We start from the raw sequence: 88910 nt of genomic DNA on the forward strand, positions 1-88910 counted from the left end.
TGGCGAAAGGCATCCGAGCCAAACATAAAAGTGTTAGTCTCTTGATAAACGTGACCGCCAAAGTCTCTTTCCAAGAGGCCTGAGCCTCTCGCGAGCTCCGCCGCCCACGTTTCTCTTTCTCTATCTTCAATTGTCAAAAAACCGACGGAGAAAAACCCCGTCAACGTTCCCGCGAAAGCCAAAACCCAATCGTTCCAGCCCCGCTCAATCAGCATCTGCCAATCAGGAAACTCAAGAGCGAGAGACATCGTCGCCAGCAGCGCCGCCGCCCTCGTCAGTGATCGGGCTTATAGACCCGCCTCCCCCGACACGTCAACAGGGTTCTTCAAAAAAAAATGACAGTTTTCTGACAAAGGCCGGAAACNCTCCCCCGACACGTCAACAGGGTTCTTCAAAAAAAAATGACAGTTTTCTGACAAAGGCCGGAAACGCAGGGCTTTGCGGGCCGAAGATTCTTTTCGGAGTGCTTCCGGCCTGTGGAAACACAATTTCGCCTTCACTTCTTCACAATCGACCGATCTAAGCCGGGTCATTGGGCATCGCGGCAAAGATTCCTCCCCGCTGCGGTTTGACTTCGGCGCGGAACATGACATCTTCGCGAAAAGTACGATTATAAGAACACGGCAAAAGCAATCGGGGACCTCCAGTTGGCATGATCAGCAACAGGAAGATGCTGCGGTCGCTCGGCGACCAACCGCCGATCCTTGCGGATGGCCGCCGCGCGCCGGACCGGCGCGAGATTTCCATGCGCTGGCTCTCGGGCACGTTCCTGACAGGCATCACGTCCAGCCTCCTGATGGGCGTCGCCCTCTTCGCCGCACTTGACGGCCGCCAGCAGCTGGCGATCCCGGCGGAGGCCTTCGCTGCACTCGATCCGTCGACCCCGGTCGGCGCCGCCAAGCGGGGGGACCGCATCCTCTCGCCCAATATCGTCGCCAAGCCGGCCGACAAGACGGTCATGGAAGTCTCGACGATGATCCATGATGGCGAGAAGGAGGTGGTCCGCCGCCAACCCTTCGTGCACGTCAAGATGGCGCTCGCGGCCAACCACCAGATCTCCGAGAACTATCCCGACTTCGATCCGCTGGCGATCTTCTCCACGGACGAGGCGGAGGCCGAGGCGCCGGCCGGCAGAACCGGGACGATCTACGGCTCGGACGTCGAGTCCGAAGTTGCGCTGAAGACGGTGGACTTTCCGCCGAACGGCGCGGGCCTGACCTTCGGACCGTCGATGTCGCTCGACGAGGTCGAGGAAAACGTCCGCACCAACGGGTCGGTCCTGACCGAGGGCAACACCCAGGTCGCCTCGCTCTTCTATGTCGACCCGCAGCGCTTCGCCTCCGACGCCGACGGCCTCGATCTGATGCAGGGCCTTGCCGCCCGCATCGTCGAGGAGAACATGAGCGTCTCGACCTATGAGAACATCACCAAGCAGAGCACGGAATACGCCGACGACGTCATCCCGGTGCGCCGCGCGACGCCGATCGCCACGGCGATGATCAATGCCGGCTATGCCAAGGCGGAGGCCGAGGATGCGGCGGGATATCTGGAGGAGGCGCTCGGTGCCAAGGAGCTCGGCCCCGGCGACGTGCTGCGCATCGGCATCATCCAGAAGGGCGAGGAGGCAAAGATCGTCCGCGCCACGATCTACTCCCGCAACCGGCACGTCCTGACCATGGCGGTCGACGACCGCGGCCGGTTCGTCCCCGGCGCCGAACCGCCGAAACTCGATGCGGTCGCGACCGCCTTCGACGATACCGGAACGCCGGTCGTCACCAGCGGCCACGACCTGCCGCGCGTTTATGACGGCATCTACCGTGCCGCCCTCTCCTACGGCATGAATGACGACATGATCGCACTCGTCGTCAAGCTGCTGGCAAGCAATGTCGATTTCCAGGCCCAGCTCAAGCCGACGGACTCGCTCGAGGCGTTTTTCTCCGTCCTCGACGAAAGCGGGCAGGCAACGGAAGAGTCGGAACTTCTCTACGTCAATGCCAAGTTCGGCGACGCCGAAACGCGCTTCTATCGCTTCCAGGACCCGGACGACAACTCGATCGACTATTTCGACAAGGACGGCAAAAGCATCCGCCAGTTCCTGCTGCGCAACCCCCTGCCGAACGGCCATTTCCGCTCCGGCTTCGGTATGCGCCGTCACCCGATCCTCGGTTTCTCGCGCATGCATACGGGCGTCGACTGGTCCGCCCCGCGCGGCACCCCGATCATCGCCGCGGGCAACGGCGTGGTCGAGAAGGCCGGCTGGGACTCCGGCGGCTATGGCAACCAGACGCTGATCCGCCATGCCAACGGCTATGTCTCTTCCTACAACCACCAGAGCGCGATCGCCAAGAATGTGAAGCCCGGCGCCAAGGTCGTGCAGGGCCAGGTGATCGGCTGGGTCGGCACGACCGGCCTTTCGACCGGGCCGCACCTCCATTACGAACTGATCGTCAACGGCAACAAGGTGGATCCGCTGCGCATTCGCCTGCCGGGTGGAAAGTCGCTTTCCGGCGAAGCGCTGGCGCAGTTCGAGAAGGAGCGCCAACGCATCGATGAACTCCTCGGCAAGGATGCGAGCGAGGTCGCCGCGAGCCAGTGATTGATCTGATCAAGCATACCGGAAAGCGAGAAGGCCGCCCGACGGGCGGCCTTCTGCCAAGGTTGAGCGTATGCGCCTTACGCCGCTTCCTGTGCCGCGCCGTTGCCGCGCTTGAAGTTCAAGCGATCTGAGCCGGCGATGGCCTTGATCACCGATCCGTCCGGGAACTCGCCCTGCAGCATCTTTTCGGCCAACGGATCCTGGACGTATTTCTGGATCGCCCGCTTCAACGGCCGTGCTCCGTAAGCGGGATCGTAGCCCTTCTCGGCAAGGAAGGTCCGTGCCTCCTCCTCGAGCTTGAGCGTGATCTTGCGCTCGGCAAGAAGCTTGCGCAGCCGCTCGAGCTGGATGTCGACGATTGCCCCCATCTGCTCGCGGCGCAACCGGTGGAACAGGATGATCTCGTCGACGCGGTTCAGGAATTCCGGGCGGAACGCGGCCCTGACCACCTCCATCACCTGATCGCGCACCTTGTCGCTGTCCTCGTTTTCCCCGAGGCCCGCCAGATATTCCGCACCGAGGTTCGAGGTCATGATGATCATCGTGGTCTTGAAGTCGACGGTGCGGCCCTGGCCATCGGTCAGGCGGCCGTCGTCGAGCACCTGCAGGAGCACGTTGAAGACATCCGGATGCGCCTTCTCGATCTCGTCGAAGAGCACGACCTGGTAGGGCCGGCGGCGGACGGATTCGGTCAGCGCGCCGCCTTCCTCGTAGCCGACATAGCCGGGAGGCGCGCCGATCAGCCGTGCAACCGAGTGCTTCTCCATGTATTCCGACATGTCGATGCGCATCAGCGCGGTCTCGTCGTCGAAGAGGAAGCGGGCAAGCGCCTTGGTAAGCTCGGTCTTGCCGACGCCGGTGGGGCCGAGGAAGATGAACGAGCCGATCGGCCGGTTCGGATCCTGCAGCCCGGCGCGCGCGCGGCGAACGGCTCTCGAGACCGCCTGCACCGCATCGCCCTGGCCGACAACCCATTTCGCCAGCTCGTCTTCCATCCGGAGAAGCTTGTCGCGCTCGCCTTCCAGCATCTTGTCGACCGGAATGCCGGTCCAGCGCGAAACCACATGGGCGATGTTGTCGGGGGTGACGACCTCCTGCACCATCGGGTTCGCACTCGCGCCATCCTGGCTTTCCGCCTCGGCGAGTTCTTTCTCGAGATTCGGGATCACCCCATAGGCAAGCTCCCCTGCCCGCTGGAATTCACCCTTGCGCTGCGCGATCTGGAGCTCGTTGCGCGCTTCGTCCAGCTGTTTCTTGAGGTCGGCGGCGCGGCCGAGCTTCTGCTTTTCCGCCTGCCAGCGGGCCGTCAGGGCTGCCGCCTGCTCCTCGAGCGCGGAGAGATCGAGCTCCAGCTTGGCGAGACGGTCCTTGGAGGAGGCATCCGTCTCCTTCTTCAGCGCCTCGCGCTCGATCTTGAGCTGGATGACGCGCCGGTCGAGCTCGTCGAGTTCCTCGGGCTTCGAGTCGACCTGCATCCTGAGCCGCGACGCCGCCTCGTCCATGAGGTCGATCGCCTTGTCCGGCAGGAAGCGGTCAGTGATGTAGCGATTGGAAAGCGTCGCCGCAGCAACGAGCGCGGAATCGGAGATCCGCACCTTGTGGTGCTGCTCATATTTTTCCTTCAGGCCCCTGAGAATCGAGATCGTGTCCTCGACCGTCGGCTCCTCGACGAACACAGGCTGGAACCGGCGGGCAAGGGCCGCGTCCTTCTCGACATGCTTGCGGTACTCGTCGAGCGTGGTCGCGCCGACGCAATGCAGTTCGCCGCGGGCAAGCGCGGGTTTCAGAAGGTTCGACGCATCCATCGCCCCGTCCGCCTTGCCGGCGCCGACAAGCGTGTGCATCTCGTCGATGAACAGGATGATCTCGCCCTCTTCCGAGCGCACTTCGTTGAGCACGGCTTTCAGCCGCTCCTCGAACTCGCCGCGATACTTCGCGCCCGCTATCAGCGCGCCCATGTCGAGCGCCATCAGCCGCTTGTCCTTGAGGCTCTCCGGCACGTCGCCATTGACGATGCGCAGCGCCAGGCCTTCGGCGATCGCGGTCTTGCCGACACCCGGCTCGCCGATCAGCACCGGATTGTTCTTCGTCCGGCGCGACAGCACCTGGATGGTGCGGCGGATCTCGTCGTCACGGCCGATCACCGGATCGAGCTTGCCTTCCCGCGCCTCGGCCGTCAGGTCGCGCGCGTATTTCTTGAGCGAATCGAAGCCCTGCTCGGCATTGGCGCTGTCGGCGGTGCGCCCCTTGCGGATGTCGTTGATCACCTGGTTGAGCTTGGTTGGCGTGACGCCGGCCTTGGCGAGGATCGATGCCGTGGCGGCGGAGCTTTCGATCGCCAGCGCCAGGAGCAGGCGCTCGACGGTCACGAAGCTGTCGCCGGCCTTCTTGGCCGCTTCTTCCGCGGTCGTGAAAACCTTGGCAAGCGGCTGCGACAGATAGACGGACGTGTTGCCGCCGGTCACCTTCGGAAGCTTCGCCAGCGCTTGGGCCGTGCCGGCCCGCGCCTCGCGCGGATCGCCGCCGGCGCGCTCGATGAGCGAGGCGGCCATTCCCTGGTCGTCGTCGAGCAGCACCTTGAGAACGTGCTCCGGCGTGAACTGCTGGTGCCCCTCGGCCAGCGCGTAGGTCTGAGCCGATTGCAGGAAACCGCGGACGCGCTCGGAATATTTCTCGATATTCATTCTCTACCTCCATAGCCCGGCGAGCCCATCATCGTGGCACTGGCCGGTGTTTCAGGATCAGGCTCCCGCATTCGGCAAGCCCGTCGCTCCAGCGCCGCGCGCCCTGTCGGAAGCGGTCGCTGTCGCACCTTGTGTCTTTGCATGACTTGCCTTGGATCGATTGCGATTTCAGGGATTCATGCAGTGCCCGCCTCGCGCCCGCATTGCGCAGGATCAAGGCCTCGAAGCGAATATGGGACAGCAGTTTCTGGAATTAAAGGCCCACGACAGGCGCGCCGGAGAAATCCCCCGCTGCATTTCGTCAAAGGCGACCTTTGCGCGTCTGATAAGACGTGCGGCGCCGCAGAGCCTGCGTCACGGCACGCAAAAAGCCCAGCCGTAGCGGGCTGGGCTTCTCGAAGACATGGGCGGCCGAAGCCTTATTCGGAGGCGGCGAGCACCGGTGCACCGTCACCAGTTTCAGTCGTCGGCTGCGCGTCGGCGCCTGCCTCCTCCTGCGCGCCGCGGCGCGGCTGGCGGCGAGGACGGTTCGCGCTGCGGCGACGGGTGGTCGACCGGCCGGACGAAACCGCCGGCGTCTCCTCCTCCATCGCGACCTCGGCGGGCACGCCCTCGATCACCGGCTGCGGGCCGGAGCCGTCGATAACCGGCTGGGGCTCGCTTGCAGGCGCCGGGGCGGTTGCCCGCGCAACGGGCGCTTCCTCGGCATAGACCTGATCGAGATCGTCCTGGTCGCGATCGGCAAGATCGCGCTCCTGGTAATCCTGCCGCTCTTCCCGCTGGAAACGATCCTGCATCTGCGCCTGCGCCGCCGCGATGATACGGTTGTAGTGTTCCGCATGCTGCAGGTAGTTCTCGGCCATGACGCGGTCGCCGGAGCTCTGGGCATCGCGCGCAAGCGCTGCATATTTCTCGGCGATGTGCTGGGCCGTACCGCGAATTTTAACGTCCGGGCCGGAGCTGTCGTACGTCCGTGTCAAGGGATTGGATCCCTTGCGGTTGTTGTTGTTGTTTCCGTTGTTGTTATTCCGCCCACGGCCGCGCTTGTTTTGCTGTCCAGGCCTCATAGTCCATTCACCCGAATTCTCTTGATAATGATGATCATGTGATTCCGCTCTCGGCCCCGACTTTCCACGCCCGAGAAAAACACGCGCCACGGCAGACCGCCTGTTCGCGGTCCCGGCGCCGGCTGACGTTAAATTAACAGGTACCCGCACAAGGCACTGTCGAACCCTAGCAACTCTTTTTTGAGAGCAATCCCCGTGGCCAGGTCATACTGGAACGAATCTCTGGTCCATGACCTTCTGCCCAGTGCGCGGGGTGAAACTAGCCCGCTTCCCTTGAGATTCCAAGCCCTTTCTTTGCTCTTCCAGAAAAGAGAAGTCGAGTGCAGCATTTTTTCAACGGTCATTGCTGCGTTCAACGTCCTGCTCGAAAACAAGGACCCGGTCGTTACCGCCGAAATCCTTAATGGCGCTGAGCAAACGAAATCCCTGCGCTTCGAACAGCGCCGTTACCGCCTGCTTTTGGTCGAAACCGATTTCCAAGCCTATTACGCCGTCCGTTTCAAGATGGCGATCAGCGTGAAGAGCGATAGCGCGATAGGCATCAAGCCCGTCGTCCCCGCCGTCAAGGGCGGCGGCCGGATCGTGGTCCTTCACTTCCGGCTCAAGCTCATGAATCACACTGGACCGTATATAAGGCGGATTTGAGACGATGATGTCGAACCGCCCATCCACAGCCTCGAACCACTTGCTCTGCAGGGTTTCGAAGCGCCCGGCCAATCCGTTCCTTCGAGCGTTTTCCGCTGCCGTCGCCAAGGCGTCTCTGGATATATCGGTACCGATCCCACGCGCGTCAAGTACCGAGGCAAGAAGTGCCAGACAAATCGCTCCGGTTCCCGTCCCGAGGTCGATGATCCGGCAGCTGCCCTTGCGGGCAACGATCCGCCGCGCGTGTGGCATCACGGCGTCGACGAGCGCTTCGGTGTCCGGACGCGGCTCCAGCGTCCCTCGTGACAGCTTGAGGCTGAGCCCGAAGAACTCGCGTTCGCCGAGGATGCGATACACGGGTTCGCGCGCCGCACGGCGTTCGACCGCGGCGCGGATGCGCTTCGCGTCCGCCTCGCTGACGGGATCCCCTCCCCGCGTCATGAGCGCCGCGAGCGAAAGGCCGAGCAGGCCGGAAACCAGGTGGCGGGCATCGAGCGCCGCCGCTTCGATGCCGGCTGCCTTCAGCCTGTCGCGGCTCTCGGCAAGGAGGCTGTCGAGCGTTTCGGCCATCGCCGTTCAGTTCTGCGTTTCGCCGAGAAGGGCAAGCTGGCTCGCCTGGTAATCGGCGAGCAGCGCATCGACGACCTCGTCGATCTCGCCCTCCATCATCCGGTCGAGCTTGTAAAGGGTGAGATTGATACGGTGGTCGGTGATGCGGCCCTGCGGGAAATTGTAGGTGCGGATGCGCTCGGAGCGATCGCCGGAACCGACCTGGCTCCTGCGGTCGGCCGAGCGCTCGTTGTCGGCGCGCTGGCGCTCCATGTCGTAGAGCCGCGAGCGCAGCACCTGCATGGCCTTGGCGCGGTTCTGGTGCTGCGACTTTTCCGAGCTCGTGACGACGATGCCGGTCGGGATATGGGTGATGCGCACGGCCGAATCGGTCGTATTGACGTGCTGGCCGCCGGCGCCCGAAGAGCGCATCGTGTCGATGCGGATGTCCTCGGGGCGGATGTCGATGTCGATCTCCTCGGCTTCCGGCAGCACCGCGACGGTCGCCGCCGAGGTGTGGATGCGGCCGCTCGCCTCGGTTTCCGGAACGCGCTGCACCCGGTGGACGCCGGATTCGAACTTCAGCCGCGAGAACACGCCGCGCCCCGATACGGTCGCGATGATTTCCTTGTAGCCGCCGGCTTCGCCCTCGCTCGCCGAAAGCACCTCGACGCGCCAGCCCTTGCCCGCGGCGTAACGCTCGTACATGCGGAAGAGGTCGCCGGCGAAGAGTGCGGCTTCCGAACCGCCCGTGCCGGCGCGAATTTCGAGAATGGCGCTCTTTTCGTCGGCTGCATCCTTCGGCAGGAGCAGGATCTGGATTTCCTGCTCGAGCGCTTCGATCCGCTCCTCGACCTCGGGCCTTTCCATCTCCGCAAGGTCGCGCATCTCCCTGTCCGTCGTGCGGTCGGCCAGCATGGCGTCGATGTCGGCGCGCTCGCGCTCAGCCTGCTGATAGGCGCGGATCTTCGTCACCACCGGCTGCAGCTCGGAATATTCCGAGGCGAGCTTGACATAGACGTCGGCCGAGGGGCCGGCGGACATGCGAGCCTCGATCTCGCCGAACCGCCGCTCCAGTTCGCGCATCTTTTCAACGGGTAGCTTTGCCAACTCTCACCCCAACCAGGTCTCATTCCATATGTGTTCATCCCGTCCGGATCCCATCCGGACGAGGACCATAGCGCTCTTTTTCAGCCTATACCGGTATGCCGTTCGCCGCAGCGAAATCCACCAGGATCTGGCGGATCGCCGTCTCGGACTTGATGTCGTCGAGCGCCGCCTCGAGGACTTCGGCCAGCTTCCCGGCGTCGAGCGCGAGCAGCATGGCCTTGACCGGACCGACCGCCGTCGGCGACATAGACACCGAGCGGAAGCCGAGCCCGAGCAGCGCCATGGCCGAAAGCGGCTTGCTCGCCATCTCGCCGCAGAGCGTCAGCGGCGTGCCGTTGCGTTCGGCCGCACGCACGATCTCGCGCAGCATCCTGAGGAACGGCCGGCCGAGGACGTCGAAGCGATCGGACACGCGGGCATTGCCACGATCGACCGCCATGGCGAACTGGAAGAGGTCGTTCGAGCCGACGGAAACGAAATCCACCTCCTGCATCAGCTCGTCGAGCTGCCACAGCAGCGCCGGCACTTCCAACATTGCCCCGAACTGCAGCTTGCGCGGCAATTGCTCTCCGAGCTTCGACTGGCGCTCGATCTCCTTCTGCAGGAGACCGCGGGCGATCTTGAGCTCCGCGACCTCCGTCACCATCGGCAGCATCAGCTTGAGTTCGGCGCCGGCGGTCGCCCGGAGCATCGCCCTCAGCTGGGTGCGCAGGAGCCCCGGCCGGTCGAGCGACAGCCGGATGGCGCGCCAGCCGAGCGCAGGATTTTCCTCCTCCGCCGCGCGGAAATAGGGAACGACCTTGTCGCCGCCGATGTCGAGGGTGCGGAAGGTCACCGGCTTGCCGCCCGTTTGCTTCATGACGTTGCGGTAGAAGGCTTCCTGCTCTTCCGCCTTCGGCATGGTGGAGGCGATCATGAACTGCAGCTCGGTGCGGAAGAGGCCGATGCCCTCGGCGCCCGCCTCGTTGAGATGCGGCAGATCGACCAGCAGGCCGGCATTCATCAGCAACGTGATGCGCGTTCCGTCCTTCGTCAGCGGCTCGACGTCCTTGAGGGCGCGGAACTGCGCCTGCCGGCGCGCACGGAAACGAACCTTTTCCTCGTAAGCGCGCTGCAGGTCGGACACCGGACGCAGGTGCACCTTGGCGTCGTCGCCGTCGACGATGATCGCGTCGCGGTTTTCGGCAAGCGCCACCGCGCCCGCCGCCTGGCCGACCACCGGAATGCCCATGGCGCGCGCGACGATCACGACATGGCTCGTCACCGCGCCCTCTTCAAGGACGAGGCCGCGGATATTTTCACGCGGATAGTCGAGGAGCTCGGCGGCGCCCATGGCGCGCGCGACGATGATCGCATCGCCCGGGAAATCGGCGGCCGACAGCTTGGCGCCGTAGCCGGAAAGCTGGCGCAGGAGCCGGTTGGCGAGGTCGTCGAAGTCGTGCATCCGCTCGCGCAGATAAGGATCGGTCAGGCGCATCATCCGCGCCTTGGTCTCGCTCTGCACCCGCTCGACCGCCGCTTCAGCCGTCAGGCCGTTGCGGATCGCCTCCTCGAGCTTCCTCACCCAGCCGCGGTCATGGGCGAACATGCGATAGGTCTCGAGCACCGCGCGGTGCTCGCCCTCCATCGACACGTCGCGGCGCGACAGCATGTCGTCGATCGAGATGCGAAGCGATCCGAGCGCCTCCGCGAGGCGCTGCAGCTCCTGCTCGGTATCTTCGTTGAGCAGATTGGTGACGACGATCCTCGGCTCGTGCAGCACCACATAGCCGAGACCGATGCCCTCGCCGTAGCTGTTGCCCTCGATCGTCACCGGCCGTGACAGATCGAGTTCGAGACCGGGCTTGGTGATCTTCTTCAGTTCGCCGGTCGCGACCATCTCGGCGAGCACCATGGCGGTCGTCTCGAGCGCCTCGACCTCGTCCTCGCGATAATTGCGCATCGCCTTGTTCTGCACGACGAGAACGCCGAGCGCGCGGCCGGTGCGCAGAATCGGCACGCCGAGGAAGGAGTGGTAGATCTCTTCGCCCGTTTCCGGCAGGTAGGTGAAGGCCGGGTGCGACTGCGCGTCGGAAAGATTGAGCGGCCGCGCCGAAGCGGCAATGGTGCCGACGAGACCCTGTCCCATCTTCAATTGGGCCAGGTGCACGGCGGTCTTGTTCAGACCCTCGGTGGCGTAGAGTTCGAGCACGCCGTCGGAACGCAGCACATAGACCGAGCACACTTCCGCGACCATGTTCTGCGCGATCTGGCGCACGATCCGGTCAAGGCGCTCCTGCGGCTCGAGCGGTTCCGCCATCAATTCGCGCAACCGCTTGAGGAGAACGCGTGGACCCGCGGAAAGGTCTCTCATCGCGTGGGGTCTCCTGAATAAGAATAACGACGGCGAATGACGGGGACGTCACCACCTTCACTGCATGACTCCTTAAACCGGAATCGATTCAAGGGCAAAAATCATGCAGCAGTTCAAAGCGCTGCGGGCAACCTCTGCGCGCGGGACGCGCGGGCGCCGCAGGGTCGCGAATCCCCGTCGAATGCCTCTGTTCAACTCTTATCCAGACCGTAGGCGGAATGCAAAGTGCGAACCGCCAATTCGGCGTAAGGGCCGTCGATCAGGATGGAAATCTTGATCTCGGAGGTGGTGATCGCCTTGATGTTGATGCCCTTCTCGGCGAGCGCGCGGAAGGCGGAGGCGGCAACGCCGGCGTGGCTGCGCATACCGATGCCGATGACCGATACCTTGACGAGCCCCGATTCCGACTGGGCGACGTCGTAGCCGATCTTCTCCTTGTTTTCGGAGAGCACCTTCAGCGCCTTGCTGACGTCGCCGGAAGGCACGGTGAAGGTCATGTCGGTCTTGGAGCCGTCCTCCGAGATGTTCTGCACGATCATGTCGACGTTGATGTGCGCCTCGGCGAGCGGCCCGAAGATCGCGGCGGAGACGCCCGGCCGGTCGGCCAGGCGGCGCAGCGAGATCTGGGCTTCATCCTTGGCATAGGCGATGCCGGTTACGACTTCCTGTTCCACGATCTCATCCTCATCACAAATCAGCGTTCCGGGCGGGTTCAGAAGGTCACCCATGCCCGGCGCATCGGGATCCTCGAAAGACGAGCGCACGAACGTGCGCACCTTGTGCACCATGGCGAGCTCGACCGAGCGAACCTGCAGCACCTTGGCGCCGAGGGAGGCCATTTCCAGCATTTCCTCGAAGGCGATCTTTTTCAATCGCCGCGCCTTCGGCTCGATGCGCGGGTCGGTCGTGTAGACGCCGTCGACGTCGGTGTAGATATCGCAGCGGTCGGCCTTGACGGCGGCGGCGATGGCGACGGCGGAGGTATCCGAGCCGCCGCGGCCGAGGGTGGCGAGGCGGTTGTCGGGACCGAGGCCCTGGAAGCCGGCGACGACCGCCACCTGCCCCTCGCCCATGCGGCGGATGATGTCGGCGCCATCGATGTCGAGGATGCGGGCCGCGCCATGGGCGTTGTCGGTCTTGATCGGGAGCTGCCAGCCCTGCCAGGAGCGGGCGTTGATGCCCATCGACTGCAGCGCGATCGCCAGCAGGCCGGAGGTGACCTGCTCGCCGGAGGCGACCACGGCGTCATATTCGCGCGCATCGTAGAAGGGCGCGCTCGAACCGGCGACCTTCGGCATGTTCTCGACCCAGCCGACGAGCTCGTTGGTCTTGCCGGACATGGCCGAGACGACGACCGCCACTTCGTGGCCGGCGTCGACTTCGCGTTTCACATGGCGGGCGACATTGTGGATGCGGTTCAAATCTGCGACGGAAGTCCCGCCGAATTTCATCACGATGCGTGCCATTTCGCCTCTACCGTACCAACAAGTTTGCGCCGCCGCGCGGGACAAGATACGCACCGACCGGCGCCTGACGATCAAAAAGCTTTGAGAGACTTCTCGGACATCGGTCGCTTCGGGCGCGGAAAGTCGCGGCGTCTCTTAGCGGATCAGGGGGCGGCGTGCAATGGCCGTCAATCCGGCGGCCGGGCGATCAGGCAGGCGACCTCGCAGCCCTCGACCGCTCCGACCAGCCTCGCCTCCACCCCCCACCCGCTGCTGCCTAAGCCCGATTCGAGCCGCAACAGGATCTCGGCTGCCGAGCGCGACGGCTCGTCGTGAAAGAGAAACAGCCGGCCTGCCGGCGACAGGTGCTGGCGAAGAGTCGCAAGTTCGCTCGCGGGATCGCTGCGCGCAAAGACGCCGACCCGCACGGCGAAAGCCTTGTCGAAGCAGGCGCTGGCGAGTTCGAGCCCTGCAAGCTCCGCGACGCGGAACTCCGCCCGGCCGGACGCGACATGATCGGCGTTTCGCCGCCGCGCCGCCTCGATCATCGCCGCCGAGCGATCGATCGCGATGAGGCGGCCATCGACGAGGCGGTCGCAAACCAACCCGGCGGCGACCCCATGTCCGCAGCCGATCTCGAGAATGTGCTCGGATTGCCTGGGCGAAAGCACCTCCACCGCCCAGCCCAGTCGATCATGTGCCATCGCCATTTCCCCGAGCCTGCCCATCCGCGGCGCGATCGATAGCATGAATCCGCTCGTCCGGCCACATTCAATGATTTCGAATTGAAACCACTTGTAAATCGAAAGCAGATTTGGCATTCTGATCGTCATGGCGGAACTGCAACACCGTCCGAAGGGAGGAGAGCAATGCGCAAAGTCATCATGTGGGACATGGTCAGTGTCGATGGTTTCTTCGAGGCGCCGGGCCATGACATCAGCTGGTTCGTCTTCGAGGAGGAGCTCGCCGCCTATATCGGCGAGACGCAGCGCGATGCCGGCACGCTGCTCTTCGGCCGCGTGACATATGAGATGATGGCGGCCTACTGGCCCTCGGCCGAGGGAGAGATCGCGACTTTCATGAACGGCGTCGAGAAGTTCGTCTTTTCGAGGACGCTCACAGGCGCAGAGTGGAACAACACGACGCTCGTTACCGGCGATGCCGTCGCCGAAGTGGAGCGCCTGAAGCAGCGCGAGGGCGGGACGATCTTCATCTTCGGCAGCGCCGACTTCGCCGCCACGCTGACGGCAAAGGGATTGGTCGACGAATATCGCATCGGCATCAATCCGGTGCTCCTCGGCAAGGGCATGCCGCTTTTCCAGAATATCCCAGAGCGCACCAAGCTCAACCTCACCCATGTCCGGCCGCTTAAATCCGGCGTCGTCATCCTCCATTATCAACCTGCGGACGCCTGAACGGGGGCACAGCAGGTCTTGCAACCCTTGACATCGGCGCCCTATCGTCCGACTTCACGACGGGAACGGTGAAGGTCCCGCATGGGCGCACCTCATCCGCTGGACGAAAGGGCTAAGGAGGCTCCGATGAGCGAGACGGCACGCACGACGATCGACCAGAGCGAGGTTGACCGCTTTTCGGCGATGGCCGCCGAGTGGTGGGATCCGACCGGCAAGTTCCGCCCGCTGCACAAGTTCAATCCGGTGCGCCTCGCCTATATCCGCGACAAGGCTTCGGAGCATTTCGGCCGCGACCCCAGGAGCCCGCAGCCGCTCAAAGGCTTGCGGCTGCTCGATATCGGCTGCGGCGGCGGTCTGCTCTCGGAGCCCATGGCACGCATGGGCGCGGACGTGCTCGGGGCGGACGCTTCCGAAAGGAACATCGGCATCGCCAGGACGCATGCGGCCGGCAGCGGCGTCAGCGTCGACTATCGCGCTGTCACGGCGGAGGCGCTCGCCGAGGCCGGCGAGAGCTTCGACATCGTCCTCAACATGGAAGTCGTCGAACATGTCGCCGATGTCGACTTCTTCATGACGACCTGCGCCCACATGGTGCGACCGGGCGGGCTGATGTTCGTGGCGACGATAAACCGTACGCTCAAAGCCGCGGCGCTGGCGATCTTCGCCGCGGAAAACGTACTGCGCTGGCTGCCGCGCGGCACGCATCAATACGACAAGCTGGTCCGCCCGGAGGAATTGGAGAAGCCGCTTCAGGCGAGCGGCCTGGAAGTGACCGACCGCACCGGCGTCTTCTTCAATCCGCTCGCCAATCAGTGGAACCTGTCGCGGGACATGGACGTCAACTACATGATCGTCGCCAGGCGGCCGCTGTGAGAGAATAGGCCCCCTGGACGGAGGCGGGCGAATGGATATCCGGTCGACACTGAAAGCGCTCTGCGAGGCCTTCAACGCGCACGATCTCGATCGCGTCATGGCGTTCTTTGCCGACGATTGTGTCCTGGAGATGCCCCGGGGAAGCAACCCTTGGGGTTCTCGTTTCGAGGGCAAGCAGGAGGTGCGGGACGCGCTGGCGAAACGCTTTGAAGGCTTGCCGGACGTCCACTACGGTGACGACGAGCATTTCGTGGACCCCGCTGCCGGCACCGGCATCTCGAAATGGACTCTCACGGGCACGACCCGCCAGGGGACGAGAGTGGAGGTCCGCGGTTGCGACTTCTACACGTTCCGCGGCGACAAGGTGATCCGCAAGGACTCCTACTGGAAAATAGTGGAGTAAGGCCCGAGATACGTCCGGCCGGACGCGCTTCTCAATTGGTGTCGTCCGGGAGCACCGGCAGCGGCGCGATCTCGATGCCTTCCTCGAGCAGCGCAACCGCCTCGTCCGCTGTCGCCTTGCCGATCAGGCCGCGCTGCTCGGCCTCGCCGTAATGGATCTTGCGTGCCTCTTCCGGAAAGCGCTCGCCGACATCCTCCGCGTTCTCGCGGATCGATTTCACCAGTTCACGCAGCCTGGCGATCGTTTCCTTCTGCGCCTGGTCCATCACCAGCGCCTGCCGCGCCTCCTTCTTGCGCGCGGTCGCGACGGCCGGCACCATCAATTGCTTGCTGACGGAAGCGGACCCGCAGGTGGGACAGGCGATCAGGCCTCTTTCGACCTGCCCGTCGAAATCATTGCTCGAGGAAAACCAGCCTTCGAAGCCGTGGCCCTTGTCACAGGAGAGATTGTAGCGGATCAAGCTGCAACGCCTCCTTTCCCAGCCGGGACCACTTCATCGAGGACAAAACTGCGGGCGTTCCGGAGATTGGGGATCTTCGCCCGAGCCGCATGCACAGCCGCCACATCGATTTCAGCGATGACGAGCCCTTCGCCGGTCGGACCGGCCGCGGCCAGCACCCTGCCCCAGGGGTCGATGATTATCGAGTGGCCGAAGGTCTCGCGGCCATCCTCGTGCTTGCCGGCCTGCGCGGCGGCAATGACGAAAAGGCCGTTTTCGATGGCCCGGGCGCGCAGCAGGATCTCCCAATGCGCCTCGCCGGTCTGCCGCGTGAACGCCGCCGGCACCGACATGATTTCCGCTCCGGCCACCGCCTGCTGGCGGAAAAGCTCGGGAAACCGGACATCGTAGCAGATGGCAAAGCCGAGCTTGCCGAAGGGAAGGTCGGCTGTCCGGGCCGTGTCGCCCGGGCGATAGGCGGCACTTTCCCGCCAGCTTTCGCCGTTCTCGAGGTCCACATCGAACATATGGATCTTGTCGTAGTCGCAGATCTTGCCGCCATCCGGTCCGAACAGGACGCCGCGGTTGGCGATCTTGCCGTCGGCAAGCGCGATCGGCGTCGAGCCGACATGCAGATAGATGCCGAGTTCGCCGGCAAGTCGCGCGGCCTCCCGGAGGATGAGGTCGCCCGCCTCGTCCTGCAATATCGCGCGCAGCCCTGCCCGGTCGCGCTGGACCGCGCCGGTCATTTCCGGCGTCTGGATGTAGGTCGCGCCCTGCGAGGCCGCCTCGCGCACCAACCGAGCCATCGTCTCCGCGTTCCTCGCCGGATCGACGCCGGAGCACATCTGGACGGCAGCAGCCTTGAACGTCATCGCTCTTTTCTCCCGCACAAAACCTTCGGATCGAACGACCCGGCCCGCATCATGCAACGCTGTCCGATAGGCAGGCCATCGAAGGCCGGCCCCCCGCTTCATCCGGCGTCAGGCAGCAAGCAACTGGTCGAGCTTGCCGGCACGATCGAGCGCATGCAGATCGTCGCAGCCACCGACGGGAACGTCATTGATGATGATTTGCGGGAAGGTCCTGCCGCCCTTGGACCTTTCGACCATCTCCTGGCGAAGCGCCGGATCATAGGTGGCGTCATGCTCGATGAAGTCGACGCCCTTGCTTTCCAGAAGTCTTTTCGCTCTCGTGCAATAGCCGCAGAGCTGACGCGTATAGATGACGACCGAAGCCATGCTCTCCAATTTGCTCCTTCACCGGCCACCTTGCCGGACGTTTTTTGTCATATAGGACCGGACAGGGCTCTTGCAAAGGTCAAAACCGTGACGTCTGCCGCCCCCGCCCGCTTGAGCGCGCGCGTCGCGGCCGCGACCGTTGCACCGGTCGTGTAGACGTCATCGACCAGGACGATGCGTTTCCCGGCGAGGTCTTGCCTGGCACCCGCGGGAACGGCAAAGGCGCCGCGCACGTTCTCCTCGCGTGCCCTGGCGCCGAGGCCGACCTGGCGGCTCGTGCGCTTGACGCGGCGAAGCGCGTCCGGGCGATAGGGCCTTGCCGACAGTTCCGCGATGAAGCGAGCGAGTTCCGCGGCCTGGTTGAACTTTCGCCGCCAGAGGCGGAACGCATGCAGCGGAACGGGCACGATCATGTCTGCGGCCGTCACGGCACCCTCGCTGGCGCGCACCATCCATTCGGCCATCATGGGGGCGAGATCGGTGCGGTCGCGGTATTTCAGGCCATGCACGAGATCGCGGGCGATGCCCTCGTGAACCGCGACGGAGCGCAGCCGGTCGAAGGCCGGCGGATCGGCGATCGCCTCGGGCGAAACGGCACCCGCGCCCGGGTCAAAAGCGAAGGGCGAACCCAGCACCTCGCAATAGGGACGTTCGATCAGCCGCATGCCGGCCCAGCAGGCGGGGCAGACAGCGCGCGCGCCGGCCGTCAGCCGGCCGCAGCCGCAACAGACGGGTGGAAAAACGATGTCGAGCGCTTCGGCCCCAAGCCGGCCGACGAGCGCCGCCCAGCGCCCGATCGACCGGAGCCAGATGCTATTTCTCGGTTCCTCTGGTTCCATAAGGTTGACTTTGCCCGCGTCCGGGTCTCTCTCACATCGACGATTCCGGAGAGAGTATCGTGGAAATCATCTTTGACCAGAGCCTCGTCGAGGCGCATCGCCGCCGCGCGCTTCGCCGTGGAGACAGGAAGGCGACCTTTCTGCTCGACATCGTCGCGCAGGAACTGGCCGATCGCGTCGGCGTCGTCGAACGGCACTTCGACAGCGCAATGGAACTGCACGGCTATACCGGCATCACCGCGCGCTTGCTCGCCGAAACCGGCAAGGTCGGAACCATCGAGCGCGTCGAGACGGACGAAACCTTCGGCTCGGCCGACAGCCCGGTTACGACGGCGCCGCTCGAGAGCATCCCTGCTGAACCGCAGTCTCTCAATCTCATCGTCTCGCCGCTGTCGCTGCACCTCACCAACGACACGCCGGGCATCTTCATCCAGGCGCGCCGGGCCCTGAAGCCCGACGGACTGTTCCTCGCTGCCATTCCCGGCAGCGGCACGCTGCAGGAGCTTCGCGAGGCGCTTCTCGCCGCCGAAGCGGAGCTCACGGGCGGCGCGAGCCCGAGGGTGATCCCCTTTGCCGACGTGCGCGACATCGGCGCGCTCCTGCAGCGGGCGGGCTTTGCCCTGCCGGTGGCGGATGCCGAGACCTATACGGTGCGCTACGATTCGCTCTTCGGCCTGGTCAGGGACCTGCGGGCGATGGGCATGACCAACCCGCTCGCCTCGCGCAATCGCAAGCCGATGCCGAAGCACTTCTTCCTCAGGGCCGCCGAGATCTACGCCGAGCGCTTTTCCGATCCGGACGGCCGCGTCCGCGCCACCTTCTCGGTCATCTATGTTTCGGGATGGGCGCCGCACGAGAGCCAGCAGAAGCCGCTCAAGCCCGGTTCGGCGAAGCAGAGATTGTCGGATGCGCTCGGCGTGAAGGAACACCCCCTGAAGGACCCCGGCAATCGATCGTGACTTGACCCTCGCCTCGGCACCTCCAGCACCGCGCATCTTATCGAACGCAAAGGTCGCTGGCGCACTTTGTATCGCTGCATGCCTTTGTCCTTAGAGCCGGATGCGCTCACATGCGTTCGCACCGCCGCTCTATCTGCTTGTTTTTGCCGCATTTGTGCGACGTCAGGTGTTTTCACCTGACTGCAAGATGCTCAAGATCGAGGTCGATTCAAGGAGACATGTAGTCGTTCAGACCCAGGCGCCCTCGATCGTTTCCGAGATGAAGGTCAGGACGTCGAGCAGGGCATTTGAGGCATTCTGGAAGCCCACGAGCAGCGCAACGGTGATCACTGCCGCGATTAGACCGTATTCCACGGCGGTGGCGCCTTCACGGTTGCAAAGCAGACTTCTCAGCACGTCCATTCGTCCTCCAGCGCCCGCACTGCGGGTGTCCCTGACTTAGGAGCAGAAGACGTCAGTGCCTCAGGGGCGCTTGGTTCCGCTCAGCACCCGCTCTTGCTGCCGTCGGCATCGATGATGCAGACGGCGCCCGGCATCTCCTGCAGCACGCTGCGGCGCACGGTGTAGCGCTTGGCCGTGCCGCCCGAAGGAATCGAGCCGGTCGAAATGTTGTCGTAATCGATCGGCGTGTTCGCCAGCATCCGCTTGTCCTTCTTCGAAGACAGCATCGGCGTCAGGATCAGCGTCAACGCGATCACCGCCGTTCCGAACAGCAGCGACAGATTGAGCACGCCTGTCCGGCGGGACTGGCTCGTCACCAGATCCTTGTCCTGAACCGTCCTCCAGAAATCCTCGTCCACCATCCCAGCCTCATGAAACACGCATAGAGCAGCGAGCGAAAGCACCCTTCCCAAGCTTCGACCGGCCCACCTGCCCGAAACGGCGCCATCGAGATCGAAAGCGCCGAAACTGATAGGCTCCATTCTGTCCGAGGGTGATAAACGTTTGATTAATGAATCTTCGAATTTACAGGGTATTGAAGGCCGGAAGCGGGCGTTCCGCCGGTCCCGGAGAAATCGCCCCCGCGGAATGTCGTCGTCTAGAGCAGATCCATGAGGAACGGGATCAGCGGCTCGTCGGCCGGCGGCATCGGATAGTCGCGCAGCGCCTTCGGGCGCACCCATTTGATCGCCTGGCCCTCGCGTCCCTCGGCGAAGCCTTCGTAACGGCGGCAGACGTAGAGCGGCATCAGCAGGTGGAAACTGTCGTAGCTGTGGCTCGCGAAGGTCAGCGGCGCAAGGCAGGCGGCCTTGGTGCGGATGCCGAGCTCCTCATCGAGTTCACGGATCAGCGTCTCCTCCGGCGTCTCCCCGGCCTCGACCTTGCCGCCGGGGAACTCCCACAATCCCGCGAGCGCCTTTCCTTCCGGGCGCTGCGCCAGAAGGATGCGCCCGTCGGAATCGACGAGGGCGCAGGCGGCGACCAGCACGATCTTCTTTCCCTGCATTGCCATCAAACCTTCGGCATTCGATAGAGATAGCGATAGACCTCGGTGAACCCGGCCTTGCGATAAAGCGCGACCGCCGCCTCGTTTGCGGCTTCCACCTGCAGCCAGGCCTTTTTCGCGCCGCGCAGGCGTGCCCAGCGGAGCGACGCCTCCAGCAGCGCCACGCCGATTCCCTGCCGGCGCACCCGTTCGGCGACGGCGAACTGCATGATGCCGGCGAGATCGTTGTCGTGGACGACGAGCGACACCGCCGTCGGCCCGAGCCGGCGGTCCTCGAACAGGAACAGGCCGCATTCGGGCTTGATAGCGTTGATGATTTCGGTCAGCGCCGGCTTGCTTTCCGGCGCCTCCTTGCCAATCCCGATGCGCGCCTCGACGAAGCGACCGACGTCCTTGATCGGCAGGTGGTCTATGCCGTCGCCGAAATCGCGTTCCGCCAGATCGAGCGTCAGCACCAGGCTCTCCGCGAAGGACGTCCAGCCCTCGGCATCCATATAGGCGATCATCTGCGCGGGCGTCAGCGGCGTCTGCCGGACCGTGAGCGCACGGCCCTGTTCGGCGAAGAGCCTGCCCGCTTTCTCCAGCCGGATGGCGATGTCGCGGTAGTCCGACGGATCGAGCGGATTGACGGAGTTCAGGCGCTTGGACGGGTGCCCGGCGGTGAGCCGGATCAGCCAGCTGCCGTCATAGTGCACCGAAGCCGCCGGCCAGGCGCGAAAGCCCACGGCTTCCAACCGCCGCACGCTCGGAAGGTCGACCACGGGTGCCTGCCCGATCGTCGCGCCGTGCTCCGGAGGCTGTCTGTCGTTCGATGTCATGTCCATTGCCTTCAATCGCCGACCTACAGCGCCGTGCGCCATATCGGGCGCGTAAAGGCGCTGTAGCCCTTTGAAATTGTGCATGTCTTGTCCTTGGATCGAAGTCGATCCAAGGGGGCATGCAATAGTCAGCTTCTGTAGTCGCCGTTGATCTCGACGTATTCCTTTGTCAGATCGCAGGTATAGACCGTGGCGCGGCCCGGGCCGAGGCCGATCTCGACGCGGATCGGAATGGTCTCGCCCCTCATGACCGCCGTCGCGGCCGCTTCCGAATAGGCCGGGTCACGCTCGCCCTCGACGGCAACGCGCACATCGCCGAACCAGATCGCCAGCCGGTCGCGCTCGGCCATCTCGCCGGATTTGCCGACGGCCATCACCACCCGGCCCCAGTTCGCGTCCTCGCCGGCGATCGCCGTCTTGACCAGCGGCGAATTGGCGATCGAAAGCGCGATGCGCTTGGCCGCGCCGTCGTTCTCCGCCCCCTCGACGGTCACCTTCACCATCTTGCGCGCACCCTCGCCGTCGCGCACCACCTGAAGGGCGAGGTCGAGCAGCAGGTCGTCGAGCGCCGCACGGAAGCCGCCGAGGCGCGGATCGGCCGCATCTTCCACCCGTGCCTGGCCGTCCTTTGCCGCAGCCCCCGTCGCAAACAGCATCAGCGTGTCTGAGGTGGAGGTGTCGCTGTCGACCGTCACCGAATTGAAGCTCGGTCCGACGCCCTCCGAAAGCAGCGCCTGGAGCGCCGCCGGCGCGATATCGGCGTCGGTGACGACGAAGGAGAGCATGGTCGCCATGTCGGGAGCGATCATGCCGGCGCCCTTGGCGATGCCGTTGATCGTGACCCTGACGCCGTCGATCTCGGCGCTGCGGGTCGCGACCTTCGGATAGGTGTCCGTGGTCATGATCGCCTTGGCCGCCTCGAACCAGAAGTCTTCGGTCGCCGACGTGGAGAGCCCGTCGAGGACGCCGGCGAACTTCGCCGCATCGAGCGGTTCACCGATCACGCCGGTCGACGCCAGGAAAACTTCGCCTTCGCCGCAACCGACGGCCCTGGCCGCGGCCTCGGCCGTGAGTTCCGTCGCCTCCCTGCCCTTCTTGCCGGTGAAGGCGTTGGCATTGCCGGAATTGACGACGACGGCGCGCGCGACGCCGCCCGGCAGGTTCCTGCGGCAGAAGTCGACGGGCGCGGAGGGGCACTTCGATCGCGTGAACACGCCGGCGACCGCCGCGGGCCGATCGAAAACCATCATCAGCACGTCCGTCCGGTTCTTGTACTTGATCCCTGCGGCCGCGGTCGCCATGCGCACACCGCGAAGGGCCGGCATCTCGGCAAAGGTTTTCGGAGCGAGCGGAGAAATGGAACCGGACATGGGTAGAAACCTGCTGTTGAGAAGGCTGGACTGTTTGCGAGAAATGCCCGAGCGGTTTTCGGCCGCCGGGCATCTGGTCTGTCGAAGGCCCTGGAATGGGCGCAAGCAGCGCGCACCATCCGCGGGCGCCATGCGTCTTTCCGCGGGGAAACCCGCGGCGATTTACTTGGCTTCCTGCGCCTTGCCGGCCTCGTCATAGGCCTTCTTCAGCGCCGGATCGGAGATCTCGACCGGGGTCGCCTTCTTTGCGGAAGCCAGCAGCGCGAGGTACTTGTCGCGCATGACGAGCTGACGGACCTGGGGTTCGACCTGCTCGAGCGCCGGCGGAGCCTGCGGGCGCTTGTCCTCGACGAGGATCACGTGGAAGCCGAACTGCGTCTTGACCGGGGTCTTCGTATAGGCGCCCTTTTCCAGGGCGAAGGCGGCCTCTTCGAACTCCGGCACCATGCGGCCCTTGGTGAAATAGCCGAGGTCGCCGCCGTCATCCTTGTTGGGATCGGTGGACTTGGCCTTGGCAAGCTCGACAAAGCTCTTGCCGGCATCGAGCTCCTTGATGACTGCCTTCGCCTCGTCCTCGGTCTTGACGAGGATGTGGCGCGCCTTCACCTCTTCCTGGGGCGGAATGGCGGCGACTTCCTTGTCGTAGCGCGCCTTCACCTCTTCCTGCGTCACGGCGTCGACGACATGCTTCTTGAAGAAGGCATTGTGGAGTTCGCGCTCGGTGAGGAAGGCAACGCGCTGCTTGAAGGTGGCGTCGTCCTGAAGTCCTTCCTTCTCGGCGTCCTTGACCAGGAGCTTGACGTCGATGACGGCCGACAGGGCCGCGGCGCGCTTCTGCTCATCGGGCATCCGCTGGAGCTGCGGATCGAGGCTCGAGATCGCCAGGTCGAGTTCCGACTGGTGAATTTCCTGATCGCCGACTTTCGCGATCACCGGATCGGTTCCTTCGGCGCGCGCGATGCCGCCTGCCGCAATCGCCGCGACCAGCGCCACGGCCGCCAAAGTCTTGTTTCTGGACATGATACTAACCTTTCACCATCGGCCATCGGCGCGATTGCCCCCGGCCCTTGAGCGAGGTCAACAACACCGGAATGTGGCGGTTCTGTAACCGCCCTACCCAGCAAGTGCGTTGACATAATCCGACCCCCCTCTTATCTGTCACGCAACCTCGCGTCCAGAACAGTTTCCGGGCGTTTCACGGCATGTCGCGGTTTTTTGAACGCGACCCTGGAGCGCCTGGCAATACAATGAAGGAAAGGACCATTCAGATGGTCAGTCTCGGCGGCCTTGCCCGCAAGTTGTTTGGTTCCGCCAATGACCGCCGCGTCCGCGGCTACAAGGCCCGGGTGGACGCCATCAACGCTCTCGAAGCCGAAATGAAAGCGTTGAGCGACGAGGCGCTCGCTGCGAAGACGGCGGAATTCCGCCGCCAGATCGCCGACGGCAAGACACTGGACGACATCCTGGTGCCGGCCTTTGCCGTTGCGCGCGAGGCCGCGCGCCGCGTGCTCGGCCTGCGTCCCTTCGACGTCCAGCTGATCGGCGGCATGATCCTGCACGAGCGTGCCATCGCCGAAATGAAGACCGGCGAAGGCAAGACGCTCGTCGCGACGCTGCCGGTCTATCTCAACGCACTGGCCGGCCGCGGCGTGCATGTCGTCACCGTCAACGATTACCTTGCCCAGCGTGACGCCGGAATGATGGGGCGGATCTACGGCTTCCTCGGCCTGACCACCGGCGTCATCGTCCACGGCCTCACCGACGAGCAGCGCCGCGACGCCTATGCCTGCGACGTCACCTACGCGACCAACAACGAGCTTGGCTTCGACTATCTGCGCGACAATATGAAATACGAGCGCTCGCAGATGGTGCAGCGCGGTCACTTCTTCGCAATCGTCGACGAAGTGGACTCGATCCTGGTCGACGAAGCGCGCACGCCGCTGATCATCTCCGGCCCGCTCGACGACCGCTCCGACCTCTACAACACGATCAACGACTTCATTCCGCTGCTCGCGCCGGAAGACTACGAGATCGACGAAAAGCAGCGCTCGGCCAATTTCTCGGAGGAAGGCACCGAGAAGCTCGAGAACATGCTGCGCCAGGCCGGCCTGCTCAAGGGCGAGTCGCTCTACGACATCGAGAACGTCGCGATCGTCCACCACGTCAACAATGCGCTGAAGGCGCACAAGCTGTTCACGCGCGACAAGGATTATATCGTGCGCAACGGCGAGATCGTCATCATCGACGAGTTCACCGGCCGCATGATGCCCGGCCGCCGTTATTCCGAAGGGCAGCACCAGGCGCTCGAGGCCAAGGAGAAGGTGCAGATCCAGCCCGAGAACCAGACCCTTGCCTCGATCACCTTCCAGAACTACTTCCGCATGTACGAGAAGCTTGCCGGCATGACCGGCACTGCGGCGACGGAGGCCGAGGAATTCGGCAATATTTACGGCCTGGAAGTGGTCGAAGTGCCGACCAACCTGCCGATCCAGCGGCTCGACGAGGATGACGAGGTCTATCGCACCGCCGGCGAGAAGTACAAGGCGATCATCGACGAGATCAAGGCGGCGCACGAGCGCGGCCAGCCGATGCTCGTCGGCACGACGTCGATCGAAAAATCCGAGCTGCTCGCCGACATGCTGAAGAAGAGCGGCTTCTCCAGGTTCCAGGTTCTGAACGCCCGCTACCACGAGCAGGAAGCCTATATCGTCGCCCAGGCCGGCGTGCCCGGTGCCGTCACCATCGCCACCAACATGGCCGGTCGCGGCACCGACATCCAGCTCGGCGGCAACCCGGACATGCGCATCCAGCAGGAACTGGCCGAGGTCGAGCCCGGGCCGGAGCGCGAGGCGCGGGAAAAGGCGATCCGCGAAGAAGTGCAGAAGCTCAAGGAGAAGGCGCTCGCCGCCGGCGGCCTCTATGTTCTGGCCACCGAACGGCACGAGAGCCGCCGCATCGACAATCAGCTGCGCGGCCGCTCCGGCCGCCAGGGGGATCCCGGCCGCTCGAAGTTCTTCCTGTCGCTGCAGGACGACCTGATGCGCATCTTCGGCTCCGACCGCATGGACGGCATGCTGCAGAAGCTGGGGCTGAAGGAGGGCGAGGCGATCGTCCATCCCTGGATCAACAAGGCGCTCGAGCGCGCCCAGAAGAAGGTCGAGGCACGCAACTTCGACATCCGCAAGAATCTCCTGAAATATGACGACGTGCTGAACGATCAGCGCAAGGTCATTTTCGAGCAGCGCATCGAGTTGATGGATGCGGAATCGGTCACCGACACCATCACGGACATGCGCAACGAGGTCATCGAGGACATCGTCTCCAAGCGCATTCCCGAGCGCGCCTACGCCGAACAATGGGACGTCGAGGGCCTGAAGGCCGACGTCCAGCAATACCTCAACCTGGACCTGCCGATCGTCGAATGGGCGGCCGAGGAAGGTATCGCCGAGGATGACATCCGCGAGCGCATCACCGCCGCTGTCGACAAGGCGGCTGCCGAGCGCGCCGAGCGTTTCGGCCCGGAGATCATGCAATATGTCGAACGATCGGTCGTTCTGCAGACGCTCGATCACCTCTGGCGCGAGCACATCGTCAACCTCGACCATCTGCGTTCGGTCATCGGATTCCGCGGCTATGCCCAGCGCGATCCGCTGCAGGAATACAAGTCCGAGGCCTTCGAGCTCTTCCAGGCCCTGCTTTCGAATCTCCGGCAGGCGGTGACGGCGCAAATGATGCGCGTCGAGCTCGTGCGCGAAGCGCCGGAACCGCCGCAGCAGCTCCCCCCGATGCAGGCGCACCACATCGATCCGCTGACGGGCGAAGACGACTTTGCCGAGGCCGGGGCAGCCCTTCTTGCCGCCGCGCCGGCGATCCGCAATCCCGCCGAGCCGTCGAGCTGGGGCAAGGTCGCCCGCAACGAGCCCTGCCCCTGCGGTTCCGGCAAGAAGTACAAGCATTGCCACGGTGCCTACGAGGCGTGAGCCTCGCAACGCATAGGCTTGACCCTACCCGCATTTCGATGCCGCCTCCGGGCGGCATCTTCATATGCGGCGCACCAATGCTCGCAGGCAGCAACGATAGGCGTTCGGCCGCCCGATCGGGGCAACGCCGCTGAACCCTTTGTTAACGCTGGTCTGGCAGAAGTGAAGCCCTGTATTGCGTAATGTCAGGGTGTCTTCGTGTTCATGGCGGTATGTCAAACGGCCGGACGAATGCTGCCGTCGGCGCTGAGGCACCGCCTGTCCCCTTTGGTGCAGCGGCTCGCACCCGCGCTCTCCGGTAACGACGCCCGCAGCCGGGCGCAGCGAATGGCCCTCATCACCTTCGCCATCCGCATCCTCAGCGCGGCCATCGCCTTCGTTTCGCAGATCGTCCTTGCCCGGCTCGTGGGCGAGTTCGAATACGGCGTCTTCATCTTCGTCTGGGTGCTGGCGGTGCTCTTCGGCAATCTGTCGTGCCTCGGCCTGCATGCCGCGATCATCCGCTTCCTGCCGGAATATCACACGGCCGCCGCCCTTCCCGAAATCCGCGGCCTCACCACCACCGCACGGATCTTCGCGATCGTCTCCGCGACCGCGCTCGCGGCCGTCGGCGGAGCCGGCCTCTGGCTCTTCGGATCGGCGATCGAGAGCTACTACCTCGTCCCGCTCTATCTCGGCCTCATCACCCTGCCGATGATCGCGCTCGGCGACGTGATGGAGGGCACCGCGCGCGCCCATAGCTGGGCAATCGCCGCGATGAGCCCGACCTATATCGTGCGCCCGCTGCTCATTCTCGCCTTCATGCTGCTCGCGACGACGAGCGGGCTCCCTCACAATGCCACGACGGCGATGACCGCTGCCCTGGCGGCAACCTACGTGACCACGTTGGCCCAGTTCCTCGCCATGGTCTCGCGCCTCGGCGCCCACTATGTCCGGGGGCCGATGAAGGTCGAACTCGGGCGCTGGCTGCGGGTCTCGGTCCCGATCTTCTTGGTCGACGGTTTCGGCTTCCTGCTGACCAATTCGGACGTCGTGATCGTCGGGCTCTATCTCAAGCCCGCCGATGTGGCGATCTATTTCGCGGCCGCCAAGACCATGGCGCTCGTTCATTTCGTCATGTTCGCGGTGAAGGCGGCGGCGGGCCCGCGCTTTTCCGCGGCCATGGCCGTCAACGACCGCCAGCAACTGGCGCAAATCGCCATCGAGAGCGCGCGCTGGTCGTTCTGGCCGTCGCTCGTGATGGGCGGCGCGGTGCTCGCCGCCGGTCGGCTTCTGCTTTCGCTTTTCGGCCCGGCCTTTACCGCGGGCGCCCCGCTGATGGCGATCCTTCTCGCCGGCATCCTTGCCAAGGCCTTCGTCGGGCCTGCCGAGACGTTGCTCACCATGGCCGGCCGGCAGAAGCTTTGCGTGCTCCTCTATGCGGCCGCCCTCGGCGCCAACATCGCGCTGAACGTCACGCTGATCCCGCTCTTCGGGCTGACGGGCGCGGCCGCCGCAACGGCCGGCGCGATGCTCGCGGAGGCGGCCATCCTCTACCTCGCGGTCAGACGCACATTCGGCTTCAGGCTCCTGGCGCTTGCGGGCGCTGCGAGCTTCAACGACAGGAACGAGGCGATCCAGCCATGATCGGCAATGTTCATCTACCCGGCGACGTCAACGGTAGCGCCGGCCGCCTGCTTGGCGGACTGGCGCAACCCGGCACGAGCCCTTCGCAGGCCGAGCGGACCCTGATGGTGGGGCGCCCCGGACGGCACCTTGCGATCTATCCGGCGCGAGCCGGCTACGAACTGCAGCGCGAACTCGACTTTCTCTCCAACCGCGCGATCGAGCCCAACGTCTTCTTCACCGGGCGCTTCCTCGCCCCGGCCATGCCGCGGCTCGAAGACCGGGTCATCCGCTTCGCCGTCATCCGCGACGACAGCGAATTGCGCAGCCGCGCGCGTTTGCTCATGCCGTTCTCGATCGAGAAGCCCGGCTTCTCGATCGGCGCGTCCATCATTCGCGCCTGGTCGAATCCCTTCGGCCCCCTGGGCACACCCCTTCTCGACGCGGAAGACGCGGCCGAAACGATCAGCAACCTCTATGAGGCGCTTGCCGCCCCCTCCTCCGGCCTGCCTTCCGTGCTCGTGCTTCCGGACGTCAGGCTGAAAGGCAAATTCGCGCAGCTTGCCCGCGCCGTAGCCATCGGTGAGAACCTGCCGCTGACCGTCACCGACACCTTCGAGCGGCCGATGCTCGAAAGCCTGCTCGACGGCCCCGGCTATCTGCGCCAGACGGTCAGCCGCGCCCACCGCAAGGACATGCGGCGGCAATGGAACAACCTCGCCAAAGAGGGGGCGCTCGCCTACGATGTCGCCCGCCGGCCCGACGAAATCCGCCTGCGGATGGAGGAGTTCCTGGCGCTCGAGGCGTCCGGCTGGAAGGGACGCGAACGCACCGCCATGATCATGGACCGCTTCCGGGCCGCCTTCGCAAGGGAGGCGGTGACCAATCTCGCGGAGGCCGACAGCGTGCGCATTCACACGCTCGACCTCAACGGCCGGGCGATTGCCTCCATGATCGTGCTGCTGATGGGCGGCGAAGCCTATACGTGGAAGACGGCCTACGACGAACGCTATGCGAAATATTCGCCGGGCAAGCTGCTGCTCGCGGAATTGACCGAGTGGCACCTCGACGACGCCAACATCGTCCGCTCCGATTCCTGCGCAACGCCAGACCATCCGATGATCGGCCGCCTCTGGCAGGAGCGCGAAGAAATGGGCACGCTCGTCATCGGCCTTGAACAGAACCGCGACCGCGACGTCCGCCAGGTAGCCGCACAGCTCCACCTCTATCGCAACACCCGCAACATGGCGCGGCTCCTGCGCGAAAAGATACGGGCGCTGGCGGGACGGTAGGGGCTAGCGGCCCGATGCCGCCAATCCACCCCCTCTGGCCTACCGGCCCGCAGCGATCTCAGCCGCTGCCTTTTCCCGCAAGAGCCGCCGGATGACCTTGCCCGAGGTGGTGAGCGGCAGGCTCTCGACGAAGTCGATCTCGCGCGGATATTCGTGCATCGACAGTCGGTTTTTCACCCAGTCGCGGATGCCCGCGGCAGTCTCGTCGTTGGCGGCCGCTCCCGGCTTGAGCACCACATAGGCCTTGACGATTTCGGTGCGGATCGGGTCCGGCTTGCCGACAGCCGCCGCGAGCTGGACGTCGGGATGCCCCGCGAGACAATCCTCGATTTCGCCCGGGCCGATGCGGTAGCCGGACGAGGTGATGACATCGTCGTCGCGGCCGAAGAAGGTGAAGTAGCCCTCGGCGTCCATCACGCCCTGGTCGCCGGTGGTCATCCAGTCGCCGATGAACTTCGCCTCGGTCGCTTTGTCGTTGCCCCAGTAGCCGAGAAACATCACCGGATCGGGGCGTCTCACCGCCACCTGCCCGACCGTTCCGGGCGGCAGCACGCGCCCTTCGGCGTCGATGATCGCCACCCGGTGCCCGGGTGCGGCCTTGCCCATCGAGCCCGGCTTCAAGACGCCGAGATCGGCCGCCGAGGAGATGACGATGTTGCACTCGGTCTGGCCGTAGAATTCGCTGACCTCGATGCCGAGCGCCGCTCTCGCCCACTCGAAGGTCTCGCGCCCGAGCGCCTCGCCTGCCGAGCCGATCGTCCTCAGATTGAGCCTGTAGCGCGCCCGCGGCTCGTCGACGGACTTCAAGAGCCTGAGCGCCGTCGGCGGAATGAAGGCGTTGCGCACGTCCATCTCCTCCATGATCCGGAACGCCATGTGCGCGTCGAACTTCTGCGCCGGCGAGGAGACCACCGGAACGCCGAAAAAGAGTGACGGCAGCAGCGCGTTCAGGAGGCCGCCTGCCCAGGCCCAGTCGGCCGGCGTCCACATGCGGTCGCCCGGCTGCGGCAGGAAATGATGGTGAAGCTGGAAGCCGGGCAAATGGCCGAGCAGGACGCGGTGGCCGTGCAGGGCGCCCTTCGGCGGCCCCGTCGTTCCGGAGGTATAGATCATCAGCGCCGGATCATCCGGCGTCGTGTCGGCCGCCTGGAAGCGGACGTCCCCGGCCTCAAGCGCGCGGAAGGGAACGGTACCCGGCGCCTCGCCCTCCTCCGCAAGCACGACCAGCCGGAGGTCCGGCAGATCGCCCCGGATCGCCGCCAGCCGCTCATTGCCGAAGCGATTGGTGACGATCGCCGTGGCGCCCGCGTCGCGCAGCCGATAGGCGAGCGCCTCGACGCCGAAGAGCAGCGCGAGCGGCAGCGCGATGGCGCCGAGCTTGTAGATCGCCGCGTGGGCAATCGCCGCCTCGAAACCCTGGGGCAGGAGGATGGCGACGCGATCGCCCGGCCGCACGCCGTGCGCGACGAGTCCACCGGCAAAGGCGGAGGAGCGGGCCGCGAAGGCTCCGTAACTCAACGCGAGATGCGCGCCGTCGGGGCTGAAATGCTGAAGGCAGATGCGCTGCGGATCACGCGCCGCCCAGGCGTCGCTGACGGCAACGCCGATGTTGAACCTCTCCGGAATCCGCCAGCGGAATTCGCGGTAGAGTTCGTCGTAGGTCTCGAACGTCGGTAGCATGGCTGCGCCGGAGTTTTCGTCGATCGTCGTAAGCCAGCTAGCATCTTCACCCCCTCAAATTCAATGGGTGGGCGCGACGGCGGCCGCGCGCGATGAAGCGACCGCGCTTTGAAGCGCTCGGGCAGCCAAGGTGTTCTTGCAAAATAATCGTTCGCGACAACAACATCGATCGGGCGTTGCAGGTGCCGGAAGAAAAATGGAGGCGGGAGAGCACCTTGCGGCAAATGCGTGCGCTCCGGAACAAAGCTCGAATTGCCCGGTTAGCTTGCCTGGAAGGGACGCATTACTGGGAGAAACTTCTGATGACAGGAATCCTTCTAAAGAGTGCCCTTGCGCTCGGCCTCAGCGTTGCCTTCGCACCGGCGCTCGCACAGACTGAGCAACCCGCTCAGGGACAATCCACCGAATGCCCCGCCGGTCAGGAATGCCCGCAAGGCGGCGCGCAACAGGGTCAGCCCGACGCGCAGGGCCAGGCACCCGACCAGCAAGAGCAAGCTCCAGGCGACCAGCAGCAACAGCAACCTAGCGACCAGCAGCAACAGCAACCCGGCGCCGAAACCGAGCAGCAGCAGCCCGATGCTCAACAACCCGACGCCCAGCAACCGGATGCTCAGCAGCCCGACGCTCAGCAACAGGAGACCGAGCAGCCCGACGCTCAGCAGCAGCAACAGCAGCAAGATCAGCAGCCGGCGCAGGGTGAAACGGAAGAGCAGCAGCCCCAGGGTGAAACCGAACAGCCTAGCGACTCCCAGCAATCGCAGGAGCAATCCTCTGGAGCCTCGACTAATGTCGAAGTGACAACGGAACAGAAGACGGAAATCACGCAGATCATCCGCGAGGAGAAGGTGGAGCCCATCGATGTCGACATCGACGTCTCCGTCGGCGTGGTCGTGCCCGAGACGGTCAAGGTCAAGCTGAGACCTCTGCCGGCGCGCATCGTCAAGATCGTGCCGAGATACGAAGGCTTCCTGTTCTTCGTGCTGGCGGACGGCCGGATCGTGATCGTCGAACCCTCGACGCTGAAGATCGTGGTGATCCTGGCGTAAAGCCAACATCAGCGGGGTCCGCCCGACCGCGGCGGGCCTCTTTGGCGGCGGCGGAAGGAATGCGCGCGTCAGCCCCGAAACGGCTGGCGCCGGCAGCGGCTGCCTGTGTGATGTTGGTGCCCCATGCCGGGGTCGAACCAGCACTCCTTTTGGGAACTCGATTTTGAGTCGAGCGCGTCTACCAATTCCGCCAATGGGGCAAGGCTGGGCGATATCAGCGGTTTGGGATTTACACGATCGTTTTCGCGGCGGTCAACCGCGAAGTTGCGATTTTCCGCGTCCCTCGCCCCGCCAATCACAAAAGCGTGCTGATTGGGCGCAGCCCCGGCGATTTACACCGGGATCGATCCTACCTATTAAGGCGTTCGAACGCGCCGCGGCGGCGCCATTCCGCCGCTATGAGGTATCCATGATCGAGGCTTCCGTCGCGCAACGCCAGCAGCTCGTTTTCGCCCTGCTCGTCACCCTCGGCATGGCGGCGACTGTCGGCGGTGCGCTCGGTTTCGAGCACATCGGCGGCTATATTCCCTGCGCCCTCTGCCTCCTGCAGCGCGACCCCTATTACTACGGCATTCCGCTCGGCCTGCTCGCCGTCGTCGCCGCCTTCCTGAAGCTGCCGGCCTGGATCACGCGCACGCTGCTGGTGCTCGTCGGCCTGCTGATGCTCGTCGGCGCCGGTATCGGCGTCTACCACGCCGGCGCCGAATGGCACTTCTGGGAGGGGCCATCGACCTGCGCCACCACCGCGCAGGGGATTTCGTCCGATGTCGGCGATCTCTTGGGCGACCTCGACGCGAAGCACGCTCCTTCCTGTACGGAAGCAGCGCTGCGCGTGCTCGGCCTGTCCTTCGCAGGCTGGAACGTGATCGCAAGCCTCATCCTCGCGGCGATCGCGCTGCGCGGCGCCGCAAAGGCTTGATCGCCGCAGGCCTCCTCAAGGCTGCAGTTCGACATCCCAGTAGAGATAGTCCATCCAGCTTTCGTGCAGATGGTTCGGCGGGAAGAGCCGGCCATTGTTGTGGAGATCCTGCACCGTCGGCTGGTAGGGCTTCTGGTGCGGGAACATGCCGGCCTGCTTCGGCAGCTTGCTGCCCTTGCGCAGATTGCAGGGCGAACAGGCGGCGACGACGTTTTCCCAGGTGGTCTGGCCGCCATGGGCCCGAGGGACGACGTGGTCGAAGGTGAGGTCGTCCGGCGATCCGCAATACTGGCACTCGAACTTGTCACGCAGGAAGACGTTGAAGCGGGTGAAGGCCGGATGGCGCGAAGGCTGGACATAGCTCTTCAGGCAGACGACGCTCGGCAGCCGCATGGAGAAGCTTGGCGAGGAGACGGAATGTTCGTATTCGGCAAGGATCGTCACACGGTCGAGGAAGACCGCCTTGATCGCGTCCTGCCAGGACCAGAGCGACAAGGGATAATAACTCAGCGGCCGATAGTCGGCGTTCAGCACAAGCGCCGGCAGGGCCTGAGGTGAGACTGCAATCGTCAAGCGTATTCTCCTGAGCGATTCGGCATCTGCACTTCTATATTAGGCGCGTTGCGACAGGATTGTGAAGCCACAAACAAAAACAGAACGAAGGATTCGCTTTTTTCTTCAAGGCGTCACGGGAATAACATCGCGCCGCAACTCCTGTGCGTAATAGGCCCAGAAGAGCCGGGCGGCGACGCTGCGCCAGGGCGACCAGCAGGTCGCGAGCGAATCGATCTCGCTCGCCGTCGGGCGCAGTTCGAGGCCAAGGGCATGGCCGACCGCGTTCTGCAGGGCAACATCGCCGGCCGGAAACACGTCCGGGTGGCCGGCGCAGAACAACAGGTAGACCTCCGCCGTCCAGCGGCCGACGCCCTTGATAGCCGTGAGCTCATGTATGGCCGCCGGCGCCTCGACGTCGCAGATCGCCTCGAGATCGATCTCGCCGGCGACCGTCGCCGCCGCCACTCGCCTCAGCGTCTCCGCCTTGGCGCGCGAAAGACCGAGTTTACGGCAATCATCGTCTCCGAGCGAAAGCACGGCGTCGGCGGTGACCTCGCCGAGCGCCTCCTCCATCCGGTTCCAGATCGCCGCCGCACTCGCCTTCGACACCATCTGCGAGACGATGATGCTGGCGATGCCGCGGTAACCGGGCTCGGTGCGTCTCAGCGGCACCGGCCCCGCCTTGGCGACGACATGCTCCAGACGCGCATCGAGCAACACCAGGCCGGCGAGCCCGGCCTCGATATCCTCGTGTGTCCGGATGATCCGCATGCGTCCTCCCCTCATCCTTCCTCTGATCCTAGCCGATTCAAGGGCAAGCGGTCCTCATGCGCCTGCGAAGACGCACGGCACGGCAGAAAGCGGATGACCTTTACACCGCTTTCATGCAAAGGAAAACGATGCCGATTTCGCGATCAGAACAACCCGTTTTCCGTTTCGCGCCGAGCCCGAACGGCGTCTTGCATCTCGGCCATGCGCTGTCGGCGATCCTCAACCACGACATGGCGGCCAAGGCCGGCGGGCGCTTCCTGTTGCGGATCGAGGACATCGATCGGGCGCGCTGCCGGCCGGAATTCGAGGCAGCCATCTTCGCGGACCTCGCCTGGCTCGGGCTCGACTGGGAAGAGCCGGTGCGACGCCAATCCGAACATCTCGCCCTCTATGCCGCAATGCTGGAGCGCCTGAAGGCGATGGGGCTCGTCTATCCCTCATTCATGACGCGCGGCGAGATCAGGGCGGCGGTGGCCGAGGCGGAGGCGAAAGGCAAGCGCTGGCCGCGCGACCCGGACGGAACGCCGCTCTATCCTGGTCGCGAGCGCGATCTATCGCCGGACGAGCAGGCGGCGCGGATTGCGAGCGGCCGCCCGTACGCCTGGCGCCTCGACATGGAACAGGCGGTGCGCCGCGTCGGCCCGCTCACCTGGCGGGAAACCGGGGCCGGGCCTGCCGGCGAAACAGGGCTGATCGCGGCCGATCCGGCCTCCTGGAGCGATGTCGTCCTCTCGCGTTCCGATGCGCCCTCGAGCTACCATCTTTCCGTTGTGGTCGATGACGCCGTGCAGGGCATCACCCATGTCGTGCGTGGCCGCGACCTCTATCACGCCACATCGGTGCACCGCTTGCTGCAGGAGCTTCTGGACCTGCCGCAGCCGGTCTATCACCACCACCGCCTCATCCTGGGCCCCGACGGTCGAAAGCTGTCGAAGAGCAATGAAGACACGGGAATCGGCGCCTTCCGCGCCGCGGGACACACGCCCGCGGATGTCCGCGCCATGATCCTTTCAGGCGATGAGCCCCCCGCTCGCGGCTAAGCGCCGGCTCATTTCTGCCGCGGCGCCTGGAAGCTGCGGATCACCATGTGCTTCACCTTGTACTTCAGGATCGCCGCGTTGATCTCGGCGCCGATGATGAAGATCGCCCCGACCATGTAGAGGAAGACGAGCACGATGACGATCGAGGCGAGACCGGCATAGGTCGCGGCGTAATTGGAGAAGGCCGCGAGATAGGAGGCGAAGACATAGGCTCCGATCGACCAGAGAAGCAAAGTCAGAAGGATGCCGGGCAACACATCCATGATCTTCCGATGGCCGGCCGGCAGCCAGAGATGCGCGACCAGCAGGCCGCCCGTCAGCATCGCGATCACCAGGGCCAGCCCCCAATTGTCGATGGTTGCGAGAACCGTGTCGAGCCAGGGCAGCCACTGGTCGGCATTGCGGACCGCCAAGGGCACGGCGACGAGCAGGATGCTGAGGGCGGCGAGGATCAGGACGGCGGCGAGCACGAAGCCGAGGCTCGCGAGACGCGTCAGGTACCAGGAGCGACTTTCGGCAACCCTGTAGGCCCGGTTGAGCGCGATGCGGAGCGCCTCGACACCGTTCGAGGCGAAATAGGCGGCCGCGAGCACGGAGATGGTGAGGAGCCCGCCGCGCGGGATCGTCAGCACCCGCACCACCTCGTTGGCGATCGGTTCGGCGATCGATGCGGGCCAAGCGTCGAAAATCAGGTGGACGGCCGTCTCCGCGAACCGGTCTGCGCCGAGAAAACTGCCGAGCGCGGTGCCGAAGATCAGGAACGGAAAGATCGCCATCAGCGTCGAAAGCGCCACATGGCTCGCCATGGCCCAGCCGTCGTCCTCGCTGAAATGCCAGAGCGCATCGAACATGACCTTCCAGATGATGCGAACGAATGCCGGCATTCCGTCTCCGATTGCTCGAACCCGGCCTGCACTTCGCCAAGGCAACCGGCGCGGCGCCTGCAGCGGCCCATCGACAGGCGGCCGCCGCACGCGCAATAGAATTGTATCCCAACGATGAATATGGGAAACGAGGTGTCAATTTCTACAGGAATCGCATGGGATGCCCGACCGCCCCACCATCATCGTCACCGGCTGCTCCTCCGGCATCGGCGCCTTTTGCGCCCGGGCGCTGAAGCGTGACGGCTGGCGCGTGTTCGCGACGGTGCGCCGACCGGAGGACCAGGCGAGCCTGGAAGCCGAAGGCATCGAGACCTTCATCATGGACTATACCAGGCCGGAGACGATCGCCGCCCTGGCCGAGGCGGTCATGGCCCGCTCCGGCGGGCGGATCGACGCGCTTTTCAACAATGGCGCCTATGGCCAGGCGGGCGCGGTCGAGGACCTGCCGACGGAAGCGCTCAGGCTGCAGTTCGAGACCAATGTCATCGGCTGGCACGATCTGACGCGGCGCGTGATCCCGGCCATGCGCGCCCGCGGACAGGGCCGCATCGTTCAATGCTCCTCCATCCTCGGCATCGTCCCCTATCGCTGGCGCGGCGCCTACAATGCCTCGAAATTCGCGCTCGAGGCGCTCTCGCTCACATTGCGGATGGAACTTGCCGGCAGCGGCATCGAGGTGAGCCTGATCGAGCCTGGCCCGATAACGTCGAAATTCACGGTGAATGCCATCGCCTATATCGAGCGCTTCATCGACCTCAAGAACTCCGTTCACCGCAGGGAATACGAGCGTCAGATGCAGCGGCTGCGCGGCGAAAGCAGGCCCGCCCGCGGCAAGCTCGGCCCCGACGCCGTTTACGATGCATTGAAACACGCTTTGACGGCACCCCGCCCGAGGCCGCATTATATAGTGACAAGGCCCGCCAGGCAGGGTGCGCTGCTGAAACGGCTTCTGCCGGCGGCGTTGTTCTATCGCATCATCGGACGGCTCGGCTAAGCGAAATACAAGGATTTACGCCATGCCCAGTTTCTTTACCGGCCTGACCCTGATTGCCATGGGCCTGGTCGCCATCGTGCTTGTCCGCGGCCTCTTGAACATGGCCCGGCGCGGCAGCGGCAATACGTCCAACAAGCTGATGCAGGCGCGCATATTGTTCCAGGCGATCGCCCTGGTGCTGATCATGCTGACGCTGTGGTTCACCGGCGGCGGCCGGCCGACCTGAGGATAGCGACAGCACGATGGTCAGATTGAACAAGATTTATACCCGGACCGGCGACAACGGTACGACCGGCCTCGTCACCGGTCCGCGCCGCTCGAAGAGCGATCCACGTGTCGAAGCCTACGGGGCGATCGACGAAGCGAACGCCTTCGTCGGCCTGGCGCGCCAGCACACCCGCGACATCACCGGCCTCGACGCGGTGCTCGCGGTGATCCAGAACGATCTCTTCGATCTCGGCGCCGACCTTGCCACGCCGGAGACCGGTGAGAAGTCCGAACACGAGCCGCTGAGGATCGTCGCCGCCCAGGTCGCGAGACTCGAAGGGGAGATCGACCGGTTGAATGCCGATCTCGAGCCCCTGCGCTCTTTCGTGCTGCCGGCCGGCAGCGCCGCCTCGGCCGCCCTTCACGTCGCCCGCACCATCGCCCGGCGCGCCGAAAGACAGATGGTGGCGCTCGCCGAAACCGAGGGCGAGGTCGTCAGCCGCGAGGCCATCGCCTATGTCAACCGGCTCTCGGACCTCCTGTTCGTCGCCGCCCGCTGGGCGAACGACAAGGGACGCGCCGACGTCCTCTGGGTTCCCGGCAAGAACAGATAAGGCGCTTCAGGGATCGTATGTTCATACCGTTGCACGACAGAAACGACCTGAAGCACATAGAGATGCAATATGTGACGGTCTCGCTGATCGTCATCAACGTCCTCGTCTGGCTCATCACCGGGCCGGTCGCGACGCAGGCTTTCGCCGATGCCGCCGTGCTCGGGCTCGGCTACATCCCGGCGGTGGTCTTCGACTATGCCGATCTCGACCCGTCGCTCGTGGTCGTCCCCGACGGCTTCACCCTCGTCACCTATTCCTTTCTGCACGGCAACTTCATGCACCTGGGGATGAACATGCTCTTCCTCTGGGTCTTCGGCGACAATGTCGAGGATGCGCTCGGGCACTTCCGCTTCCTCCTCTTCTATCTCCTGTGCGCCGCTGCCGGCGCCATGGCGCACGGTCTCCTCGATCCCGCCTCGGAAGCGCCGCTCATCGGTGCCTCCGGCGCCATCTCGGGCGTGGTCGCCGCCTATTTCCTGCTGCATCCGAAGGTGCGCGTCTGGGTGCTCGTGCTCTTCCGCATCCCCCTGCCGCTGCCCGCAGCCATTCCGCTCGCCTTCTGGATCGGTCAGCAGTTCTTCATGCTGGTTACCGATCCCGGCAGCGCCGTCTCCTGGAGCGCGCATGTCGGCGGCATCGTCGCCGGGCTTCTGCTCGTCATCCTTTTGCGACGTCCCGGCGTGCCGCTTTTCGATCGCACGATCGTCACTCCCCGTGCCGTGGAGCACAAGACGCAAACGCCGGAAGAGGCCGCGCCTCTCCCATCCGGCCCGGCGAAACCGGCGCCCCATTGGGGCCGCCCCAACTGAACCGCTCCGCTTGCGGCCGAATAGGGGTTCGATTTCAACGGATTGCCCAGACGCCGGTGAATGCAAGGGCGGCCGAGGCGCCCCGATGAAAGTCCGACTTGCCAGACCGTTTTATTACTTGTACGTAAACGTAAGTCTCGTTGCGCGCAATCATCTCGTTTTGACCTCAGGTCATGTCGATTTAGCGACAAGAACGGCTTGTGTGTGGAGCAAAAACGCGTATCGATGTCGCCAACCGACAATCAGGCCGCCCTGTTAAGGCGCATTTTCCTGCGAACGCTCTTGGAGGGATTGAATCCATGAAAATACTTGTGACCGTCAAACGCGTGGTCGACTTCAACGTCAAGATCCGGGTGAAGGCGGATGGCACGGGCGTCGAGCTTGCCAATGTCAAAATGTCGATGAACCCGTTTGACGAGATCTCGGTCGAAGAGGCGCTGCGGCTCAAGGAAGCCGGCAAGGCGGAGGAAGTCGTCGTCGTGTCGATCGGTCCCGCCAAGGCCGAGGAGACGCTCCGCACCGCCCTCGCGATGGGCGCCGACCGGGCGATCCTCGTCGAGACCGACGACCAGGTCGAGCCGCTTGCCGTGGCCAAGATCGTCAAGGGTGTGGCCGAGGCCGAACAGCCGGGCCTGATCATCGTCGGCAAGCAGGCGATTGATGATGACAGCAACCAGACCGGCCAGATGCTCTCGGCGCTCCTGGGCTGGCCGCAGGGCACCTTCGCCTCCAAGGTCGAGATCGGCGACGGCAAGGTCAATGTCACCCGTGAGGTCGACGGCGGCCTGCAGACGGTCGAGCTGAAGCTGCCGGCGGTCATCACCACCGACCTCCGCTTGAACGAGCCGCGCTATGCCTCGCTGCCGAACATCATGAAGGCGAAGAAGAAGCCGCTCGACAAGAAGACCCCCGCCGATTTCGGCGTCGACACCGCGCCGCGGCTGAAGGTGCTTAAGACCGAGGAGCCGTCGGGCCGCAAGGCCGGCATCAAGGTCAAGTCGGTCGCCGAGCTGGTCGAAAAGCTCAAGACCGAAGCCGGCGTTCTTTAAGTTTCAGGAAAGGGAGACAATCATCATGGCCATTCTGCTTCTGGCTGACCACGACAACAGCCACCTTTCCGACCAGACGGCGAAGGCGCTGACGGCGGCCCTGAAAATCGGCGGCGACGTCCATGTGCTCGTCGCTGGCTCAGGCATCAAAGGCGCTGCCGATGAGGCGGCAAAGCTTTCGGGCGTCGCCAAGGTGCTCGTCGCCGAGGACGCCTCGCTCGCCAACAACCTCGCCGAACCGCTGGCGGCGACGATCGTTTCGCTCGCCGGTGCCTACGACACCCTGATCGCCGCCGCCACCTCGGTCGGCAAGAACGTCATGCCGCGCGTCGCCGCCCTCCTCGACATCGCCCAGGTCTCGGAGATCATCGAGGTGGTTGCCGCCGACACCTTCAAGCGGCCGATCTATGCCGGCAACGCCATCCAGACGGTGCAGACGAGCGAGGCGAAGAAGGTTGTCACCGTGCGCACCGCCTCGTTTGCCGCCGCCGGCGAAGGCGGCAATGCCGCGATCGAGACCGTCCCGGCAGCCGCCGATCCGGGCCTGTCCGCCCATGTGTCGGACGCGCTGTCGTCGTCCGACCGGCCGGAACTGACCTCGGCGAAGATCATCATCTCCGGCGGCCGCGCGCTCGGCTCGTCGGAGAAGTTCAAGGAAGTCATCCTGCCGGTTGCCGACAAGCTCGGTGCCGCCGTCGGCGCTTCCCGCGCCGCCGTCGATGCCGGCTATGCCCCGAACGACTGGCAGGTCGGCCAGACCGGCAAGGTGGTCGCCCCCGACCTCTACATCGCCTGCGGCATTTCCGGCGCCATCCAGCACCTCGCCGGCATGAAGGATTCCAAGGTGATCGTCGCCATCAACAAGGACGAGGAGGCCCCGATCTTCCAGGTCGCCGACTACGGCCTCGTCGCCGACCTCTTCGACGTCCTGCCGGAGCTCGAGAAGGCGCTCTGAGGGGGACGTGCCCGGCACGAAAAGGGCTGGAAAAAGAGACAGCTTGGCATTAACAATCGTACCGGGCCGACCGATCGGCCCGGTATTTTCGCATTTGTGGCAGCATGGCTGCCTAAGCCTATGATGATGGGTGTTCGCTTCAATGATCAAGACGATCGGAATTATCGGCGCAGGGCAGATGGGCTGCGGCATTGCCCATGTTTCGGCGGCCGCCGGATACAAGGTTCAGCTCTACGATATCGCTGCGGATCGCATCGAGGCAGGGCTCGCCACCATCAACGGCAACCTTGCCCGCCAGGTCTCCTCCGGCAAGATGAGCGACGAGGACCGCAAGCGGGCGCTCGCGCTCATCAAGGGCTCCGTCGACATCAATGACCTCTCGCAGGCCGACCTCGTCATCGAGGCGGTCACGGAAGACGAGACGGTCAAGCGCAAGATCTACGGCCAGGTTTGTCCGGTCATGAAGCCGGATGCGCTTCTCGCCACCAACACCTCGTCGCTGTCGATCACCCGGCTTGCCTCGGCAACCGACCGCCCCGAACGCTTCATGGGCATCCACTTCATGAACCCCGTTCCGGTGATGAAGCTGGTGGAACTGGTGCGCGGCATCGCCACCGACGAGGAGACCTTCCGGGCCGCCAAGGAATTCGTCGCCCATCTGGACAAGACCGTCACCGTGGCCGAAGATTTTCCGGCCTTCATCGTCAACCGCATCCTGCTGCCGATGATCAACGAGGCGATCTACACCCTCTACGAGGGCGTCGGCACGGTCGATGCCATCGACACGGCGATGAAGCTCGGCGCCAACCATCCGATGGGCCCGCTGCAGCTCGCCGACTTCATCGGCCTCGATACCTGCCTGTCGATCATGCAGGTGCTGCATGACGGCCTGGCGGATTCGAAATATCGCCCCTGTCCGCTGCTGGTCAAATATGTCGAGGCCGGCTGGCTCGGCCGCAAATCCGGCCGCGGCTTCTACGACTACCGCGGCGACGTGCCCGTCCCGACGCGCTGATCGCTCTGTCGAAAACCCCCTCTGGCCTGGCGCCACCCGAGGCTCAACTGCCCGCAGGCCGGGCGATCGCCGCCTCGATCAGGCTCTTCGCGTCGTCGCTGTCCCAAGCGGCGGGACCGTTCATCGAACCCAACAGGCAGCCCTTCTCGTCGAGGAGCAGCGTGGCGGGAAGGCCGAAGGCGAGGCCTTCCTTCTTCAGCGTGTTGAAGACCCCCATCGAGGCGTCGCGGTAGTAGCGCAGCTCGTGGACGCCGATCTCGTCGAGGAAGGCCCTGGGCTTCTCGTCGGCGCCGGTGTCGATATTGATCGCCACCACCTCGAAGCGGTCGCCTCCGAGCGCCTTCTGCAAGGCGTTGAGCGCAGGCATCTCCTCGCGACAGGGCACGCACCAGGTCGCCCAGAGATTGACGAGGAGGGTCTTGCCGGCAAAGGCGGCAAGCGTCAGCGGCTTGCCGTCCGGGCCGGCAAAATCGAGGCCGGCGATCGGGCGCGCATCGGCGGCCGGCGTCATCGCCGCGACCTGGCCGCGCATCAGCGGCGTCAAGGAAGCGACCTTCTCCGCGGCAAGCGGGCAGCGCGCGTCGGCGGTCGGCGTGACGCCGCCATTGCCAGACCCCGTCTCCTTCACGTATACCGCAGCCGCACCGGCGATCACCCCCAGAAGGGCGGCGAGCGCGAACAACTTCACGGCCGGAGGACGTTTCTTCTGGTCTGGCATTTCATTCTCCAAGGCGGGCATCCCGATGGCTGACGGCAGTTCCGAGACGAAATCCTCCAACCAGATGTGGGGCGGGCGCTTCGCCTCGGGCCCCGACGCCATCATGGAGGAGATAAATGCCTCGATCGACTTCGACAAGAAGCTCTATGCCCAGGATATCCGCGGCTCAATAGCGCATGCGACCATGCTCGCGCATCAGGGCATCATTTCGGCCGAGGATAAAGACAAGATCGTTCACGGCCTCGGCACGATCCTGTCGGAAATCGAAAGCGGCACGTTCGAATTCTCCCGCCGCCTCGAAGACATTCACATGAATGTCGAGGCGCGGCTGGCAGCGCTGGTCGGCCCCGCCGCCGGCCGCCTGCATACCGCCCGCTCGCGCAACGACCAGGTGGCCCTCGATTTCCGCCTCTGGGTCAAGGAAGAGCTGCAGAAGACCGAGAAGGCGCTGACCGCATTGATCGCCGCCTTCCTCGACCGGGCGGAAGAGCATGCCGACACGGTAATGCCGGGCTTCACGCACCTGCAGACGGCGCAACCGGTGACTTTCGGCCACCATTGCATGGCCTATGTCGAAATGTTCGGCCGCGACCGCTCGCGCGTCCGCCACGCGATCGAGCACATGGATGAAAGCCCGATCGGCGCCGCGGCACTTGCCGGCACCGGCTTCCCGATCGACCGGCACATGACGGCGAAGGCGCTCGGCTTCCGCGAGCCGACCCGCAACTCGATCGACACCGTCTCCGACCGCGACTTCGCGCTCGAGTTCCTGTCGATCGCGGCGATCGCGGCGACCCACCTGTCGCGGCTCGCCGAAGAGATCGTCATCTGGTCGACGCCGCAATTCGGCTTCATCCGTCTGTCGGACGCCTTCTCCACCGGCTCCTCGATCATGCCGCAGAAGAAGAACCCGGACGCCGCCGAGCTGGTGCGCGCCAAGACCGGCCGCATCAACGGCTCGCTGATCGCGCTGCTGACGGTGATGAAGGGCCTGCCGCTCGCCTATTCCAAGGACATGCAGGAAGACAAGGAACAGGTCTTCGATGCGGCCGAAAGCCTGGAACTGGCGATCGCTGCGATGACCGGCATGGTGCGCGACATGACGGTGCGCGCCGACCGGATGAAGGCGGCCGCCGGCTCCGGCTACTCGACCGCCACCGATCTCGCCGACTGGCTGGTGCGCGAGGCGGGGCTCCCCTTCCGCGACGCCCATCACGTGACCGGCCGCGCGGTGGCGCTCGCCGAACAGAGGGGCTGCGACCTCTCCGAGCTCTCGCTCGCCGACCTCCAGGCGATCAACCCGGCGATCACCGACAAGGTCTTCGACGTGCTGACGGTGGAGGCTTCGGTCGCGAGCCGCACCAGCTTCGGCGGCACGGCGCCGGCAGAAGTGCGCAAGCAGATCGCCTGGTGGCGGGCGCGCAATTGATGGTTTCGCTGCCGCCGGCGCGCCCCTCATCCCGCTGCCGCGACCTTCTCGCCGCAGGCGGGGAGAAGGGGGATACCGCGCCGTCTCAAGTCCCCTCTCCCCGCCTGCGGGGAGAGGGCCAGGGTGAGGGGCAGCGATATGCGTGAAAACGTAGAGATCGGCTCGCACAAACAGGGTGCACAAGCTGCTGAAAAATCGATAAGACATCGCTCTATCTAGGAGCGATCGGCTTCAGCATCGGCAAAGGGAAATGACGATGACATTGACGAAGGTGGCACGAGTGGCGCTTCTGCTGGCGATCCCGGGACTGGTTCTCGTCGGTTGCGGCCGCAAGGGCGATCTCGACCGGCCGGGGGCCACCACGTCGATCAATACGAAAACGCCCGCCGGAACAGCCGAGCCGAAGCAGGCGGTCGAGGACCGCCCCTTCCTGCTTGATCCCCTCCTCTGAGCCGAGCAACAGACGTGAACCATTTCCACTACCGCGACGGAATCCTCTACGCCGAAGACGTGCCGGTGACCGACATCGCGCGCGCCGTCGGCACGCCGTTCTATTGCTATTCCACCGCGACGCTGGAGCGCCATTACCGGGTCTTCGCCGAGGCCTTCGCCGACGTGGACGCCATGGTCTGCTACGCGATGAAGGCCAACTCCAACCAGGCGGTGCTGAAGACGCTCGGCCGGCTCGGCGCGGGTGTCGACGTGGTATCCGAAGGTGAACTGCGCCGCGCGCTGGCCGCCGGCATTCCGGCAAGCCGGATCATGTTCTCCGGCGTCGGCAAGACCGCGCGCGAGATGGATTTCGCGATCGAAGCCGGCATCTATTGCTTCAACGTCGAATCCGAGCCGGAACTCGAAATCCTGAACCAGCGGGCCGTTCGCGCCGGCAAGCAGGCGCATGTCTCCTTCCGCATCAATCCGGACGTCGACGCCCGCACGCATGCGAAGATCTCGACCGGCAAGAAGGAAAACAAGTTCGGCATTTCCTGGGAGCGGGCCCGCGCCGTCTACGCCCACGCCGCGACCCTGCCCGGCATCGAGGTGACCGGCATCGACATGCATATCGGCAGCCAGATCACCGAGCTGCAGCCCTTCGACGACGCCTTCAAGCTCCTGCGCGAGCTGGTCGATACGCTGCGCTCCGACGGCCATGTCATCGACCATGTCGATATCGGCGGCGGCCTCGGCATTCCCTATCGCGAGGACAACAATCCCCCGCCGCTGCCCGACGCCTATGCCGACATCGTCAAGAACCAGCTCAAGGGCCTCGACTGCAAGATCGTCACCGAGCCGGGGCGGCTGATCGTCGGCAATGCCGGCATCCTGGTCACCGAGGTGGTCTATGTGAAGGACGGCGGCGACAAGACCTTCGTCATCGTCGACGGGGCGATGAACGACCTGATCCGCCCGACGCTCTACGAAGCCTATCACGAGATCCGGCCAGTGAGGATTTCCGCCGCCAATGCGCCGCGCATCAAGGCCGACGTCGTCGGCCCGGTCTGCGAGACCGGCGACTATCTGGCGCTCGACCGGGAAATGGCGATGCCGAAGCCCGGCGACCTTTTCGCGATCGGCTCGGCCGGCGCCTATGGCGCCGTCCAGGCGGGGACCTACAACAGCCGTCTGCTGGTTCCCGAGGTGCTCGTGAAGGGCGACCGTTTCCACGTGATCCGTCCGCGCAGCGGCTACGACGAGCTGATCGGCCTCGACTCGGTGCCGGATTGGCTCGCCTGAGCCGCGGCCCGGCAGGACTCTGCGGCAGCCGCGACGTGCCGGACGATCACGTTTTGTTGTCACCCTCGCCTTCGCCACAAAGGATGGCTATCCTGACGCTGACGGCAGCGTGATCTCGCGATCGTCATGACCGAAGGGAAATTTGGGCGGATGACGCAGATCGGGCAGGACGATAAGCCAAGGCCGCAGTCGTTTGCGAGAATGCTGGCGACGAAACGGTTTTTTGCGCGCCTGGTCCTCCTCGGCGAAGAGGTGCTGCCGCGGACGCTGCTTCCCGGGTCGCTCGTGCTGCTCTTCCTCTCCGCAGGCTGGCTCGGCTTTTTCCCCGTCGCGCCGTTCTGGCTTCATGCCGCCGTTCTTCTCGCCTTCGTCGCCGGGCTGTTCTTCTCGCTGTTGCCGCTGACCCGCATCCGCTGGCCGGAGACGGCCGACGCCGACCGCATGCTCGAGGAGCGCAACCGCCTGCCCCACCAGGCGATCCGCGTCCAGGACGATGTGCCCGCGACCGAAAGCGCCTTCGGCGCCGCACTCTGGCGCGAGCATCAGTCCCGCATGGCGCGGATGGTCCGCGGCCTGGACACCGGCCTGCCGCGCCCGGACATCGCCCGCTACGACCGCTTCGCGCTGAGGGCGGTTCCGGTCCTCATCGCCTGCATTGCCTTCGCCTATTCCTATTCGAACCGCGCCGGGCTGATAACCGATGCCTTCCGCCTGCCCGAGCAAGAGACCCAGGCGGCGGATATCCGCATCGACGCCTGGGTGACGCCCCCCGCCTACACCGGCCGCGCACCGGTCTTCCTGACCGGCCGGCAGGAAACGGCGTCGGCGCAGGAACCGGGGGCCGCGATCACGATACCGCAGTTCAGCGATCTCACCGTACGGATAACCGGCGCCGCAGCGGACGAAAAGGTCAGCTACAGCGAGGCCGGCGGCGCGGAGCCGACGATCATCCCGGCATCGAAGGCCAAGGCGGGATTGGCGCCGCAGGCGGGGACGACGGACGCGCCGGCCAATGCCGTGCACAACCACCTCTACAAGATCACCAAGGACGGAACGCTTTCCGTCGGCGGGCAGAACTGGAGCTTCAAGGTCACGCCGGACAGCGTGCCCGATATCGCCTTCGAGGGCGCACCGCGTCCGACGGCCAACGCCTCGCTGGAGATCACCTACCTCGCCCATGACGATTACGGCATCGCCCAGGCCTGGGCCGAGATCAAGCCGCTCGAGGAGCCGGCCGCCAACGCCCGGCCGCTCTATGCGCCGCCCGAATACCGTCTCGATCTCCCACGCCGCAACGCCCGCGAAGCCAAGGCCACCACGAGCCGGAACTTGAGCGAACATCCGCTTTCCGGCAAGCGGGTGCGCATCACGCTGGTTGCGCGCGATGCTGCCGGCCAGGAAGGGCGGAGCGTGCCGCAGGATATCGTCCTGCCGGCGCGGCCGTTCTTCGAGCCGCTTGCCGCCGCCATCGCCGAGCAAAGGCAGGTCTTCGCCCTCAACACCAACGACCTGCCGCGCGCGATCGACCTCAACGACGCGCTGACGCTCTATCCCGAGGAGACGATCGCGAATCTCACCCATTTCCTCCTGATCAAGTCGGCCCGCACGCGCATGCAGCTCGCCCGCAACGACGACATGCTGCGCGACGCCGCCGATTATCTCTGGGAGATCGCGCTCGGCATCGAGGACGGCGACCTGTCGCTCGCCGAACGCCGGCTGCGCGATGCGCAGCAGGCCCTCTCCGACGCGCTCGAGCGCAATGCCTCGGATGAGGAAATCGCGAAGCTGATGCAGGAACTGCGCCAGGCGATGCAGGAATTCATGCAGGAGCTCGCCAGGCAGGCTCAGAAAAATCCGCCGATGGCGGCCAATCCCGATCTGAACAACGTTCTGCGCCAGCAGGACCTGGAAAGGATGCTGGACCAGATCGAGAACCTGGCGCGCTCGGGCGCCCGCGATCAGGCGCGGCAATTGTTGTCCGAGCTGCAGCGGATGATGAACAATCTGCAGGCCGGCCGCATGCAGCAGATGGGCCAGCAGAACAACGCCATGCGCCAGCAGATGGACAAGCTCGGGCAGTTGATGCAGCAGCAACAGCAGCTGATGGACGAAACCTTCAAGCTGGACCAGGCGCTGCGCGACCGGATGCAGCGCGGCGACCCGCTCGAGGGCGAGGACGACGAACTCTTCGGCCAGGACATGCCCCAGGATCCCGGCCAACAGGGCGAACCCAACGGCGAGCCGAGCCCCCTCGACAATATGACGGCCGAACAATTGAAGGAAGCACTCAAGCAATTGCGCCAGCAACAGGAGTCGCTTGGCAAGCAGCTCGGCGACCTGCAGAAGGGGCTTGAGAATCTCGGCGTGAAGCCCGGCAAGGGCTTCGGCCAGGCACAGCGCGAAATGGGAAGCGCGGCGGAGCAGCTCGGCAAAGGCCAGGGCGAACAGGCCCTCGGCAGCCAGGGCCGGGCGCTGCAGGCACTGCGCGAAGGCGCGCAGGAGATGATGAACCAGATGCAGGCCCAGGGACAGGGACAAGGCCCCGGGCAAGGCATCCCGCAATACGGCCAGAACGGGCGTGACCCGCTCGGCCGCCGCCAGCAGAACATCGGCCCCGACTTCGGCGACCAGGTGGAGGTACCCGACGAGATCGACACCCAGCGCGCCCGCCAGATTCTCGAACAGATCCGCCGCAAGCTCGGCGACAACCTCTCGCCGGAAGCGGAACGGCAATATCTCGAACGGCTGCTCGACCTGCGCTGATGGCGTCGGGGAGAGATGGTCTCGGGGCTGTCGCGATGACGGGCCGGGGTTCGGATGTTGCGGCGGCGGCGGCCCCTCATCCGCCTGCCGGCACCTTCTCCCCGCAGGCGGGGCGAAGGGACTTTGCGGCGATGTCGCAGTCCCCTCTCCACGTCAGAGCGGAGAGAGGGGGTAGTCCTCGGGTTTAACTCGAGGATTACCCTACGTTCCCCGTAATGGTTGGTGCGCGGTGGCTGTCAGGCGGCGAGCGCCAGGGCAACGGCCTTGCGGATGTCAGGCAGGGAAAACGGCTTGGAGATCACGTCGATGACCTTGCCGGTCAGGTCGTCGGTGCGCTCGCGCTGCTCGGCATAGCCGGTCATCAGCAGGATCTTCAGCGCCGGGAAAGCGGCGGACGCCTCGTGCGCGAGCTCGATGCCGTCCATGACCGGCATGCGAATGTCGGACAAAAGCAGATCGAACCGCTGGTCGCGAAGACGGGCGAGCCCGTCGGCTCCATCCCCGGCCTCCACCGTTTCATGTCCGTCGAGTTGCAACGCCCGCGCCACAAATGAGCGCAGGGCATCCTCATCCTCGGTAATCAGGATTCTCGCCATCATGGCCTCCCGTCTTCATCTCGGGGAGCGCCGGCGTCCGTCGGATGCCAGGCACGCTCCATTGCATCTGCGTACCGGGCTCCGCTCCATCGCGGTCGCGATACTCCCTCAAACAAACAGCTTTGTGTTTGCTTTCGGTAAACGCGATGAGACGTATTTTAACGAACGGGTTGTATTTCCACAGGCAACGCCCGTAAAAGGCGCTACTGCATGCCTCCTTGAACCGATCCCGGTTTAAGGAAAGTCACGCCGCCAGCGGCTTATTGCGCGTCGCCCGTCACCACCCCGACGAACGGCAATTCGCGGAAGGCATAGGCGACATCCATGCCGTAGCCGACGACGAAATGGTCCGGGCATTCGAAGCCTACATAGTCCGCTTCCAGATCGACGCGACGCTTCTCCCGCTTGTCGAGCAACACGGCGATCGTGACGTTGCGCGCTCCGCGTTCCAGAAGCAGATCCTTGGCGAAGCGCAGCGTCCGGCCGGATTCGAGGATATCGTCGATCAGCAGCACGTCGCGGCCATGCACGTCGCTGTCAATATCCTTGGTGATCCTGACGCCCTTGGATTCGGTTCCGGTGCCGTAGCTCGAAAGCGTGATAAATTCGACCTCCGGTGCGAGGCCCGCCGCGTGCATGGCGCGAATGAGGTCGGCGGCGAAGATGAAGGAGCCCTTGAGGATGGAGATGACCAGCAGATCCTTGTGCGGGCCGCGAACGATTTCGTCCGCCATTTCCCGGTTGCGGGCGGCGATCACTTCGGGACTGTAAAGGACTTCGATATTCTTACCGCGAACGACGGGCATGCGGGTTTCTCCGTTTCGTCAGGAAGAACCAGCCTTCCCTTTTGGGATCACGGGGTCCGTTCGAGCAGACGTCGTCGTGATCTCAGGCGCGGATTAGCACAATCAGCGATCGGAAACACTGTTTTCCGCAAAGGAAACCGTCACCTCCGGCATTTTTCCGCCGCCATAGGGAAGCCGGGTCACGAACCCGCGGCTCTCGCCGGGGGCGATCGGTGCGCCTTCGACCGTCAGACGCGTCGTCGTTACGCTGCGTCCGTTGCTCGCCACGTCGACCATGATCGGCGGCAGGCGCTGCTCGCGCCCGGACCGGTTGTCGATCGTGCCATAGACGGCAAGCACCCGCATGCCGCCGGAATAGTCGAGCGACGTGGTGATGCCGTCGATCGCGAGCGGAGGCATGTCGGCCTGGCCCTGGCCGCTGAAGCCGGCGATCAGCAGGAAGGCGGCGAGCCCAAGGCCGGTCGCGAGGCCGGCAAAGCGTCGCGACGGCATGGCGCGCAGCCGCGCCTCGACCATGGTCACGACCCGCCCTGCCGCGCTCTCACGGTCAAGGCTTCCGGGACGCACGCGTATCCTTCCGGCGGGTCGGCGATTGTCGTTGAAGACCGGATAGGGGCCGCGCCGGCCGGCGGCCGCGATCGTCTCGAACTCGACGTCGACATAATCGAGACGCCGCGGCGCGGCGGTGCCCGAACGCGGGGCACGCTCCGGCGGAATGAGATCGATGCCCGCGGTCTTTGCGCGAAATGCCTGCATGGGCGTTCTCCCGTCACGGGCGTCGCGTCTTGCGGACGGCGAAGTGCCCATGGCTTTTTGCGTTCGCGCAATGCCCGACCCGGGGAGCGAGATTGAGGGCATTGCATCAAATCCTGACGACACGTAAACGGAAATGGTTAATCTTTCGCAAAGAGGGCCGTGAAAGCGGCGCCTTTTCATGGAAAATTAACGCTGGCTTAACCAGAGTGCCGCGCGGTTTTGCCTCGGCTGGCGCGCTGGTCTATGCCGGCGGCGGATGTCGAGGTCGTGAAGAGAGACTGGGCTGTCCCATTGATTCATTTTGAGAACGTCGGATTGCGCTATGGCATGGGACCGGAAATCCTCCGGGACCTGACCTTCGACATTCCGCGGCGGTCGTTCCAGTTCCTGACCGGCCCTTCGGGCGCCGGCAAGACGACGCTGCTGAGGCTCCTCTTCCTGTCGCTCAAGCCGACCCGCGGCCTGATCCGCATGTTCGACCGCAACATCTCCTCGATCCCGCGCGAGGAATTCCCGATGCTGCGCCGCCGCGTCGGCATCGTCTTCCAGGACTTCCGCCTGCTCGACCACCTGACGACTTACGAAAACGTCGCGCTGCCGCTGCGCGTGCGCGGCAAGGAGGAGGCGAGCTACCGCTCCGACGTGCTCGAGCTTCTCAAATGGGTCGGGCTCGGCGAGCGCATCAACGTGCTGCCGCCGGTGCTGTCCGGCGGGGAGAAACAGCGTGCCGCGATCGCCCGGGCGCTGATCGACCGGCCGGAGATCCTGCTTGCCGACGAGCCGACGGGCAACGTCGACCCGCCCATGGCGCGCCGGCTGCTCAATCTCTTCCTGGAACTGAACCGGCTGGGAACGGCCGTGGTCATCGCCACGCACGACCTGTCGCTGATGGACCAGGTGGAAGCGCGTCGGATGATCCTGTCACAGGGGCGGCTCGACATCTATGAATGAGACCCGCGCCCTCCGCCGCGAACCCGATCCGCCGCCGCAGCGCCGCGCCGAGATGCGCGTCCGCCCCACCGGTCCGATCGTGCCCTCGGCCAACGTCTCCGGCCATGCGCTGATGTGCGTCATCGCCATCATGTCCTTCCTCGCCTGCCTGACGCTCGGCGGCGTCAGCATGGTGCGGGCGACGGCGCAAAGCTGGCAATCGCAGATCTCGCGGGAGATCACCATCCAGATCAAGCCCGACGACAACCTCGACATGGAGAAGGCGCTCGCCGATGCGCGCGACCGGGCGCTGACCTTCAGCGGCACGACGGGCGGCACCATCATCGACCTCGCCGCGACGGCGCGCCTGCTGGAGCCCTGGCTCGGCGGCGGCTTGGACCTTGACGAGCTTCCCGTGCCGCGGCTCGTCGTCATCACCATCGACGAGAACAATCCGCCCGATTTCGTGGCGATGCGCAAGGCGCTGACGGAGATCATCCCGCAGGCCTTCCTCGACGACCACCGCACCTGGGTGGATCGGCTCGTGGCGATGGCGAGCACCACCACCATGATCGGCACCGGCGTCCTGGTGCTGGTCTTCTCCGCCATGGTGCTGACGGTCGTCTTCGCCACCCGGGGGGCTCTCTCGGGCAATCGCCATATCGTCGAAGTCCTCCACTTCGTCGGCGCCGAGGCGGGCTTCGTCGCCTCCGAATTCCAGAAGCATTTCCTCCGGATCAGTCTCAAGGGCGCCGGCGCCGGCGGCCTGCTTGCGGCGCTGTGCTTCGCGATCGCCAGCTTCTGGCAGTCGCAGACGCTTGCGACGCCGGAGACCGACCAGGCGACCGCCCTGTTCGGCACCTTCGCCATCGGATACACCGGCTATCTCGGCATTTTCGCGATCATCATCGTCATCGCACTGCTGACGACGCTGACGGCGCGCCTCACGGTCATGCGCACGATCTACGAGATCGACCTGATAAGATCGGATCCGGGCCGCACGGATACCTATCAGGGCTGATGCATGTCGCTCTGAAGCGCCCCCGCACGAAGACATTTGGCCGCGACGCGCTTCAGGTCATGAATCGCTCGCAATCGATCTATTCCCTGCCGTAATCTGCGGCTATGTGAAGAGAATCATGATGGAGCTGCGCGAGAGCGGGATGGTCGAAAGGGGCAAATGGCTGGAGCGGGCCGCGCGCCGCCGGCGGTCCCGCAGCCTCATGCGCAAAATACTGCGTCGCGGCTTTTTCGTCCTGCTTGCGTTTCTCGCCGTCTTCATCGCCGGCTTCCTGCAATTCGCCGATACCGTCGCCTCGCTGCGGCCGCCGCCCTCGCCAAAGGCCGACGCGATCGTCGTGCTCACGGGCGGGTTCCAGCGGATCGACCAGGCGGTCGACCTGCTGAAGGCCGGAGCCGGCAAGCGGCTGCTGATCTCCGGCGTTCACCCGTCGACGACGGGAAGCCAGATCCGCCGCAACACCCAGAGCTCGGCCGACCTCTTCAAATGCTGCGTCGACATCGGCCACGAAGCGATCGACACGATCGGCAATGCGACCGAGGCGTCGCAATGGATTCACGACCGCGGCTACCGCACGATCCTCGTCGTCACCAACAACTATCACATGCCGCGCAGCCTGCTCGAACTGCGCCGCGCCAGGCCCGAGGCGGAGTTCATCGCCTATCCCGTCGTCAATTCCGACCTCAAGACCACCAACTGGCTGCGCAATCCGCGCGTGCTGAAGGCCATCCTACTCGAATACGGCAAGTACTCCGTCGCATCGCTCCGCGACGCGGTAGGCGCGCGTTCGACGAACGGACTGAGGGCCGAGCCCTCGCGCGTGACGCCGGCCGAGAAGTGACGCCACCGGCGGGCTCAGCGATTGAGCGGCCCCCTGCCCGCCGGCTGTGCGGCGCCGCCGTCAACCGCCGAATCGTGTTGCCGAAACGGTGACCGGACCGATCTTCGTCGGAATGCGCGCATAGACCGGGGCGTAGACGTCCATGCCGTTCGCCTTGGCGTACCAGATTTCCATCGTCTCCAGGCGCCTGAGGTATTCGACGTCCTCGCGCCCCTTCCTGTACCCGGCCTTCGGTACGAAGCGGATGCCGCAGACGATCACTTCGCCCTCGAACCCCCTGGTCCGGAAATTTCGCGTCCCCTTGGGCGTCAGCCTGATGTCAAGCCGCGATTCGCCGTCGAAGATCGGCAGGGTATTGGGGCAGACCCGGGCATTGGCAGGGATGATCAGCCCTGAGAGCGGGTCGAGCACATTGCGCATGTCGCGGCTCGTCACCGGCACCCAGTTCTTCGGCAGCGGGGTTCGCTTCGGCACCATGCTCGAACGCACGACGTTGCCGTTGCGGAAGCTGACATTGATCGCGCGCGCCTTCCTGCCGCTGCGATAGGACAGCGAATATTCGGTGGCCCTGAGCCGGTCGCGGCCGATCACGCCGGACACGCGGGTCTGGCCCGTGGTGCGGCTGATGATGTCCATCAGCCCGGCCGAATTCAGCGTGCCCGAAATCGTGTAGCGATTCCTCTCGACCTCGGTGTGGAAGCTTGCCCGCGCCAGCGGCAGGCCGGCAAGGGCGATGCTGTAATCCGTCTGGTGCTCGATCTCCGCGGCGAGCGACGCTGTGGAAAACACCATTGCGGCCAGGAGTGCCGGCGCGCGAAGACCCATGCGCAACTTCATGCCCGAATGCCCCGTCCTTGTTGCTGTCGCAATCCCTTGAAATGCATGCGGTTTGCGGCTTTTCTAGGCCGATCGCGGCAAAATCCCCCTGCCTCGACGCCAGGAAGATTTAGCGCATCGGCAGCCGGCTTGGAACGGGCTTGTGCCTCCGAAAAGCAATGGTATTTTACCCTTCGGCACGCGGAAAGGCGCTGGTTTTTGGCGAACGCGCAGGTTTGGCTTGACTGGCGCGCCGTCACTGACTATAGAACCGCGACTTTCCAATAATGGCCAACAGGAACGCGGCCTGGGCTCTGGGCCCGCTACCGCATTGTCCGGCGGCGATAATAGAGAATAGGTGTACCATGTCCCGTAGTTGCGAATTGACCGGCAAGGGCGTCCAGTCGGGCCACAATGTCAGCCACGCCAACAACAAGACCAAGCGCAAGTTCCTGCCGAACCTGTGCAACGTCACGCTGATCTCCGATGCGCTCGGCCAGCGCTTCCGCCTGCGTGTTTCCGCTGCCGCTCTCCGCTCGGTCGAGCACCGCGGCGGCCTCGACGCCTTCCTGCTGAAGGCCGACGAGAACGAGCTCAGCATGCGCGCCCGCCTGCTGCGCCGCCAGATCGTCAAGAAGGTTGCCGAGGCCGCCTGATCGGCGCCAGCACCTCTGACAAGAGCTTGAGAAGGCTTGCGGGTTCGTCCGGCAAGCCTTTTTCTCGTGTCGCCTGCATTCATCCGCCGGCTGCGTTCGTCGCAGCCTTCATTTCACTGGTGGCATCACCCAGGATAAAAAAATGCTGATCAACCGATCTTTCCTTGTCTATGTCTCGCTGATGACCTTCGTGGTCGTCGCCTCGAATTTCCTCGTGCAATATCCGCTTCCGGGGTCGATCGCCGGCATGCAGCTCGGCGACCTCTGGACCTGGGGCGCCTTCAGCTATCCCTTCGCCTTCCTCGTCACGGATCTGACCAATCGCCATTTTGGGCCGCGAATCGCCCGCCGCGTCGTGGTCGCCGGCTTCGTCGCCGGCGTGACCCTGTCGATGTATCTCGCCACGCCGCGGATCGCGATCGCTTCCGGTTCGGCCTTCCTGTTCGGCCAGCTTCTCGACATCGCCGTCTTCAACCGGCTGCGGCGTCAGAGCTGGTGGCGCGCGCCGCTCGCCGGCTCGCTCATTGGGTCGGGCCTGGACACGGCGATGTTCTTCTCCTTCGCCTTCGCCCCGTTCTTCGTCTTCCTCGGCCCGAACGACGGCTTTGCGCTGGAGACGGCTTCCCTCCTCGGCCTGCTTTCGCTCGATGCGCCGCGCTGGGTCTCCTGGGCGCTCGGCGACCTTCTGGTGAAGATCCTTTGCGGCATCGTCCTGCTGCTCCCCTACGGAGCCCTGATGAGCGTGATCAAGCCGATGCCCGCCGCCAAGGCAACGGCCTGAACGGACGATGAGCATCATCGAGCCTACGGCGCCGCGCGTCGTATCGACGCGCAATGGTCGCCGTAGCACTTTGAAGCGCTGCATGTTTCAGGAAACATGCAGCAGCGGCCCTGTTTCTATTTGCTGAGACGGAATTCGAGCATCAGATTGCGCTCGAGGATCGAGTGGTTGTCATCGGAGACGACGATCACCCGGATCTCGCCATCGGGCCGCACGACGACGTCGAGCGCTTCCATATTGTCGATCTGGTAATTCATGTCGGCTTCGAGAATGACGGCCCCGTGGGCGACCGCGCCCGGACGGATGTCGGCGGCCTTGACGCGGCGAATGCGCATGCCGAGGCCGGAGGCGAGATTGAACCGCCGTTCGAGGAGAAGCAGGTCGCCGTCGGGCAGGAAGGCGCCGTCGGTGACCGAATAGGGGTCCTCACGCACCACCGCGAAGGTCCCCTTCATGGGCCCCTCCAGGATCGCCGCCAGCAGATTGTCCTCCGGGTCGACGCTGCGTTCCGACACGACGACCGCGGCGCCGGCCAGCGGTCCATCCGCCGGCGCGATCGCGATCGTCTCCAGGCCGCCATTGCGGCGCAGCTCCTCGACCGGAAACGTAAGAGCCAGCTGGCCGATGGGCCTCGCATGGGTGAAACCGGGGTCGGGATAGATTTCGATGCGCGCCAATTGCTCGAAGCTGACGATCGCCTGCCCCTTGCGCAGGGCCAGGCCTTCGGCGTCGACCCTTGGTTTCTCGAGCTGCGCGGCGCCGTTGCCGTTGGTCATCGACGTCACCGTCAGATCGGTCAATCCCTCGAGTCCGCCCGCATCGTCCCTGATGATCGCGCCCTCGACCCAATGGCCGGTATCCATCACGGCGACGAAGGAATCGCCGTCCGGACGGAAACGAATCGCCGACAGCGCGCCGAACAGCGGGTTGGCCGAGGTCATTTCGATGCCGCCGATGAATTCGAGCGCACCGAAGACCCGCTCGTCGGAGCCGACCTGGAATTGCTGGATCTGCCGGCTCCTCACCGGAACGATCTCGCTCAGTGGCTCCGCCACGGCGACCGCCGCCGGCAACAGCAGGGAGAGAACGACTAGGCTTCGGCGGAGCATCGGCGGCAGGACCTTCCGGAGGATCGGGAATTTGTGGCTGGGACGACTTCGCTACCCCGCGAGCGGGCGGCAAAGGCTACTGCATGTCTCCTTGAGGCGACCTCGATTTGCGGACGAAGACATGCAGCAATTCAAAATGCTACAGCGACCTTTGCGCGTCCGATAAGACGCGCGGCGCTGTCGTTTTGCGACGTCAGGTGATTCCACCTCATGCAGAACGCTCTAGCCGGCGCGACGCATTCGCCCCGAACGGCGGTGCAGGCTCTCGTCTTCGAAGAGTGCTGCGAGCTGCTCGGTCATCGCCCCCGCCAGCTCGTCGGCATCGACGATCGTCACGGCACGGCGGTAGTAGCGCGTCACGTCATGACCGATGCCGATCGCCAGGAGCTCGACCGGCGAGCGCGTCTCGATCTGCTCGATCACCGCGCGCAGGTGGCGCTCCAGGTAGTTGCCGGGGTTCACCGAGAGGGTGGAATCGTCGACCGGCGCGCCGTCCGAGATCATCATCAGGATGCGCCGTTGCTCCGGCCGGCCCAGCAGGCGGTCATGCGCCCACATCAGCGCCTCGCCGTCGATGTTCTCCTTGAGCAGCCCCTCGCGCATCATCAGTCCGAGATTGCGGCGGGCACGCCGCCAGGGCGCGTCCGCGGACTTGTAGACGATATGGCGCAGGTCGTTGAGGCGGCCCGGCGCCTGCGGCTTGCCGCCGGCAAGCCATTTCTCGCGCGATTGCCCGCCCTTCCACGCCTTGGTCGTGAAGCCGAGGATCTCGACCTTGACGCCGCAGCGTTCCAGCGTGCGCGCGAGGATGTCGGCGCAGGTGGCGGCGACGGTGATCGGCCGGCCGCGCATGGAGCCGGAATTGTCGATCAGCAGCGTGACGACCGTGTCGCGGAAATTCGTGTCCTTCTCCCGCTTGAAGGAAAGCGGCTGCATCGGATCGATGATGATGCGCTGCAGGCGTGCGGTGTCGAGATAGCCCTCTTCGAGGTCGAACTCCCAGGACCGGTTCTGCTGCGCCATCAGGCGGCGCTGCAGCCGGTTGGCGAGGCGTCCGACCGCACCCTGCAGGTGGGCGAGTTGCTTGTCGAGGAAGGCGCGCAGCCGGTCGAGCTCCGCCTCGTCGCAAAGTTCCTCGGACGTGATCGTCTCGTCGAACTCCCGCGTATAGACGGTGTAGTCGACCTTCTCGTTGAAATCCGCGAAGGGGTGGTTCGGGCGCTTGACCTCGCCGGGCGTCTCGCTGTCCTCGTCGCCCTCGTCCTGGAGGTCGTCGTCGGAAATCTCGGCGCCGTCCATCTCGCCTTCTTCCATCTGCTCCTCGGCAGACTGGTTTTCCTCGGCGGGGGCGGTGTCGGTCCCTTCCTCCTCCTCGGCGGCGTTCTCGTCCTCCTCCTGGCTGCGCGGCTGGTCCTCGTCGCTCTCGCTCTCCTCCTCGTCCGGCTCGATGTCGTCCTCGCCGTATTTCTCGGCGACATCCATCGAGGCCAGCATGTCGCGCACGACCCGGGCGAAGGCCTGCTGATCGTTGATCGTCGTCGCCAGGTTGCGCATGTCGGCCCCGGCCTTCTGCTCGATGAAATCGCGCCAGAGGTCGAGCACCTGGCCGGCCGACGCCGGCGGCTTGTCGCCCGTCAGCTTCTCGCGCACCATCAGCGCCACCGCCTCCTCGAGCGGCGCATCCCCTTGCGCGTCGATCGCCGAGAAATTCGCCTTGGCGTATTTCTCCTCCAGCATCGAGGAGAGATTGTCGGCGACGCCCGGCATCCGGAGCGCCCCGATCGCCTCGACGCGCGCCTGCTCGACGGCATCGAAGATCGCACGGGCATCCGCGCCTTGCGGCGACATGGTGGCGTGGATGCGGGCATTGTGGCAGGCCTTGCGCAGCGCCATGGAATCGCCGAGGCCCCGCGCGACCGCCAACTCATGGCGGGTCGGGCGCTTGGAGAATTCCGGCAAGCGGATGCGCTCGCCCGTCATCCCCGGCCGCTCGTTTGCAAAGGCGACCTCGAGCTCGGCATCGCCGGCGATCGACCGGATGCAGCCGGAAAGCGCCCGCTTGAACGGTTCGGCGGCGTTCTCCCTCGTAGTCGGTTTCGCCTTGGAATTCGAGCTCACGACAATTCCTTCTTCAGCCAGGCCGGCCGTTATCCGAGCGCATCGATCTTAATGGATTGGAGCGGGACATGCGTGAAAAAACAATCTCCCGCCCACAGGAGCAGCGGCGGCAGCCCGGCCTCTCATCGAAGCCGGAGCCGCAGCAGCCTCAAGCCGTCGCTTCCAGCACGATGTTGGCGGCGCTCTCCTTGAGCTCGACGCCGAAGGCACGCTGGTAATGCTCGGCGACCAGCGCCCGCTCCAGCTCATCGCACTTGTTGAGGAAGGTCACGCGGAAGGCGAAGGCGATGTCGCCGAAGATATAGGCGTTCTCCGCCCAGGTGATGACCGTGCGCGGGCTCATCACGGTCGAGAGGTCGCCGTTGATGAAGGCTGCGCGCGTCAGGTCGGCGACACGCACCATCTTCGATACCGTATCGCGTCCCTTGTCGGCGACGAATCCCTTGACCTTGGCCGCGACGATGTCGACTTCCTTGTCATGCGGCAGGTAATTGAGCGCGGTCACGATCGACCAGCGGTCCATCTGCGCCTGATTGATCTGCTGCGTGCCGTGATAGAGCCCGGTCGTGTCGCCGAGACCGACGGTGTTGGCGGTCGCGAAGAGCCGGAAGGCCGGGTGCGGGCGGATGACGCGGCTCTGGTCGAGCAGCGTCAGGCGGCCGGAGGATTCGAGCACGCGCTGGATCACGAACATCACGTCCGGGCGGCCGGCGTCATATTCGTCGAAGACGAGCGCGACGTTGTGCTGGTAGGCCCAGGGCAGGATGCCGTCCTTGAACTCGGTGACCTGCAGCCCGTCCTTGACGACGATCGCATCCTTGCCGACGAGGTCGATACGGCTCACATGGCTGTCGAGGTTGACGCGCACGCAGGGCCAGTTGAGCCGTGCCGCGACCTGCTCGATATGCGTCGACTTGCCGGTGCCGTGGTAGCCGGAAACCATGACGCGACGGTTGTGGGCAAAGCCGGCAAGAATGGCGAGCGTCGTTTCCCGGTCGAAGAGATAGTCCGGATCGATTTCGGGCACATAGGCATCGCCCTTCGAATAGGCGGGCACGCGCAAATCCGTATCAATGCCGAAGACCTCCCGGACCGAAATCGTCGTGTCGGGGAGGTTGGAAATATCGAGGTCGATCTTGCTCATCATCACTCCAGAGCGGCCGCCGGACGGCATCCGCGCATTCGCCTGCAAATAGTATTTTCTGTCATAATCCGCGTTGTTAGCAGAAGCCAGCCTGTTTTAACAATTGATAGGCTTGAATAACCGCCCGAAAGCGATCTTCCGATCCCCGGTCTCCGCCATTCGCGTCGGGATGGTGTTTCTTGACGAGGTCCTTGTAGGCGGCCTTGATGTCGCTGGCGGTCGCAGACGCCGCAAGCCCCAGCGTTTCAAAGGCCTTGGCCTCGAGCGACTTCAGCTTGCGCAGGCGCGGTTCGTGCCGGCTGGAGCGGGCCCGCGCCTCGTTGAAGAAGCCGAAGGGATCGCGCATGCGCGCCTGCGCCCCCGCCGTGCCGGAGCGCATCTGCGACGGCGTCGGGCCGTGGCGGGCATTCTTGTTGACGCCGACCGTCCAGGTCGGGCGATGACCGGTCACCGCTTCCTTCTGGTAGCGGGCGATCTCGGTGTCGGAGAGGCCGGAAAAGTAATTGTAACCCTTGTTGTATTCCTTCACGTGCTCGAAACAGAACAGGAAATATTCACCCTCGGCATTGCGGCCGACGGGTGCCCGATGCACGCCCTTCTGCTCGCAGCCGTCCCACTGGCATACCGGCGCAGACGGCTCCACCCGCGCCTGCCCCCGCGGGCGCGTTCGGATGCGATCGAAGTATTTTGAATCGAGTTTCATGACGCACATTATGGGGATTGCGGGCGGTCACAACAAGAATTGACAAAGCGGAATGTTGCTGGCTTTGTGCGGGCATTTTGAGATCGCGAGGAACCTCGTCGGCCCTTCGATTGCGAAGCGATCCTGCGCAGGGAAATTGGACGGAAGCATGTCGCTGCAAAGCCGTATCGAAGAGAAGCTCCGGAAGGCCTTCCAGCCCGAGCGCCTGATGGTGATCAACGAGAGCCACCTGCATGCCGGCCACCAGGCCGGCTTCGACGGCGCCGGCGAAACGCATATGCGCGTCCGCATCGTCTCCGGCGCCTTTGCCGGCGTGAGCCGCGTGGCGCGCCACCGCATGATCAACGATCTCCTGAAGCCTGAGCTCGATGCAGGGCTTCATGCGCTTGCGGTGGAACCTGCAGCACCGGGAGAGCCGACGCGCTGGTGAGCGTCGCGGCGAATCGCCCGGAGACTTTGCGCTCGAGCGGGATGCGCTCACATGCGTTCGCGCCACCGCCCTGTCCGTTTGTTTTTGCCGCATTGTGCGACGTCAGGTGATTCCACCTGACTGCAAAATGCCTTAACCCACCTGCCCCTCGTCGTCGGCGGCGCGGATGCGCAGTTTGGTGATCCGGTTCTTCACCCGCTTCATGACGATGAAGCGCTTGCCGTAGAAGGTGAAGGCCTGGCGCTCCTCCGGAATGCTCTTCGACTCGTGGATGACGAGGCCGGCGACCGTCGTCGCCTCCTCGTCCGGCAGCGACCAGTCGAGCGCGCGATTGAGATCGCGGATCGGCACCGATCCATCGACGACGATCGAGCCGTCGGCCTCCTGGCGGACGCCCTGGATGTCGAGATCATGCTCGTCGGCGATGTCGCCGACGATCTCCTCCAGAATGTCCTCGAGCGTGACGAGCCCCTGGACCTGGCCGTATTCGTCGACGACGATGGCGAGATGCAGCTTGCGCCGGAGGAAGGCGTTGAGCTGGTCCTTGAGGTTGGTGGTGTCGGGAACGAACCACGGCTTCTGGGCGATCTTGACGATGTCGATCGTCTCCGGCTGGACATCCGGCTCGGCGAGCGCCCTCAACAGGTCCTTGGAATGGACGACGCCGATGATGTTGTCGGCGGAACCGCGCCAGAGCGGCAGGCGCGTGAACGGGCTCTGCAGGATCTCCCGCACGCAGACCTCCGGCGGTTCCTCCGCATTGACCGCCCGCATCGCCGTGCGGTGGACCATGATGTCGGAAACCTCGAGCTCCCCGAGGTCGAGCACGCCGCCCAGCCGGTCGCGGTCCGCCTTGACGACCGCGCCCTCCCGGTGCAGCAGGTCGACGGCCTCTCTGAGTTCCTCCTGCGCCGACAGCATCGGCCTGTCGGCCGAAAGCGTCACGCCGAAGAGGCTCAACAGGCGCCGGACGAGCGCATTGATGAGCGCCGACACCGGACCGACGACGGCCACGAAGGGCCTGACCAGGGGCGCCACGGCGACCGCGAACCGATCGGGAGAGGCAATCGCCCAGCTCTTCGGCAAGACCTCGGCAAAGACCACGAGCAGCACCGTCATGGCGAAGGTGGCGATGGCCACCGCTAAATTGCCGACGAGACCGATCAGCAGGCTCGTTGCCAGCGACGTCGCGAGAATATTGACGAGATTATTGCCGAGGAGCAGCGTTCCGACCAGGCGGTCACGCCGCTCGATCAGCCGGTTGGCGATGCGCGCGCGCCGCTCGCCGCCGCTTTCGAGCATGTGCATGCGCGTCCGCGAGGCCGCTGTGAGCGCCGCCTCCGCGCCCGAGAAAAAGGCCGACAGCAACAGCAGACAGGCGACCGAGACGAGAGATAGCCAGTGTTCCGCCACGAAGGCCCATAACGCGCCGGCGCTCATTGGGGGTGTTTTTCCTCAAGGAAGCTCAGCACCTCGGAAGCCGGAACGTCGTCCGCCACGAAGGACTGGCCGATGCCCCGCGTCAGAATGAAGGTGAGCTTGCCGCCCTTGACCTTCTTGTCCTGGGCGATCGCCTCCATCAGCCGCTCGGCCGGAGGCAGGCTGCCCGGAATGTCTCCCATCCGCGTCGGCAGGCCGACGGCCTGAAGATGCGCCTCGACCCGTTTGGCATCATCCGGGCTCGCGAGGTTCATCCGGGCGGAGAACGCATGCGCCAGCACCATGCCGATCGCCACGCCCTCCCCGTGCACCAGGCGCTTGCTGTCATATTCGGTCGCCGCCTCCAGCGCGTGGCCGAAGGTATGTCCGAGATTGAGGAGCGCCCGCATGCCGTTTTCGCGCTCATCGGCGGCAACGACATCGGCCTTCGCCTGGCAGCTGACGGCGATCGCCTCGATCCGAGCCGGACCGCCGGCGAAGACCGCCTGCCAGTTCCGTTCGAGCCATTCGAAGAAGGCGGGTTTGTCGATCAGCCCGTATTTCACGACCTCGGCATAGCCGGCGCGGAACTCGCGCGGGCTCAACGTGTCGAGCACGCCGGTATCGGCTAGCACGAGGTCCGGCTGATGGAAGACGCCGATCAGGTTCTTGCCGTGCGGCGAATTGATGCCGGTCTTGCCGCCGACGGAGGAATCGACCTGCGCCAGAAGCGAGGTCGGAACCTGGATGAAGCGGGAACCGCGGCGCACGATGCCGGCGGCAAAGCCGGTGAGGTCGCCGATCACCCCGCCGCCAAGCGCGATCACCGCGTCGTTGCGCTCGATCCTGGCGCCGAGGATCGCCTCGCAGACCGGGATCAGATGCTCGAAGCTCTTGGTCTTCTCGCCCGCCGGCAGGACGAGGGAAACCGCATCGATGCCGCTTTGCTCCAGGCTCGCCATCAATGGTTCGAGATAGCGCGGCGCGACGTTCTCGTCGGTGATGACCGCCATCTTCCGGCCCTTGAGCCGGGACGCGATCTCGCGTCCCGCCGCGGCGATCAGGCCGGGACCGATGAGGATGTCGTAGGAACGGTCGCCGAGGTTCACGCGGACCTTGCGTTCGGCGGCGGGCATCACATGGCTGGTCATGGCTTCAGGCTTTCTGATGATCGGCGATGGCGGCAAGGACTTCCTCGACCATCGTTTCCTTTTTCACGTCGCGCGAGACGACCACGAGGTCCGCCTCGGCATAGATCGGGTAGCGGGCGCGCATCAGGTTCTCGAGCGTCTGCTTCGGATTCTCCGTCTTCAGCAGCGGCCGGGTGTCGCGCTTGTTGACCCGCTCCCAGAGCACATCGAGCTCCGCGTTGAGCCAGATGGTCAGGCCGCCCCTCTTGATCTGCCGCCGCGAGCGTTCGTTGATATAGGCGCCGCCGCCGGTCGAGACCACACGCGGGCCGGACCGCAGCAGCCGCTTCAGCACGCGCGCCTCGAGCGCCCGGAACTCCTCCTCGCCATAGGCCGCGAAGAGGTCGCTGATCGTCATGCGCGACACCCGCTCGATCTCATGGTCGGAATCGACGAAGGGAATGCCGAGCGCCTGCGCCGTCAGCCGGCCGATGGCCGATTTCCCTGCCCCCATCAGGCCGATGAAAACCAGGTTGCGCTTACCGAGGGCGCGCTTCGCCCGTTCGGCAAGCGTCGCGGAAACCGGTTCGGTCACGTCGTTCATTGCGCTTCATATTCCCCGTTCCTCTCCGGTATCGACAAATCGGCGGGGAGCGTCAAGTCGCAGCAGAGGGATGGCGCGGCCTTCTTGAACTGGACGGCGGAGCCGTTCATATAGTCACGGCACTCGACGATCGCGTCCTTGACCGGCTCCGATTTCAGGCGTCGTGCAGAGGAGACTGAAATGCCGACCCTCTTCCGCTTCCTGTTCTTCTGCGCCGTCCTGGCCGCCATGGTCTACGGCACGATGGTGGCGCTCGTCACCTTCGTCGAGCCGGTGGAGCGGGACGTGACGGTGCGCATTCCCTCGGAACGGGTCAACAAGCCGCAATGACCGACCTTTCAGAGGCCCACCTCGAAGCCTTCCTGGAGATGATGAGCGCCGAGCGCGGTGCCGCGGTCAACACGCTGCAATCCTACGAGCGCGATCTCAAGGACGCATTGTCCTTCCTGCGCGGGCGCGGCACGCGGCTCATGACCGCCACCCCCGACGATCTCAGGAGCTACCTCTCCCACCTGGCCGGCGAGGGCTTCAAGTCGTCCTCGCAGGCCCGGCGGCTTTCGGCGCTCAGGCAATTCTACAAGTTCCTCTACGCGGAGGGGCTGCGCGGCGACGATCCGACCGGCATCCTCGACGCACCGAAGAAGGCGCGCGCCCTGCCGAAGACGCTCAGCATCGACGACGTCACCCGGCTGATCGGCCAGGCGGAGGCGGAGGCCGGGTCCGGCGGCGAGGACGCGCTCTCGAAGTTGCGCATGCATGCGCTGATCGAGCTCCTCTACGCGACCGGCATGCGCGTCAGCGAGCTGGTGTCGCTGCCGGCGAGCGTGCTTGCGCAGAGCGGCCGCTTTCTCGTCATTCGCGGCAAGGGCAACAAGGAAAGGCTGGTGCCCCTGTCGCAGGCGGCGATCCGCGCCATGCGGGCCTATGGCGAGGCGCTCAGGGAAAACGCCGACGGGGCGGACAGCCCCTGGCTCTTCCCCTCCTACGGCAAGACCGGCCATCTGCCGCGCCAGGTCTTCGCCCGCGACCTGAAGAGCCTCGCGGCGCGCGCCGGCATCCGGGTCGCCGCAATCTCGCCGCACGTGCTGCGCCATGCCTTTGCCAGTCATCTGCTCGCCAACGGCGCCGACCTTCGCGCCGTGCAGGAACTGCTCGGACACTCGGACATTTCGACGACACAAATATATACGCATGTGCTGGAAGAACGGCTGCACGCGCTCGTGCAGAACCATCACCCCCTTGCCAAACAGGCGAAAAAACAGGATTAGGTCCGCCGGACAGATTGGCTTGGCAGGGCGACCTTGTCGACAAACGATCGGAAACGCATCTGATGCACAACTATCTCGACTTCGAAAAACCCATCTCTGATCTCGAAGGCAAGATTCTCGAACTGAAGAAACTCGCCGGCGAGGACGAGAGCGTGAACACGTCGGACGAGATCACGCGGCTCGAAGGGCGCGTCCGCGACGCGATGGCCGAGATCTATTCCAAGCTGTCGCCCTGGCAGAAGACGCAGGTCGCCCGCCATCCCTCGCGCCCGCATTTCCTCGACTATGCCTCCCACCTCTTCACCGAGTTCACGCCGCTTGCGGGCGACCGGAACTTCGCCAATGACGATGCGATCCAGGCGGGGCTTGCGCGCTTCCGCGGCTCGCCGGTCGCCGTGATCGGCCAGGAGAAGGGCAACGACACCAAGTCGCGCATCAAGCACAATTTCGGCAGCCCCCGCCCCGAAGGCTATCGCAAGGCCGTGCGCGTCATGGAGATGGCCGACCGCTTCGGCCTGCCGCTGATCACGCTGATCGATACCGCGGGTGCCTATCCGGGCGTCGGTGCAGAGGAGCGCGGCCAGGCCGAGGCGATCGCGCGCTCGACCGAAATGTGTCTCAACGTCAAGGTGCCGATCGTCACCGTGGTGATCGGCGAAGGCGGTTCGGGCGGTGCGATCGCGATCGCCACCGGCAACCGCGTCTACATGCTGGAGCACGCGATCTACAGCGTGATCTCGCCGGAAGGCGCGGCCTCGATCCTCTGGCGCGACTCGACGCGTGCGAAGGAAGCGGCCGCCAACATGAAGATCACCGCGGAGGACCTGAAGGCGCTGGGCGTCATCGACGGCATCATCCCCGAACCGGTCGGCGGCGCGCACCGCGATCCGGAGGCGGTCATCAGCCGCACCGGAACGGTGATCGCCGACGCGCTCAAGGAACTTTCCGCCCGCAACGGCGAAGAGCTCAGGGCAGATCGCCGGCAGAAATACCTCAACATCGGCCGCAATCTCTAAAAACGGCTGTCGAGGCTGCGCCGCGCCAACCCGCTCGATCCGGCGCGATCGGAACCATCGCGATCAAATGCCCGCGGCGGCAACCGGAAATCGACTGTGGCCAAATCTTGGCCATATTCATGAGGTCATGAGGGATAGCCATTCGCAGGGGGCGCCTGCACGGTTAAGATTTCGTGAAGAATAATGACTTACTGATTCGTTGACGCCGGCCATTCCAGGATGCGGCGTGCTCGGATGGATTGTGGCTAGAACGGGCTTTTGCCGATGCGTTTCAGGAACCTTGTCGTCACCGCCGCTATCGCAGCAGCACTTGCCGGCTGCACCAACGAAACGCTCGACAGCGTCAATCTTTCCAACGTCAAGAACAAGACCGAGTACCAGCTTTCCGGCAAGATCGTCGGCAAGATGAGCGAACTCGGGATGCAGAAGACGTCCCCGATCCTGCTGCGCATCTTCAAGGAAGAGGGAACGCTCGAGGTCTGGAAGGCGAATACCGCCAACCGCTTCCAGCTCCTGAAGAACTACAAGATTTGCGCGTGGTCCGGAAAGCTCGGTCCGAAGGTGAAGGAGGGTGACCGCCAGGCGCCCGAGGGATTCTACCCGCTCTATCCGCACCAGATGAATCCCAATTCGAGCTACTACCTCGCGATCAACACCGGCTATCCGAATGCCTATGACAAGGCGAACGGGCGCAGCGGCACGCATCTGATGATCCACGGCGCCTGCTCCTCGTCCGGCTGCTATTCGATGACCGACGAGCAGATCATCGAGATCTTCGCGCTCGCGCGCGACGCCTTCAAGGGCGGCCAGGAATACGTGCAGCTGCAGGCCTTCCCCTTCCGCATGACCGCGGAGAACATGGCGCGCCACCGCGACAATCCGAACATCGAATTCTGGAAGATGCTGAAGGCCGGCTACGACCAGTTCGAGGTGACCAAGCGGCCGCCGCAGGTGAATGTCTGCGAGAGGAAATACGTCTTCAACCAGCAGACCGACGGCAAGTTCAACCCCGCCGGCCAATGCCCCGCCATGACGACGCCGCCGGCGCTCCAGGTGGCCATGGCGTCCTACGAGAAGGACTATCAGCGCGACTACGAGAAGGCGCTGAAGAAGTTCGAAGGCATGGTCTGGTACGAGCCGACCGAGGCCGAGCGCAAGGCCATCGTCGCCGACCAGCGCAAGGGCCGCGAGCTCGCCTACGCCCCGACCGGCACCTCGCTCGATGCCGGCAAGCTGATGAAGGTGAGCGATCTCGAAAAGAGGCTCGCCGAACAGAAGGAAGCGGAGGAAGCCAGGCAGGCCGCACTGATCCAGAAAGAGGCGCTGGAGAAGGCGACGCGCGAAGGCAGGAACGTGCCCGTGCCGCAGCAAAGCCCGATCGAGCGCCCGGTCCGGCAGGCGGCATTGCCGACGGCGCCCGCGAAGAAATCCTTCTGGAACCTGTTCTCGAAGGGTGAGCCGGAGGCCGCGGCACCCGCACCGGCCCCCCAGGCCCCGGAACAGGCCCCCGAACAGGCCGCCGCCCAGCCGGCAGCGCAGCAGCCCGCCGGCGGGCAGCAACCTGCCCAGCAAGCAACCGCGCCGTCGGAAGCCAATCCGCAAGTGGCGACCGCCCCGGCCGCAAACGCCGAGGCGGCACCGGCGGCTACGGAACAACCGCCGAAGAAGCGCCCGTTCTGGAAGATCTGGGGCAATTGATGCCGGACGAAGCAAGGGTCGTCTACGATTTGAGGGGGCTGAAATGCCCCCTTCCCGTTTTGAAGACGCGGAAGCGCATGGCGACGCTCGGACCGGGCGCGCTGATCGAGGTGACGACGACCGACCCGCTCGCGGTCATCGACATCCCGCATTTCTGCAACGAGGACGGGCACCGGCTGGAGGAGGCGATACCCATCGAAGGCGGCCATCGCTTCCTCATCCGCAAGAGGGCCTGATCGATACCGCGCCTACAGAGGCCGCGTCCGCCGCTGGCTGTAGCATCGGGCGAGGTCGGCGGATGGAACGACGCCGAAAGTTGCGCGGTATTCCTGGGAAAAACGGCCCAGATGCATGAAACCCCAGCGCCGGGCGATTTCCGCCACCGTGGCTGATGGATGGGCGTTGACGATGTCATGGTGAGCGCCTTCGAGGCGCAGTTGCCGAAGATAGGCCATCGGCGTGGCGTTCAGGAAGCGGCGGAAGTTTGCCTGCAGGGCGCGTACGCTGACGCCTGCGGCGGCAGCCATATCGGAAATGGTGATCGGCATCGCCGCATGGGCCCTGGCAAATTCCAGCGCTCGTCGAACCTGTCGCGGTGCGATGGTCCGTACCGGCGCATTGAGATCGGACAATGTGTGGCGCAGGTTTTGCACCATCAGCAGACAGAACATCTCCTTGAAGCTCGCCAGCGCGATCGGCGAGACCTCGAGGTTCTGGCCGCCGCACATGTCGTCGCGGAAGAACCGCATCAGCTTGAAGAGATGGCCCGCCGGACCGCCATTGAGGTCGTGCAAGGGAGCGAACTCGAAGCCGGTCGGGAGCAGCCGCTCGAAACTGCTGGCAAGCGCCGCCTGCACTGCGCTTCGCGGAACGCAGAATCCCTCTGCGGCCGAACCTGCGCCGATCTTCAGGGCGGAATAGCGGTCGGCGGAGGTCAGCAACCCGACCCCCGGCGTCACTCCATGCCGGATGCCGCCGGTCGCCAGCTCGTAGTGCGTGCCATGCTCGACGAAAAACATGAAGTCGTCGCCTTCGAGGTTCACCGAGAAGGCGCGCTCCGTCGAGCTCGACCCGGACCAGGCCACGAGGTCGCCGGCACCTTGGGCGCTGAAGGAAAAGAGGCCGCGGCGGTCGGAACTGAGCGGCCTGTAGCAAGCCAGGTCTTTCTCCGCCGACAACCACTCGGAGACATCCCCCGTCCCGAGCGATGTCTCCTCCAATCGCATCGTCAGAATTTCGATCAATCAGCACCTCTCACGGCCCGCGGTTTCAGAATTGCGGAGTCAGGACTTGCCTTCCGTAACCCGTGCCGGGCCCGGCAACAAGCGCACAGCGCTCGATCCTCGATAAAGGAATTGCGCGTTGAGAGTCTGGTCATGCCGGAAGGCGAGGACCGAAGCACGCCGCATGGCGTGATACGACGCGCTTCAGAACTTCATCCCGGGCGGCACATTGGCGATCTCGGCGGTATCGCCCTGCCCCGCCACATCGCCGCCGGTCTTGGCGGTCTTGTCGCCGCTGCCACGACCGGCTCGCCAACGCCGTGTACCATTGGGCAAGCGTCGCAAGCATGCCGCTATCGGCTGAATTCTGCGGGCAAAAGCGCCTGATCGCGCACCCTCTATCCACTTGGCGCCAAAGACGTGAGAAGTCCCGTTGCGGCGATCGGGAGCCGTCGTTATCCGACCTCGGGTCGAAGCAGGTCGAAACGGAAAATCATCGATGGCAACCACCTACAAGCGTGTCGGTTCTTCGAAGAACGCGGTCATCGACGGTGTGATCGGCGGCTATGCCTGGACGTCGAAAACGCTGACCTTCGGGTTTACCAAGCAGGACATAGACAAGAACGGCATCGACGATTTCGCGGAGGGAGACTGGAAGGACTTCTATCGCGAGATGTTTGCGGACATCGCGGCCTGCATCGACGTGACCTTTCGTGAAACGTCGGTCGCCAATGCGACGCTGAAGCAGACGCTGCTCGACACCGGCGGCGGCGGGTTCTCCGGCGGACCGGGGCCGACCGAGGATACGGTGACGACCGCCGTCGGCATCGACCCGAAGAGCGTCAAGTCGGCCGCCGACATCATTCGCCTCGGCACCTTCTCGGACGTCTGGCTGCATGAGATCGCCCACAGCCTCGGCCTCAAGCACACGCATGACTCGATCGCCGGACCAACCTTGCCCGGGGTCGCCGACGAGGACGACAAGGGCACGGGCCTGCTCAACTCGTCGATCTATTCCGTCATGGGTTATACCTATGCCTTCTGGGGCGAGGACAACCCGTTCACCAAGGCCAAGGATTTCGGGGCGACGCTGAATGCGCAGCCGGGCTCGCTCGGCGCCATCGATATCGCCGCTCTCCAGCATATGTACGGTGCGAAGACCCACAACACGGGCAACGATGTCTATCGCTTCAGCGACGACGTCGACTTCAACCGGGGCTATACGACGCTATGGGATACGGGCGGCATCGATACCATTGCCTATGCCGGCACCAGCCGCGCGAAAATCGATCTCCGGGCCGCGACGCTGAAGGCGGAGATCGGCGGCGGCGGGTGGCTTTCCACCTCCGAAACGCTGACCGGCGGGTTTACCATCGCCAATGGCGTGGTGATCGAAAACGCCAAAGGCGGTCCCGCGGCGGATATCCTGATCGGCAACGCGGCCGGCAACGTTCTCGATGGCGGCCGCGGGGCCGACCAGATGCAGGGTCTCGGCGGCAACGACACCTATGTCGTCGACAATGTGGCTGACCGCGTCTCGGAAGCAGCTTCGGCCGGAACGGATCTGGTGAAGAGCAGCGTCTCCTTCACGCTTGGCGCAAATCTCGAGAACCTGCTTTTGACGGGAAGCCTCGGGGTCAATGGAACGGGCAACGGCCTCGCCAACAGGCTCACCGGCAATGGCGCCGCCAATGTCCTGAGCGGCGCTGCGGGCAACGACACGCTCGACGGGGGACAGGGAGCCGACACCCTCATCGGCGGAGCGGGCAACGACACCTACGTCGTCGACGACAAGGGCGACAAGACGATCGAGGCGAAGAGCGCCGGGACCGACCTGGTGAAAAGCAGCATTTCCCTGACGCTCGCGGCCAATGTCGAGAACCTCGTGCTGACCGGCAAGGCAGCGCTCAGCGGAAAAGGCCATGCACACTCGAACGCGATAACCGGCAATGCCGCGGGCAACAGGCTGGACGGCGGAGCCGGCAGCGACAGTCTTTGCGGGAACGCAGGCAAGGACCAATTCGTGTTCAGCACGGCGCTCGGCGCGAGCAATGTCGACCATATCCGCGATTTCTCGGCCACCGACGACACGATCGTGCTGTCGGGCAAGATCTTCGCGGCACTGCCCTCCGGCACCCTTTCGGCGGGTCTCTTCAAGGACATTGCGGTCGCCAAAGTCGACGCAGGCGATCGGCTTCTCTACAACAGCGACAGCGGCGCCCTCTTTTACGATGCCGACGGTTCGGGCGCGGGCAAGGCCGTGCAATTTGCTCATCTGGACAACAAGGCGGCAATCACCTTTGCCGACTTCTTCATCGTGTAAATCGCGGTGCCGGGCGGCGCCCTCCGTCAGAACTTCATCCCGGGCACGGCGAGCGGATTGTCGGCAAGCGCCTCCGCATCCGCGCGGTCGACGCCCGGCTTGCCGGTGAAGGCGTCGAAGAGGTCGCGCACGAAGGCTTCCTCGAGCCCCCTGGTGATCAGCACCATCCGCGTGCGGCGGTCGGCGGGATCGGGCCAGGCGGCAAGCCGTTCCGGCGCGTGGAAGACGGTCTGGACGCCATGGAGCACCACCGGCCGCTCCGGATTGTCGGCGACCGAGACGATCGCCTTCATCCGCAACAGCTTTTCGCCGTGCGCCGAGCGCAGGAGATCGATGAACATCTCCAGCGCCCTCGGCGCGATCGGCCGATCATGCACGATGCTGAAGGAGCGGATGTCGGAGCCGTGACGATTGACGTCATGGCGGTGATGATGCCCGTGATCCTCATGGTCATGGTCATGGTGATGGGCATGGTGATGGTCGTGGTCGTGGCGATGATCCGTCTCGTCCTGAAGCCAGCGGCCGACATTGGCGACCTTGGTCGACGCGTCATAGAGCCCGCAGGCGAAGAGCCCGGCGCGACCCGCCTCTTCCGCATCGCCGTCGATGATCGGCGCGCGTGGATTGAGGTCCCGCAAAACCGCCGTCAGCGCATCCACCTCTTCGTCCTTGGCAAGGCTCGCCTTGCTGATGACGAGCCGGTCGGCGACGGCGACCTGCTTCAAGGCTTCGACATGGCCGGCGATCGTCTGCTCGCCATTGACCGCATCCACCACGGTGACGACACCGTCCAGCCGGAAGTTCTGCGCGAGGACCGGATTGCCGAGGACCGATTGCAGCACCGGCGCCGGATCGGCAAGACCGGTGGTCTCGATGATGACGCGCCTCAGCGGCTTGACACGGCCCGTCTGCATCCGGTCCATGAGATCGGCCAAAGTGTCGACGAGCGCGCCCCGCACCGTGCAGCAGAGGCAGCCGTCGGAAAGCTCGATCACGCCGTCGCTCGATGCCTCGACCAGCAGATGATCGATCGAGACATCGCCGAACTCGTTGATGATCACGGCCGTGTCGGCAAGCGCCGGATCCTTCAGCACGCGGTTGAGAAGGGTCGTCTTGCCCGCACCGAGAAAGCCGGTGAGGATCGACACCGGCACCACCGGCAATGCACCGTTCATGGCAGACTCCGTTCAGACAACGAGGCGGTCGGTTCTCCCCAGCCGCCCCGAAACGCGCCGCATTCGATCGAACTCATCCGCCGCGCAAAACCGCCGCACGCTTTCGGGCGACATGCATCAAAAACTCGGGCGCGGAACCGGGATCGGCACATTGGCGATCTCGGCGGTATCGCCCTGCCCGCCCACATCGCCGCCGGCCTTGGCGGCCTTGTCGCCGCTGCCGGGAATGAGCCCGGCGAATGCCAGCTTCAGCGGCCGGTCGATCTCGTGGATATAGGGCGAAAGCAGCTTCTGCCGGCCGGCCTCGTCCCGGCCTTCGCTCCGGACCTTCGCGGCCTGCTTCGAGCAGATCTCCTTGCTGATGTCCGCGACCACGTCCCGGGTCTCACCATAGGGAGCGATCTCAGGCAGCGACCGCTTTCCCGCATTCGTCGTCGTCAGCGCCATCTGAAGGAGCCTTGCAGACTCGTCGGCACGGGCGCCGAGGCTGTCCTCGCCGAGCACGACCGAGACGACCCGGCGGCCGCTGCGGGTCGCCGACGAGACCTGGTTGAAGCCGGAGGCGCAGATGAAGCCGGTCTTCATGCCGTCCGCCCCTTCGAACCGGCCGATCAGCATGTTGTAGTTCGCATAGTCCTTCTTGCCGGTGGTGAAGCCTTCCAGCGCGAAGTAGGAGGCATATTCCGGGAATTCCCGCTTCAGCGTGATCGCGAGCACCGCAAGGTCGCGGGCCGTCGTGTACTGCCCCTTGCCCGGCAGCCCGTTGGCGTTGATGAAATGCGACGACGTCATGCCGATGCGGCGCGCCTCCGCATTCATCCGTTCGATGAAAGCCTGCTCGGACCCGCCGACCGTCTCGGCGATCGCAACGGCGACGTCGTTCGCCGACTTGACGAGCATCATCTTCAGCGCGCTGTCGAGCGTCATCGCCTGGCCGGGCTTGTAGAACATCTTGCTCGGCGGCTCGGATGCGGCATTCTTCGACATCACCACCGGGCTTTCCAGCGTCAGCTGCCCGGCCTTGATCGCCCGGAAGGTCGTATAGGCCGTCATCAGCTTGGTCAGCGATGCCGGATACCACCTCTGGAAAATGTCCTGATGCTCGTAGACCTTGAGCGTGTCGACATCGACGACCAGCCGCGGATTGGCCGATGCGGAGAGCGTCGCGACCAGGAACATCGCACAGGCACCCGCAAGCACGCCCATAGTGCCCGCCCTGTCGCGCATCACGAATCGAGCTATCGCCACAATCCCCACCTCGAAATTCCGCAGTTGCCTCGTATCGTCCGGGTATTTAGCCTATATGGCGAGGAAATGGCAAAGCCCATTCATTTGGCCGCTGCGTCAATCCACCGCCTGCTGCATGTCCTCCTTGAATCGACCTTGAGTTAAGGAGAAAGACATGCAGCAATTCAAAGTGCTGCAGTACCCTTTGCGTCTCAAGCAGGCGCGCGGCGCTGCAGACCCCGATTATCGGATCCCAGTGATCGAACAGACCGACAGGAATGAACCATGCCGATTCTGAACCGTGCCGCCGAGCTCAAGAACGAAGTGACCGAGTGGCGGCGCTACCTGCACCAGAACCCGGAGCTCCTGTTCGCGGTGGAAAATACGGCAGCCTTCGTCGAAGGGAAACTCAAGGAATTCGGCGTTGACGAAATCGTGACGGGGCTCGGCAGGACCGGCCTCGTCGGCCTCATCCGCGGCAATCGCGGCCCGGGCCGCACCATCGGCCTCAGGGCCGACATGGACGCCCTGCCGATCACCGAGACGAGCGGCAAGCCCTGGTCCTCGACGACCGCCGGCAAGATGCATGCCTGCGGTCATGACGGCCACACGGCCATGCTGCTCGGCGCGGCGAAATACCTCGCCGAGACGCGCAATTTCGCCGGCAATGTCGCCGTCATCTTCCAGCCGGCCGAGGAAGGCGGCGGCGGCGGCAACGAGATGGTGAAGGACGGCATGATGGAGCGCTTCGCGATCGAAGAGGTCTACGGCATGCACAACATGCCGGGCATGCCGATCGGCCATTTCGGCAGTCGCGTCGGCCCGATCATGGCCTCCACGGACGAGTTCACCATCACCGTCAAGGGGCGCGGCGGCCACGCCGCCCAGCCGCACAGGACCATCGATCCGATCGCCATCGGCGCCCAGATCGTCAATGCGCTGCAGACGATCGCCTCGCGCACCGTCGATCCGCTTGCCTCCGTGGTCGTCTCCGTCACCAAGTTCAACGCCGGCTTTGCCTATAACGTCATTCCGGAACAGGCCGTTCTCGCCGGCACGGTGCGGGCGCTGACGCCGGGGGTCCGCGACACCGGCGAGGCCCGTATCCGCCAGATCGCCCAGAGCATTGCGGGCGCCCATGGCGCAACCGTCGACGTCTCCTATGAACGCAACTATCCGGTGACCGTCAACCATGCCGCCGAGACCGCCCATGCGCTTGCCGTCGCTGCGACGATTGCCGGCGACGGCAATGTCAACGCTGCGCTGGATCCGATGATGGGCGGCGAGGATTTCTCCTATATGCTGCTCGCCCGCCCCGGCGCCTTCGTCTTCATCGGCAATGGCGACACGGCAGGCCTGCACCATCCCGCCTACGACTTCAACGACGAGGTGATCCCGCACGGCATATCCTACTGGGTGAAACTCGCCGAAGCGCGGCTTGCCGCCTGAGAGCTCAAAAGCGGGAGGCGGCCATGCACCAGATCGACAAGACGGACCGGAGAATCCTCAACATTCTCCAGGCGGACGGGCGGATCACCAATCTGGAGCTCGCCGACCGGATCGGCCTTTCGCCGACGGCTACCAGCGAGCGGCTGCGGCGACTGCTGAAGGAGGGCTACGTCTCCGGCTTCGGCGCGCGTCTCGACCCGCACAAGCTCGGCTTCGGGCTCCTGGTCTTCATCGAGGTGATGCTCGACAAGACGACGCCGGAGGTCTTCGATCAGTTCGCCGCCGCCATCAAGCAGGCGCCGGCGGTTCTCGAATGCCACATGGTCGCCGGCGGCTTCGACTATCTCGTCAAGACCCGCTTCGAGGACATGGCCGCCTACCGCAACTTCCTCGGCCAGGTGCTCTGGACGCTCCCGGGCGTCAAGGAGACGCGGACCTATGCGGTGATGGAAGAGATCAAGAACGACGGCCCGCTGCCGCTGCTTTGAGGCGGCGCCTCGCGCGGAGCGGAATCTCCGAACTCTCGGGCGAGCACCGCCTACGGCGACGGTGCGCATGCAATGCTCGTAGCGCCGCACATCTGTCGCGAACATGCGGCGCCACGAGCGGACTCACGCCTTGATCGATTCCATGTCGATCACGAAGCGGTAGCGCACGTCGCTCCTGATCACGCGCTCGTAGGCCGCGTTGATCTGGTCCATCGCGATCGTCTCGATCTCCGAGACGATGCCGTGTTCGCCGCAGAAATCCAGCATCTCCTGCGTCTCCTTGATCGAACCGATCATCGAGCCGGAAATGCTGCGCCGGGCCGGCACGAGCGAGAAGGCGTGGACCGGCACCGGGTTCTCCGGAATGCCGACCAGCACGAGGTCGCCGTCGACCTTCAGGAGGTTGAGATAGGCATTCCAGTCGATCTCGGCGGCGACGGTGCAGATGATGAGATCGAAGCTGCCGGCAAGGGCGGTGAAGGTCGCCGGATCGTTCGTGGCATGATAGTGGTCGGCGCCGAGCTTCAGCCCGTCCTCCTTCTTCGACAGCGTCTGGCTGAGCACGGTCACTTCCGCTCCCATCGCGTGCGCCAGCTTCACGCCCATGTGGCCGAGACCGCCCATGCCGACGATCGCCACCTTCTTGCCGGGACCCGCCTTCCAGTGGCGCAGCGGCGAATAAAGCGTGATGCCGGCGCAGAGCAGCGGGGCGGCGGCATCGAGCGGCAGGTTCTCCGGAATGGAGAGCACATAGCCCTCCTTGACGACGATGTGATCGGAATAGCCGCCCTGCGTCGGGGTTTTCCCGTCGGCCTCGACGCCGTTATAGGTCGGCACCAGGCCGGGCAGGTATTGCTCGAGATCGAGGTCGCGCGCCGCACAGGTCGTGCAGGAATCGACGAAGCAGCCGACGCCCACCCGATCGCCGATCTTGAACCTCGTGACCTTGGAGCCAACCGCCCGCACGATGCCGACGATTTCGTGGCCGGGTACCATCGGGAAGGTCGAGTTGCCCCACTCGTTGCGGGCCTGGTGGATGTCGGAATGGCAGACGCCGCAATATTTGATGTCGATCACGACATCGTCGTCGCGCGGTTCGCGGCGCTCGAAGGTGAAAGGAGCGAGCGGCTTCGACGCATCCGTCGCCGCATATCCTCTTGCAATGGCCATGGGTCTTTCCTTCATGTCTGGAAAAGTGCGCCCCGGTGCATGGACCGCGGGCAACGCGGCGGACTATGCTGTTTCCGAAGGCCATCGCGTTAGTGCGATCCTGCAAAGTTTTTGCACGATCCTGCGAAAATCGTTGAAGCCTGCTGACGGGACAGCCCCGGCGCCCTATCTGTGGCCTGCCTTCATCACGACCTAAACCATTGCAAAGACCGCCGAATATGACATCTACACAAAGCACGCCTCGTCAGGAGATGATCGAAATCATTGCCCGGATCGCCGGCAAGGATGGCGACCATCCGACGAACATACCGGGCCTCAGCATCCACCGGCATTCAAGTCCGGCGAAGCTGAACTGCGCGGCCTACAAGCCGAGCCTGGCGATCATCGTCCAGGGCGCAAAGCGCGTCGTGCTCGGGGGCGAAACCCTCGTCTATGGCGCCTCCGACTATCTCCTGACCTCGATCGACCTGCCGGTACTTTCGCAGGTGTCGCTCGCGTCCGCCGACGAGCCCTATCTGAGCATGGCCTTCCAGATCGATACGACGAGGATTCCGGCGCTTTTCGGCGCGGTCGACAATGAGGCGGCGAAATCGTCCGGCTCGCCGCGCGGCATGACGGTCAGCAAGCTCACGCCCGACCTCGAAGACGCGGCGCTGCGCCTCCTCCGGCTGCTCGACCGCTCCGCCGACAGGGCGGTGCTGTTGCCGCTGATCGAACAGGAAATTCTCTATCGCCTGCTGATCGGACCCCACGGGGCGACGCTCCGGCAGATGATGACGGCGGAAAGCCAGCCGCACCAGATCGGCCGCGCCGTCGCCTGGCTGAAGGAGCATTATTCGCGGCCGCTGCGCATCGACGATCTCGCCAGCCGCGTCAGCATGAGCGTGTCGTCGCTTCACCATCATTTCAAGGCGATCACGGCGATGAGCCCGCTGCAATACCAGAAGCAACTGCGCCTGCAGGAGGCGCGGCGGCTGATGCTGGAGGAGAGCCTCGACGCCGGCGACGCCGGCCACAAGGTCGGCTATGAGAGCCAATCGCAGTTCAGCCGCGAATATGCCCGCCATTTCGGCGAGCCGCCGATGCGCGACATCGGCCGCGTCCGCCGCAGCCTGATCGGTAGCCTGGGCAGCGAGGCGGAGATGCTGAGCGAGGGCTGAGTCGAGAGAAAGACGCCTCCAACTCGTCCCGCAAAACCCCTCCCCAACCCCTCCCCACAAGGGGGAGGGGCTTGCTGCCGCACGCTTTCGTTTCCAACCTCGACCTCTGCCGGATCGGAATGGGAGCGACCTCTGCGGTATTTTGGTAGGGTGAGAAAGTGGGCAAGCCGTCGCAGCGGCCGCCTGCCCCTCCCCCTTGTAGGCCCTTGTGGGGAGGGTGTTCTGAGGAGGGGTCTTCGCCGAACCTCCGTCGTTCCTACCACCCCTCTTCCAGCACCTTTCCCAGCATGTCGGCGAAGAAATCCGCGCTGTCGCGGCTGAGGCAGAGCGGCGGCTTGATCTTCAGGACGTTGAGATGGTCGCCGGTCGGCTGCATGATGACGCCGAGTTCGAGGAGGCGGTTGCAGATCGCCGCCGTCTCATCCGTTGCAGGCTCCAGCGTCTCGCGGTCGCGGACGAACTCGACGCCGAGGTAGAGCCCCATGCCGTGGACCGCGCCGACGAGCGGGAAGCGTTGTCCGAGCGTTTCGAGCCGCGCCTTCAGATGATCGCCCACCATGCGGGCGTTTTCCTGCAGGGCCTCGTCATGGAGAATGTCGAGTACCGTCAAGCCCACGACCGAGCTTACGGGACTGCCGCCGGAGGAGGAGAAGAAATAGCCCTCCTTCTCGAGCGCTTCGGCGATCTCGCGGCGGGTGATCACGGCGCCGAGCGGGTGGCCGTTGCCCATGCCCTTGGCGACGGTGATGATGTCCGGCACGACGCCTTGCTCTTCGAAGCCCCAGAAATAATGCCCCAGCCGGCCGTAGCCGACCTGCACCTCGTCGGCGATTGCGACGCCGCCCTTCGCCCGGACCATGGCATAGACGGCTTCGAGATAGCCCGGCGGCAGCGGAATGCCGCCGGCATTGCCATAGACCGGCTCCGCGATGAAGCCGGCGAGGCCTTCGCCCTTTTCGTCCAGTTCCTCGAGCTTGGCCGCAACGGCGGCAACGTAATCGCCGGTCGATCCCTCGCCGCGAAACGGCCCGCGATAGGTGTTCGGCGAGACGACCGCATGCACCCAGTCCGGCCGCGTCGTCAGCGCCTCAGGGTTGTCGGCGATCGAGGTCGAGACGGCGTCGCTCGCGACCGTCCAGCCGTGATAGGCCTCGAGCAGCGACAGCATGTTGCGCCGACCGGAATAGGCCCATGCGAGCCGGATCGCGAGGTCGTTCGCCTCCGAGCCGCTGTTGACGAGGAAGACCGTGTCGAGCCCTTCCGGGGCCAGGGCCGCGAGCCGCTCGGAAAACTCGGTGACCGCCGCATAGTGGAACCGAGAATTGGTGTTGAGCAGCGACCATTGTCGCCCGATGGCCGCCGAAAATCGGGGGTGCCCGTGGCCGAGAATGGTGACGTTGTTGACCATGTCGAGATAGGCGCGCCCCTCGACGTCGAACAAATGCTCCTTCCAGCCGCGCTCGATCTCAGGCGGGTTCCGGTAATAGTTCTTCTGCGGGCTGGCGAAGTGACGCGCCCGCCGTTCGAGCAGCCCGATTGAATCGGGCATGGGCGCGTCGCAATCGAAGCCGAGGATCGCCGCCGGCGACGGGCAGAGCCGCCGCCAGGCCGCCGCCTGGTGCGCGGCGGCAAAGGACGGCGGATCGACATCCGCCTCGGTGCAAAGCTGGACGCGGATGAAGCCGAGGGCGGATGCATCGCCGGGCACGATGCCGATCCGCGCGCCGGCCTCGACGGTCTTCTCCTCCAGTTCGGCCGGATCGACGCCGTAGAGATGGAGATGGAGGGTTTCGGCCGAGAGGATCAGCCTGCCGCCGCGCTGGTGGAGCCGGCCCGCGAAAGGTGCCTGCACCGGCGTCTGCCCGTGCAGGCACAGGTCCGCGTGAAGGGCGAGAGTCCGCGGCGCCCTGGCATCGAGAAGCCGCGTTTCGGTCAGCCGGAATTCGCCGTAGCGTGTCGCCGCAGCACCGGCCGCGCGTGCCGCAGACTGCAGGAGCAGCGCTTCGGTATCCTCGTAATGCCACCGGTCGGCGGGCAGATGCGGCCCGAGGATCGAGAGATCGACGATGCCGAGGCGGTCCGGGTCGATAGCGGGCAGCAGCCGGCCGCGGATCGCGGGCAGCACCAATTCCGCCCTCCTGCCGACCGCCTCGAAGATCGCGTGTTCCATGAGCTCGAACGGGACGGATATCGCGACATCGAAAATTTCGCGCTCATGCGCCGCATTGCCCTCGACATAGGCGTTGTCCGGATCGATCTCGAGCTGCTGCGCCGAGCTCGCGACGAGAACGCCGGCGCGCGCCACGATCAGCGGCCAGAGAGCCCTCAATTCGGCATCCGTCAGCGGGCAGACGGCGTGGAACGCCTTCACCGCCGGCAGGATGTGGAAGGGATCGCGATCGGCATGGTGCAGCAGCGACGCGCAGGCGACGGCAAGCTCGGCGACCACCCAGCCCTTCAGGACATCGCCGAAATCGATGACGCCATAGGGAACGAGACGCCCGTTCATCTCCGCGCGGCTCACGACATTGTCGTCGGTGACGTCCTGGTGGATCGCCTGCAGGCGCAGCTCCGGCATCAGCGGCTGCACCCGCCGCATGGCGCCGACCATGGCTTCGGCGATGCGCTTGCGCTCACCCCCGTCGGCCATTGCCGAAAGCAGATCCAGCGCCACCGGCCCTGCTCTCCTCAAGTCCCATTGCAGTTCCCGGTCGAGACCGGGATGGTCGAAGTCCTGAAGCGCGACGGCGAGCCGGCCGGCAACGTCGCCAAGCGCGGCCACGCTTTCTGCCGGCAGGTGCTTGCGGCGCGTGAGAGGCGTGCCGTCGAGATAGGTCAGCAGCCGGACCTGATAGCTTTCCTCGCGGACGGCGGCGGTGACGATCTCCTCGCCGCTCCGTGCCGGCACGACCTCCGGCACCTTCGGCGCACCGGTCTTTGCGCCCACATGGCGCAGGGCGGCATTCTGCGCCTCGAGCTCCGCCCGCGCATATTCGAGTCTCGCGAGCTTCAGGACGAAACGGCCTTCGTCCGTGTCGATGCGATAGTTGCGGTCCTGCTGGCTGCCGAGTTCCGTAAGCGCGCCGGAGAGGCCGTAGTGTTCCGACAGGATCACCTTCGCTTCGTCGGCCGACACGTCCGGTCTTGCAAGCCGCGTGCGGCGCTTCAGCGATTCATCTTCCATCATTTCGTTCCTGTCTCTTGCAATGCGGTCCCTATTGCGAAACCCCCTCGAGACGGTAGCGCGTGCCCGGATAGACGAGCCGCGCGACCGTCACGTTCGCGGTTTCCGACCAGGTCCGGCGGCGGATCATCAGGCAGGGCTCGTTGCGGCCGATCGCGAGAAGCTTGCATTCCCAGGGCTTCGGCAGCACGGCCTCGACGATCTGCTCCGTGCGCGTGATCGGCGCCACCAGCGTCAGATAGGCGTTCGGAGTGGTGCTCTCGAAGTCCTGTCCCAGATAATTGGGGCAGATTGCGGGATTGACGAAACGGTCCTCGATCTGGATCGGCACGTCGTCCTCGAGGTGAACGATGACGGAATGAAAGACGCGCGCCGCGCTTGGCAGCCCGAGGGCGTGGCCGATTTCGGGCGTGGCCTGCTCCTCCTGCATGAGATTGATGCGCGAGCCGTGCCGGTGACCGCGCGCGCGGATTTCGTCGGCGATGTTGCGGACCTCGAGCAGCGCCGTGCTGCCCTTGTGGGCGGCGACGAAGGAGCCGACCCCCTGCACCCGCGTGATCGCGCCCTCGCTAGCAAGTTCACGCAGCGCCCGGTTTGCGGTCATGCGGCTGACGCCGAGATCGGCGACGATCTCGTTTTCGGAGGGAATGCGGTGGTGTGCCGGCCATTCGCCGCTCTCGATGCGGCTGCGGATGAACTGCTTGACCGCTACGTAGCGCGGCACAGGCCCCTTGTCGAAGGTGGAAAGATCGCTCTTGCGCTCCAGTTTCGTCATAGAGTGCTCCATTCCGCCGGCGAAAGCCCGCCGCGCCTGACAGGGGTCACCCGTAGTTTTCGTCGATTTCGACCTTGCGCGCCACCACAAAATACCTATAGTTCCATATACAACCATGTACAGGAGAGAAGCGAGATGGCAGCGTCACCCATCCACCGGCTCTTTGCCGAACAGGCGCTTCTGCCGACCGGCTGGGCGGAGAACGTCGCGATTTCGCTCGATGAGAGCGGGCGCATAGCCGCCGTAAAACCGGGCGGGATACCGACGGCGGGCGACGAACGCCTCCGCGGTCCGGTGGTAGCGGCGATGCCGAACCTTCATTCCCACGCCTTCCAGCGCGCCATGGCCGGCCTTGCCGAAGTGGCGGGCACCGGCGAAGACAGCTTCTGGACCTGGCGCGAGGCGATGTATCGCACCGTCGCGCTCGTAGACCCGGATGACGTCGAGGCGATCGCCGCCAAGCTCTATGTGGAGACGCTGAAGGGCGGCTTCGGCCGCGTGGTCGAGTTCCATTACCTACATCATCAAAAGGACGGCACACCCTATGCCGATCCGGCGGAAATGTCGCTGCGCATCCTGAAGGCGGCCGAGGCGACCGGCATCGGCCTCACCCATCTGCCCGTCTTCTATGCCCACGCCAATTTCGGCGGCGCAGCGCCGAATGCCGGACAGCGGCCGTTCCTGCACGATCCGGACGGCTTCCTCGCCCTTCTCGACCGCCTCGCGCCCGCCTGCGCCGCGAGCGGCGCCGAGCTCGGCTACGCCATCCATTCCTTGAGGGCGGCAACACCGGAGGAGATGCGCGCGATCCTCGACGCAGCCCCCGTAGCCGGGCCGATCCACATCCACGTCGCCGAACAGACCCGCGAGGTCGAGGATTGCCTCGCCTGGAGCGGCCGGCGCCCGGTCGAGTGGCTGCTCGACGAGATGCCGGTCGATCACCGCTGGTGCGCCATTCATGCGACGCACATGACGGCGGAGGAAACGGTACGGCTGGCGCGGTCGGGAGCCGTTGCCGGCCTCTGCCCGGCGACCGAGGCCAATCTCGGCGACGGCATCTTCCCCGCCGTCGATTTCCTTGCCGCGGGCGGGCGCTTCGGCATCGGCACCGACAGCCATGTCGCAACCAGCGTGGCGGAGGAGTTGAGGCTCCTCGAATACGGCCAGCGGCTGCGTGACCGCAAGCGCAACCGGCTCGCCGCCGCTCCCGGCGCCTCGGTCGGCCGGACCATTTTCGAGGCGGCGCTCGCCGGCGGCAGCCAGGCCGCCGGGATCGTCAAGGCCCGCATAGAGGCCGGTGCAAGCGCGGACCTCGTCGTGCTCGACGGCGCCGACCCCTACATCGCGGCGGCGAAAGGCGACCGGATCCTCGACCGCTGGCTCTTCGCGCTCGGCGGCGGAGCGGTGCGCGACGTCATGGTGGCGGGCCGATGGACCATCCGCGACGGCCGCCACGACCGGGAGGAAGCGATCGACCGCGCCTTTGCCGCGGTGCTCGCCAAGTTGAAATAACCAACGGCACGGTCGTGCAGGCCGGCCTGCCCGGTGCTATGCTCAATGGTCCGGCGAACGGTAAGGTCACGCTTTCGCTGCCCGACAGAAGCGAATGAAATCTTCGGCCGGATGCGCGAGCTCATGGGAGGAACGAGACCATGAAGATCCTGCGCTCGAACGACTATAGACGCATGCCCTGGAAGAATGGCGGCGGCGAGACCGTGGAAATCGCCGTCTCGCCGGAGCGTGCACCCCTTTCCGACTTCGACTGGCGCATCAGCATGGCGACGGTCGCAAGCAACGGCCACTTCTCCACCTTTCCCGGCATCGACCGCACGCTTTCGATCCTGGAGGGCCCCGGCATGACGCTCGCGATCGAAGGCCGGCAACCGAAGCTTCTGACGGCGGCCGATGCGCCGCTCACCTTCCCGGCGGACGTGCCGACGTCGGCCAGGCTCTCCGACGGTCCGGTGACCGATCTCAACGTCATGACGCGGCGGCACACGCTGAAGCACCGGGTCCGCAGGCTTCGCGTCGAAGGCTCGCAGACGGTCGTCTCGCATGCCCGCGAGTTCGTGCTCTTCTGCCATCGCGGCAGCGTTGCGCTGACGACCGGCGGCGTCTCGGCGACGCTGCACGCGCTCGATGCGGCGGTACTCGTTCAGCCGGGATCGGTCACGCTCTCCGCCGAGATCGCATCCGACGCCTTTCTCATCGAGCTCAGCCCAAGCTGATCATGTCGTCAGGAGCACCGGTTCCGGGATAACGATTGCAAGAAATAAAGCGTCGCACGGTTCGTTAAATGCCGATGCACGCGCGGGATATCGCGATCGATCAGACCGCGCCGAACAGCAGGAGGGCCGCGCCGCCCGCCATCATCGCCACGGCCGGCCAGTTCCGTGCCAGTCCGAGGAAAGCAAGGCCCTGGTGCTGCGGCTCGATCGTCTGGCGACTGCCGTTTTCGGCCGGGCGGGCGGAATCCGCGGCCCGCGGCGCGCTGAGCTCCCGCCTTCCGAGCGCCTCCCACAGCATGTAAAGAACCCCGCCGGCGACGAGAAACGCCCCGGCCAGAACCATCCACACGACGCGCCTCCTTCCTCTTTCCGCATGCCTCCTTGAATCCGGATCGAACCAAGCACAGCACAGGCGAGCAAGCCCGCTGGACCGCAGGAAAGGGAACGCGCGCCAAACCCGCGTCTCGCGGGCCCGCGGCAAACGCGATCAGCGCGTCCGCGTCTGAGGCCGCACGATGTTCATTTGCAACTCGTGTGCGGACGCGTATTTCCCGAGCACCTTGATCAGGCGCCGCTCCTCGGCCTTGTGAATGCCGCTGCGCTTGCAATATTCCGCTACGTCCCAGACATGCTTCGCCTGGGACCTGTCGAGCTTGCCAACGTCCGTGTGTCTCATCCTGCGCCTCCCAAACTGCATCGAGGTAACGTCGATGGTAACCATTGGTTCCGCGGGCGGCGGCAAAACGCACGCGGGCGTGTTCGGCACCCCTCCTCGGGCGCGCCATTCACTCGTGAGCGGCCGGCACGGACTTCGGCGGCTGCTCCAGGAAGGTGTAAGGCCCCTCCGGGCATTTGACGTCCGGGTTCACCGGATGGAACAGGCCCTTCGGGTTCGGCTTGAAGATCCAGGCATGCAGGTCATAGTGGTGCAGCGCCGCCGGCAACAGCGGCTCATGCCCCTCCATCGGCCCGTCGAACGGATGCCCGAACAGCTCCGGTTTCGTCTTGATGCCGGTTGCGAGCGGAATCAGCCATTCGACGGCAACGAGTTCCAGCTTGTCGCCGACCGGCTCATAGACCAGCAAAGTCGGCTGCATCGGATCGGGTTTGGGGCCGATCAGGCGGGGATTGAGGAAATGCACCCCCATCGTGCCGGATTCGTACATGACGCATCCGAGCGTCGAGAAATACCCGTCGCGCACGGCAACGACCGGGTCCTTGTATTTCTCAAGCGCCGCCTTCAGCTTTTCAAGCTCGGGCGGAAGCGCCTCGGCCGCATTCACGAAATTTGCGGAGATGAAACAAGCACTCGCCGCCAGACAGATCGTCCGCAGCAAGCGCATTACGGAAGACATGGGCATGGCACGGTCCTCCCAGCGCTCAACTCGCCACCCGCGAGGAGCAAGGGCGGCATGATACAGCGGATGGGAGCGGGTGGCTATTCCCGCGATTGGGTTAGGCGGGAGCGTCGGCCATTTCGCTTGTCGAGGTGCCTGGCCGGCAAAGTCCGTTATCGATGGCGGCAAGCCATCGCGCATCTGATAAGGCGCGCGGCGCTGTAGCCGGAACGGACGACGTTCAAAGGTATTTGGTGATTTCCTTGAACTCGTCGATCGGCTTTCGCTGATCCCTGGGCAGGGCGCCGACCGTCTCTTCGAGACAATGATCGAGATGATCCTGGATCAAGGTCCGCTTGGCTTGGCTGATCGCCTTTTCCACCGCGTGAAGCTGCTGCGCGATGTCGAGGCATGGCCGGTTGTTCTCGATCATTTCGATGACGCTGCCGAGATGGCCGTTGGCTCGCTTCAATCGCTTTGCGATAGCAGCGTGGTGCTCGTGGATATGCGTCTCCTGATCCGGCGCGCTAGCTTTCATCGTCATCGTTTCCGAGAATATGATCGTGAGTTCCTACCTACCCGCTTTGGCGTCTCGCTGCGACAAAAAAGAGAACCCTTCGGGTCGGCCGGTTCGAGCTTCTTGTCGAAATGCGTGCTGAACTCGTACTCGCCGAGGTCCTCATAGCCGACCGAACTCCAGAAGCCGATTGTGGCTGCGGCATCGCTGGAGGCATGGAGATACATCGACGAATAGCCGAGCTTCACCGCCTCCTCTTCCGCCAGCCGGCTGAGCTTCCTGCCGAGCCCCTGCCCTCTCAAATCCTTTCGCACATAGAGCCGCCACAGGGAGCCGACCTTCCCGGGGTCGGGATAGCGGTACCGGAAGGCCTCGACGATCGCCGGCTTGTACCACAGGCCCCGAACGCCAACCGTCGCGACGATATCGCCTGCCGTGTCCGACAGCGTCCAGAAGGCACCGCGGTTTGCCGCGGCGTAGTGGGCTTCGGCCTCGGGGCGCAACAGGCTGTCGATATCGAAGTGCCAGTCGGGATTGTAGTCGAACCCGTAGTATTCCTTGATCGTATCGAGGCAGAACCGGCGGGCGGCCGCATGAGCCGGCGCGGCCGGGCCGGAAAGCAGCGCCAGAGTAAACCCTTGAGGAAATTCCATGTCACTGCTCCCTTTGCCCAAGCCGGGGCGGACTACAGCACCGGAAGGCTGCGCGTCATTTCGCTCGAGCCGTCCCTGACGGTGAGGCGGATGTGGGTGGCATCGCCGATCTTGCCGCTGGCAGCGAGCGTCGATGGGTCGGAGCCCGGCATCAGAAGGAGCTGTCGCACCTGATAATCCTCGGCATTCGGCCCGATGGCCTCGGCATCGACGGTTTCGCAGACGGGTGCGCGAGCGGGCGAACCATCCTTCAGCCATTTCAGGAGCCAGCGCCCCGGGCCCGACCGCGTGACCTCCACTTCGACGCCGTCTTCAAGAGGTACCAGCGAGCCGCCCCCGGCGCCTGTCTTGACGGCGAGCGGGGCCGCGCCGGGAAACGCGCCTTCGCGGGTGTGGAAATGCGAACCGTGGAGAACCTTGATGCGCAGGCGGCGCGCGCCGTCGGTCCCGCCACGAACCGCGACCGTCGATGGCTTTGACCCCCTGGTCACCGCAAGCGGGTGGACCGAGCCTTTATCGTCGATGGCATCGACCCTTATCTCGTCGAGCGGCGGGGCGACATAGTCGGGCTTCCCCGCTTCGCTGAAGGCGAGTTCGAAGCCGCTACCGGTCACGCCAACGATGTCGACCATCTGGCCGTGGCCCATGTGAATGCTCTGCGTGTTCATGCTGTTCCCTTTCTTTCCCGCGGAGTCAGACGGCTGCGGCGCGCGTCCTGATCTGGACGGCGGTCAGTGCCGGAAGATGGTTCTTCAGTTCACGTTCGTAGTGGCTGGCGATCCTGTCGGCCACGGCAACCGGCAGGTCCGGATCCATGGCGATATCGACATCGGCCCGCAATTTGTGGCCGAGCCAGCGGGCCTTGACGTCGAGCACGTCGACAATGCCCGGAACATGCTCCGCCGTATGCTTGATCTCGTCGGCAATGCCCGGCTCGACGCCGTCGAGCATACGGGTGAAGACCGCCCGTGCAGACTGCCAGACGATGCCGAAGATCATCGCCGTGATGACGAGGCCGACGATCGGATCGGCGAGCGGAAAGCCGAGCCAGACGCCAAGCGCCCCCAGGACCACCGCCAGGCTGCCGAAACCGTCGACGCGGGCGTGGTATCCATCGGCGATGAGTGCCGCGCTGTTGATCTGGCGCCCGACGCGGATCCGGAACACGGCCACCGCTTCATTGCCAAGAAAGCCTATGACGCCGGCGGCGACGAGAACCCCGATCATCTCGATCGGCTGCGGGTTGAAGAGGCGCTCGATCGAGACATAGCCGGCGTAGACGGCACTGAACAGAATGAGGCCAACGATGACGACGCCCGCCAAATCCTCCACCCGGTTGAGCCCGTAATTGAACGTCCGCGTTGCCGCCTTGCGGGCAAAGAGGAAGGCAATGCCGAGCGGAATGGCAGTCGAAGCATCGCCGAAATTATGGATGGTATCGGCAAGAAGCGCGACGCTGCCCGTCAGCAGGACGATCGCCACCTGGGCAAGCGTCGTCAGCATCAGGATGACGAATGACCATTTGATCGCCCACAGCCCCTTGGCAGTGGACGCAATGGTGGCGTCGATGACGCCATGCGTATGGCCATGGTCGTCGTCACCATGGGAATGGTGCGAGTGGCCATGGCCGTGGGCGTGCCCGCCCGCATGGGCGAAAGCGGGATCGGGAGCGAAGCCCATCCAAACGAGTGCGGATCTGATCATTGCATTCTCCTCCGGCTAATGGTCGCCATGCTATCCCCCCGGAGGGGATATATCAAGACTGTTCTAGCAGGCTGCTGAAAAAGCCCTCTGGCTTTTGGGTTTTTGCCGTGATTCCCTACGGCTGCAACAGAGGGACTGATTTG

At 64.8% G+C, this 88910-nt stretch carries 88 protein-coding genes and 1 tRNA gene; 40 read left to right on the forward strand and 49 right to left on the reverse strand.

Annotation, left to right across the window (positions count from 1 at the left end):
* Positions 1 to 248, reverse strand: a 248-nt coding sequence (locus ATB98_RS29785; protein WP_210178135.1) for a hypothetical protein, incomplete at its 3' end; no start/stop codon positions are given.
* Positions 249 to 652: 404 nt separating this feature from the next.
* Here ATB98_RS29785 and ATB98_RS18105 point away from each other — a divergent pair.
* Entirely contained in the window at positions 653 to 2596 is a 1944-nt protein-coding gene (locus ATB98_RS18105) for a M23 family metallopeptidase (RefSeq protein ID WP_066875939.1), read from the forward strand.
* 77 nt (positions 2597 to 2673) lie between these two features.
* Here the strand turns inward: ATB98_RS18105 and clpB are convergent, their stop codons facing one another.
* The 7 genes from clpB to ATB98_RS18140 all read right to left on the reverse strand — a co-directional run bounded on the left by clpB (position 2674) and on the right by ATB98_RS18140 (position 13153).
* Positions 2674 to 5280 (reverse strand): ATP-dependent chaperone ClpB, encoded by a 2607-nt coding sequence (gene clpB / locus ATB98_RS18110; RefSeq protein ID WP_066875940.1) that lies wholly within the window; start codon positions 5278 to 5280, stop codon positions 2674 to 2676.
* Between the two features lie 419 nt (positions 5281 to 5699).
* Positions 5700 to 6347 carry a DUF4167 domain-containing protein gene (locus tag ATB98_RS18115; RefSeq protein WP_066875941.1) on the reverse strand — a complete coding sequence of 216 codons (648 nt, stop codon included), beginning with the start codon at positions 6345 to 6347 and terminating at the stop codon, positions 5700 to 5702.
* 333 nt (positions 6348 to 6680) lie between these two features.
* The gene (prmC, locus tag ATB98_RS18120; protein WP_066875946.1) at positions 6681 to 7562 is read right to left on the reverse strand and encodes a peptide chain release factor N(5)-glutamine methyltransferase; all 882 of its coding nucleotides are present in this window, start codon (positions 7560 to 7562) and stop codon (positions 6681 to 6683) included.
* A 6-nt stretch (positions 7563 to 7568) separates the two neighbouring features.
* Positions 7569 to 8651, reverse strand: coding sequence for a peptide chain release factor 1 (prfA, locus tag ATB98_RS18125; protein WP_066875948.1), 1083 nt, complete (start codon positions 8649 to 8651; stop codon positions 7569 to 7571).
* A gap of 85 nt (positions 8652 to 8736) precedes the next feature.
* Entirely contained in the window at positions 8737 to 11004 is a 2268-nt protein-coding gene (gene ptsP, locus ATB98_RS18130; protein WP_066875950.1) for a phosphoenolpyruvate--protein phosphotransferase, read from the reverse strand.
* 191 nt (positions 11005 to 11195) lie between these two features.
* Positions 11196 to 12470 (reverse strand): aspartate kinase, encoded by a 1275-nt coding sequence (locus ATB98_RS18135; RefSeq protein WP_066875952.1) that lies wholly within the window; start codon positions 12468 to 12470, stop codon positions 11196 to 11198.
* 167 nt (positions 12471 to 12637) lie between these two features.
* A complete protein-coding gene (locus ATB98_RS18140) occupies positions 12638 to 13153 on the reverse strand; it encodes a class I SAM-dependent methyltransferase (RefSeq protein ID WP_167354095.1) in 516 nt (171 codons plus the stop codon).
* A gap of 165 nt (positions 13154 to 13318) precedes the next feature.
* Between ATB98_RS18140 and ATB98_RS18145 the strand changes: the two genes are divergently transcribed.
* The 3 genes from ATB98_RS18145 (at position 13319) to ATB98_RS18155 (ending at position 15140) form a co-directional block, all read left to right on the forward strand.
* A complete protein-coding gene (locus ATB98_RS18145; protein WP_066875954.1) occupies positions 13319 to 13864 on the forward strand; it encodes a dihydrofolate reductase family protein in 546 nt (181 codons plus the stop codon).
* A gap of 126 nt (positions 13865 to 13990) precedes the next feature.
* Positions 13991 to 14737: a bifunctional 2-polyprenyl-6-hydroxyphenol methylase/3-demethylubiquinol 3-O-methyltransferase UbiG gene (gene ubiG / locus ATB98_RS18150; protein WP_066875955.1), complete on the forward strand. Its 747-nt coding sequence runs from the start codon at positions 13991 to 13993 to the stop codon at positions 14735 to 14737.
* A 31-nt stretch (positions 14738 to 14768) separates the two neighbouring features.
* Complete coding sequence (locus ATB98_RS18155; protein WP_066875957.1) at positions 14769 to 15140, forward strand: nuclear transport factor 2 family protein; 372 nt, start codon at positions 14769 to 14771, stop codon at positions 15138 to 15140.
* A 31-nt stretch (positions 15141 to 15171) separates the two neighbouring features.
* Here the strand turns inward: ATB98_RS18155 and ATB98_RS18160 are convergent, their stop codons facing one another.
* The 4 genes from ATB98_RS18160 to ATB98_RS18175 all read right to left on the reverse strand — a co-directional run bounded on the left by ATB98_RS18160 (position 15172) and on the right by ATB98_RS18175 (position 17659).
* Positions 15172 to 15600 carry a DUF1178 family protein gene (locus tag ATB98_RS18160; protein ID WP_066875959.1) on the reverse strand — a complete coding sequence of 143 codons (429 nt, stop codon included), beginning with the start codon at positions 15598 to 15600 and terminating at the stop codon, positions 15172 to 15174.
* Positions 15597 to 16454: a carbon-nitrogen hydrolase family protein gene (locus ATB98_RS18165; protein ID WP_066875961.1), complete on the reverse strand. Its 858-nt coding sequence runs from the start codon at positions 16452 to 16454 to the stop codon at positions 15597 to 15599. Before ATB98_RS18165 ends, ATB98_RS18160 begins: the two co-directional genes overlap by 4 nt.
* Positions 16455 to 16562: 108 nt before the next feature.
* Entirely contained in the window at positions 16563 to 16820 is a 258-nt protein-coding gene (grxC, locus tag ATB98_RS18170; RefSeq protein WP_066875962.1) for a glutaredoxin 3, read from the reverse strand.
* Positions 16821 to 16867: 47 nt separating this feature from the next.
* On the reverse strand, positions 16868 to 17659 hold the full coding sequence (locus tag ATB98_RS18175; protein WP_084435557.1) for a ComF family protein: 792 nt from the start codon (positions 17657 to 17659) through the stop codon (positions 16868 to 16870).
* A gap of 59 nt (positions 17660 to 17718) precedes the next feature.
* Between ATB98_RS18175 and ATB98_RS18180 the strand changes: the two genes are divergently transcribed.
* Positions 17719 to 18618 (forward strand): methyltransferase domain-containing protein, encoded by a 900-nt coding sequence (locus ATB98_RS18180; protein WP_066875963.1) that lies wholly within the window; start codon positions 17719 to 17721, stop codon positions 18616 to 18618.
* Positions 18619 to 18846: 228 nt separating this feature from the next.
* On the opposite strand, the gene ATB98_RS18185 is transcribed toward ATB98_RS18180, so the two are convergent.
* The 6 genes from ATB98_RS18185 to ATB98_RS18210 all read right to left on the reverse strand — a co-directional run bounded on the left by ATB98_RS18185 (position 18847) and on the right by ATB98_RS18210 (position 23273).
* The gene (locus ATB98_RS18185; RefSeq protein ID WP_066875964.1) at positions 18847 to 19020 is read right to left on the reverse strand and encodes a Flp family type IVb pilin; all 174 of its coding nucleotides are present in this window, start codon (positions 19018 to 19020) and stop codon (positions 18847 to 18849) included.
* A gap of 80 nt (positions 19021 to 19100) precedes the next feature.
* Complete coding sequence (locus ATB98_RS18190; RefSeq protein WP_066875965.1) at positions 19101 to 19421, reverse strand: hypothetical protein; 321 nt, start codon at positions 19419 to 19421, stop codon at positions 19101 to 19103.
* 236 nt (positions 19422 to 19657) lie between these two features.
* Complete coding sequence (mutT, locus tag ATB98_RS18195; RefSeq protein ID WP_066875970.1) at positions 19658 to 20071, reverse strand: 8-oxo-dGTP diphosphatase MutT; 414 nt, start codon at positions 20069 to 20071, stop codon at positions 19658 to 19660.
* A complete protein-coding gene (locus tag ATB98_RS18200) occupies positions 20071 to 20889 on the reverse strand; it encodes a GNAT family N-acetyltransferase (protein ID WP_066875973.1) in 819 nt (272 codons plus the stop codon). The genes mutT and ATB98_RS18200 overlap by 1 nt, the downstream gene beginning before the upstream one ends.
* A gap of 122 nt (positions 20890 to 21011) precedes the next feature.
* On the reverse strand, positions 21012 to 22253 hold the full coding sequence (gene argJ, locus ATB98_RS18205) for a bifunctional glutamate N-acetyltransferase/amino-acid acetyltransferase ArgJ (protein ID WP_066875980.1): 1242 nt from the start codon (positions 22251 to 22253) through the stop codon (positions 21012 to 21014).
* Between the two features lie 162 nt (positions 22254 to 22415).
* On the reverse strand, positions 22416 to 23273 hold the full coding sequence (locus ATB98_RS18210; RefSeq protein WP_066875981.1) for a peptidylprolyl isomerase: 858 nt from the start codon (positions 23271 to 23273) through the stop codon (positions 22416 to 22418).
* A 248-nt stretch (positions 23274 to 23521) separates the two neighbouring features.
* Between ATB98_RS18210 and secA the strand changes: the two genes are divergently transcribed.
* The 3 genes from secA (at position 23522) to ATB98_RS18225 (ending at position 29130) form a co-directional block, all read left to right on the forward strand.
* Positions 23522 to 26233: a preprotein translocase subunit SecA gene (gene secA / locus ATB98_RS18215; protein ID WP_066875982.1), complete on the forward strand. Its 2712-nt coding sequence runs from the start codon at positions 23522 to 23524 to the stop codon at positions 26231 to 26233.
* A gap of 231 nt (positions 26234 to 26464) precedes the next feature.
* The gene (locus ATB98_RS18220) at positions 26465 to 27859 is read left to right on the forward strand and encodes a lipopolysaccharide biosynthesis protein (protein ID WP_066875983.1); all 1395 of its coding nucleotides are present in this window, start codon (positions 26465 to 26467) and stop codon (positions 27857 to 27859) included.
* Positions 27856 to 29130 carry a GNAT family N-acetyltransferase gene (locus tag ATB98_RS18225; protein WP_066875984.1) on the forward strand — a complete coding sequence of 425 codons (1275 nt, stop codon included), beginning with the start codon at positions 27856 to 27858 and terminating at the stop codon, positions 29128 to 29130. Before ATB98_RS18220 ends, ATB98_RS18225 begins: the two co-directional genes overlap by 4 nt.
* 39 nt (positions 29131 to 29169) lie before the next feature.
* On the opposite strand, the gene ATB98_RS18230 is transcribed toward ATB98_RS18225, so the two are convergent.
* Positions 29170 to 30810: an AMP-binding protein gene (locus ATB98_RS18230; RefSeq protein ID WP_066875985.1), complete on the reverse strand. Its 1641-nt coding sequence runs from the start codon at positions 30808 to 30810 to the stop codon at positions 29170 to 29172.
* A gap of 302 nt (positions 30811 to 31112) precedes the next feature.
* Here ATB98_RS18230 and ATB98_RS18235 point away from each other — a divergent pair, with 302 nt between their 5' ends.
* Positions 31113 to 31856: a DUF1236 domain-containing protein gene (locus ATB98_RS18235; RefSeq protein WP_066875986.1), complete on the forward strand. Its 744-nt coding sequence runs from the start codon at positions 31113 to 31115 to the stop codon at positions 31854 to 31856.
* A gap of 114 nt (positions 31857 to 31970) precedes the next feature.
* Here ATB98_RS18235 and ATB98_RS18240 read toward each other — a convergent pair.
* A tRNA-Leu gene (locus tag ATB98_RS18240) sits at positions 31971 to 32056 on the reverse strand.
* Between the two features lie 209 nt (positions 32057 to 32265).
* Here ATB98_RS18240 and ATB98_RS18245 point away from each other — a divergent pair.
* Positions 32266 to 32775 (forward strand): disulfide bond formation protein B, encoded by a 510-nt coding sequence (locus ATB98_RS18245; protein WP_066875988.1) that lies wholly within the window; start codon positions 32266 to 32268, stop codon positions 32773 to 32775.
* Positions 32776 to 32790: 15 nt separating this feature from the next.
* Here ATB98_RS18245 and ATB98_RS18250 read toward each other — a convergent pair whose 3' ends face one another.
* Entirely contained in the window at positions 32791 to 33348 is a 558-nt protein-coding gene (locus tag ATB98_RS18250; protein ID WP_066875990.1) for an HNH endonuclease, read from the reverse strand.
* Between the two features lie 105 nt (positions 33349 to 33453).
* Positions 33454 to 34101, reverse strand: a complete 648-nt coding sequence (locus ATB98_RS18255; RefSeq protein WP_066875992.1) for a DNA-3-methyladenine glycosylase family protein — start codon at positions 34099 to 34101, stop codon at positions 33454 to 33456.
* 128 nt (positions 34102 to 34229) lie between these two features.
* Between ATB98_RS18255 and gluQRS the strand changes: the two genes are divergently transcribed.
* Positions 34230 to 35141: a tRNA glutamyl-Q(34) synthetase GluQRS gene (gene gluQRS, locus ATB98_RS18260; RefSeq protein ID WP_066875994.1), complete on the forward strand. Its 912-nt coding sequence runs from the start codon at positions 34230 to 34232 to the stop codon at positions 35139 to 35141.
* A gap of 8 nt (positions 35142 to 35149) precedes the next feature.
* On the opposite strand, the gene ATB98_RS18265 is transcribed toward gluQRS, so the two are convergent.
* Positions 35150 to 36025, reverse strand: a complete 876-nt coding sequence (locus ATB98_RS18265) for a YihY/virulence factor BrkB family protein (RefSeq protein WP_066875996.1) — start codon at positions 36023 to 36025, stop codon at positions 35150 to 35152.
* A 160-nt stretch (positions 36026 to 36185) separates the two neighbouring features.
* On the opposite strand from ATB98_RS18265, the gene ATB98_RS18270 reads away from it, so the two are divergent.
* The 7 genes from ATB98_RS18270 to ATB98_RS18300 all read left to right on the forward strand — a co-directional run bounded on the left by ATB98_RS18270 (position 36186) and on the right by ATB98_RS18300 (position 41668).
* Positions 36186 to 37019 carry an SDR family oxidoreductase gene (locus ATB98_RS18270; RefSeq protein WP_066875998.1) on the forward strand — a complete coding sequence of 278 codons (834 nt, stop codon included), beginning with the start codon at positions 36186 to 36188 and terminating at the stop codon, positions 37017 to 37019.
* Between the two features lie 22 nt (positions 37020 to 37041).
* Positions 37042 to 37245 (forward strand): twin transmembrane helix small protein, encoded by a 204-nt coding sequence (locus ATB98_RS18275; protein WP_066876001.1) that lies wholly within the window; start codon positions 37042 to 37044, stop codon positions 37243 to 37245.
* A gap of 16 nt (positions 37246 to 37261) precedes the next feature.
* A complete protein-coding gene (locus tag ATB98_RS18280) occupies positions 37262 to 37840 on the forward strand; it encodes a cob(I)yrinic acid a,c-diamide adenosyltransferase (RefSeq protein ID WP_066876003.1) in 579 nt (192 codons plus the stop codon).
* 17 nt (positions 37841 to 37857) lie between these two features.
* Positions 37858 to 38649, forward strand: a complete 792-nt coding sequence (locus ATB98_RS18285; protein ID WP_066876005.1) for a rhomboid family intramembrane serine protease — start codon at positions 37858 to 37860, stop codon at positions 38647 to 38649.
* 299 nt (positions 38650 to 38948) lie between these two features.
* A complete protein-coding gene (locus ATB98_RS18290; RefSeq protein ID WP_066876007.1) occupies positions 38949 to 39698 on the forward strand; it encodes an electron transfer flavoprotein subunit beta/FixA family protein in 750 nt (249 codons plus the stop codon).
* Positions 39699 to 39723: 25 nt separating this feature from the next.
* Positions 39724 to 40653: an electron transfer flavoprotein subunit alpha/FixB family protein gene (locus tag ATB98_RS18295; RefSeq protein WP_066876009.1), complete on the forward strand. Its 930-nt coding sequence runs from the start codon at positions 39724 to 39726 to the stop codon at positions 40651 to 40653.
* Between the two features lie 142 nt (positions 40654 to 40795).
* Entirely contained in the window at positions 40796 to 41668 is an 873-nt protein-coding gene (locus ATB98_RS18300) for a 3-hydroxybutyryl-CoA dehydrogenase (RefSeq protein ID WP_066876011.1), read from the forward strand.
* Between the two features lie 43 nt (positions 41669 to 41711).
* Here the strand turns inward: ATB98_RS18300 and tlpA are convergent, their stop codons facing one another.
* Positions 41712 to 42386: a thiol:disulfide interchange protein TlpA gene (gene tlpA, locus ATB98_RS18305; protein ID WP_066876013.1), complete on the reverse strand. Its 675-nt coding sequence runs from the start codon at positions 42384 to 42386 to the stop codon at positions 41712 to 41714.
* 25 nt (positions 42387 to 42411) lie between these two features.
* On the opposite strand from tlpA, the gene argH reads away from it, so the two are divergent.
* The 4 genes from argH to ATB98_RS18325 all read left to right on the forward strand — a co-directional run bounded on the left by argH (position 42412) and on the right by ATB98_RS18325 (position 48312).
* Positions 42412 to 43815, forward strand: coding sequence for an argininosuccinate lyase (gene argH / locus ATB98_RS18310; protein WP_066876015.1), 1404 nt, complete (start codon positions 42412 to 42414; stop codon positions 43813 to 43815).
* Positions 43816 to 44071: 256 nt separating this feature from the next.
* Positions 44072 to 44266 carry an LPS translocon maturation chaperone LptM gene (gene lptM, locus ATB98_RS18315; protein WP_084435569.1) on the forward strand — a complete coding sequence of 65 codons (195 nt, stop codon included), beginning with the start codon at positions 44072 to 44074 and terminating at the stop codon, positions 44264 to 44266.
* A 14-nt stretch (positions 44267 to 44280) separates the two neighbouring features.
* A complete protein-coding gene (lysA, locus tag ATB98_RS18320; RefSeq protein WP_066876017.1) occupies positions 44281 to 45549 on the forward strand; it encodes a diaminopimelate decarboxylase in 1269 nt (422 codons plus the stop codon).
* Between the two features lie 150 nt (positions 45550 to 45699).
* Positions 45700 to 48312, forward strand: a complete 2613-nt coding sequence (locus ATB98_RS18325) for a TIGR02302 family protein (RefSeq protein WP_066876019.1) — start codon at positions 45700 to 45702, stop codon at positions 48310 to 48312.
* 236 nt (positions 48313 to 48548) lie between these two features.
* Here ATB98_RS18325 and ATB98_RS18330 read toward each other — a convergent pair whose 3' ends face one another.
* The 3 genes from ATB98_RS18330 to ATB98_RS18340 all read right to left on the reverse strand — a co-directional run bounded on the left by ATB98_RS18330 (position 48549) and on the right by ATB98_RS18340 (position 50470).
* Positions 48549 to 48908 (reverse strand): response regulator, encoded by a 360-nt coding sequence (locus ATB98_RS18330; protein ID WP_066876091.1) that lies wholly within the window; start codon positions 48906 to 48908, stop codon positions 48549 to 48551.
* Between the two features lie 260 nt (positions 48909 to 49168).
* Positions 49169 to 49714: a hypoxanthine phosphoribosyltransferase gene (gene hpt / locus ATB98_RS18335; RefSeq protein ID WP_066876021.1), complete on the reverse strand. Its 546-nt coding sequence runs from the start codon at positions 49712 to 49714 to the stop codon at positions 49169 to 49171.
* 102 nt (positions 49715 to 49816) lie between these two features.
* Positions 49817 to 50470 (reverse strand): hypothetical protein, encoded by a 654-nt coding sequence (locus ATB98_RS18340; protein ID WP_066876023.1) that lies wholly within the window; start codon positions 50468 to 50470, stop codon positions 49817 to 49819.
* Between the two features lie 327 nt (positions 50471 to 50797).
* Here ATB98_RS18340 and ftsE point away from each other — a divergent pair, with 327 nt between their 5' ends.
* The 3 genes from ftsE to ATB98_RS18355 all read left to right on the forward strand — a co-directional run bounded on the left by ftsE (position 50798) and on the right by ATB98_RS18355 (position 53262).
* The gene (ftsE, locus tag ATB98_RS18345) at positions 50798 to 51421 is read left to right on the forward strand and encodes a cell division ATP-binding protein FtsE (protein ID WP_234710661.1); all 624 of its coding nucleotides are present in this window, start codon (positions 50798 to 50800) and stop codon (positions 51419 to 51421) included.
* A complete protein-coding gene (locus ATB98_RS18350) occupies positions 51414 to 52421 on the forward strand; it encodes a cell division protein FtsX (protein WP_066876025.1) in 1008 nt (335 codons plus the stop codon). The genes ftsE and ATB98_RS18350 overlap by 8 nt, the downstream gene beginning before the upstream one ends.
* 142 nt (positions 52422 to 52563) lie before the next feature.
* The gene (locus ATB98_RS18355; RefSeq protein ID WP_066876095.1) at positions 52564 to 53262 is read left to right on the forward strand and encodes a YdcF family protein; all 699 of its coding nucleotides are present in this window, start codon (positions 52564 to 52566) and stop codon (positions 53260 to 53262) included.
* A 60-nt stretch (positions 53263 to 53322) separates the two neighbouring features.
* Here the strand turns inward: ATB98_RS18355 and ATB98_RS18360 are convergent, their stop codons facing one another.
* A complete protein-coding gene (locus ATB98_RS18360; RefSeq protein WP_066876026.1) occupies positions 53323 to 54099 on the reverse strand; it encodes a DUF3108 domain-containing protein in 777 nt (258 codons plus the stop codon).
* A 344-nt stretch (positions 54100 to 54443) separates the two neighbouring features.
* Here ATB98_RS18360 and rpmB point away from each other — a divergent pair, with 344 nt between their 5' ends.
* Positions 54444 to 54734 carry a 50S ribosomal protein L28 gene (gene rpmB / locus ATB98_RS18365; protein ID WP_026616330.1) on the forward strand — a complete coding sequence of 97 codons (291 nt, stop codon included), beginning with the start codon at positions 54444 to 54446 and terminating at the stop codon, positions 54732 to 54734.
* Between the two features lie 142 nt (positions 54735 to 54876).
* Complete coding sequence (locus ATB98_RS18370; protein WP_066876028.1) at positions 54877 to 55515, forward strand: VUT family protein; 639 nt, start codon at positions 54877 to 54879, stop codon at positions 55513 to 55515.
* A 116-nt stretch (positions 55516 to 55631) separates the two neighbouring features.
* Here ATB98_RS18370 and ATB98_RS18375 read toward each other — a convergent pair whose 3' ends face one another.
* From ATB98_RS18375 to ATB98_RS18390, 4 genes are all read right to left on the reverse strand, one after another.
* Positions 55632 to 56624, reverse strand: a complete 993-nt coding sequence (locus tag ATB98_RS18375; RefSeq protein ID WP_066876030.1) for an esterase-like activity of phytase family protein — start codon at positions 56622 to 56624, stop codon at positions 55632 to 55634.
* Positions 56625 to 56846: 222 nt separating this feature from the next.
* Positions 56847 to 58742 (reverse strand): cobaltochelatase subunit CobT, encoded by a 1896-nt coding sequence (gene cobT / locus ATB98_RS18380; RefSeq protein ID WP_066876032.1) that lies wholly within the window; start codon positions 58740 to 58742, stop codon positions 56847 to 56849.
* Between the two features lie 148 nt (positions 58743 to 58890).
* The gene (cobS, locus tag ATB98_RS18385; RefSeq protein ID WP_066876034.1) at positions 58891 to 59886 is read right to left on the reverse strand and encodes a cobaltochelatase subunit CobS; all 996 of its coding nucleotides are present in this window, start codon (positions 59884 to 59886) and stop codon (positions 58891 to 58893) included.
* 76 nt (positions 59887 to 59962) lie between these two features.
* A complete protein-coding gene (locus ATB98_RS18390; protein ID WP_066876035.1) occupies positions 59963 to 60598 on the reverse strand; it encodes a J domain-containing protein in 636 nt (211 codons plus the stop codon).
* A 139-nt stretch (positions 60599 to 60737) separates the two neighbouring features.
* Between ATB98_RS18390 and ATB98_RS18395 the strand changes: the two genes are divergently transcribed.
* On the forward strand, positions 60738 to 61019 hold the full coding sequence (locus tag ATB98_RS18395) for a BolA family protein (protein WP_066876036.1): 282 nt from the start codon (positions 60738 to 60740) through the stop codon (positions 61017 to 61019).
* A gap of 132 nt (positions 61020 to 61151) precedes the next feature.
* Here the strand turns inward: ATB98_RS18395 and ATB98_RS18400 are convergent, their stop codons facing one another.
* From ATB98_RS18400 to ATB98_RS18410, 3 genes are read right to left on the reverse strand one after another with little or no spacing between them, the layout of a single operon-like run.
* A complete protein-coding gene (locus tag ATB98_RS18400; RefSeq protein WP_066876038.1) occupies positions 61152 to 62459 on the reverse strand; it encodes an HlyC/CorC family transporter in 1308 nt (435 codons plus the stop codon).
* On the reverse strand, positions 62456 to 63589 hold the full coding sequence (aroB, locus tag ATB98_RS18405; RefSeq protein ID WP_066876040.1) for a 3-dehydroquinate synthase: 1134 nt from the start codon (positions 63587 to 63589) through the stop codon (positions 62456 to 62458). The genes ATB98_RS18400 and aroB overlap by 4 nt, the downstream gene beginning before the upstream one ends.
* A gap of 4 nt (positions 63590 to 63593) precedes the next feature.
* Positions 63594 to 64172, reverse strand: a complete 579-nt coding sequence (locus tag ATB98_RS18410) for a shikimate kinase (RefSeq protein WP_066876042.1) — start codon at positions 64170 to 64172, stop codon at positions 63594 to 63596.
* Between the two features lie 180 nt (positions 64173 to 64352).
* Here ATB98_RS18410 and ATB98_RS29060 point away from each other — a divergent pair, with 180 nt between their 5' ends.
* The 5 genes from ATB98_RS29060 to ATB98_RS18430 all read left to right on the forward strand — a co-directional run bounded on the left by ATB98_RS29060 (position 64353) and on the right by ATB98_RS18430 (position 68390).
* On the forward strand, positions 64353 to 64502 hold the full coding sequence (locus ATB98_RS29060) for a hypothetical protein (protein WP_153435401.1): 150 nt from the start codon (positions 64353 to 64355) through the stop codon (positions 64500 to 64502).
* Positions 64499 to 65440 carry a site-specific tyrosine recombinase XerD gene (gene xerD / locus ATB98_RS18415; protein WP_066876043.1) on the forward strand — a complete coding sequence of 314 codons (942 nt, stop codon included), beginning with the start codon at positions 64499 to 64501 and terminating at the stop codon, positions 65438 to 65440. Before ATB98_RS29060 ends, xerD begins: the two co-directional genes overlap by 4 nt.
* A 62-nt stretch (positions 65441 to 65502) precedes the next feature.
* Positions 65503 to 66456: an acetyl-CoA carboxylase carboxyltransferase subunit alpha gene (locus ATB98_RS18420; RefSeq protein ID WP_066876046.1), complete on the forward strand. Its 954-nt coding sequence runs from the start codon at positions 65503 to 65505 to the stop codon at positions 66454 to 66456.
* A gap of 264 nt (positions 66457 to 66720) precedes the next feature.
* The gene (locus tag ATB98_RS18425) at positions 66721 to 68154 is read left to right on the forward strand and encodes a L,D-transpeptidase family protein (RefSeq protein WP_066876048.1); all 1434 of its coding nucleotides are present in this window, start codon (positions 66721 to 66723) and stop codon (positions 68152 to 68154) included.
* Positions 68154 to 68390: a sulfurtransferase TusA family protein gene (locus tag ATB98_RS18430; RefSeq protein WP_066876050.1), complete on the forward strand. Its 237-nt coding sequence runs from the start codon at positions 68154 to 68156 to the stop codon at positions 68388 to 68390. Before ATB98_RS18425 ends, ATB98_RS18430 begins: the two co-directional genes overlap by 1 nt.
* Positions 68391 to 68402: 12 nt before the next feature.
* Here the strand turns inward: ATB98_RS18430 and ATB98_RS18435 are convergent, their stop codons facing one another.
* Complete coding sequence (locus ATB98_RS18435; RefSeq protein ID WP_066876052.1) at positions 68403 to 69398, reverse strand: helix-turn-helix transcriptional regulator; 996 nt, start codon at positions 69396 to 69398, stop codon at positions 68403 to 68405.
* Positions 69399 to 69581: 183 nt separating this feature from the next.
* Positions 69582 to 69713 (reverse strand): hypothetical protein, encoded by a 132-nt coding sequence (locus ATB98_RS30375; protein WP_268801794.1) that lies wholly within the window; start codon positions 69711 to 69713, stop codon positions 69582 to 69584.
* A gap of 163 nt (positions 69714 to 69876) precedes the next feature.
* Between ATB98_RS30375 and ATB98_RS18440 the strand changes: the two genes are divergently transcribed.
* Positions 69877 to 71700, forward strand: a complete 1824-nt coding sequence (locus ATB98_RS18440) for a M10 family metallopeptidase C-terminal domain-containing protein (protein ID WP_066876054.1) — start codon at positions 69877 to 69879, stop codon at positions 71698 to 71700.
* A 26-nt stretch (positions 71701 to 71726) separates the two neighbouring features.
* On the opposite strand, the gene ATB98_RS18445 is transcribed toward ATB98_RS18440, so the two are convergent.
* Both ATB98_RS18445 and ATB98_RS18450 read right to left on the reverse strand, forming a co-directional pair.
* Positions 71727 to 72875 (reverse strand): CobW family GTP-binding protein, encoded by a 1149-nt coding sequence (locus ATB98_RS18445; protein ID WP_066876056.1) that lies wholly within the window; start codon positions 72873 to 72875, stop codon positions 71727 to 71729.
* A 117-nt stretch (positions 72876 to 72992) separates the two neighbouring features.
* On the reverse strand, positions 72993 to 74075 hold the full coding sequence (locus ATB98_RS18450) for a D-alanyl-D-alanine carboxypeptidase family protein (protein WP_066876097.1): 1083 nt from the start codon (positions 74073 to 74075) through the stop codon (positions 72993 to 72995).
* 202 nt (positions 74076 to 74277) lie between these two features.
* Here ATB98_RS18450 and ATB98_RS30380 point away from each other — a divergent pair, with 202 nt between their 5' ends.
* Genes ATB98_RS30380 through ATB98_RS18460 form a run of 3 tightly spaced genes read left to right on the forward strand, consistent with a single transcriptional unit; the run spans position 74278 to position 76039 of the window.
* Positions 74278 to 74400, forward strand: coding sequence for a hypothetical protein (locus ATB98_RS30380; protein ID WP_268801795.1), 123 nt, complete (start codon positions 74278 to 74280; stop codon positions 74398 to 74400).
* Positions 74388 to 75551 carry a M20 aminoacylase family protein gene (locus ATB98_RS18455; protein WP_066876061.1) on the forward strand — a complete coding sequence of 388 codons (1164 nt, stop codon included), beginning with the start codon at positions 74388 to 74390 and terminating at the stop codon, positions 75549 to 75551. The genes ATB98_RS30380 and ATB98_RS18455 overlap by 13 nt, the downstream gene beginning before the upstream one ends.
* A gap of 23 nt (positions 75552 to 75574) precedes the next feature.
* A complete protein-coding gene (locus tag ATB98_RS18460; RefSeq protein WP_010970133.1) occupies positions 75575 to 76039 on the forward strand; it encodes an Lrp/AsnC ligand binding domain-containing protein in 465 nt (154 codons plus the stop codon).
* A gap of 123 nt (positions 76040 to 76162) precedes the next feature.
* Here ATB98_RS18460 and ATB98_RS18465 read toward each other — a convergent pair whose 3' ends face one another.
* On the reverse strand, positions 76163 to 77209 hold the full coding sequence (locus ATB98_RS18465; protein WP_066876063.1) for an NAD(P)-dependent alcohol dehydrogenase: 1047 nt from the start codon (positions 77207 to 77209) through the stop codon (positions 76163 to 76165).
* 218 nt (positions 77210 to 77427) lie between these two features.
* Between ATB98_RS18465 and ATB98_RS18470 the strand changes: the two genes are divergently transcribed.
* Entirely contained in the window at positions 77428 to 78369 is a 942-nt protein-coding gene (locus ATB98_RS18470) for an AraC family transcriptional regulator (protein WP_066876065.1), read from the forward strand.
* Between the two features lie 256 nt (positions 78370 to 78625).
* On the opposite strand, the gene ATB98_RS18475 is transcribed toward ATB98_RS18470, so the two are convergent.
* Positions 78626 to 81556, reverse strand: coding sequence for an aminotransferase (locus ATB98_RS18475; RefSeq protein WP_174551909.1), 2931 nt, complete (start codon positions 81554 to 81556; stop codon positions 78626 to 78628).
* A gap of 28 nt (positions 81557 to 81584) precedes the next feature.
* Positions 81585 to 82328 carry a histidine utilization repressor gene (gene hutC / locus ATB98_RS18480; protein WP_066876074.1) on the reverse strand — a complete coding sequence of 248 codons (744 nt, stop codon included), beginning with the start codon at positions 82326 to 82328 and terminating at the stop codon, positions 81585 to 81587.
* Between the two features lie 135 nt (positions 82329 to 82463).
* Here hutC and hutF point away from each other — a divergent pair, with 135 nt between their 5' ends.
* Together hutF and ATB98_RS18490 are read left to right on the forward strand one after the other, a co-directional pair.
* Entirely contained in the window at positions 82464 to 83840 is a 1377-nt protein-coding gene (hutF, locus tag ATB98_RS18485; RefSeq protein WP_066876076.1) for a formimidoylglutamate deiminase, read from the forward strand.
* 140 nt (positions 83841 to 83980) lie between these two features.
* Positions 83981 to 84556 carry a HutD/Ves family protein gene (locus tag ATB98_RS18490; RefSeq protein WP_066876078.1) on the forward strand — a complete coding sequence of 192 codons (576 nt, stop codon included), beginning with the start codon at positions 83981 to 83983 and terminating at the stop codon, positions 84554 to 84556.
* 100 nt (positions 84557 to 84656) lie between these two features.
* Here ATB98_RS18490 and ATB98_RS18495 read toward each other — a convergent pair whose 3' ends face one another.
* From ATB98_RS18495 to ATB98_RS18525, 7 genes are all read right to left on the reverse strand, one after another.
* Positions 84657 to 84905, reverse strand: coding sequence for a hypothetical protein (locus ATB98_RS18495; protein ID WP_084435561.1), 249 nt, complete (start codon positions 84903 to 84905; stop codon positions 84657 to 84659).
* Between the two features lie 138 nt (positions 84906 to 85043).
* Complete coding sequence (locus ATB98_RS18500; RefSeq protein ID WP_066876099.1) at positions 85044 to 85232, reverse strand: hypothetical protein; 189 nt, start codon at positions 85230 to 85232, stop codon at positions 85044 to 85046.
* 109 nt (positions 85233 to 85341) lie between these two features.
* Positions 85342 to 85917 (reverse strand): hypothetical protein, encoded by a 576-nt coding sequence (locus tag ATB98_RS18505; protein WP_066876082.1) that lies wholly within the window; start codon positions 85915 to 85917, stop codon positions 85342 to 85344.
* 217 nt (positions 85918 to 86134) lie between these two features.
* A complete protein-coding gene (locus ATB98_RS18510; RefSeq protein WP_066876084.1) occupies positions 86135 to 86431 on the reverse strand; it encodes a metal-sensing transcriptional repressor in 297 nt (98 codons plus the stop codon).
* Between the two features lie 2 nt (positions 86432 to 86433).
* Positions 86434 to 87063 (reverse strand): GNAT family N-acetyltransferase, encoded by a 630-nt coding sequence (locus tag ATB98_RS18515; protein WP_066876086.1) that lies wholly within the window; start codon positions 87061 to 87063, stop codon positions 86434 to 86436.
* A 32-nt stretch (positions 87064 to 87095) separates the two neighbouring features.
* Entirely contained in the window at positions 87096 to 87731 is a 636-nt protein-coding gene (locus tag ATB98_RS29535) for a hypothetical protein (RefSeq protein WP_066876088.1), read from the reverse strand.
* A 25-nt stretch (positions 87732 to 87756) separates the two neighbouring features.
* Positions 87757 to 88767, reverse strand: a complete 1011-nt coding sequence (locus ATB98_RS18525) for a cation diffusion facilitator family transporter (RefSeq protein ID WP_066876089.1) — start codon at positions 88765 to 88767, stop codon at positions 87757 to 87759.
* Between the last annotated feature and the right edge of the window lie 143 nt (positions 88768 to 88910).

It is taken from the genome of Sinorhizobium saheli (assembly GCF_001651875.1).
Classification (GTDB): Bacteria; Pseudomonadota; Alphaproteobacteria; order Rhizobiales; family Rhizobiaceae; genus Sinorhizobium; species Sinorhizobium saheli.

What these genes read in the sequence shown, in the direction of transcription:
- ATB98_RS18500 (WP_066876099.1), bottom strand. Translation starts at nt 85,232, where the DNA reads ATGAGACACACGGACGTTGGCAAGCTCGACAGGTCCCAGGCGAAGCAT.
- ftsE (WP_234710661.1), top strand. Translation starts at nt 50,798, where the DNA reads ATGGGACCGGAAATCCTCCGGGACCTGACCTTCGACATTCCGCGGCGG.
- prmC (WP_066875946.1), bottom strand. Translation starts at nt 7,562, where the DNA reads ATGGCCGAAACGCTCGACAGCCTCCTTGCCGAGAGCCGCGACAGGCTG.
- ATB98_RS18155 (WP_066875957.1), top strand. Translation starts at nt 14,769, where the DNA reads ATGGATATCCGGTCGACACTGAAAGCGCTCTGCGAGGCCTTCAACGCG.
- ATB98_RS18235 (WP_066875986.1), top strand. Translation starts at nt 31,113, where the DNA reads ATGACAGGAATCCTTCTAAAGAGTGCCCTTGCGCTCGGCCTCAGCGTT.
- ATB98_RS18465 (WP_066876063.1), bottom strand. Translation starts at nt 77,209, where the DNA reads ATGGCCATTGCAAGAGGATATGCGGCGACGGATGCGTCGAAGCCGCTC.
- secA (WP_066875982.1), top strand. Translation starts at nt 23,522, where the DNA reads ATGGTCAGTCTCGGCGGCCTTGCCCGCAAGTTGTTTGGTTCCGCCAAT.
- ATB98_RS18430 (WP_066876050.1), top strand. Translation starts at nt 68,154, where the DNA reads ATGCCGGACGAAGCAAGGGTCGTCTACGATTTGAGGGGGCTGAAATGC.
- ATB98_RS18290 (WP_066876007.1), top strand. Translation starts at nt 38,949, where the DNA reads ATGAAAATACTTGTGACCGTCAAACGCGTGGTCGACTTCAACGTCAAG.
- ATB98_RS18475 (WP_174551909.1), bottom strand. Translation starts at nt 81,556, where the DNA reads ATGATGGAAGATGAATCGCTGAAGCGCCGCACGCGGCTTGCAAGACCG.
- ATB98_RS18275 (WP_066876001.1), top strand. Translation starts at nt 37,042, where the DNA reads ATGCCCAGTTTCTTTACCGGCCTGACCCTGATTGCCATGGGCCTGGTC.
- ATB98_RS18375 (WP_066876030.1), bottom strand. Translation starts at nt 56,624, where the DNA reads ATGCTCCGCCGAAGCCTAGTCGTTCTCTCCCTGCTGTTGCCGGCGGCG.
- rpmB (WP_026616330.1), top strand. Translation starts at nt 54,444, where the DNA reads ATGTCCCGTAGTTGCGAATTGACCGGCAAGGGCGTCCAGTCGGGCCAC.
- hutF (WP_066876076.1), top strand. Translation starts at nt 82,464, where the DNA reads ATGGCAGCGTCACCCATCCACCGGCTCTTTGCCGAACAGGCGCTTCTG.
- ATB98_RS18470 (WP_066876065.1), top strand. Translation starts at nt 77,428, where the DNA reads ATGACATCTACACAAAGCACGCCTCGTCAGGAGATGATCGAAATCATT.
- ATB98_RS18490 (WP_066876078.1), top strand. Translation starts at nt 83,981, where the DNA reads ATGAAGATCCTGCGCTCGAACGACTATAGACGCATGCCCTGGAAGAAT.
- ATB98_RS18420 (WP_066876046.1), top strand. Translation starts at nt 65,503, where the DNA reads ATGCACAACTATCTCGACTTCGAAAAACCCATCTCTGATCTCGAAGGC.
- ATB98_RS18295 (WP_066876009.1), top strand. Translation starts at nt 39,724, where the DNA reads ATGGCCATTCTGCTTCTGGCTGACCACGACAACAGCCACCTTTCCGAC.
- ATB98_RS18300 (WP_066876011.1), top strand. Translation starts at nt 40,796, where the DNA reads ATGATCAAGACGATCGGAATTATCGGCGCAGGGCAGATGGGCTGCGGC.
- ATB98_RS18395 (WP_066876036.1), top strand. Translation starts at nt 60,738, where the DNA reads ATGTCGCTGCAAAGCCGTATCGAAGAGAAGCTCCGGAAGGCCTTCCAG.
- ATB98_RS18145 (WP_066875954.1), top strand. Translation starts at nt 13,319, where the DNA reads ATGCGCAAAGTCATCATGTGGGACATGGTCAGTGTCGATGGTTTCTTC.
- ATB98_RS18230 (WP_066875985.1), bottom strand. Translation starts at nt 30,810, where the DNA reads ATGCTACCGACGTTCGAGACCTACGACGAACTCTACCGCGAATTCCGC.
- ATB98_RS18455 (WP_066876061.1), top strand. Translation starts at nt 74,388, where the DNA reads ATGCCGATTCTGAACCGTGCCGCCGAGCTCAAGAACGAAGTGACCGAG.
- argH (WP_066876015.1), top strand. Translation starts at nt 42,412, where the DNA reads ATGGCTGACGGCAGTTCCGAGACGAAATCCTCCAACCAGATGTGGGGC.
- ATB98_RS18255 (WP_066875992.1), bottom strand. Translation starts at nt 34,101, where the DNA reads ATGCGGATCATCCGGACACACGAGGATATCGAGGCCGGGCTCGCCGGC.
- ATB98_RS18340 (WP_066876023.1), bottom strand. Translation starts at nt 50,470, where the DNA reads ATGCAGGCATTTCGCGCAAAGACCGCGGGCATCGATCTCATTCCGCCG.
- ATB98_RS18325 (WP_066876019.1), top strand. Translation starts at nt 45,700, where the DNA reads ATGACGCAGATCGGGCAGGACGATAAGCCAAGGCCGCAGTCGTTTGCG.
- lptM (WP_084435569.1), top strand. Translation starts at nt 44,072, where the DNA reads ATGACATTGACGAAGGTGGCACGAGTGGCGCTTCTGCTGGCGATCCCG.
- ATB98_RS18440 (WP_066876054.1), top strand. Translation starts at nt 69,877, where the DNA reads ATGGCAACCACCTACAAGCGTGTCGGTTCTTCGAAGAACGCGGTCATC.
- ATB98_RS18185 (WP_066875964.1), bottom strand. Translation starts at nt 19,020, where the DNA reads ATGGACGTGCTGAGAAGTCTGCTTTGCAACCGTGAAGGCGCCACCGCC.
- ATB98_RS18460 (WP_010970133.1), top strand. Translation starts at nt 75,575, where the DNA reads ATGCACCAGATCGACAAGACGGACCGGAGAATCCTCAACATTCTCCAG.
- ATB98_RS18190 (WP_066875965.1), bottom strand. Translation starts at nt 19,421, where the DNA reads ATGGTGGACGAGGATTTCTGGAGGACGGTTCAGGACAAGGATCTGGTG.
- ATB98_RS18270 (WP_066875998.1), top strand. Translation starts at nt 36,186, where the DNA reads ATGCCCGACCGCCCCACCATCATCGTCACCGGCTGCTCCTCCGGCATC.
- ubiG (WP_066875955.1), top strand. Translation starts at nt 13,991, where the DNA reads ATGAGCGAGACGGCACGCACGACGATCGACCAGAGCGAGGTTGACCGC.
- hpt (WP_066876021.1), bottom strand. Translation starts at nt 49,714, where the DNA reads ATGCCCGTCGTTCGCGGTAAGAATATCGAAGTCCTTTACAGTCCCGAA.
- ATB98_RS18510 (WP_066876084.1), bottom strand. Translation starts at nt 86,431, where the DNA reads ATGAAAGCTAGCGCGCCGGATCAGGAGACGCATATCCACGAGCACCAC.
- gluQRS (WP_066875994.1), top strand. Translation starts at nt 34,230, where the DNA reads ATGCCGATTTCGCGATCAGAACAACCCGTTTTCCGTTTCGCGCCGAGC.
- ATB98_RS18360 (WP_066876026.1), bottom strand. Translation starts at nt 54,099, where the DNA reads ATGAAGTTGCGCATGGGTCTTCGCGCGCCGGCACTCCTGGCCGCAATG.
- hutC (WP_066876074.1), bottom strand. Translation starts at nt 82,328, where the DNA reads ATGACGAAACTGGAGCGCAAGAGCGATCTTTCCACCTTCGACAAGGGG.
- ATB98_RS18265 (WP_066875996.1), bottom strand. Translation starts at nt 36,025, where the DNA reads ATGCCGGCATTCGTTCGCATCATCTGGAAGGTCATGTTCGATGCGCTC.
- aroB (WP_066876040.1), bottom strand. Translation starts at nt 63,589, where the DNA reads ATGACCAGCCATGTGATGCCCGCCGCCGAACGCAAGGTCCGCGTGAAC.
- ATB98_RS30380 (WP_268801795.1), top strand. Translation starts at nt 74,278, where the DNA reads ATGCAGCAATTCAAAGTGCTGCAGTACCCTTTGCGTCTCAAGCAGGCG.
- ATB98_RS18210 (WP_066875981.1), bottom strand. Translation starts at nt 23,273, where the DNA reads ATGTCCAGAAACAAGACTTTGGCGGCCGTGGCGCTGGTCGCGGCGATT.
- ATB98_RS18200 (WP_066875973.1), bottom strand. Translation starts at nt 20,889, where the DNA reads ATGGACATGACATCGAACGACAGACAGCCTCCGGAGCACGGCGCGACG.
- ATB98_RS18135 (WP_066875952.1), bottom strand. Translation starts at nt 12,470, where the DNA reads ATGGCACGCATCGTGATGAAATTCGGCGGGACTTCCGTCGCAGATTTG.
- ATB98_RS18330 (WP_066876091.1), bottom strand. Translation starts at nt 48,908, where the DNA reads ATGGCGAGAATCCTGATTACCGAGGATGAGGATGCCCTGCGCTCATTT.
- ATB98_RS18245 (WP_066875988.1), top strand. Translation starts at nt 32,266, where the DNA reads ATGATCGAGGCTTCCGTCGCGCAACGCCAGCAGCTCGTTTTCGCCCTG.
- ptsP (WP_066875950.1), bottom strand. Translation starts at nt 11,004, where the DNA reads ATGAGAGACCTTTCCGCGGGTCCACGCGTTCTCCTCAAGCGGTTGCGC.
- ATB98_RS18280 (WP_066876003.1), top strand. Translation starts at nt 37,262, where the DNA reads ATGGTCAGATTGAACAAGATTTATACCCGGACCGGCGACAACGGTACG.
- clpB (WP_066875940.1), bottom strand. Translation starts at nt 5,280, where the DNA reads ATGAATATCGAGAAATATTCCGAGCGCGTCCGCGGTTTCCTGCAATCG.
- ATB98_RS18285 (WP_066876005.1), top strand. Translation starts at nt 37,858, where the DNA reads ATGTTCATACCGTTGCACGACAGAAACGACCTGAAGCACATAGAGATG.
- ATB98_RS18445 (WP_066876056.1), bottom strand. Translation starts at nt 72,875, where the DNA reads ATGAACGGTGCATTGCCGGTGGTGCCGGTGTCGATCCTCACCGGCTTT.
- ATB98_RS18350 (WP_066876025.1), top strand. Translation starts at nt 51,414, where the DNA reads ATGAATGAGACCCGCGCCCTCCGCCGCGAACCCGATCCGCCGCCGCAG.
- ATB98_RS18410 (WP_066876042.1), bottom strand. Translation starts at nt 64,172, where the DNA reads ATGAACGACGTGACCGAACCGGTTTCCGCGACGCTTGCCGAACGGGCG.
- ATB98_RS18165 (WP_066875961.1), bottom strand. Translation starts at nt 16,454, where the DNA reads ATGACGTTCAAGGCTGCTGCCGTCCAGATGTGCTCCGGCGTCGATCCG.
- argJ (WP_066875980.1), bottom strand. Translation starts at nt 22,253, where the DNA reads ATGTCCGGTTCCATTTCTCCGCTCGCTCCGAAAACCTTTGCCGAGATG.
- ATB98_RS18525 (WP_066876089.1), bottom strand. Translation starts at nt 88,767, where the DNA reads ATGATCAGATCCGCACTCGTTTGGATGGGCTTCGCTCCCGATCCCGCT.
- tlpA (WP_066876013.1), bottom strand. Translation starts at nt 42,386, where the DNA reads ATGCCAGACCAGAAGAAACGTCCTCCGGCCGTGAAGTTGTTCGCGCTC.
- cobS (WP_066876034.1), bottom strand. Translation starts at nt 59,886, where the DNA reads ATGAGCAAGATCGACCTCGATATTTCCAACCTCCCCGACACGACGATT.
- ATB98_RS18140 (WP_167354095.1), bottom strand. Translation starts at nt 13,153, where the DNA reads ATGGCACATGATCGACTGGGCTGGGCGGTGGAGGTGCTTTCGCCCAGG.
- ATB98_RS18505 (WP_066876082.1), bottom strand. Translation starts at nt 85,917, where the DNA reads ATGCCCATGTCTTCCGTAATGCGCTTGCTGCGGACGATCTGTCTGGCG.
- ATB98_RS18370 (WP_066876028.1), top strand. Translation starts at nt 54,877, where the DNA reads ATGCTGATCAACCGATCTTTCCTTGTCTATGTCTCGCTGATGACCTTC.
- ATB98_RS18355 (WP_066876095.1), top strand. Translation starts at nt 52,564, where the DNA reads ATGGTCGAAAGGGGCAAATGGCTGGAGCGGGCCGCGCGCCGCCGGCGG.
- mutT (WP_066875970.1), bottom strand. Translation starts at nt 20,071, where the DNA reads ATGGCAATGCAGGGAAAGAAGATCGTGCTGGTCGCCGCCTGCGCCCTC.
- ATB98_RS18115 (WP_066875941.1), bottom strand. Translation starts at nt 6,347, where the DNA reads ATGAGGCCTGGACAGCAAAACAAGCGCGGCCGTGGGCGGAATAACAAC.
- ATB98_RS29060 (WP_153435401.1), top strand. Translation starts at nt 64,353, where the DNA reads ATGCCGACCCTCTTCCGCTTCCTGTTCTTCTGCGCCGTCCTGGCCGCC.
- grxC (WP_066875962.1), bottom strand. Translation starts at nt 16,820, where the DNA reads ATGGCTTCGGTCGTCATCTATACGCGTCAGCTCTGCGGCTATTGCACG.
- xerD (WP_066876043.1), top strand. Translation starts at nt 64,499, where the DNA reads ATGACCGACCTTTCAGAGGCCCACCTCGAAGCCTTCCTGGAGATGATG.
- ATB98_RS18105 (WP_066875939.1), top strand. Translation starts at nt 653, where the DNA reads ATGATCAGCAACAGGAAGATGCTGCGGTCGCTCGGCGACCAACCGCCG.
- ATB98_RS18515 (WP_066876086.1), bottom strand. Translation starts at nt 87,063, where the DNA reads ATGGAATTTCCTCAAGGGTTTACTCTGGCGCTGCTTTCCGGCCCGGCC.
- ATB98_RS18220 (WP_066875983.1), top strand. Translation starts at nt 26,465, where the DNA reads ATGCTGCCGTCGGCGCTGAGGCACCGCCTGTCCCCTTTGGTGCAGCGG.
- ATB98_RS29535 (WP_066876088.1), bottom strand. Translation starts at nt 87,731, where the DNA reads ATGAACACGCAGAGCATTCACATGGGCCACGGCCAGATGGTCGACATC.
- ATB98_RS18390 (WP_066876035.1), bottom strand. Translation starts at nt 60,598, where the DNA reads ATGTGCGTCATGAAACTCGATTCAAAATACTTCGATCGCATCCGAACG.
- ATB98_RS18425 (WP_066876048.1), top strand. Translation starts at nt 66,721, where the DNA reads ATGCGTTTCAGGAACCTTGTCGTCACCGCCGCTATCGCAGCAGCACTT.
- ATB98_RS18225 (WP_066875984.1), top strand. Translation starts at nt 27,856, where the DNA reads ATGATCGGCAATGTTCATCTACCCGGCGACGTCAACGGTAGCGCCGGC.
- ATB98_RS18175 (WP_084435557.1), bottom strand. Translation starts at nt 17,659, where the DNA reads ATGGAACCAGAGGAACCGAGAAATAGCATCTGGCTCCGGTCGATCGGG.
- ATB98_RS18400 (WP_066876038.1), bottom strand. Translation starts at nt 62,459, where the DNA reads ATGAGCGCCGGCGCGTTATGGGCCTTCGTGGCGGAACACTGGCTATCT.